A 115,343-nucleotide genomic window follows, 5' to 3' on the forward strand; every position below is an offset into this window, starting at 1 on the left:
TAACTGAGACAGGAACGAATGAATTAAAAATAACTGCAAAAATACACCCAGAAACACTAAAACGAGATTACAAAAAGGACTTAAGAATATACCTTGCCTCAGAAGAATTACAGGATTCCATCGAGGTAAAACCTGTTAATGGACAATATGCAATTGAGTACGTAGTTCCTAAAGACCTATTTAAGCTAGAGCTTAGGGTAAAGTTAGAGGATACCAAATTAAAAAACCGAAAGCGTAAGGTAGAAAGTACCTATTCTAAAACTATTGTACTCAATAATAACTTTTTAGACCTGCAATTTTTTCCAGAGGGCGGAAAGATGGTTGATGGTTTTACAAATAAAGTGGCCTACAAATCTATTAATGGTGAAGGTTTAGGAGCTGAAGTTAGCGGTTACATTGTTGATGAAACCGATAGTATAGTCACACCTTTTTCAACCAACAAAATAGGTATGGGGTTTGTGTTCTTTAAGCCCAATAAAAATAAGACCTATTATGGAAAGATAATGGGGGCCGATGAACTAGCTTATAAATACCCTTTGCCAAAAGTGATGGAAACTGGGTATCTTTTGAGTGTAGGAGAAACGAGTGAGTTTATGGGTTTGAGCATAAAGAGCAATATCGAAACCAAAGACAGTCTTTATGTTGAAGTTAAAAGCCGCGGGGTATTAATCCAAAAACATCCTTTTATTTTAGAGAATGGAAAGCATGAAGCCCTAGTAAAGAAAACCGAACTCCCCAATGGTGTTGTTGGCATAACACTTTTTAATAGTTATAACCTACCTGTTTGCGAACGTTTGTTTTTTAATTTTGATGAAAGTAGTTTGCTCTATATAACAGCGAGTACAGATAAGGAGGCTTACACCAAGCGAGATAAAACGGTTTTAGACCTTAGTATTACAAATAAGGACGGTAAATCCGTCCCAGCAAACTTCTCTACTCTGGTCATGGACAAGGATAAATTGTCTGCAAACCGAAATTATCATCCCGATATATTATCGTATTTTTTGTTGCACTCAGAATTAAAGGGTTTTATAGAAACCCCCAGCGTATATTTTGATAAAAAGAATATATATAGAAAACGCGATTTAGATGCGCTTATGCTCACCCAGGGTTGGCGAAATTATGTATTTAATAACAACGACACCAATTTTAGTTTCGATATAAAGCCCGAAGTTGCCATGCAAATCTCAGGACATATACGCTCTGCTTTTAATGAGAAAAAAGCGCCTAAAAAACGCGTAGATTTAACCATGCTCACTTCAGGCAAACCACCAGGTATTTATACGCAAACCGTAGACAGTATCGGGAATTTTGTATTTAACTTAAGAGACCATTACACAGACGAACTCGAAATATTGATACAATCGGCAAATAAAAAAGGAAAGGCGAAAAATTTTGACATAAACATAGATAAACCTTTACCAGCTCCAAAGATTGTTTACGAAAGGGCAGAAGCAGTGGCATTACCAGATACGATTATCTCAGAAATTTTAAAGATTAAAACCGAGGAAAAACGAGTTACAGGTGGTTTTAACCTCTCTGATGATACTGTAGAACTCGATGCGGTAGAACTCACAGGATATAACGTAACTCCAGAGCGTGAAAAAATGTTTAAACTACATGGCGTACCCGATGTGGTAATCGAGAACAAAGAACTGGTTCAGGAGGAAGAAGCATGGATGTCTGGCCTTTATGATCTTCTACGTACTAAGTACCCAGACGATATTTATTTTGAAAATTTTAGTTTTCCGGCAGAGGCCTTTTATCTTTATCCCGACCCTTTATTTACACCTCAAGATACAATTGTTAAGCATATAGAAATACCTAAAATTGCAGAAACACTTATTGCGTTCATAGTTATAGATGGAGAAGTGGTAGAAGGTATAGATTATCCACTTTTACCTTTTTTAGCTGTTGAAAATATAAAGAGTGTTGAAATTTTAAGAAAACCAAAGGGTAATTTAGCCGATTATTATTTTGAGGCATTTCCGCGACATCCATCTGATTCATTAGCCGAAAAATTTGGTTTATTACCTAACGCTGGGATTATTAGTATATACACCTACGGAAGTAATGGAATAGCAGCGCTTTCCCCGCCAAAGGGTATATATAAAGCTACTATTACAGGGCTTTCGGCCAAACGAGAGTTTTATGCCCCTAAATACGAAACTATAAAACCAGAAGATTGGGATATACCAGATTTGCGCCCGGTGATTCATTGGCAACCTTCAATGACTGCCGATAAGAAAGGTGAAGCGCAACTGGAGTTTTATAATGATGACAGCACAGGCGATAAACTTATTCTCATCGAGGCCATTACCCAAGATGGGAAATTGGGTTATTTTGAAACAACCTATACTGTTGAAGAAAATCTGGAAAAGTAAATTTTGATTATTCTGAACTTAAGGAATAAGTAATATACCGGTAAACATATTCTATTTTTTGTTCGGTTAACTTTGGAAAAGACATGCATTCAACATTTCCAAAGACGTTTTCCCTATTCCGTTCTTCGTTTGTTACAAATTTTTGAAAACGCTCTAAAGTGTAATTCTTAAAGTTGTTTTGAAGTAATGGAGGGTCTACATTGCCTTTTAGTTGGTGACAAGAAGCACAATTTATGTTGAAAATTATCTTACCTTCTTGTTGTTCGTCATTTAAAATACGTTCATTTCCACAAATCGGTTGAGGGTCTTTGGTGATATGTATTTCAGTTCTATTAACTCTCCAGACAAGAATTATTATTGTAAATCCTAAAATTACAACCAGTGAGAATATAAACGCAATTTTCTTCAATCTATAATAATTTCACAACGTCTTTTGCAAAATAGGATGCTATAATATCGGCACCAGAACGCTTAAAAGCCATAGTGGTTTCCATCATTATTTGGTCATGGTCTAGCCAACCTTTTTCGGCAGCCGCTTTAATCATGGCATATTCTCCAGAAACTTGGTAAACTGCTACAGGGACATCGACATCGTTTTTTATTTCCCTAACAATATCTAAATAGGAAATTCCAGGTTTTACCATCACGATATCTGCGCCTTCATCTATATCCATTTCGGTTTCACGAACGGCTTCAAACCTATTGGCGTAATCCATTTGATAGGTTTTTTTGTCTTTTGGAATATCTTGAATATCTACAGGAGCAGAATCTAAAGCATCACGGAAAGGTCCATAAAATGCCGAAGCGTATTTAGCCGAATAGCTCATAATGCCAGTATTAGTAAATCCTTCATCTTCTAACGCTTCACGAATAGTTAAAATACGGCCGTCCATCATATCACTTGGCGCAACAAAATCGGCACCAGCTTGCGCGTGAGATATACTCATATCTGCAAGAACTTCTGCAGTTTCGTCATTGATGATTTGTCCGTTTTCAATGATACCATCATGGCCATAAGCCGAATAAGGGTCAAGAGCCACATCGGTCATGACTAACATATCAGGACATGCATTTTTCACGGTTTTAATCGCGCGTTGCATTAATCCGTTTGGGTTTAAGGCCTCTGTGCCTTTATTATCTTTTAAATTATCGGGTACTTTAACAAAAAGCAGCACCGATTTTAATCCGAGTTTCCAAAGCTCTTTTACTTCGTTTTCAAGTAAATCTAAACTATAACGATAGTAGTTGGGCATTGATGGAATTTCATCTTTAACCCCTTTGCCTTCAACCACAAAAAGTGGTACTAAAAAGTCGTTTGGTGTTATTACGGTTTCACGAACCAATGAACGAATAGCTTCGTTAGTTCTTAATCTTCGGTTTCTTCTAAGTGGATACATACTTTGCCCCCTATCCCCCAAAGGGGGGAATACCTATTAGGGGTGAATAGGGTTTAAAAACTTTTTCCCCAAAAATAGAGATAAAAAGTGACTATTATTTTTGTTTTTAAAATTTATGCGAGTAAGAGTTCCCCCTTTTGGGGGTTAGGGGGCTTTTACCCAATCCACTGGATTTTTCAATACTGCTAGTAATTTTTCTTCTTCACTGCCTGCTTCTGGCTGATGATCATAAACCCACTGCACGTGAGGCGGTAAGCTCATTAGGATACTCTCAATACGTCCGTTGGTTTTTAAACCGAACAATGTGCCTTTATCATGTACTAAATTAAATTCTACATAACGACCACGACGGATTTCCTGCCATGTTCTATTGGCTTCTGTGTATAGTAATTCTTTTCGTTTTTCAACAATTGGCACATAAGCATCCAAGAAACTATCACCTACTTCGGTGACGAAATCATACCAGTTTTCCATAGTCATATCATCCGAAGCTTTACAATAATCAAAAAATAAACCGCCAATGCCTCTACCTTCGTTCCTATGTGCGTTATAAAAATACTCATCGCAACGTGCTTTATACTTAAGATAAAATTCTGGATTATGTTTGTCGCAGGCGGTTTTACATACCTCATGAAAGTGTTTGGCATCTTCTTCAAACAGGTAGTATGGTGTTAAATCCTGTCCGCCACCAAACCATTGATCAATAATAGCCCCATCTTCATCATACATTTCAAAATAGCGCCAGTTAGCATGTACTGTTGGCACCATTGGGTTTTTAGGGTGAATGACCAAGCTTAATCCGCAGGCAAAAAAGTCTACATCACCAACGTTAAAGTAAGCTTGCATAGACTTTGGTAGTTTGCCATGAACACCAGAAATATTGACACCGCCTTTTTCGAACACATTGCCATTTTCAATAACGCGCGTTCTTCCGCCTCCACCTTCCAGGCGTTTCCAAATGTCTTCCTGAAACGTAGCCTTACCATCTAGCTCTTCTAGTTTTGAGGTGATTTGATTTTGTAAATTTTGTATGTATTGATAGAACTTGTCTTTCATAATTATTTTACTTCTTTATATAGTTCGTAAAGCTCCATATCTAAAGGGGCTTCTCCTGGCGGCGTATATTCTTTTTCTAATGTTTTTATCCAAGTAAAATTACAATTTTCAGCCACTTTTTTACTGCTTATATTGTCTTTGTGAACAATAATTTGAAGCGTTTTCAACTCAAATTCATTAAAGGCATAATTGGATAAAAAATTGATAGACTTGGTTGTTATACCTTGTCCTTCATTTTCATAATGGATGCAATATGCAAATTCGCCTTGCTTTTTATTCCAATTAATTTCTTTTAGGAAGATCAGTCCAATTATTTTATTGGTGTCTTTAGGTTTAAGGGTAAATAAAAAGAGTTCTTTCTTGTTAAACTGATTTACCTTTTTGTCTACATAAAATTTAGATAAATCTGGATTTAAATTTTGAGCTAAGGTTTTTGGGAAATAACGCCTTAATCGGTCCTCATTGGCATTAACGAAATTGCAGATATTCCAGGCATCTTGTGTATTGATGGGATTGATTTTAAAAGTACTGGAACTAAACAACATGTTGCAGTTTGTTATCTAGGTTTAAGGTTTCCACAGTTTTAACGGATGCCGCTGTAACCGAAAGCGGAAGCACTAAAATAACGCCAATTACTGGAACAAATAAAAGTAGCAAAAACACAATACCGTTTCCAATAGTTACACCTTTATGTTTCCTCACAAATTGAATACTATCTCTATATGTAAAATGACGCTCTAACGTATAATCCATATTACCAAAACCAGCATAATAGGCTTGCATTAAAAATAACAGAATGGTTGAGAAAATGTTGACTATGGGAATGAATTTTAAAATGAGTATTGGAATGGTTAATACCAGTTCCATCATCAGGTTTCTAAGGTTTATTCTAATGCCACGCCACAACTGTTGCATAAACGAAGTGTCTCTATTGGAGTGAGGTTGGGTTCCAGTTAAATGGGCTTCAATTTTTTCTGAAACGGGACTCATAAATGGCGCCGAAAGCGCCATGATAATGTGTTTGAAAAGGATTAGGCCAATGATTAGAACAATTAATCCGCCAATAAATGAGCTAATGGTTGCGAATGTTTCTTTGCCCCAATCCCAAATCCAAATTCTTGAAATAAAACTACCAATATTATCTGAAAGACCATAAGCGGAAGTGAATATGGCAATAGCTGTTATTAAACTAATACCCATAGGTACGGCAAAATACTTCCAAAGTTTTAGTTTAGATATTAAACCAAAGGCTCCGAAGTAGGCTTTAATTCCTGCTGATATTTTTTTAATCATAATGGCCTCTCCCTAACCCTCTCCAAGGAGAGGGAATGGTTTACGTTTAAATTATTAGTTATCCGTAACTTATAAAAAACTTATGAGTTACAGTTTCTCCCCCTTTGGGGAGACCTGCCTGTCGACAGACAGGTTAAGAGGGGCTTTTATATTCTTTTACAGCATCTATAAATGCTTTAGCATTGTCTAAAGGTATGTTTGGCAAAATTCCATGACCTAAATTTACAATGTATTTATCCTTGCCAAAATCGTTAATCATTTGAGTAACCATTTTTTTGATTTCAGCAGGTGGTGATAACAATCTTGAGGGGTCAAAATTACCCTGTAACGTAATGTTTCCACCGGTTAAATAACGGGCATTTCGCGGAGAACAGGTCCAATCTACACCTAATGCCGAAGCATTACTCTTAGCCATATCTCCAAGCGCAAACCAACACCCTTTACCAAAGGCAATTACAGGAGCTTCGTCTTTAAGAGCTTCAATAATCTGATTGATATACTGCCAGGAAAACTCTTGATAATCGTTTGGTGATAACATGCCTCCCCAAGAATCGAATACTTGAACCGCGTTAACACCAGCTTTTACTTTTTCTTTAAGATAAGCAATAGTGGTATCGGTTATTTTTTGAAGCATTTGGTGTGCAGCTATCGGATTCGTAAAACAGAATTCCTTGGCTTTGTCAAACGTTTTACTGCCTTGGCCTTGTACACAATAACAAAGAATGGTCCATGGAGACCCCGCAAAACCAATCAACGGAATGTCATCATTTAATAATTCCTTGGTAGCTTTTATGGCCTGATAAACATAATCCAATTCAACTTTTACGTCTGGAACGATAACATTATCAACGTCTTTTTGAGAGCGAACAGGATTTGGCAGATAAGGCCCAAAATTTGGTTTCATTTGTACCTCAATATTCATGGCTTGCGGAATTACCAAAATATCACTGAATAAAATAGCAGCATCCATACCATATCTGCGGATAGGTTGCACCGTAATTTCACTGGCTAATTCGGGAGTTCGGCATCGTGTAAAAAAGTCGTATTTCTCACGGATGGCCATAAATTCTGGTAAATAACGTCCTGCTTGACGCATCATCCATACTGGCGGGCGGTCAACCGTTTCACCTTTTAGTGCTCTTAAAAATAAATCGTTCTTTATCATAGTTAGCGTTTAGCTTTTGGCTTTTAGCTATTAGCTGAAAAGCGTTAACTGTTTTTAATTTTATTTATTAAACTATTTATCATTTTCGCTTCTTTTTGGACTAAAGTAAAAATAGATTCTAGTTCTTTTTCTTCTATAAATTTTAATTTTTGAGCAATTACTAGTTGGGTTTCCACTTCGAATAAAGAGCCGATTGCTATCTCAAGAAAGCGTTTAAACTCTACTTCACTATTTCTGCTACAACCCTCAGCAATATTCGATGGAACTGAAACAGCCGCTCTTGTAATCTGACTTCTTAAACCAAACTTTTCTTCGGAAGGTAATTTGTCGGATAATTGATATATCTGCGTTACCAGTTCAATTCCGTTCTTCCATATGTCTAGTTTTCTGAAATCTCTCATTTTTTTTGGTGTTTAGCTTTTGGCCTTTGGCTATTAGCTTAATAGGTTTGCTAACAGCTAACAGCTAACAGCTAACAGCTAACAGCTAACAGCTAACAGCTAACAGCTAACAGCTAACAGCTAACAGCTAACAGCTAACAGCTAACAGCTAACAGCTAACAGCTATACATAATGCTCATTCACCAACTCAATAACACTTTCTACCGTTGGCACTTTAGCTATTTTAACTTCCTTAAAATGCTTACGTGCTTCCTTTGCAGTGGTTTCTCCAATGCAAAATGCCACAATGTCTTTATCGTTTTTCTGCTTATAACTTTGAACTGTTGATGGACTGTAAAACATCACACTATTTACAGTATCATCAAGCGCTATGCCGTCAAATTTTGTTTGGTAGGCTTCCACCTCATTTACCTTGATATGATTTTCCTCCAATATGGTAGGTAAATCATCTAATCTTAAATCACTACAGAAGTAGGTAACTTCAGTTCCTTCAATAAATTCAACCAAGTATTCTGCCAAGGCCTTAGCGTTTTTTTCAGAATGGGTAACCTTACCAATTTTATTTTCAACAAGTCGTTTGGTGCGTCTACCAACGCAATAAATATTTTTAAACTGTAATTCTTCCGGAGGAAAGTTCATAAGCAGAGCATCTACTGCATTCTTACTGGTTATGATAACGTTTTGAATTTCTTCTTTTACAACGCGCTTATGAATTCGGTTCGGATTTGTTTTTATGAAATCAGAGCTATCTGCCTTTACTTTTTCATGAAATAACAACCGTTGGTCTTCAGTTAGTGATTTGGTGGAGTAGACATTCGTTTTTTTGCTTTCATTTTTAATATCATCCATTAAACGTTTACCGCCACGTTCAATGATATAGTTAGCGGCATATTCCGCAATATCTTGATGTCTTCCTAATTGCTGAACCCGTTTTATCTCAATCTTTTTAGAACCATCTTTACTTAAAAGCACGCCTTTAAAGGTGATTTCCTCGTCTTTAATCCTTGCTAAAGCGCCAATAGGAGCCGTACAGCCGCCTTCTAGTTTATTTAAAAACTCACGTTCTATAGTGGTACAGATTTCGGTTTCTTCATGATTTAACTGGGCACAAGCCTCTACGGCATAATCATTCTCACCTAAAGCCGCTATCATGATAGCACCTTGAGCAGGTGCAGGCACCATCCAATCAAGGTTTATGGATTCATCTGGTCTAATGCCAATTCTACCAATTCCTGCTGCGGCAAAAATAGCACCATTCCAATCATTATCTTTTAATTTTTGCAAACGGGAATTCACATTACCACGCAAATCTACAACCGTATGGGTTGGATAGCGATTTAACCACATGGCACGTCTTCTTAAACTTCCTGTAGCAATAATAGCTTCCTTTGCGCTTAGAAATTCTTCGTTATTTTTAAAAACAAGCGTATCATTTACATTACCACGTTTTAAAACGGCCACCTGAACAATGCCTTTTGGCAAAATGGTTGGTACATCTTTTAGTGAATGTACGGCGATATCGATGTCGTTATTCAATAAAGCAATATCTAACGTTTTTGTAAATATGCCTGTAATACCAAGCTCGTAGAGGGGTTTGTCTAATACAATATCGCCGGTAGATTTAACCGGGACTAGTTCTGTTTTGTAACCTAAATTTTCAAGTTGTTGCTGAACAGTTTTGGCCTGCCATAGTGCTAATTCACTATCGCGAGTACCAATTTTAATGGTTTTAGACATTTTGGGATCCTTCTAGCTGAAACACTTTTTTAATAAGTTCTAGACTATCGTCTGTAGAACTATTGTCATCTTTTAGGTGATGTGCAAAGTGATTAGTGATTTTCTGAATAATATTTTTACTGATAATGTTGGCTTGCTCTTCGTTAAAGTCGGATAATTTTTTACGTTGTGTATCCAATTCTGCAGTAGCAAAATCAGCAAGTTTATGCTTTAAAGCCTTGATTGTAGGCGCAAATTTCCTGGTTTCCAGCCAAGCATTAAACTCGGCATTCACTTCCGCAATAATATTTTCTGCTTGAGGAATATAGGCTTTGCGTTTTTCTAGAGTTTCATCGGTCATTTGCGATAAATAATCTAAATGAACAAGTGTGACGTTATCTAGGTCGTTTACATTTTCATCTACATTCTTTGGTATAGACAGATCTAAGATAAGTAAAGGTTTTTTAGATTGTATTAGTTGTTTATCTATGGTTGGTCTATGTGCTCCGGTTGCAACAATTAATATATCTGAACTACTAACTTCCTCCTGTAGGTTGGCATAATCTTTAACTATTAAGTTAAATTTTCCAGCTATTCTTTCGGCCTTATCTTTTGTACGATTAATTAAGGTGATGTGCTCGTTTTTGGTATGCTTTACCAAATTTTCACAAGTATTTCTTCCAATTTTACCAGTACCAAACAGCAATATGTTTTTGCTAGAAACATCTTCAATATGTTTTTGTATATATTGAACCGACGCAAAAGACACAGAAGTTGCTCCAGAAGACAGTTCCGTTTCGTTTTTAATACGTTTGCTGGCCTGAATGACTACATTTATTAGGCGCTCCAGGAATGGATTAAGTAAGTTATGCTCTTTGGAAAGGTTGGCGCTTGATTTTAACTGACTGATAATTTCAAAATCACCTAAAATCTGACTATCTAATCCAGAACCAACGCGAAACATGTGGCTTATGGCTTCTTTATTTTTGTAAACGTAGGCTACTTTTTGGAATTCGTCAACTGTACCTTCGGTATTATCGCAAAGTAATTTTATGAGTTGAAATGGATGCTCTGCAAAGCCATAAATTTCAGTTCGGTTACACGTAGAGGTAACTATCAAACTTTCAATATGACTTTCTTTGGCCTGTTCGAGCAAAAGAGTTCTAGAATCATCACTTAAACTAAAGTGACCTCTTATTTTCGCATCGGCTTTTTTGTAGCTTAAACCAATGGCATAAAAGTTTTTACTTCTAGAAATATTGTATGTGTGCATAATGTTACCTGACTGTGCAGAGCAAAAATAGAACCATCGCTAAAAAAAAAATAACGCTCAAAGAACTTTTAGTATCGTTTTAAGTTTTTTAACCACTTTTCATGTTAAAATATGATAAATGTCATATTTTTGTAGTGAAATAGGCAGTTTTCAAAGGGTTAATCTGGAATCATTCTAAATAATAAGCAAATATGAGTGAAAAAATAGTCGAAAAAAATGTCGCTGAAAGTGCTTTCAACGAAACAAATGTTGATGACGGAGTTTTGGTCCTGACCTTTAAAAACGAAAAAAGTATCGCTCAAAGTGTTTCTAAAGACATAGATAGTTCTTTTATACAGTTTCATTTTTGTGTAAAAGGGACGGCAAAGTTTGTTTTTAACCAAGGGCGATACATGCTTGATATACACGAAGAAAACTCTTTATTGTTATACAACCCACAGAGAGAGTTACCCATTAATCTTCAAGTAGCTCCTAATTCGTGGATTGTTTCAGTTCTCATACCAATTAAAAAATTTCACGGACTCTTTTCTCAAGAAGCTGATCATATAGTCTTCTTGAATGAAGAGAATAAGGACAAGAAGTATTACAAAGATGGTGTTATTTCACCATCTATGGCCATTGTTTTAAATCAGCTAATAAACTATAATCTTAACACTGCCATTAAACACATATACTTTAAGGGCAAAGCATATGAGCTGCTGAGTTTGTATTTCAATAGAAGTGAGGAAGCCGATGTGGAGCAATGTCCTTTTTTAGTTGACGAAGCCAATGTTATAAAAATTAGAAATGCTAAGGATATCATTGTATCTCGTATGGCCGAACCTCCAAGCTTACAAGAGCTAGCGGATGAAATCGGGCTTAGTTTAAAGAAATTAAAGGAGGGCTTTAAGCAAATTTATGGCGATTCGGTGTTTAGCTTTTTGTTCGATTATAAAATGGAAGTGGCTCGAAAGTTACTAGAATCTGGCGATGATAATGTAAACGAAGTAGGACTTAAGGTTGGTTATAGCACCTCAAGTCATTTCATCGCTGCATTTAAGAAAAAGTATGGGACAACACCAAAAAAATACCTGATGTCTCTAAGTTAGCGCATTCCTATTTGTAGGGTTTTTTGCGTTAATTATATTTTTTTAGTATTTTTGAGTACATAGAGATTAAAAATTTTTAACCTAAACCCCCAAGTCATGAAATTTTTATCCCCAGAAATCGAAGCGTTTTATAAACGTCGCAACGGTACTACAAGTAAAAAATCTTTAATAAGGCAGAGTAAATCCTGTGGTATTTTTCAAGATTGTTATGATCATGAAAAAAAGCCGCTTTCATACCATTATCAAACTGCTAAAAAACATAATTTAAATACATAACTAGAGGTCTGTTGTTTAGATTTTGTGTTGTATTTTTACAACATAAAATGAACACAGATAAATTTAATTTGTTGTTTACCGACCTAAATAATTAAACTCTTCTATTGTAAAAGCGTGTTGGTTGATCTAAGCATAAAGTTTTTATTTGTTTCATTATCAGGAAATAAAAATTTTGCATTAGATGAAAAAAGGAATCTTACTCGTTAATCTTGGCTCTCCAGATAGTCCAGACCCAAAAGATGTAAAAAAGTATTTAGGCGAATTTTTAATGGATGAGCGTGTCATCGATATACCATACACGGCAAGAGCATTGCTGGTAAGGGGTATCATTCTAAAAACCCGCCCCAAAGCTTCTGCCGCTGCTTACAAGAAAATTTGGTGGGAAGAAGGTTCCCCGCTTATTGTAATCTCAGAGCGTCTTCAAGATAAAATTCAAAAACAAGTTGATGTTCCCGTGGCATTAGCTATGCGTTACGGTAGTATGACCATAGAAAAAGGTCTCAGGGAATTGGTAGACCAAGGAGTTGATGAGGTGTTGCTTTTCCCCTTGTATCCCCAGTTTGCAATGGCTACTACTGAAACCATTTTAGTTAAGGCAGAAGAGTTGAGAAAGCTTCATTTTCCAAACCTTAAAATAGATTCTGTACCCGCGTTCTATAACAGAGCAGACTATATTGAGGTACTCGCTAATTCCATTAAACATCATCTGCAGGGTAAAAATTACGAACATTTATTGTTCTCTTATCATGGGGTTCCAGAGCGCCACATTAGAAAAAGTGACGTTACTAAATCGCATTGTAAAATTGATGGCAGTTGTTGTGCCACGCCAAGTAAAGCACACGAGTTTTGCTATAGACACCAATGTTTGGAGGTAACCCGACTGGTTGGCGAATTTCTTCAGCTTGAAGAAGGTACATATTCTACATCATTTCAATCGCGTTTAGGATTCGACCCATGGTTACAGCCTTACACCGATAGGACTATAGAACGCCTGGGAAAACAGGGCACTAAAAACATGGCTATTGTTACACCTGCCTTTGTTAGTGATTGCTTGGAAACACTCGAAGAAATTGCTATGGAAGGGGAGGAGATATTCCACGAAGTGGGAGGTGACCAGTTTACTACAATTCCATGTTTAAATGATGATGATGACTTCGTAAATTTATTATCAAAATGGATAACCGATTGGTCTAAAAACTAACCTTAATGGACTATTATAATTACATAAAGTCGTTTCATTTAATTTTTGTAGTTACTTGGTTTGCAGGGTTATTTTATATTCCAAGGTTATTTGTATATCAGATTGAAGCGTCTCAAAAACCATCGCCAGAGAAGGAGATTTTGGGCAAGCAGCTTAAGCTCATGGCCAAGCGTTTATGGTATATCATTACATGGCCCTCGGCGATTTTATGTACCATCTTCGCCATATGGTTATTAATTATCAATCCTTTTTGGCTAAAACAACCCTGGATGCACGTAAAGTTGGGGTTCGTCGTTTTACTTTTCATATATCATCTTGTGAGTCATAAATACTACAAGCAGCTTCAAAACGATACTTGTAAAAAATCGTCGAGTTACATGCGTATTTGGAATGAGGGAGCTACCTTCATTCTATTCGCTGTCATCTTTTTGGTCATTTTAAAAAGTAGTATCAATTGGATTTGGGGTATTGTAGGGATGTTGATTTTGGGAGTGCTTATTATGCTTGGCTTCAAAATTTACAAGCGTATCAGGGAGAAAAACCCAGAAGCCTAACTAAATTTCAAGTTATAAGAACCAAAGTCTAAATGGTATTTGTTTAGAGTTTGAACTTTTTAAAATTGGAATTTAATGCATCGCATTTTTTGGTGCGATTATTGTTATCTTTAAGCATTAAATTACCAAATGAACTTAAAAAATCTTTCCTTACGTACCCGTATTTTTTTAGCAATGATTCTTTTGGTGTTAATGGCCTCTGTGCTAATTTCTGCCGTAGCTATTTATCAGTATAAGGAACAAAGTACAGACTATCATTCTAACCGATTAAAACGTAAGGAAAAGAATATACAAACGCACTTAAAACGGTTTTTAAATGGCAGGTATAACACCTGGGAAATAAAGACCGAAAATCTGCCTTTAATCTTTAAGGATGAAATCTATAACGTTGCTAATATTCACAGGCTTCAAATTAATCTTTACGATTTAGAAGGGAACCTCTTATTGTCGTCTCGAGCAGGAATTCAGTACAACGAAGCATCTCAGTGTCTTGATGCCGAAATCCTGAATGCCATATTTAATAAGATAGAATTAAGTGAAATTTCTAACACACCAGAGCATAGGCATGTAGACACTTTAAGCGAAAATGGAGAAACGTTTCAGTCGTCTTACACCTTTCTTTTAGATAAAAATTCTAAACCTTTGGCCATACTAAATCTTCCCTATTTAGAAAAAGGCGATTTTTTAGAAATGGAGCTTATGGAGTTCTTAAAACGTATTGGTTTTGCGTTTATAATTATTCTTTTAACAGCGATTGCCATCGCCTTTTTATTGTCTAAGTTTATTACCAAATCGTTGCAAGCTATTAGTGATAAAATTTTATCTACACGCCTAGAAAAACGTAATAAGAAAATCGATATCGATGCTACCAGCGAAGAAATTTCGATACTGGTAAATTCGTATAATAATATGATTGATGAGCTCGAAGAAAGTGCTGTTAAATTAGCACGCAGCGAGCGTGAACAGGCCTGGCGTGAAATGGCAAAGCAAGTGGCCCATGAAATTAAGAATCCATTAACGCCCATGCGTTTAACAGTACAGAATTTTCAACGTAAGTTCGACCCTAAAGACCCTAATATTAATTTAAAAGTCGACGAGTACAGTAAAACACTCATTCAGCAGATTGATACCATGAGCTCAATAGCTTCGGCTTTTTCCAATTTTGCTAAAATGCCAGCGCAGCAAAATGAAACGCTTAATGTTGTAAAGATTGTAAAGTTGGCTTTAGATATTTTTAATGAAGATTATATAGTCTTTACATCGGAGTTTGATGAGGTTATCGCTAAGTTCGACCGAACCCAACTCATTAGGGTAGTTACCAATTTGGTTAAGAATGGGATTCAGGCCATGCCAGAAAACCGAACGCCACGAATTGCAGTTCATGTAAGTACAAAAAACAAAAATGTGGTCCTAACCGTATCCGATAATGGTTCGGGAGTTTCCGAAGAAAATAAAGATAAGGTATTCGAACCTAAGTTTACAACCAAAACCAGTGGCATGGGGCTTGGTTTGGCTATGGTAAAAAATATTGTAGATACGTATAACGGCAATATTTCGTTTCAGTCTAAAAAAGATAAAGGCACAACCTTTAAAGTAACATTTCCTAAAGAATAAAATTTCCTGAAAATCCCTTTGTCGCACTGAGCGTAGTCGAAGTGACTAAGGAAAGTAGGAATCCATAACATATTAAAAATGAATTTCAATAACATCCTTACCGAATATGATAATGGCATTACGACCATTACCATTAACCGCCCCAAAAAGTTAAATGCCTTAAACCAAGAAACCATTAATGAGTTGCACCACGCGTTTAAAGAGGCGGATTTAGACGAAGATACCAAAGTCATTATTCTAACCGGAAGCGGTGAAAAAGCCTTTGTTGCTGGTGCAGATATTAGTGAGTTTGCAGATTATACCATAGAAGAGGGCGAGTATTTAGCGGCTAATGGCCAAAAAATACTATTTAGTTTTGTAGAGCAATTGTCTACGCCTGTTATTGCTGCGGTAAACGGATTTGCTTTAGGTGGCGGTTTGGAATTGGCTATGGCCTGTCATTTTAGAGTGGCCAGCGATAATGCTAAAATGGGACTTCCGGAGGTTTCTCTTGGGGTTATTCCGGGTTATGGTGGTACACAACGTTTAACCCAATTGGTGGGTAAGGGGCGTGCTATGGAAATGATCATGACCGCCGGTATGATAGATGCCAATAAGGCGCTAGACTTTGGTTTGGTAAATCATGTGACCACGCAAGATGAACTATTACCACTTTGCGAAACCATAGCAAATAAGATTACAAAAAACTCAATGGTTGCTGTTGCTGAAGCTATTAAAGCCGTTAATGCTAGTTTTGAAGAGGGTATTAATGGTTACGAGGTTGAAATTAAAGCCTTTGGTAAATGCTTTGGAACTGAAGATTTCACCGAAGGTACCACAGCTTTTTTAGAAAAACGTAAGGCTGAGTTTCCGGGGAAATAGGTTGGGTTTTGTTTAATGCATAGATAAAGTTTCGTTTCAATGAACCTTATGAGTTGTTAAACGAAGGTAGATGAAATTTTTTACAAAATCAATATTGTTAATAACCCATTTTTGCTTTAACATTTTTGAGTTGAATTTCTAAGTACTTTTATAAAGCAGGTATTCCCAATAACTTTTTAAATTTTCACAATTATGGACCCCAAGTCTGTTATAAAAGGACGTGGCGCGCAGCTTAACGTCCCTAATCGTTTTTTCGAATTAAGTCACGACACCCGAGACGATTTTCTGGAGTTTTGCCATAAAGAAGGCGAAAAGGCCGATACAAATAAAACGCGATATTTAGAGGTCTTTCCTAAAAGTATAATTAATAAGGTAAAGAGTCCGGATGTTGGCATGATGTATAGCATGAATGCTTACCAAGGCTGTGAGCATGGTTGTATTTATTGTTATGCTCGAAACACACACGAATACTGGGGTTACAGTGCGGGTTTAGATTTTGAAAGGCGTATTTTGGTAAAAAAAGAAGCGCCAAAACTTCTGGAGGACACATTAAAAAAATCTAGCTGGAAAGCACAAACCATTGTTATGTCTGGGAATACAGATTGTTATCAGCCTGCGGAACAAACTTATAAGATCACAAGGCAGTGTTTAGAAGTGTTTTTAAAGTACCGGCATCCGGTTGGTATCATAACTAAGAATGCACTTATTTTAAGGGATTTAGATATCGTAAAAGCATTGGCAAAAGAGGGCTTAATTGGAGTGAACATTTCCATTACCTCGTTATCTGAAAAAACTAGACGCATACTAGAGCCCAGAACAGCCAGTATTAAGCGCAGGTTAGAAACGGTTAAAACCCTAACCGAAAATGGAGTTCCTGTAAATGTGATGATTGCTCCCATTATTCCCGCCATAAACAGTCATGAAATTTTGCCCCTGGCCAAAGCAGCTGCCGATTATGGTGCCTTATCGATAGGACATACGGTTGTTAGATTAAATGGTGCTATTGGCGAAATTTTCACCGATTGGATAAAAAAAACCATGCCCGATAGAGCAGATAAAGTTTTGCATCAAATAGAAAATTGCCATGGCGGCAGTTTAAATGATAGTAGGTATGGTACTAGAATGCGTGGTGAAGGAAAAATTGCAGAGCAAATTAATACTTTGGTAAGATTGGCTAAGCTCAAGTATTTTAAAAACAAAACAATGCCCAAGCTTAATACCCATCTGCATGAGCAGTATAAACACGGACAATTAAAACTGTTTTGAATGGGCGTTTAGTTGCTTTATTAAAAAGACATTAAAAAAGCGCGCCATTGGCGCGCTTTCTAGCAAAACTAAATAAACTAAGAACTAAACTATTTATTGATAAACTTTGTAAATTCCTTGTTGTTGGTTGAGAATACAATCTTATATCTTCCTGCTTCTAGTTTATAAATACGCTCAATGCTTTGCGTATCTGTAATGGTTTCAGAAAACAAAAGCTCTGAGTCATTGTCATATAGCCCAAAAACTTTAACAGCCAACGGCTCTTTTGCTGGTGCTAGTTTGGTAATGTATATTAAACCGTCTTTTTGATCTACATGAGGTTTATAAACTGTCGTTTCTTGATTTTCATTTACAGTAACTTCTTTAAAATCGACTGTAAATGGCATGGTTTTAATTTCCATATCCTTTTCTAGTTCAAAAGAATAATTACCATCTGGAAGTGCCGTTAGGTCAAATCCTTTTGTATAAAGACCTGTTTGCTCTATAACTTCTTTATATAGTACGCTTCCATATACATCTTTAATAAAAAGTAAGTTGCCTTCTTTAACATTTTCTATTGTTAAAGCGGTAGATTTTAGATCTTTACCATATCTAGTTAAAGAAATCTCGTTTGCGTAACCCATAACCGTAGCCATTGTTGCTACTATTAAGATTACTTTTTTGGTGTTTGATAATACGTTTTTCATCTGTATTGTTTTTAACGTTTTACACTTCAAATTTATGGGGATTTAGAATAACTTAAAACATTGATTTTGATGTATTTATATGCTAAATTATCTGTTAATTTTATATCAAGTTTTGGTTAAGATAAAATACCATAAGTTGGAGTTAATTTCCTTTAGAAAACCGATTTAGGTATCTATTACAGTAAATAGACTTTTTTAGAATTAGAGCAAAAAAAAGTGGGCCACCACAGCCCACTTCTACCAACTAAACTAAATAAGACATTAAACTAATAATTAATGAATTTTGTAAAATCTTTATTATTGGAACGAATTACAATTTTGTAGCTTCCTTCTTCTAATTTATAAGCCCTTTCAATGGCTTGAGTTCCTTTTATGGTTTCAGAGAATAGTAATTCGGTATCACCATCATAAATACCATATACTTTTACGTAAAGTGGTTCTTTTTCAAGAGCTAGCTTTGTAACAAGTATAAGCCCATCACTTTCTCGTACATACGGCTTATAAACTGTAGTTTCTTCTTCTTTGTTAAAAGAAACCTCGTTTAGCGCCACGGTAAAAGGAATGGTGTTGATTTCCATATCTTTTTCCAGTTCTAGTATATAACTACCATCTTTAAAGCTGCTAAGATCAAAGTCCTTATTATATAGTCCGTTTTGTTCTATTACTTCTTTATATAATGTGACACCTTTTACATCTTTAATAGAGAGTAGGTTGCCTTGCTTAACATTTTCGATTGTTAATGAGGCAGATCTAAGATCGCTTTCATAATTAATAAAAGAAATCTCGTTAGCGTAACCCATAACCGTAGCCATTGTTGCTACCATTAAAATTACTTTTTTTGTGTTTGATAATACGTTTTTCATGATTTGGTGTTTTTAACGTTTTATACTACAAATGTATAGGGGTTTTAGGAAGCATAAAACATTGATTTTGACAAATTTGTATGCTAAATTACCTGTTAATTTTATGCTAAGTTTATGTTAAGTTAATATACCATAAGTTGGAGTTAATTTCCTTTAGAATTTAGGAAATCGATTTAGGTATATATATTGAGTAAATAGAATTTTTCAGAATTAAAGCAAAAAAAAAGTGGGCCACCACAGCCCACTTCTACCAACTAAACTAAATAAGACATTAAACTAATTATTAATGTATGCTTTATGAAAATTTTTACTATTTCTCATAGAAGTTCAAAAAACTTCCTGTTTTGCAACTCGTTGTTTTCGATAACAACAACTTACGGTACAAAGATACAGCAGTAATACACCTTGAAAAACATCAATTTTTGCTTATTTCTATGCTATATTAACCATTACCTATATGTTAACTTAATGTTAAGGTAATTTAGTACACAATAATGGTAATACTATATATAATGTATGCATAATATGTTGTAATTTTGTTTTAAAAGAAAACCCTCTATGATCACTAAGAAACCTACATTTAAAAAACTGTCGCCTTCCTTTGGTACTTCCATATTGGTGAAACAGCACAACGATACATTAGATAGGGGTGAAATGTTTTGGCATTTTCACCCAGAAATTGAACTTATATATATTAACCGTGGCCAAGGGAAAACCCATATTGGTAACCATTTATCGTATTTTAACAATAGCCAATTAATTTTAATAGGCTCTAATTTACCACACAATGGTTTTACAGATAGGTTAACAGCCGCCGGAATAGAGACTACCGTACAATTTAGTCCAGAATTTTTAGGAGAAGATTTTTTTAAAAGCGTGCCAGAGGCAGCCGCTATAGCCTCTCTTTTTGAACGGGCCAAAAATGGTATTAAGTTTAATAGAATAGCCAAGGATTTTGTGGGTTCTAAAATTGAAGGTTTAGAGGAATACACCGGATTGGATAGGATTTTAAAACTTCTTGAGATTTTAGAATATTTAGCAACTACAGATGATTACACCATCTTAAACGCCGATGGTTTTATGTTTGAAACAGAACCACAGGATACCGATAAAATTAAAACCATATACAAATATGTAAATGCTCATTTTAAAGAGCACATTGCACTAGAGGAAATAGCAGATAAAGTAAGTATGACCGTTCCTGCATTTTGTAGGTACTTTAAAAAGACAACGGGAAAAACCTTTACTCAGGTTGTAAACGAGATAAGGATTGTACATGCCACGAAATTGCTAAACGAGAGTAAAATGAGTATTGCAGACATTTGTTTTGAATGCGGATTTAATAATTTTTCGCATTTCAATAAACAGTTTAATGAGATAATCGGTAAAAGTGCCTCTAACTACAGGAAGGAAATTAAACAGATTATTCAGTAGTTTATTTTACCACAATAACTTAAAACCCCTTTACAAAACTGTAAAGGGGTTTTTTTTGTATTAAGGGAATTTTGCGCCTACATGAACCTAAACCACAATATTAAAATACCTGTTATAACAGGTAATGTTAAGAATAACATTAAAAGGTAAAGTACCGCATCAAGATTTTCCTTCTTTCTACTTTTAATGGTTGCTTTCATTTTTAATAGTTTTAGAATTATGTTGTAAAGGTACAGTCTTTACCTGGTGGCTAAAACAGGAATATTGACGAATATATGTGTTATATTGATTGTTAAATCATTGTAAATAAACAAGATATGTCGTAAGCTAATGGTTTGTTATCGTTAAACTTCACCATTCCATTCCATATAAAATTGCCTAAGGAAGTTTTCCATATAGGTATGTCTTTCTTTAGCCAACTGTTTACCGGTTTTAGTATTCATACGGTCTTTTAAGAGCAGTAGCTTTTCATAAAAATGGTTAATTGTTGGTGCGGTAGACGATTTATATTCGACCTTGCTCATGTTTAAATTAGGCTTAATATCTGGGTTGTAGAGTTGTCTGTTCTTGTAACCTCCGTAATTAAAAGTTCTTGCTATGCCAATGGCTCCTATGGCATCTAAGCGATCGGCATCCTGGATGACATCCAATTCTGGTGAATGGAACTTTTGAGATTCATTTCCGCCTTTAAACGAAATGTTTTCTATAATTTTTACCACATGTTCTATAACAGCAGAGTCTATATTTAGCTTGAATAAAAATTTACGTGCTAAATTAGGCCCTACGGTTTCATCACCATCATGGAATTTACTATCTGCTATATCGTGAAGTAAAGCTCCCAGAGCGACTATAAAAGCATCTACGGGCTCGTTTTTTGCAATCAACAGAGCATTGTTAAGTACGCGTTCTGTATGAAACCAATCATGTCCACCTTCTGCATCAGAAAGTGTTTCTTTAACAAAGGTTTTTGTTTTATCTATTATTTCTGTAGAACTCATAGTTTAGATCTCTTCTAAAACGGATTGCCCTTTACTTTTATCTCCAGAGGTCCATTGCCAAGTTTCATGGAGTCTAATTTTACCGTTAGGCGTTATTTCTGGGTAAGATGAGCATATTCCTGTCATGAGGTCTCCATTTGAGTTAACTTGGTGGTACCTCATGTCTATATGCCCTTTATCGTCTACTGTACCAATAAGGTGACCCTCCACAATATTACCACCTTTATAATTACAGCTTAAAATATGGCCTGTCTGTTGGTAATGAAATACCATACTTGTATTTATCTCGCTATTGTTAGAGTTTGATATTAAACGGAACTTTTTATTATGGTAGTTAATCAAAGTTACTTTATAGTCTATTTAATGATTGCGGGTTCTACCCATTTAAACTGAAATGAATTTTCAGGAATCTTCATTCTATCAGCAAGTCTATACATTCTATCTGGTAGCTTCATTAAATAATCCCTGGCTTTTTCGGCCTCGTCTGTTAAGTTGGTTATTTTATCTATTTCCCAGCGATTTATTAGCTTTTGTAAAATGTCTACATAGTCTTTTGAGGTGTAAACCCCAATTCGTTGCGCCGTATTCGAAAACTCTTCGAAAGCCGTACTTATGTTATCTCCTGATTCTCTTAAAAAATGGGCTGGCATAGTAATTTTTTGTTTCATCATATAATGAAAAGCCATCATCATTTGGCTAGGGTCTACTTCAAAAATACGTTCAACAAATTCAGAATAGGCATTATGATGTCTCATTTCATCTCCCGATATGATTTGGCACATTCTCGCTAATCTTTTATTACCGTTTTTTTTGGCAATTTTAGCCACCCTATTATGGGAAATGTAAGTGGCTAATTCTTGAAAACTCGTATAAACAAAGTTCTTGTAAGGGTCTCTGTCGGTTCCAATATCAAATCCATCAGAAATTAAATATTGTGTAGTTACTTCAATTTCTCGCATATTTACCCTTCCAGAAAGGTAAAGGTATTTATTAAGCACATCACCATGGCGATTTTCTTCACCAGTCCAATGTTTTACCCATTTAGACCACCCGTTAGGGTTATCCACTTGGTCTATACCTTCAACATCCATTAACCAAGACTCGTAGGTAGGTAGCGCTTCTTCAGTAATCATATCACCAACCAAAACGACCCAAAAATCATAAGGTAATTCTTTGGCAAGCTCCCTTATTTCATGAATTTCATCGAAAAACTCTTCGCCTTCAGAATTAGGGAGGAAATCGGTTGGTTGCCAAATTTTATCAATTGGGACTAAGTATTTTTCTATAAGTGCGTCAACATCTTTTTCCAAAAACTTCATGACTTCTAATCGCACGTTTTTTAATGACATTAATTATGTTTTAAGGGTGAATATTATTTGTAATGGTGGTTTCTACCAATTTTAAAAGTTCCGAACGGTCTTTATAATCAGAAATTTTTATCGGTTTATGAACTTTAAACGTTATGTGGTTGCCAATGCCCATGGGAAACTTACCATAGCGAAACATTTTCCATGAATTATTAACGGTAATAGGCACGACTAAAGCCGAAGGTACTTTTTTAAACAGAATTTCCAAACCTTTAGTCTGAAAAGGTTTAGGTTTTCCGGTTTTGCTTCGTGTTCCTTCGGGAAAAATAACGGCAGCACGTTTGTTGGTTTCTATGTACTCCCCAAATTTCATAATGGCAGGCAGGGATTGTCTGGGGTTTTTTCTATCTATTAAAACAGAACCACCATGTCTAAGATTGTAAGACACACTTGGGATACCTTTTCCTAATTCTATTTTACTTATAAATTTAGTATGGTGTTTTCGCATGTGCCACATTATAGGTGATATGTCGTACATGCTTTGGTGATTTGCGACAATAATAAGGGGCGTATTTGTTGGTATATTATGTTCGTTATGAAACGAAATTCTTGTACCCAAAACCTTAGTGGAATGTACAAGGAAAAACTGAAGCATATCCACACTTTTCTTATGTGCTTGATACCCAAATACATTAAAGCAAAACCACTGTATAGGATGAAAAATAACCAGTATTAGTAGAAAACACAGGTAATAAATTATTGTTAAAGGGTATGCTAAAATTTTAATCATGCCCAAAAGTACATGATTTTTTCCCATTTAAAAATTGCCTAAATGCTAAATGAAAAATTTTTATTTCAATTCGTGAAGTCTGTAAATTAAGTAGTAAGAAAAACACCTTAGTAGATGGCAACACATTTGTTGTTCTCACAAATAACATCGGTGGGTTGTGCTGGTACAGAACAATCTGATGCCAAGCCCCATTTAGAGTTGAAAGCTGCTTCTAGGGTATTGTACTGTTCTACTTTGGCTTCTAAATCGTTGGTATCTATAGAGGTAGAATATACCAAAAACCCCCAAGGTCCTCCACATGGTTTGCTGCCAAAAGCGATAAATCTACATTCCGAACTATCATTGCAAACCGATGAATCTGCTAAAGTTTCTATGTCTTCCCTTAAAGCAGTAAGCGTTTCAAGTTCTTCGTTGTATACAGGAGATTGGTCTTCTTCGGTTAAACAAGCAGTTAATAGTAAACATAGCGCTGGTACTATGTAAATAAATTTTGTGGCAGTTCGCATATCTTTTTAGTTTTAAGATGGGTTTGGTAAAAAAAGGTTGCGTATAAAGACATAAAAAAAGCCACGATTGAAATATCGTGGCTTGACTTTTCTAAACTGTTATGCCTAGCAATGTTCGTTATAAGCATCTACTAAATTTTCAGCAATAAGTTCTGCTGGGCGACCTTCAATATGGTGACGCTCTAACATGTGTACTAGCTCACCATCTTTAAATAGGGCCATACTAGGAGAACTTGGCGGAAATGGAATCATATATTCTCTTGCCTTTGTAACTGCTTCTTTATCAACTCCTGCAAAAACCGTAACGATGTTATCTGGTTTTTTGCTGTTTTGTAAACTCATTTTAGCTCCAGGACGTGCATTGGCAGCAGCACAACCACAAACAGAATTTACCACAACCAATGTCGTACCTTCTTTTGCTAAAGCAGCATCGACAGCATCAACAGTGTGTAATTCTTCAAAACCAACATTCGTTAGGTCTTCTCGCATGGGTTTTACCAGTTCTGGTGGATACATATTTTTAAATTTTAATATTTAACAATTTTTTAGCCTTGCAAAGATATCAATTGTGTAACAAAAAGGCGTCCTAATCAACTAACTATATTATATTTACTCAGCTATTTAACATTTTATTAAATAAGTCTGAGTGAACCTACAAAAGTTACAGGTTTTTTGATATTGCCAATTAATATGTAGGTTTGACGAAAAAAAAATAGTAATACATGGGGTTTTCAAAATGGATTGGAGGTGCCTTAGGTTGGTCTTTTGGAGGGCCAATTGGCGCTATTATAGGAGTGGCTTTAGGAAGTATCGTAGATGCGATGTCTAACGGTGGCGGAGACACGCTTCTTGGAGAAGGAAAAAAACGTTCACAGCGAACAACATACAATAGAGGGCCGCAACGCCCACAAACACAATCGGGAGATTTTGAGGTTAGCTTGTTGATTTTAGCCTCTATTGTGATAAAAGCCGATGGAGTTCAAGATCAACGAGAACTGGATTATGTACGTCAGCAGTTTGCCAATATGTATGGAAAAGAGCGTGCCAATCATGCATTTCAGTTATTTAAAGGTATAAGCAAGCAAAAAATATCTAAAAGGCAGGTGTGCTTACAGATAAAACGTATGATGGATCATCCTTCGCGACTTCAGCTTATGCACTTTTTATTTGGTATTGCTAAAGCCGATGGTGTGGTTACTCAAGATGAAGAACGCCAAATACAAATCATGGCTGGTTATTTGGGAATTAGCGCCAGAGATTACGAAAGTATCAAGGCCATGTTCTATAACAGTAGCGATAATGCTTACACGGTTTTAGAGATTGAAAAAGGAGCATCTGTAGACGAAATAAAGAAGGCCTACAGAAAGATGGCGAAAAAATATCACCCCGATAGAGTGATTCATTTAGGGAAGGAACACCAAAAAGGGGCTGAAGAAAAATTCAGACAGGTGCAGGAGGCTTATGAGCACTTGCAGAAAGAACTGAAGTTCTAGTATGTTTAGTAATTCTTGCGAGATGTGCTGAAACTATTTTCAGTAACAGAGCAATCTACGTTTATTTTAAATTATTTTATTTTTATGGGAGACCTTTTAGCAATTTCACCATTAAGAAGTAAAGTAGTTTAATGAACGATAAAAAAATCTTAGAACTTTTTAAACAAGGTCAACGCGAAAAGGCATTTAGTAAGTTATACAGCTTATACCCTAAAATTGAATCCCTTATTCTTTCAAAAGGCGGACAGAAACAAGATGCTTCTGATGTTTTTCAGGAAGCACTCATTATTCTAAATAGAAATTTAGAGAAGGCAGATTTCAAACTTACATCATCATTTTATACCTATTTATATTCGGTATCTCGATTTATTTGGAAGGATGCCCAAAATAAATTTTTAAAACAAGAACTACATGATTTAAGCGATACTGAAGTAGAATATTTTCATAATGTACTTGAGGAGAATAAATATCGACTTGCCGAACGTGCATTTCTCCAATTAGGAAACCGATGTCAAGAACTTTTAAGATTGTTTTATCACAAGGCTATGTCTTTTAGAGAGATAGCAAAAGTGATGCAATTTAAATCTGAAAAAATTGCAAAAAACCAGAAGTATAAATGTCTTGCAAAGGCAAAAGACATCTATCAAACAAGTAAAACGGTTCAATCTTAATTCGGGGTATTATGGAAGCACAAATTCAAGACATAGAGTTAATAAATAAGTATTTAAACAACAGGCTTTCTACGGAAGCTGTTAAGGATTTTGAAACCCGATTAAAAAGCGATGATACATTTAGGTTGCTTTATGAGGAGCATATGGTTTTACTTGAAGGTATTAAAAGACAAAAGTTAAAGACAGAAATCAAAACTGGAAAGCAAAGATATATTAGGGGTAAATGGTTAAGATATTTGGGAGGCTTGTTAGGAACGGTAGTGCTGTTCGCTATTATTTATTTTAATGTGTATAATTCTGATAAAGCGTATTTAAAGGAGCGGGTAAACTTTGAGTCGGAGTATCTTCAAAATTATTATGTTTCAGCAGATTCTTTAGTAGAAATTATTGGCGAAAAGGGTACTGTGGTAAGATTTAATCCTAACGATTTAGAAACGAGTTCTAAAAAACCGTTTTCGGTAGATTCTTTACAAGTGGAGTTAATAGAATTGGTCAACAAACAAGATTTGTTATTGGCTAATGCCCAAACTATTTCAAATGGTAACTGGTTAATTTCTGGGGGCGCTTTTAAAATTGATATCAAGACGAATAACGAATCTTTAGTTTTAAAGGAAGGTAAAACTATTAACGCGATGTTTCCTAAGAATACCAATGAAGCTAATATGGAACTATTTTATGGTGAAAGGGATAAAGAAGGGTATATGAATTGGGAATCCGCTGATGATACTTTTAGACCGAACCCCTTTATTATTTCAATTGAAGAAGCTTATGTGGTTGATACTGTTATCACTAAGCGTTATGGAGTTGACAGCTTTAAAGAAGTTCATGTTTCGGATACTTTAGGCTTTATGAGTGTTGTAGATTTAAAGGAGAGATTTCCAAAAGGAAATTTTTACAATAAAGATATCGACACCATTCGATTGTTAAAAGAGAGTGTGCGTATTATCGATCATAGATATGATTGTGACTTATCATGGCTAGACAACAGGAAGACTTTTAAAACAAAGGTTTTAGATTCTTTATACAATAAAAAAGATGTGGTTATCGATTCGATTTTAATCGATTTAGAGCAGATAGTTTGGTCCGAATGTAGAGAAATATATGGAGAATTGACCAAGCAGATTTCTAAACAAGAACATGATGCTATAGAGGATGTAATGCCTAGAGAAGAATACAAGGCTCTATTGTCAAAATATAATGAAGAAGCCAAAACATTCAACTATTTCAATAGGGTCTCAAACAGTTTCTACAGGTCCATAGATATTTCCAATCTAGGTTGGATAAACATAGATAAATTATCCCAAGATGAAGAAACCGTAGAGGTTAAACTTAACTTTAATGTAAAGACTAATCATAACGAAATCTATCTTATTGATGAACGAAGTAATTCAGTATTGAATATTTATAACAATGAAATAAATTTACCTGTAAACAGGAGCTTCAAGATTATTGCGCTAGGTATTAAAGGAAAGGATATATATGGGTTTAAAAGATCTTTTAGATTAAGAAAAGAAGGCGATTTACAAATAGATTTCAAAAAAATAAACGAATCGCAAATAAGGGCATTTTTAACTTTAGAAGGTGTTGAGCAGCCAGAAAATCCTATTAAAGCTATAAAAAAAACTAAAATTCTTAAACAAGATAGTACAAGCGTTAAAAATGAAGACATAAAGCCTAATGAAGAAATAGGAGATATCGAAATTCCTGAAAAAACTTCAAAGACCTTTTTTATAAACCTAAACAAAGACACCTTAGTGGTTTGCAAAGAGGGAACCAAATTAATGATAAAAGCAAATTCATTTATAGACCAAAATGATCAAACTATTTTCGGGGAAATTAATTTAAAAGTTACAGAATATTATAAACTTTCTGAGGTGTTATTAGCGAACTTGTCTACCCAGTCTAATGATAAATTATTAGAAACAGGCGGTATGCTTTTTATAGAAGCTAAACAAAATGGAAAGTCATTAGGTCTCAAAGAAAATAAACCTATCGAAATCATATTTCCAACTAAAGAGAAAGACATGCAATTATTTACTGGAAATTGGGAAGGAGGTATTATAAATTGGGAACTTCAAAATAAAATTGCGCTTCTAGATGAGGTTGAAGAGAATCATGTTGAAGAGGATATTCAAGTTCCGTTTGCTGTTGTTGAAGAAGTTCCCGTTTTTCCAGGTTGTGAAAATTTAAATAGAGATGAAACTAGAAAATGTACGAGTGATAAAATTAATCAGTTTGTTCAAAGAAAGTTTAACGGCGACAATATAGCCAACGATTTAGGTTTGGGAGGAAGACAAAGGATTAATGTTCTTTTCAATATTGATAAAAATGGCGATGTCGCTAAAATTCGATCTAGAAGTTCAGAACCAGAATTAGAAGTTGAGGCAGAAAGAGTCATAGCCATGTTGCCTAAAATGAAACCAGGTAAACAAAGAGGTAAGGCGGTTCATGTTCCTTATTCACTGCCTATTGTGTTTCAAGTCGATGGTATAGCTAATGTGGGTCGTTCATCTAAAGATAGAGAACGTAGGGATTCAATGTTTATGAGAAAAGTTGAGGACAAATTAGCCAAGGCAGATAAAAAAGACGTTACTATTACCGAGGTTAAAAGCTATATTTTAAGAGCCTCAAAATTAGGATGGATAAATTGCGACAGATTTATAAATACTAAGAATAATATTAGGTATAATGTTACAATGAACGATGCAGATGGAGAAATAAGACTGAATGTGGTTTTTAAATCTTGGCGTTCTGTGTTATCAGGTAGACGCTCAGGTAGAGTATTCGATTTTAAAATGATTCCTAAAAATGAAAAAGTCCTACTTATTGCTTTAAAAAAGTATAAAGGGAAAATGTTTCTGGATGTTGTAGAAACCTTTACTAAAGAAAACCCCAATATAAAATTCAACTTTAAAGAAGTTGATTTAAAAACCTTAAAAAGCCAATTAGAGACGATAGTTGAATAACCTTTTTTAATTTTTATCTATCCTTTTACCTAAAAGAAAAGCTCTGATATAGGGTTCATGATTCGCAGGCAATTTAAAAGCAACAGGTTCTTTAAACGCTTTACATTTTGTTTGTCTCGTCTTTCATAAATAAGTCATTTTTGTGTCAACTTATTTCAGGACGAGACATATTAAACAAAAAAGCCAACTACAAATCGTAGTTGGCTTTTTAGACAAGTTTTAGTTGTTTAGTCAGTAAAAGTTTCGTTACTAGTGTAGATCTTGGTGTCATCGCCTTTATCAAAAATCATAACTAGTTTGTTGTCAGCGTTTAAGTACACAGACGCTAAATCCCAACCAGAAGTTTTAGTAGCTTCTAATAAACACTTTCTAACATCTGGGTTATTTAAGTTTAAATCTGAATTTTTGATTGTGTCTGCATGGGCATTAATACCTAACATAAGTACTATTGCAGCTGTAAAAAATTGTAGTTTTCTCATCATAGGAAAAGTTTAAATTAGACTACAATTTTAAGATAAAAACTAGTTTTCCTTAAAAATAATAGTTGAATGCTCTCTTTTAACGTTTAAATTCAACATTTTACCTAAAACCAGAGCTCTATTATCGGGTTCATGACCCGCGGACATGTTAAAAGCAATAGGGAAGTTGTACTCCGAAAGCACATCTAATATGAGTTGTTCTATAGAAGTTCCCCACACAGTAGTATTCGATTTTATCTTACTCATATCGCCAACAATCACACCAGCACAATCATCAAAATACCCCGCACGCTTTAAACTTTGTAGCATACGGTCGATGTGATATTTGTACTCGCCAATGTCCTCAATGAAAAGAATTTTACCCGAGGTATCAATACTTGTATTAGAGCCCAACATAGAATGCAACATGGTTAAATTACCACCTACAATTGGAGCAGATATTATGCCGGGTCTATTATATTCCGAACCTTTTAAAGTGTAGTTCAGATTCTTACCAAAGAGACCATCTTTTAAAGAATTGATAGTTTCCTTGATAGTTGAAGGGTCGTCTTGTAAACTCGTACACATCATACCATGAATGGACTGAATCCCCAGATTATGAACTGTATTATGAATTGCCGTTATATCGCTATAACCAATAATCCATTTTGGATTTTCTTTAAATGTAGACCAATCTAATTTATCCAAAATCCTTACCGAGCCATAGCCACCTCTAGCACACCAAATCGCCTTTATACTCTTATCATCCAGAGCTTTTTGAAAATCTTCACAGCGTTCATCGTCAGTTCCTGCAAAATGATTGTTTTGATTGAATAGGTGTTCACCAAGAATACTATGCAATCCCCAACTTTTAAGTAGTATCTGGGCTTGCGTAATTTCATGCTTTTTATTTTTTAAAATACCTGAAGGCGCTACAATGGCCACGGTATCTCCTGCTTTCAAATAAGGTGGTTGTTTCAATGTAATATTTTGTTTTTGTATGCTGTTATTTTGAGCTGTCGAGACACTATTTCTTAAGAAAAATAAAGCACAAAACACACATAAAATTAGTAGGTTTCTTGACATATTGTAAATGTACATTTTTTTTCGAAAACGCTTTTAAAATGTGTACTTTTGCTGTTTTTAAAGACGCGTCATTCCGAGCGAAGCGTGGTAACCTAAGCATTGTTATTCTAAACTTTTTAAGATTGCCGAAATCCTGCCTCCATCGCAATGACTCAGTAACGTGAATAAGATTATAATGAACAAACCAAAAAGATATACCGTAACAACAGCATTACCTTACACCAACGGACCAATTCACATTGGGCATTTAGCAGGTGTTTACGTACCAGCAGATATTTATGTGCGCTATTTACGTTTAACTGGGAATGATGTTGCCTTTATTGGTGGAAGTGATGAACACGGCGTGCCTATTACCATTAAGGCAAAAAATGAAGGTGTTACGCCGCAAGATATAGTAGATAAATACCATGATATTATCAAGCAATCGTTTGAAGATTTTGGCATTACTTACGATAATTACTCGCGTACAACAGCGCCAATTCATCATAAAACCGCTTCAGATTTCTTTAAAACCTTACATGAAAAAGGCGAGTTTATAGAGGAAACTACAGAGCAGTTGTATGATGAAGAGGCCAATCAGTTCTTAGCTGATAGATTTGTAATTGGTACTTGCCCTAAATGTGGCAATGAAGAGAGTTACGGCGACCAATGCGAAAGTTGTGGAACAAGCCACAATGCAACCGATTTAATTAATCCTAAATCGGCAATTACAGGCAACACTCCAACTTTAAAACAAACAAAACACTGGTTTTTACCTCTAGATAAACACGAGGATTTCTTAAAAGAGTGGATTTTAGAAGGCCATAAAAAAGATTGGAAACCGAATGTATACGGACAAGTAAAATCGTGGATTGATGACGGATTGCGCCCAAGAGCTGTAACCCGGGATTTAGATTGGGGAATTCCTGTTCCTGCAGAAGGTGGAGAAGGAAAAGTATTGTACGTTTGGTTCGATGCTCCAATAGGGTATATATCCTCTACCATTGAGTGGGCAGAGCGCGAAGGAAAAGATTGGGAACCGTACTGGAAAGATGAAGACACTAAACTGGTACATTTTATCGGAAAGGATAACATTGTGTTTCACTGTATCATTTTCCCGTCTATGCTTAAGGCCGAGGGCAGCTATATTTTACCAGAAAATGTTCCAGCTAACGAGTTTTTAAATCTTGAAGGAAATAAATTATCAACCTCTAAGAACTGGGCCGTTTGGTTGCCTGAATACTTAAAAGATTTCCCTAATCAGCAAGACGTATTGCGTTATGCATTAAATGCTAATGCCCCAGAAACTAAGGATAATGATTTTACATGGAAAGATTTTCAGGCTAGAAATAACAATGAGTTGGTGGCTATCTTCGGTAACTTCATTAACCGTGTGGTGGTCTTAACCAATAAATATTACGATGGTGTTGTACCAACACCTAGCGAGTTTACGCAAGTTGATGAAGAAACTTTAGCTGCTGTAAAAGCTTACCCGAGTGTTATTGCAAGTTCCATTGAGCGCTACAGATTTAGAGAAGCTGGGCAAGAATTAATGAATTTGGCACGCTTAGGAAACAAGTATTTGGCGGATGAAGAACCTTGGAAAAAAATAAAGGAAGACGAAGCAAGAACCCAAACCATTATGTATGTGGCATTGCAAATAGCAAGTGCCTTATCAACTTTATGTGAACCATTTTTGCCCTTTACGGCCGAGAAGTTAAAGAGAATCCTTAATGTCGCGTCGAGTGGAGTCGAGACGTCTTGGAATGATATTCCAACTAAAGCGGTGCTTTTGCCAGCCAACCACCAAATAGGAAAAGCAGAGTTGCTGTTCACAAAAATTGAAGACAAAACCATACAAGCACAATTAGATAAATTAGAAGCCAATAAAAAGGCAAACGAAGCGGCTAATAAAAAGACAGAGCCTCAAAAAGATACCATCACTTTTGAAGACTTTACTAAGTTAGATATTCGGGTAGGCACTATTCTAGAGGCCGAAAAAATGCCTAAAACCAAGAAGTTGCTAAAATTAAAGGTTGATACGGGTATCGATGTAAGAACCATAGTGTCTGGTATTGCTGAAAGTTTTTCAGCAGAGGAAGTTATTGGAAGACGAGTAACCGTATTGGTTAATCTTGCACCACGTGCCTTAAGAGGAGTGGAAAGCCAAGGTATGATTTTAATGACCGAGTCTCCAGATGGTAAATTGGTGTTTGTAAACCCAGATGATGCTTCTGTAGCAAATGGGTTGCAGATTAGTTAAAGGTCACTTAACCACTAGTTTCTTAGTCTCAACCCTATTCTTTTCATCTACTACTTTAATAATGTAAATGCCTTTTTTAAGGTATGAGACATTTAGTTTTATGATGCTTTTATTGTAGATGTAAATAGCAGCACGTTTTCCTAAAACATCTATAAATTCAACCGATTTTATCTTATTGGTGCCAAGTATATACAATTCGTCCTCTACCGGGTTGGGGTGACATTTAAAAACCGGATTTAATTTTGAAGCAGGAGCATGGGCATGGTCTTGAGCAGGTAATAAATTATATGTTGCTAAGCAGAAAAGTATAGTAAACAATATTTTCACAATAACTTTTTTTAAACAGGGGGCTATACTATAACGTATTTTATCAGTTTTAAATTATGTTTTTTACAATAAGAAGGATTGTTTATTATGTTTAGACAATTTATTTATATTTAAAAAAATACTTAACTTATATAAAAAATAAAGAAACATGTTATCAAAAACTATAGAAGAAGCATTAAACAACCAGATTAAAATAGAAGCAGAATCATCGCAAATATATTTAGCCATGGCTTGTTGGGCAGAGGTAAAAGGATTAGAAGGTGTTGCTGGTTTTATGTATGCGCAATCTGATGAAGAACGAGAACACATGCTTAAGTTAGTGAAGTTTGTTAATGAACGTGGAGGTCATGCTAAAGTGTCTGCATTAAAAGCACCAGACGTAACGTTCACTTCTTTTAAGGATATGTTCGAGTTGTTGCTTAAGCACGAAATGTTTGTATCGCAAAGTATTAATGAGTTGGTTCATATTACACTTCAAGAGAAGGATTATGCAACTCATAACTTTTTACAGTGGTACGTTTCAGAACAAATAGAAGAAGAGGCAGTTGCAAGAACTATTCTCGATAAAATTAACCTTATCGGCGACGATAAAGGCGGATTATATTTATTCGATAGAGATATAGAAAACCTAACTGTAAGTACTGCTGCACAAGACACTACTGGAGTGTAATTTTAACATTTAATCTTATTTAGATTAATTAAAAATAAATTATATTTGCCCAGAATTTGTAATTAAAATTCAAGTTTTGGGCAAAAAGAAAAAAAAGAAGGCAGTAAAAAAGATAAAAGAGCTAAAAGAACTAGGTATCATAACTACCGATAAAGTTAAAACCAGCTGCTGTAAAAAGTTTAAGAAAGGCGAAAATAAACGCTGTAAAAAATGCCCATGCTACGATTTACTCAAAAAAGTAGCATAAACTTTTCAAGACATTTTCCAAAACAAGATTCTTTCCTAAATTGCGTTTGTTTCAAATTAAAATAAATGCAAATTCTTAATTATATAGTTCGTCTTACCCAATTACCAGAAGTATCGGTAAAAAACACTTTAGATTTACTCAATGAAGACTGTACGGTGCCTTTTATTTCTAGATACAGAAAGGAAAGAACGGGTAATTTAGATGAGGTCCAAATTGGAGATATCGTAAAATTTAAAGAGCAATTTGAAACTTTAGAAAAACGAAAAAAAGCCATTCTTAAATCTCTAACTGAACAAGGTGTATTGACCGAAGATTTAGAACGGAAGTTAGTTTCTACTCAGGATTTAACAACATTAGAGGACCTGTATTTACCTTTTAAGAAGAGCCGAAAAACTAAAGCTGAAAAAGCAAGACAACTTGGCCTGGAGCCTTTGGCGAAAATCATTATGAGCCAAAATGCAAACGATATTGAATCGGTCGCTTATAGGTATGTAAAAGGAGAGGTTATATCCCAAGATGCTGCATTAGAAGGCGCAAGGCACATTATTGCAGAGTGGATTAACGAACGCACAGATATTAGAAATAACATTAGATATCAGTTAGAACGATTTGCAAGGATTTCCACCAAGATTGTAAAGGCAAAGGAAAACGAAGAAAGTGCTCAAAAGTTTAAGGATTATTTTGATTGGGAAGAAGAGTTAAGCCGAATTCCGTCGCACCGACTGTTAGCTATTTTAAGAGCCGAAAAAGAAGGTGTGGTTAAATTAAAGATTTCAATAGATGACGACAGGGCTTTAGATAAAATAGAACAACGTTTAATTAGGTCTAATAATGATTGTGCCGAACAAATTGAAATAGCCGCTAAAGACGCTTACAAAAGATTGTTACTGCCTTCATTAAGTAACGAGGCACTTCAAATAGCTAAAGAAAAAGCCGATGAAGCGGCCATAAATGTTTTTGCAAAAAACCTAAAGCAATTACTATTGGGTTCTCCGCTTGGAGAAAAACGGGTTTTGGCCATAGACCCCGGGTTTAGAACGGGTTGTAAGGTGGTTTGCTTAGATGCTCAAGGACAGTTATTGTATAATGAAACCATATATCCGCATCCACCAAAAAATGACAGTATAGGGGCGATGAAGAAGATAAGTTCCTTGGCCGATGCTTATAATACGGAAGCAATTGCTATTGGTAATGGAACGGCATCAAGAGAAACAGAAGCCTTAATTAGAAAGATTCGCTTTAAAAACGATATCCAAGTGTTTGTGGTAAGCGAAGCTGGCGCTAGCATCTATTCGGCGTCGAAAATGGCTCGAGAAGAGTTCCCTAATTATGATGTTACGGTGCGAGGTGCTGTGTCTATTGGAAGGCGACTACAAGATCCACTTGCAGAGTTGGTTAAAATTGATGCAAAGTCCATTGGTGTAGGTCAGTATCAACATGATGTAGACCAAGTTAAACTCCAAAAGTCTTTGGATAGTGTTGTTGAAAATTGTGTAAATGCCGTTGGGGTAAATCTCAATACGGCGAGCAAATCACTATTAAGCTATGTATCAGGTATTGGGCCTAAGTTGGCAGAAAATGTATTTAATTATAGACAAGAAAAGGGTGCATTTATTTCTAGAAAAGACCTTAAAAGTGTACCTAGATTAGGCGGTAAAGCGTTTGAGCAGAGCGCCGCTTTTTTAAGAATAAAGGATGCCGAAAACCCTTTAGATGACTCCTCTGTACACCCTGAAAGCTATGCCATTGTTTCTAAAATGGCAAAAGATATGGGTAAATCGGTAAATGCTTTAATTGGTAAACCCGATACATTAAAGGCAATCAACTTAAAGGATTATTGTACAGATACCGTTGGGCTGCCTACTTTGCAAGATATATTAAAAGAACTTGAAAAGCCTGGTTTAGACATAAGAGCACAAGCCAAGGTATTTGCATTCAACCAGAATATAAAAACAATTACAGATTTGCGACCGGATCAATTATTGCCAGGTATTGTAAATAATATTACCAATTTTGGGTGTTTTGTAGATGTTGGTATAAAAGAAAGCGGTTTAATTCATGTCTCTAATTTATCCGATAGTTTTGTTAAAGATGTGAATGACCATGTGCATTTACATGAACAGATTATCGTAAAAGTTCTAGAGGTCGATTTAGCTAGAAAGCGTGTTAAGTTAAAACTTCACAAGAAAATGTAATGAAACGCTACAAAAGTAGACCTAGTCTACATGATTTATTCTTTTTCTGAGTTTTCTACAAATGCAATTTTAAAAGTTGGTGATGAGTCTCTGCTAACGCCTTTCAAAGTATCCAAACAACTTAATATTTTTGCCTTTATAAGGACAGGTACTGAAAAAGCAGAAATTATTGTAGATAGTATCCCCATTACCTTAGAACCTTACACTGTTATTGCTCTTACCAATGTACAGTTTTTTCAATATGTTTCTGGAACGGGTTTAAAAGTTTACTTTTTTAATCGAGAATTCTACTGTATTAAAGATCATGATAAAGAAGTTGGTTGTGCTGGTTTGTTATTTTTTGGCGCGGAACAAAACCCTATAATTCATCTAAACGAAAATGAACAGCTCAAGTTTAATATGCTTCATGATATTTTTGTAGATGAAATTGAAACAAAAGACAATATTCAAGCCGAAATGCTTAGAATGTTAATGGCGAGGCTCATTATAAAGATTACTCGTTTACTCAAAGAAAAAGAGCAAATAGATACCAATAAAAAAGATACTAAAAGCGAGTTACTTCGTGCTTTTAATCTTTTAGTAGAAGCTCATTTTAGAAATGAGCACAGTGTGCAATTCTATGCCGATCAACTTTTTAAATCCCCTAAAACACTTTCCAACTCCTTTGCAAGGTTTAATAAAAGTCCGTTAAAGCTAATTCACGAACGTGTGGTACTTGAGGCTAAACGCTTACTGATATATACAGACAAGACAGCCAAAGAGATTGCTTTCGATTTAGGTTTCGAAGACGCCTCTCATTTAAGCCGATTATTTAAAAAATACACTTCACTATCCCCTTCAGATTTTAAAAAGCAGCTCAAAAAAGCATCTTAGGGAAAAATTGACATACTCTAAGGAAATTCATCTATTCATTACCTGTTGTATAAAGTTCATCTTTGTAGTGTAATTAAAAAACACAAAGTCATGAATTTAAAACATAAATCGATTTTCAATTTAATTGAAATTTTCAGAGGAAACAGTAACCCATCATTGATTAAAAGATTGAGCACAAAAACACATTGTGAGCAAAAACATCATCATGATTTTTATTGTGATATGGAAAGACCTTTTATAGGTGTTAAAAACCAATAAGGGAATAATTGACAAATTATAAGGAGGTTTTTACATGGTTTAACATCCATTTATAATCCAACTTTGCATCAAGAAATTTTAATACATAAAAACAAAATAAAATTATGAGCACATTTAATGTTCCAAAACGAGAAGAAGTAAGTGAAAATAATCAAGCCATTTTCGATCACTTAGAAAAAGCTGTAGGCTTTGTTCCTAACCTATATGCAACTTATGCACATAGTAATACGGCCCTAGAAAACTATTTAAATTTTTCAAATGCTAAAACGTCACTTTCTGCCAAAGAAAAGGAAGTTGTAAACCTTGCTGTTAGTGAAGTAAACCAATGTGTTTATTGTTTGTCTGCACATACAGCAATAGGCAAAATGAACGGATTTACAGATGAGCAAATCTTGGAATTACGCTCTGGTAAAGCATCTTTCGACAACAAACTTGATGCTTTAGCGCAATTGGCTAAGAACATTACAGAGAATAGAGGTGCTACAGACCAAGCGGTTATTGAAAACTTCTTAAGCGCAGGTTACACCAAAGGAAGTATTGTCGATGTAATTTCTTTGGTAGGCGATAAAACCATATCTAACTACCTCCATAAAACGACAAACGTACCAGTAGATTTTCCAGTTGTTGAGCCATTGTCACTTGTAGGGGTTTAAAACATTCAGAATCAAATAAATATTAGAATAAATAGTAATAATAATAAATAATTTAAAAAATGAATAGAGTAATTGCAATTTTAGTAGTAGCATTAGGGTTTGCTTTAAACGGTAATGCACAAGACACCATGATGAAAAAAGAAGCTGTAAAAACGATAGCTTTAGAGCAAACACCAGGTGAGTTTACACAAAAGGGATTAACTGTTAGCGAAGGGTCTTATATTTTTGAAATAAGCAACAATCATTCTGGTACAGACGTTGGGTTTGTATTGGTGCCTAAGGGTAAAGATGCCAGTAACGCAGAAAACCACATAAAAACTGCGTATGTTACTGCCGTTGTAAAAGAAGGAAACGTAGAAACCTCTAATGCAACTAAGCTGTCTAAAGGAGAGTACGTGTACTTTTGTCCTCTAAACAAAACACCGCAATACACACTTACAGTAGAGTAAATTTCGAATTTTAAATAATAGCAGAAAAAGGTTGTCTTGTTATAGGCGACCTTTTTTGTTATAACAACTTTAGACTTGAATTTCTAAATTCAGGTTTGAAAAATAAACCCCTTGATGATTCATAAAAGTATCCTGTTGTTTATTTAGCTCTAAAGTTTCACCACTATAAGTAGTTGCAGGCAAACCAATTTCTTGGTAAATACAAGCTGTGGCAGCATAATCCCAAATGCTACCACCGCCCAGGTCTTTTTTTGGAAGTTTTATGAAACAGGCTGGTCCGTTTTCTAAAACTGAAATAGCACACATTACGGCGCCTTTACCAGCTATTTCTTTAATGTTGGTTAAGCCTAAACGCGTTTTGTGATTATTCAGAATTTTTACGATTTTTTCAGATTCAGGCGTGTTGCTCAAAGTCTTATCGGTTAAGTAAGTTAAATAATAATTAGTATTATTAATGGCCCAAGGTTTTTTGTTTTTAAACACACACTGTCCTTTAATGGCATGATATAGGGTTTCTGAAACTGGGTCAAAAACAACGCCAATTAAAGGGGTGCCTTCATTAGAGACTAAAGCAATAGACACCGAAAACCCACTAGTTTTGTTAATAAAGGCCAATGTACCATCTATAGGGTCGACACACCAAAAGCAATCTTTTTCAAAACGGCTGCCGTTATCGTCGGTTTCCTCGGTTAGTAAACCAATATTAAATGTGTTGCAAGTTGGCATCAAATACGATAAAATAATAGCTTCACATTCGTAATCCACTTTTGTAACTACTTGCGAGGCATAGTTTGAACCACCTTTCTTTTGCTCCACAAGAACATCTTCATTCATATACTTCTGAATGACTTTACCCGCAGAAAGTGCAGCTTCAATAGCAATATTTGCTAATTGTTGTAAATCCATTACTGTAGATTTTTAACGACTTTAGCGGTAATACGTTCACTATAGCTATTAATTTTCCAATGACCGGGACTCCATCCTTTTAAAAACCTATGGAAATCTGCCCAGGCAACGTGGTACAAAACGCGCCATTCGTTTTCCAAAGCCTCATTTTTTTTGCCAAGAGCTTTGTGTAAGTGATTAAAATAGGTGTCTAAAACTTGTTGTTCTAAACGCTCACAATCACTTTCGTAAAGACAACTCCCAACAAAATAAGCGACATCTTTCATACCGCATCCACCACCAACATATTGAAAATCTACACCAGCGACTTCTCCATTGTTTGAAAAACAAAAGTTTGCCAATTTTGCATCGCCGTGAACGAAGGTTTTAAAAGTACAATCATTCAATTTTGCATCGATTTTAGAAGCTGTAGTTTTTAAGGCCATATCCTCTAAAATTTCAAGTTCTTGAGGTCGGGTATCTAAGTGCCAATAGGTGCCAATGTCCCAAAGTCCGTTAGGTTCTTTTCTTAAATAGCTAGTATGAAATTGAGCCAACCATTCCAAGCATTTATCAATATCCTGCCATGTTACACTTTGTTTTCGCAATGGAAAACCCGCTTTATCCAAATCTTCCAGAATTATAAGGACTTCATCTTGATGATGCGCTACAGCAATGCATTTTGGTAAACGAGCCATACTAGAATTAGCGTACTTGGTGTACCAAGTGGTTTCAACCTGATAAGATTTTAATTTTCTTAGATGCCCGATGTCGCTATTCCATCCTCTTGGGTGTTTGCTTTTTTGGGGTAGTTGCACATGTTTAACAACAACGCTTTCTAAAGCTGAATCTTCGAGGGAAACTCGAATAATTTTACCATAACCACTCCATAGTTCTTGAATAACTTCCTTTTCTTTTAAAGATGATGCGCCAGTGGTTTGTAGAATTATGGATTTGAAATAATTATTCATAGGGTTTCAAAGGTAGGGAAAAGTGAATTCAAATAAACCTTGACTTCAAATTCTACGACAACTCTTCTCTTTAAGCTAAAGCGGTATTATATTTAAAAAAGCGCGCTGAGAATACCTTCGCTTTTAGACAAACTTTCCCAGGATTATAGCCGTAGCTCTTCCCCGGTTTTCCACGTTTTTCCCATTGCATAGGGAATCACGTACTTGTCTGATGCCTCAATACATTACAACCGTTCGGCAACTTAGACTTGGCTTGCATAGAGGCTTTATATCCACGCTTTGCAATTACAAGGGTTGGCTCCCTCACCATTAATAGGCGTCCTCTTTTTGAGGCGGCCTACTAGAATGTTCACCGCACAATAAAGGTTTGCGACCTCTATTGTCCCATATATTTCAATGGGTTTAGGCAACTACTAGCTGCTGCAATGCCCGAAGTCTTGTACATTTCATTTTTACTCTTCCAATAGAGATTTATCCAATTTTCCTGTGAGGATACTAGGAATCGAACCTAGATATAAAAACCTTTGGCCTAGGAGAAGGGCTTCGGAAATGGCTCCGTAGATTTTAGCCTACAAAATACCAACCTTCTCCTTGTGTGTTTCCCAACACACGGTATTTCAAGCTACCGAGCAGTTTCCTACCGGGTAACTTTAATACTGCAATACGCTCCGTATGGTTGGATGACCAAGACGTAACCCATTACTACAACTTTTCCTGTTGATGTCTCCATCGCAAACCTTTTTATCGGCTATAAACCCTTATATACTTTAGCAGTTGCCCTTCGTTTATAATGATTTATGTGAGTTGCTTGCTTACATGTACTGTTTCATGAAAAACAGTCTCTACGCACAGTGCCTGCTTGTAGATTTATCCTTGTTACCAAGTTTATCTAAGGACGATAAGCCGCCCCGTCACGCTATAGTCAAGATTAAAGAATGACGATTTTTTTCAGTGATGAAATCTCGAAAAATCTCACCTTATTTCAATGAACTTTATGTTGCGGAACAGATAGGATTCGAACCTATATCTATGCATTTTAACTCAATGAATTCTATTTTAAGAAATAGGTTTCGTTGAATTCATAAAATCATTTCAGTGCATTGCATTGACCAACTTTGCTACCGTTCCAGTTTTTATCTTGTGGGAATTGAAGGATTCGAACCTACTAAGCCTAAAGGCAACAGATTTACAGTCTGCCTCAGCTCTCCAACGCTGACGAATTCCCTTTTAAAATCGGCGAAGCCTACCCTGAGCGGAGTCGAAGGGTTACTTCGCCGATTTTTCAGCTTTCTTGCTTTTCTTTTTCTTTGACTTTTTCTTCTTCTTTTTAGGTTTTATTTTTTTCTTAACACGGCTCAATTCGTTTTCTACATAGTTAATAATGCAGTTATCAGTTGCTAACTTTAAAGCTGTTTTATAAACTTTAATAGCTGCCTTAAATAGGCCCCGCTCTTCTAATAAAACCGCTTTGTAATAGTGTAAAATAGCTTTGTTTACACCTTTTAAAGTCAAAGCAAATGCTATTAGCTTTTCGGCTTCATCATAATCTTCATTCCATAGTAAGGTTTGAATGTAGAACGGATATGTTTTTGGCATGTCCATCTCATGTGCCACGGCTTCTGCATAATAGTATTTAGCAGTTTCGTAATCTTTTAATTGTTCGGCATAAACACGTCCCATTAAGCATAAAGCCTGGGCATCTTTACTGTTATATGACAAAGCGTAGTTCAATGCTTCCAAGGTTTCTTCTAACTCGTACGGATACGCATCTAAAGCTTTAAACAAATAGTTGTTATGTAAATTATTTTCCATTGTTTTTAATAAATATTATCCAGGATGAATTGTTCAAATAGTATTGAACAGCCATCTAATTAATGATTAAACCCGTTACGGGTGATTTAAGAGCACAGCTTATGTGTTCTTAAATAGAATCGGAACTAAATTATTCTGGGAATAAAAAAAATCCGAAACAGTTGTCTTGCTTCGGATGCTTTTCTGGAAAATATACCTACTTAAAGCAGGTGGGTAGAAAATACCGAAGCCTCATGAGTGATTCAAAATCACTATACCTATTCCAAAACGGTATACTATGCTGTAACATGGCTTCTTGTTTAAAATTATTATTTCTCTTGACAGTTGTTTCTTTAAAACTGCGTTGCAAAGATTAAAACTATTTTTTAAATAACAAAACTTTTTTCAATTTAAATTATTGAAAATCAGTTAGTTATGATAAAATATAAAATAAGCAATTCCTGTCCGCTTTTTAGCAGATACTCGAGGTTTATGGCAAAAGTTTGTATCCCAGTTGCTTACACTCCAAAGGCCTATATTTTAGTTTTTAAAATCTTTACTCAATTAATTCTAAATTTTTTCAAAAAAAAACGTCCAACACATGTTGGACGCTTTAAATATGATTGTTTTTAAGATATCTTATCTATTCATATTCTTTATTTGGTCCACAAAATTGTCTAAATCTGCTTCTTGACTTATTAAAGTAGAAGCTTTATCTATGATGTATTTCACGTTTACCGCGTGAAAACCAAGTCCAACAGCAATCTTTTTCAGAAGTAATAATTCTGGTTCTCCTTCAATATTATCAACATAAACCATTCTTACTAAATCGTATAAACGCTCTAAACGCTCATCGTAAGATATTGGTGGATTGATTGGGTGATCATTATAATTCTTTAAAATTGTCTTATAGTCAACTTCATTAATTTCCAATCTATGTGCCAACCTGTCTAAAAAGGCACGTTCTTCATCGGTAATGATACCATCGGCCATAGCTACTCTTACTATAGCTGCAAAATGGCTTTCGTTACGCTTTTTAAATCCACTATCAAATAAATCTGAAATCGACATATCTTATTGTTTTTTAGTGCTGCAAACGTACATATTATTTTTAAGATTTTAAACCCAAATTTCAATTTTTTGGGCGCCTGCATACCTGTGTCATGTTAGGTAACATTTATCCTGAACTTTTTTAGGAAACTAGGCTGAACTTAGAATTTATAGATTACGTCGTCGTACCTCCTCCTTTAGATTAACATTTATAAAATATAAATAAATTTAAAAATAAACATTAATAAATCAATGTATATCAGTAGGTTAAATTAACAACTTTTGTTTTATACATCTTTGTTAGGCGACGTGTTTTCCTAGATTAAATAATGCTTTTATTGACATTCCTAAAACTTCTCTCATTTTTTCAACTTTATCTTTTTCTCTCTGTTCTGGTTTTAGTTCGTTTTCAATTGTCGAAAATTCAAGTCCAAAATATTGATGAAAACCAACATAAAATAATAAAGTCAGCATATTATGGTTATGCTTAATTAACTCCTGCATATCTGTTTTAAATTCTTTTGAGTCAATTTGTATTTTCTTACTCTTATCGAAATGGTCTAAATATTTCGGTATAGGTTCTTTAATTGGATAGCCATCGTAATGCTTTACGCAGTTACAAATCCAATTTATTTTTCGTGTTATAGGAAAATTATGAGTTGTTTTTTTTAATTCAACATCGAATTCGGACTTTAAATATTCCGTTGTCGGCAAAAATTTATTGTCAGAATCAATTTCTTTGAAAAATTCATCCATCATCGGAATTAGGTTTTTCAAAAAGCTTTCATATTTGTGAAAAGCACCAACATACCCTAATCTAACAGTTTCAAAATAATTTTCTTTGTATTCATCTTCGGTTAAATTGAAGAATTGTTTATACTTTGAAAACTTAAGTTCTCTTTTAAAAATTTGTATGGATTTTAATGAAGCAGGAAAGTAGAACTGAACAAATAAATCTTGATATGAGTGAAATTCGGAAACAAAACTGACTACAAAATCAAAAAGTTTTTTTCCGAGTGGGTCATTTTGAGTAAGTTCAAAGTTCGGAATTTTTGAAAATTCCTTTTGAAGATTTTCAATTAATAAATCTACAGAGTTTACTTTATTTTTCAATACGGTTTTCCTAAATGTTGCCTAACGTGGAGATAGACTTCCGTTTTAATACTGAAACAAGTTCAGCACAGGTGAAGTTTATCGATTGCTAAACGCAATTTCGATAATTTTTCTGACAAAATCAAGATTAATAACGAGCTACTTCAAACAAAAAATCTTTTCGTTTAAGAGTAGCTAAATCATCTACAAAACATATTAGGGGCTTATGTTGTGGTAGATTGTATTAAATATGTGTTATTGATGAGTCACAAACCTCTGTAGTTAGAAATGATTACAGGTTAATTCTACGATTTACTATTCCCCAGAATTTATTTCACAAAATGCATTTCCAATTCTCCTTTCCCTTTGGTAAAAATCTTTCCACGGGGAAGACATGCGAATTCGTCTTTTACCAGTTCATAAGTAGACGCCGAGATATTGATTCTGCCCGATTCACCTGTAGATTCCATTCTGCTAGCTGTATTTATGGTATCTCCAAAAAGGTCGTATGCAAACTTCTTTTTGCCTACCACACCTGAAACTACCATTCCTGAATGTATGCCAACCCGCATTTTCCATTTTAATTCGTGGGTCTTATTCCTTTCCTCAAGGTAGGATAGCATCTTTTTTGCGGCTGTGATACAATGCACAGCATGGTTGGTAATTTCATCTTCAAGACCACAAGCGGCCATGTAGGCATCACCAATGGTTTCAATCTTTTCAACGTTAGTTTCTTCCATGATTTCGTCGAAACGTCCGAAGATATCATTTAGCTCATTGACCAAGGTGATTGCCGATGTAGATGCTACCAACTCGGTAAAACCTTCAAAATCGGTAAACAGAATTGAAACGTTCCTGTGTCTTTTTGGAATGGTCTTACCGCTTTCCTTTAAGTCTCTTACAATGTTTGCAGGTAGGATATTGTGCAGGAGGTCATCAGATTTTTTCTGTTCAGCAATCAAAGAATCTTCAGATTTATCAATCAGCACCGATAAGCTCCAAATCAATGCGAGACATATTAATGCCGTCATGCCCATATTTACAATTTGCGATAAATAGGGATCCATATCCTTATTGTGAGCATAGAATTCCGATTGAAAGACAACAGTAATAATTAAAGTTAAGCAAGCCAATAAACTAAAGCCATGAGCAAGAGTTCTTGCTTTTCGGGGGAAAGTCATGTAGGGTAAGATAATTGTTAAAAAACAAACGCTGCTAATCCCTGAGGCGTAACCAGACAAATAAAGAAATACGAGCACCGAAATGTATGCAGAGATAGCAAGCCATGCCGAGGCGGCAATACGCTTTCCTTTATGGTTTAGAACCAATACCATTAGAAACATTAAGCCCAATATTATATTCCATACCGCACTTGTAATTTCTGAGATGGATAGGGCAATAAACATCCATAATAAACTAAACAAAACCCCAAGTATTGCGGCTATATTGCATACTTGTAGATACCTTTTTTCTGTTACCAAAAAATTCTCTTTTAAACCAATATCAGCAATTCTTTGAAAAAGAGTCCTTTTTGTGTCATCAACAGCCATTTAGTAATTCTTGTTTACTTTAGTTTACGGGTTTGTAATTAGTTCTAGCCAACGGTTACCATGAATACGCGCAATTTTAATGGCTTAGATGCTTGCTTGAACGAAGTTCGACAATTTTTATGATAAATTCAAGCTGGGTAATGCATTGTAAAACACAAAAATCTTTTTGTTTAACAGTAGCTAAATCATTCATAAAATGAATTTAAGGTTTATATTTGCACCTCTAAATAAAAATAGGTGAGTCAACCCCATATTTCTCAAACCTATGCACAGACTTTGCAAACGCAAAATCTGCGGTCTGCTATTGCCCAACCCTTCGGCTCCGCTCAGGGCAAGCCTAATAAAACACATCTAAAAGGATTAGTAGGCTCCGCCTTTTCCTATGTTATTTCAAGTGTTTTTAAAGCTTCAGAAAAACCTTTTCTATTAATTTTTAATGATAAAGAAGAGGCGGCACATTACCTAAACGATTTAGAACAGCTTATTAACGATAAAGATGTGTTGTTCTATCCGGGGAGTTACCGTAGGCCATATCAGATTGAAGAGACAGACAATGCCAACGTTTTGTTGCGGGCCGAGGTTTTAAATAGAATCAATTCCCGTAAAAAACCGGCAATAATTGTCACTTATCCAGATGCGCTTTTTGAGAAAGTGGTCACCAGAAGGGAGTTGGAGCGTAATACCCTAAAAGTTGCTGTTGGTGATAATCTGTCTATAGATTTTGTAAATGAAGTTTTGTTTGAATACCAATTCAAGCGTGTAGATTTTGTGACCGAGCCTGGAGAGTTTTCGGTTCGTGGTGGTATAGTAGATGTGTTTTCATTTTCACATGATGAACCCTACCGTATTGAGTTTTTTGGGGATGAGGTAGATAGTATCAGGACTTTTGATGTAGAATCGCAACTTTCGGTAGACCAGATTAAAAAAATCAATGTTATACCCAATGTTGCCAATAAGTTTTTGGAAGAAAGCCGCCAGAGTTTCCTAAAATATATCGCTCAGAAGACAGTAGTTTGTTTGAAGAATGCAGACTTGTGCTTTTCAAGGATTGATGATTTCTTCAGTAAGGCCGAAGACGCTTTTAAAGAACTATCTACAGAATTGAAGCACAGCAAGCCGGAAGAACTGTTTTGTAATTCTGAATTACTAAAAAAGCAATTGTTGGATTTCTCTTTGATTGAGTTTGGGACACAGCGTTTCTTTTGTCATTCAGAGCGAAGCGAAGAATCTCTTAAGGACACCTCAGGCGTCATTGCGAATGAAATGAAGCAATCTCTTCAAAATAATGAGATTACCACGTCGCAAGCTCCTCGTAATGACAACGTCATAAATTTTAACACCACCCCACAACCAGCTTTCAATAAGCAATTCAACTTATTGATAGATGATTTAAACTCCAATCATGATAAAGGTTACGTCAATTTTATAGCCTGCGTAAGTGAGCAACAGGCCAAACGTTTTCACGATATTTTTGATGATGTAGACCAGGAGGTACATTACAAAACCATTGTACAATCGCTGCACCAGGGGTTTGTAGACCATGACAATAAAATAGTTTGTTACACAGACCATCAAATATTTGAGCGTTATCATAAGTTCCACATTAAAAATGGGTATGCTAAAAAGCAGGCGATTACTCTAAAGGAACTCACCAACTTAGATGTTGGGGATTATGTTACGCACATAGACCATGGTATTGGTCGTTTTGGAGGGCTAAAAAAAATAGATGTAGAAGGTAAGAAACAGGAAGCCATCAAATTGATTTACGGCGAGCGTGATATTCTGTATTTAAGCATCCATTCGCTTCATAAAATTACAAAGTACACAGGGAAGGATGGTAAGCCCCCAAAAGTCTATAAACTTGGTAGTTCGGCATGGAAAACCCTTAAACAGAAAACCAAGGCTCGCGTAAAGCATATTGCCTTTAACCTGATAAAGTTATACGCCAAACGAAAGACCAGAAAGGGCTATCAATACAACCCTGATAGCTACATGCAGCATGAGTTGGAGGCTTCTTTTATTTACGAAGACACTCCAGACCAAAGTACTGCTACGGCAGATATAAAAGCCGATATGGAAAGCGAGCGTCCCATGGATCGTTTAGTTTGTGGCGATGTTGGTTTTGGGAAAACCGAAGTAGCTATTCGTGCAGCCTTTAAAGCGGTTGATAACGGAAAACAGGTCGCCGTTTTGGTGCCAACAACCATTTTGGCCTATCAACATGCTAGAACATTTAGAAAACGACTAGAGGATTTCCCAGTTGTTGTTGATTACTTAAATCGATTTAGAACCGCTAAGGAAAAACGACTGACTTTAGAAGCCTTAGAGCAGGGCAAGGTGGATATTATTATTGGAACACATCAGCTCGTTAATAAAAACGTAAAGTTTAAAGATTTAGGGCTTTTGATAGTTGATGAGGAACAGAAATTTGGAGTGGCCGTAAAAGAAAAGCTAAAGACCATAAAGGAGAATGTAGATGTATTGACATTAACCGCCACGCCAATTCCTAGAACACTTCAGTTTAGTTTAATGGCAGCTCGTGATTTATCGGTCATTACCACGCCTCCGCCAAATAGATACCCCATAGAAAGTCACGTGATTCGTTTTAATGAAGAAACGGTTCGCGATGCCGTGAGCTATGAAATTCAACGTGGTGGGCAAGTATTCTTTATCCATAACAGAATCGAAAATATTAAAGAAGTGGCCGGGTTAATACAACGTCTGGTTCCAGATGCTAAAGTGGCTATTGGTCATGGGCAAATGGAAGGCAAGAAGCTTGAGCAGCTTATGTTATCGTTCATTAATGGTGAGTTTGATGTTCTTGTGAGTACAACCATTGTAGAAAGCGGCTTGGATGTACCTAACGCCAATACCATTTTTATTAATAATGCCAATAATTTTGGGTTGAGCGACTTGCACCAAATGCGTGGTCGTGTGGGTAGAAGTAACAAAAAAGCGTTCTGTTATTTCATCACGCCAGACTATTCTGCTATGACCGAAGATGCACGTAAGCGTATTTCGGCATTAGAACAATTTACAGAGTTGGGTAGCGGATTCAACATTGCCATGAAGGATTTGGAAATCCGTGGTGCTGGAGATTTACTAGGCGGGGAACAAAGCGGATTTATCAATGAAATAGGATTCGATACCTATCAAAAAATATTGAACGAAGCCATCGAAGAACTCAAAGAAAACGAGTTCAAGGATTTATATAACGAACCAGACGAAGATAAGGTTTATGTGAAAGATGTGACTATCGATTCTGATTTTGAGTTACTTTTCCCAGATAGTTACGTGAATAATATTGCTGAAAGATTAAGCCTCTATACCAAATTAAACGAACTTAAAACCGAAGAAGAATTAGCAACTTTCGAAAAAGATTTAATCGACAGGTTTGGTGAACTTCCAGAGCAAGTGACCGATTTACTTTATAGTGTCCAAATAAAGTGGATTGCCACAAAGATTGGATTTGAAAAGGTTATTATGAAGCAAGGAAAACTTATCGGTTATTTTATAAGTGATCAACAAAGTAATTTTTATCAAAGTCCAGCTTTTACTAAACTTTTGGGTTATGTACAATCAAATTCCAAGTTGTGTAAAATGAAAGAGAAACAAACACGCCAAGGCTTACGATTATTACTTACTTTTGATAATGTAAATTCTGTAGAAAAAGCCTTAGCGCTATTGAAACCTATTGTGGCTTGATATTTGTCAAGATTTAGTAAATGAACAGTGTCCTAAAATACATCTTAATATTAATTTTTTTGCCTTCAGTGCTTTTGGCACAGCATACTATTAAGGGAACATTTACTCCTGCCGAAGATTATAATGTGGCCATTCTTTATAAAGTTACACCCACGGTTTCAGAGTACATTGCCAATGCTGAAATTGGTGAGGATGGTATTTTCGAGATTCAATTAGATTCTACTGCAACCAAAGGTATGTACAGGTTGGTTTACGCCCTGCCTCAAGAAGATTATAATTTTGATATTATTTACAATGGGAAAGAAGACATTGAATTGAGCTTTAATAGTGAAACGGGAGTTGAATTTTTATCATCAATAGAAAATTCGTTATTGGCTTCGTACACAAATAGCATGTCTATGGTAACCCATAGTATCAGTAAGTTTTTCACCGAGCAAAGTGAAGATACCTTGGCTTTGGCAAAAATATTTAAAACGCAAAAAGGGGCACAAACAAATTTCGAGGCTGCAGCTAAAGGCCGTATTGTCCTAGAGTTTATTAAAGCAAATACACCCTATATTCCGGAGACTTTTGAAGATGTTAAAACCTACGTGAACAACATAAAACAACATTATTTTGATCATATTGATTTCACTAATATCACATTACAAAGCTCGAACTTTTTAGAGGAGAAAATATTGAATTACGTCTTTGGCATGACTATGGATTCTGAAGACGATATTAAAAACTACAAGAACAATATTGATGTTGCCTGTAAAGCCATGGCACCTGCGCCTATGGCGGTAAAACGAATCTTACTGTTAAGTCTATGGCAGCAAATGGCCGATTTAAATTTTGAAAGTGTAGCTAACTATATTTCTGAAAAGTATTTGATGGATATTGCGGTAGAATTGAATGACCAGGAACTATTAAATACACTTATTAAATACGCCGATGTGTCTTTGGGGAAAACAGCTCCAGATTTCTCTTTTGAAATAGTTGAAGAAGGAAAAACGACTTCTAGAAAGTTAATGGATTTTGATGGTTTTAAAGAGTATGTTATTGTTTTCTGGAGTAGTACTTGCGGACATTGTTTAGATGAAATACCACAATTATATACTTTTTGTGAAACTAAAGTGCACCTAAAAGTTATAGCCATTGGCTTAGAAGATGAACCCAATGATTGGAAAAGCTTAACTTACGATTATCCCAATTTTGTTCATGTGTATGGCGAAGGAAAGTGGGATAATGAAATTGGTAACACCTACAGTGTTTCAGCAACACCTACATATTTTGTGCTCGATAAAGACAAAAAGATTACTGCTAAACCAGAGGATTTTGAGGCTTTAAAAAAAGTATTGGAAAACTAGTCTTTCCTCCAGAAGGAGGAACGACTCAAGCATCTATTTGTCATGCTGAATTCATTTCAGTATCTCATCGTAGGTTTGAGCAGACCCTGAAACGAGTTCAGGGAGACACCAGAGTGTCAAAAGTGATAAAAAGCGTCTTCTAAATGCTCTATTTTAAATTGCTTCCCTTCCTTAACAATAGCGATGATATCAAATCGTACCTCGACATCCAGGCCATTAACGGTTACATATTCATCAACGGCCTTTACTAGGTTTTTTATTTGTTTTGGCTTAACAAAGTCCTGCGGATTTCCAAAATCTGTAGTAGAACGTGTTTTTACTTCAATAATGGCTAGGATGTCATCTTTTTGGGCGATGACATCTACTTCGGCTTTATCAAATCGGTAATTACGTTCAACAATTTCATAATTATTTTGTACTAAGAAATCAACTGCTAGTTGTTCTCCTTTTTTACCGAGTTCGTTGTGTTTTGCCATTATGGATACAACGTTTATATAGGCTCGAAAATGAGAACAAGTTTATTAAAATCGGCGGCACTATTTATTACCGTTCTGTAGGCTTCGTAATCTTTTGTAGCGATGATGTTTTCACGATAATGCTCGTCGGCTGTAATCGATAACACATTGTCTTTTATTTCGTAGTAAGAGTGGAAAATGAGTAACTCCTCACCATCTTTTTCAAAGGTATTTTTAATATTAATATCATCTAGATTGGCCACTTTGTAACCCTCGGGAATTTTAATGTTTATTGTTCTTAGATAACTGCGATTAAACTCGTTCTCAACAGGCAGTACTCTGGATTTTTCTTGATAAAGTTGCATTTGCGCTCCTATTAAATCGCCTGCTTTAAATAGATATTTTCTACCTGCTTTTTCTGTCAGTGCCTCGGTTTCAAAATCTATAACAAACCGAATGGGTTTTGCGCCAGATAATTTAGGGTCGTCGTTGAATATTTCTTTTTTAGTAATGTTAATGTCTTCATGAATTCTTTTAGCAATACCATCTATGAGTTCCTCTCGATCTTCATCTTTTATTAAATGAATATAGGGCTGAAAATACATGGCATAGTAACCGCCCATAGCGTGGTCTAGTTTAATCTTACTATTTGAAATATTATCGGTTTCGAAATTGACATCAATAATCATTTTATCCACGGTTTCATCTGCCGTTATAGGTTTTATGAATTTTGTTTTTCCAAGTCCAGAAACAAAGTCGCCCACCTTAACTTCTTTAATAAAAAGACCGTAATTATCGGTAAGGTAAGCAGGAGGGAAGCCAAAACGCGACTCGGGTTCCGTAGGCGAAAGGTACTTTTTAGATTTAGGGAAATAAATTAAAAAGTCTGTAAGATAATTGTTGGCCTCGAAGTCTCGATCAAACTTGAGCTCAAGCCTGTTACTTGTAAGAACAAGTTCGTGCTTTATATTTAAAGCTTTGAAAAGGCTGATATAAAGTTTTAAAATACCGGTTTCGTTAGCGATTTTTTTATCGACTACTTCAACAAGATTTTCCAGACTTTCGCTACTATCTTCGGCAACATAAATATTGCTCTTAATATAAAACTCCAGATTCCTAATAAGGTCCTCTTCACCCTGATTGGTATTATCAATAGCTTCTTTTATGAATTTTTTAATGGCGCCCTGCGCTTTGCTACTTAATTCACCATAATAAAAACTGTAAATGTTTTGCGCTACTTTGGTGTAAGATGAAATATCTCTGGAGTTATCGGCTGTGTTTCTGTCGAGTTTATACACTACTGCTTTTTTTGACGCGTTATAAGCCGATAATTCTTCTTTCTCAAGAGCACTTATATCATTAACTCTTAAACTCCAGTGAAGTTTGTCTTTTATAACAGTATCCTGAATAATTTCTGGAGCATCGTTGAGCGATTTAAAATCGAAAACCAAATTCTTTGGAGCGTACAAATCGAACTCTACATTTTGTTTCTTAAAGTCTGATTGAAAATTGATTTTGTTCCCTCGGTATCTCGGATAGCGTTTTACCACGTAGTAATATTCTATAAAACTGCCCTTTTCTATGCCCTCGAATGCAAAAAATTTGTAGTTTCTACCTGTTTCTTCATCTTGAGCAGTTAAGATTTTAGAATCGTCCAACTCAATTATTTCTCCATTTTTATTAATCACTCTGGCCTTATTGACTTTAAGCTCTGAAGAGTTGTTATACGGTAAATAGATCTTGTTGTAGTATTCAATCTGTTCATCGGAATTTAACCAAAGCACACGGTGTTCCAAAAAGTACTCTACAAGCCCGTTTTCTTGAAAGTGAAATTCTGTTAGGATTTTGTCTTTAAGTGCGATAACATCGTCTGTTGTTCCGTTTTCAACAGCGTAAGATGGACTTTCTTCCCACGAATAGGTTTCGTAAAATGGCGTTGTTTGAGCTAAGATTATTTGGGTAAATAAAACAATAGCCAGTAGTAATTTGTTTTTTAACATGTTTAGTGGATTATATTTTTTTCAGAATAATAACTTCTTTGAATGCTTTTTCTATGTTCTTTATAAGTGCATTAACGTCCTTTTGCTGCTCTAAATCTAACGTAATAAAATCTAGTTTAAAACTGTGGTGATAGGTTATTTCGTTGTCTTTAACAGAGTAAGTAATATTACTTGACAGATAATCGTTAGATAAATCTACATTTTCCGGAATGTAGTCAACGGAGTAACCCTCGGGTATTTTTAAATATGTGGTATAACTAAAGTAGTTTTTGTGTTCGTATTCTATTGCGTTTTTCCTGTCTTTATCGGTTTTGTAAGACGATAAGTCTTTTATAAAATTTAGATTGAGGTAGATTTCATTACCCAATTTTTTTGCATAATCATTAATAGAGAACTCATAATCTATGACAAAGTTTTTTTCGTAATCGTACTTATTGGTTTCCTTAAATGATTGTATCAGGAATTTATTCGACCCTTTGCGTAACCGCGTATTGTAAAAACTTTTAATTTTTTCATCGGTAGTTTTATCCTCGAGGTAGTGAAATGTATCTATTTTATTATATCCAGATATTTCGGTTTTAGAAGTCCCTAAAATATGTTCGTTCTCGAGTTTAACATACGCGGTATCTATAACCGCATTTTTTTCGGCAGGCACTACAGGTACTTTTTTAACTATGAAATCTGAAGGGCCATTGGCAATTAGGGCTTCTTTTCCTTGAATAAAGGACGTTGGATAATCTATAGCGACATACCTTCCCGTAGCATCTAAGAAATAGGTTTTGTTATTGCTATCGGTATAAGAAAGAATCATGTGGTTGTCTACAATAGGCGTAGGAACCTCACTATAGGTATAGGGTATTTTTCGTGTGCCAATCCAAGTTAAATCGCCTTTTAAGTCAGCAATCTCGAGCATTTTATAAAGAATACTGGAATTGTCTTTACAATCGCCATACTTTTTTTGGTAAACCTCGTTGGCCTGTCTGGGAATAAATCCTCCTAAAGCATATTCAAAAGCAATGTACTTTATGTTTTTTTGGGTCCAGTAATAAATAGCTTTCACCTTTTCTAAGTCGCTAGCTTTATTAGCTGTAAGGTCTTCAACCAATTTAACCAGGTTTTCGTCTACCTCTTCTTGGTTTACATCTTTTACCAAAGAATAGTACCAGTTATAGAGGTCTGAAACGTTTTGGGCTAAATTTTCACTCTCGTTTTTATATTGGTAAGACGTTATTATGGGTACAATATGCGGAAATATTGTTTTATAAGATGGGGCATTGGATTCTATCTCGTATTCATCTATGTTATTCAATTCCCATGTGTATATGTTAGCTCCTCTTTTTTCTTGTTTTTTGAAATCTATGTTTAAATGATCGGTATTGAATTCTTTAAATGACATTTCAATGCCTTTGTCGGCCACAATGGTTACTTTATTATTTACGATTGGTGAAAAATCACCAAAATAAAACGGACTTAAAAAGCGGGGGTTCTTTACGTTCTCAGTATATTTTAAAACCGATTTCGCGCCTTTTTTTAAATTAGGAAATATAAAATTTAGAGACTTGGAATCATCATAAAAAGAATCGTCTAGCTCATCTTTTTCCTTAAAATCGGTAACTTCAAATTCTTTGTATTTTCCGTTGGAAAACACAAAAGAAGAGGCTTCTACCTTTTCCAATTCAAAGAAAGAAGAAAAGCTAAGCGCCCTTTTAGAAGCATAGCTTGCCCCTTCGCTTAAATACAAATCTTCTTCAAGAAACTCTTGGGTTATATCTATGTTACCATCATTAAGTTCAATCGTAATGGTCGTGTTTTTATTAAGCGTTACCGAATTTGCATTGGGATACAACTTTTTATAAAGTTTGAATTCCTTGGATTCTTGGCCCAAACATGTGGCCGTTACAAAAAGTATGGTGAAAAGTAAGCGCATGCTAGAAGGTTTCAACTTTGTATATATCGCCATTGTGGTTAAATTCAATCTTAACCAGCTTTCCGTTATCATCGAAATATTTATTCTCTCCATGTAACACATCGTTTCTGTAATTTATTTCTTCCTTTAATTTTCCATTTTCATGATACAATACAGCTAAACCTTGAAGGACACCGTATTGATAGTTGAATACGGATTTTTTAGTCCCGTTTTGGTAAAAGCTGGTCACTGGGCCATTGTATTTATCAGCAATAAAATTCATTTCACTTTCTAACTGCCCAGAGTAGTAATACTCTTTATAGTTATTAACTAAGTCGCCGTTTAAATATTCCATTTCTCTAGAAACTTTCCCATTATCAAAATAAGATATAATCTTTCCAGTTTCTCTTTCCAGAGGAATCATGGGTACTTCTTTAGAATTAGTGTCTAGGTAACTATAGCCTATCAATCGTCCATGTTCGTAGAATCTTATGAGTTGCAGATGTCCAGATTTGCTAAAGAATTTGCGTTTACCATGCAGCTTGTCGTTGTAGTAGTTTTTCTCATCAGAGACTTTTCCGTTTTCGTGGTAGCCAAGCCATTTACCTTCAGCATTACCAAATTCATAATATCGTTTTTCCTCAATATTTCCACTCTTGTAATAATCTATCAACTCACCATGCAGATTACCGTCTCTATAGTTTTTTACAATGTCTTTTTTGCCATTTTCGTAATACCAAATCCACTCACCATTCATTTCGCCATTATTATAATCTCCTTTTAAACTGATATTGCCATAATAGTCGTAAGCAATGAATGTGCCATGTTTTACTCCGTTTACATAGGGAATTGTCATTTCAGGTTTTCCATTCTCGTAATTATAAACAAGATTGTATTGAGATGCTTCTGGGGCATAATTACAAGTTCCCATGGCTTCCCCATCTTTGTTAAAGTAGGTTTCGCTAAGTACCTTGCCATATTTGTAGAGGTATCTGCTTTTTAGCTTACCATCAACGCTAAAAGTTTCTTGGTAGCCGTGTAAATCGTCTTTATGGTAAAAGTTTATTTCTTCTAGTGTACCATCGATATAGTACGAACGCCACTCGCCCACAGACGAACCATTTTTGTTCCAACCTTGTCTTTTTAATTGACCATTAAGATGATAGGCGGCATAGTAACCCGTTAGAGAATCATTCCTGTATGAAGATATAGATTCTATTTCACCGTTATTGTAATAATTTAAATGCTCTCCAATGGCCATATTGTCTTTATAAGTTCCTTTGCCGGTAAGCACTCCGTTATTGGAGAAAAACTCCCAAGGTCCCTCTTTTCCACCTTTAATGTCGTAAAGCCCCTTAGCATTAACTGTCCCTTGAGGTGTATGGCCTATAAAGCTAAACTCACCACCTTTTTTGCGGGCTTCTTTAATAATTTCACCATTCTTATTATAGTATTTATAGGCAATAACTTCTCCTTTTCTGTATTCGAATTCTGAATATAACTTACCATCTGTGTCATATTCTTTATAAATATCGTTTAAACTCCCTTTAACATAGGTTTGTTCTATTTTTAAAGTACCGTCTTTGTGGTATATTTTCCAGGGGCTATCATAGAAATTATCTTTACTGAAGCCTTCTTCTTCTATGTTACCATTATTGAAATATGTTTTGTAAGGGCCATTAAGTTCTCCATTGGCATAAGAGATTTCAGATGACAGTTTTTTATTAAAATGGTATTTCTTTTCCACACCATGCCTTTTGCCATTTTTAAAAGGAATTTCGGCGTAAACATCGCCATTGGCATAATATTCGGTAGCTACAGATACGACACTATCGTTGGCATAAGGAATATGCCATTCTAAAAGTTCTTCGCCCACTTTAAAATAGGATTTATATAAACCATCTAGCTTTCCGTTTTTGAAGAATTTCTTTTGAATTAGCGCCCCATCATCGTTATGATATTTGTATTCACCGTGTAGCGCCCCGTCTTTATAGGTGGTTATTATTTTAGGCTTTACGTTGTCGTAAAAATTAAGAAATGCACCGTTTAGCTTTCCGCCTTCATAGTTAGCAATTTCGTTTATTTTACCGTTTTTAAAATACCAAGTCCATTTACCAATTCGCTCTCCGTTGCCATCATGTGAGCCTTCAGAAAATAACTGCCCGTTTTCGGTAAAAAATTGCCAAAATCCAATATTGGTATCGTTTTTAAGAACACCCATACCTTGTGCATCGTAGTTGTTATAGCTATAGTTGCCCTTTTGCTTTTTTCCATCAATCAGCAATTCGGTATTTGCACCTAAAATATCGTACCATTTTCTGTAAAAAGCATTTCTAAAATCTAAGATATCTTTTTCGTGTTGATCAATAATTTTTTTGAGTTTTTCATTTTTAATGGAATGAGATAAGGTATATGTAAATCCGTCAAATAAGTTATTGTTTGCAATCCATTTAAATAAGGGTACATAGTTCTGGTCCCAGAAACCGCCATTGCCCTCAAAATCTTCTATCTGTGCCAATAATGCATGGTTCTGTTTGGTAAGCGAGATGTTGATTTTGTTATCAACGTTATAGTTTTTGTTAAGAGCTATTCTGTTTTCTATAATTAAATCTATTTCGTCGAAAGCCTCATCATCGACCGAGATTTCCAAATCGGGGTTCGGTTCGTTCTCATTTTTTTCTTTTACTACATTATTTAGGGACTGTAATGTATTGAAAGCGCTTTTGTCACCAAATTTTAGCAGTAAGTAAACATCATAGCACATTAATGCTTGAGTAATACGGCGTTGTTTATAACAAATATTGCCAAGCTGTAAATGCGGTCTTATGTAAGTTGGTCTTAATACTATAGATTCTTGATAGGCTTTTATGGCGTCTTCAAGGCGGTCTGAACTTTCTAGCACAACACCTTTGTTGTACCACAGTAAGTAGTTTTTAGGAAATATTTTAAGCCCTTCGTTAAACACTTTTAAGGCCTTATCGTAATCTTCCATGTAATTATAAGCCAGTCCTTTATTTATGTAGAAAGATAATTTTGTGTCATGACAACCTAAACTTAAACCTTCATTGGTTGTTTGTATAACCTCTTCATATTTTTCAGAATTTAGCAGGTAATAAGATTTAGAGGTGAGAATTGAACAGTACGATGAATCACTCTTGTTAATTTTATTTAGATGTTCTAGAGTTTTTGCATAGTCACCTTCATCTGAACTTTTTGAGACCAATTCTAAGACTTCATCGACATCAACAAATGGTATTTTTTCTTGGGCAAAAGATTGTAAAGAAGATATAAAAAGCGTTGCTAGTACTAAGGCTTTTTTCATGAATAAGATTTTACTAAAGTGAACGTGGGAAAAATTACAAATTTTCATTGATTTTAAGTCCGAAAAAATCATTTTTTTGATGAACTACATGATTAAAATGAGGAATTGAAAAACTCCAAACATGGTACATTGGGGCTTCTGTTTTCAAAGCAGGTCTATAAATGAAAATAATACTTGTCATTCAGAAGGAGGAACGACTGATGAATCTATTAGAATGCATGAGATTCTTCACTATATTCAGAATAACTAACTACCCTCTAAACAAAAAGAAGTCTTCTTTCATGTGTTCAATCTGGGCGTCTTTGTTGGTCATGATATAATCGATAGCTTTAGACGTAAATTGGTCGCCTTTGTCTGTTAACGTTACTATATTATTTTGAATAACAATCATATTGTTTTTTAGTGCTAAATCCAATACGGTTTTGCTACGTACCTTTTGCCAATTAATATGTTCGTTTAAGTGGTTTACATGGCGTTCTTCTTCCTCGTTATGGTTTTTTAAGTGCAACAGAAAGGTTAATAGCGAAACCTCTGTGCGTTGCTGTTTTTCTCTGTACAAGACGGCAATAATTCCTCTGTCTGGAGCAAATAAATAAACCATTAAAAAGATGAGTCCCAGAACGGTTGTTATAGAACCCGATATAGAAGCATCTAACCAATGTGCCACCCAATAGCCCGATATGGCGCTAAAAACACCAAAACCGATGGCGTATAACAGCATGCGCTTTAAGTTATTTGTGAGCAGATATGCTGTTGCAGCTGGAGCAATCATAAGTGCCACCACCAAAATAGCACCAACGGCATCAAAAGCACCAACCGTAGTTACCGAAGAAATGCTCATTAAACCGTAATGCATAATCGCTGGTGAGAATCCTAAAGACGCCGCCAAGCCAGCATCGAAGGTGCTAACTTTTAGTTCTTTGAAAAAAGCAAATAATAATCCTACGGTTACCATTAATATACTGCCTATTACCCATAAGGATTTTGGGCCCAAATCGATTCCTGAAACCATAAACCTATCAAAAGGTGCAAAGGTCAATTCACCTAATAATACGGCATCTACATCTAAATGCACATCGTTGGCATTTTTTGCAATCATTATAACACCAATACTAAATAGTGCGGGAAAGACTAGGCCAATGGCTGTGTCTTCTTTTACCAATCCAGTTTTTTGAATATACTCCACCAAGATAACCGTTATTATCCCTGTAATGGCTGCTAGTAAAATCAATAACGGAGAGTTGAGGTCTTGAGTGATAAAGAAACCAATAACAATACCCGGTAAAATAGAATGGCTTATGGCATCGCTTATCATGGCCATTTTACGCAATACCAAGAAGGTGCCGGGAATGGCACAAGCAATTGCTGCTAAGCACCCAATAAGTTGTATTTCTATTTGAGCACTACTCATCTTCTTGTTGGTTATATAGATTAGATGCTGCTTTAAATCCTTCAGGTGTTAAACTCCACATATTTCCCTGTAGTTTAACATAGTTTTTATTGACTAACTTTTGAAGGGTAGCTTTGGTAAAACCTTGAAAATTATTTAAGATTTTAGTGGTATGCGGATGTGATATGTTTTCGTGAGTTTCGGCAATATGATACATAAAAGCCAAGGTCTTGTTTAGTTTTAAATCGCGACGGTTTTTTATAAATCGGATTTGCTTAAATAATAGACCGCGACTTGGGGAAAATACAAAAGATACGAATACAAAAACACTGGCTATAATTACTATAACAGGACCTGTAGAAAGGTTGTTTTGGGTAGCGCTTATAGCGGTTCCGAATACCCCCGAAAGTGCACCAAATATAGCGGCTAATAATACCATTTTCCCTAAACTATTTGTCCATTGTCTTGCCGCGGCCGCTGGTGCCAATAACATCGCACTCATTAGAACAACACCAACCGTTTGAAGCCCTAAAACAATGGCTAAAACAATAAAACTGGTAATTAAAATATCGATGGTTTTGGTATTGAATCCCAAGGTTTTTGTGAAATCGGCATCAAACAACAGGATTTTAAACTCTTTCCAGAAGAGTAGCAAAATGATAAGGCAAATGCCCGTAACAATAGCCATCACCCAAACATCTTTTACCACTAATGTGGCTGCTTGCCCAAATAAATATTTGTCAAGTCCCGCCTGATTGGCATTGGGTTGTTTTTGAATAAAAGTCAACAGTAACATTCCAAACCCAAAAAACAAAGAAAGGATGAGTCCTAGAGCAGTATCAGATTTTAAATGGGTTTTGGTAATGATACCTCTAATCCAAAAGGTGCCAATGAGTCCGCTTACTAAAGCACCTAAAAGAAGTACATTGCTATCTTTGGCACCCGTTATTAAAAATGCTAAGGCTATTCCAGGTAATGCAGCATGCGAAATGGCATCACCCAGTAAGCTTTGTTTTCTAAGTACTGCAAAGCTGCCTAACATACCTGTAACTGCACCTAGTATGGCGGTTCCTAAGGTAATGGTTCTTAGGGTGTAGTCTGTAAAGACTAATTCTATGTATTTTAAAATATCCATACTTATAGCGAACTCAGGAATCTCTTCTTTTATTCGCGATTTCTTACTTTTTTCTGTTCATTTTGCCTTCCTGCCCGACAGCAGGCGGGGATGCAAAACGAACCAAAAAATCATATCAAATTTAGGAAATTGCTAAAGCACCACTCATTCCGGAATTTCGTACTTGAAACTTCGTTTCGCATTTTCATTCCTTCACTCATTATTTCTGAAATTTGATGATTCCGACGCTGTCGGAACTTGGGAATTGGTTTTCTGCCCTTTTACTTTTTTATGTTTTATTTATTCATTTTTGCCAACAGCCAACAGCCAACAGCCAACAGCCAATGGGCTACTCCTGTATACTCACTTTATAGTTAATGCCGTAAGTCTTTGTTAAATTGTCATCGTTGAATATATCCTTAACAGGTCCGGTGGCTATCTTTTTTACGTTCAGGAAGGTCACCCAATCAAAATATTCTGGTACTGTTTGTAAATCATGGTGAACTACAATAACCGTTTTTCCTGCTTTTCTGAGTTCTTTTAGTATGTTTATAATGGCTATTTCTGTTGTTGCATCAACTCCCTGGAAAGGCTCGTCCATAAAATAAATGGATGCATTTTGCACTAATGCTCTGGCTAAAAAAATTCGCTGTTGCTGCCCACCAGATAACTGACTTATTTGTCGGTTTTTAAAAGGAAGCATCCCCACTTTTTCAAGTGCTTCTAGTGCTGCCTTTTTTTGTTTCTGCCCAGGACGTTTTATCCAGCCTAAACTTCCGTAAGTTCCCATCATAACCACATCCAAAGCAGTAGTAGGGAAGTCCCAATCTACACTTCCTTTTTGTGGAACATAAGCCACTAACTGTCTTTGCTTTTCGTAAGGTTTGCCATAAATGCTTACACTTCCAGCAATAGGTTTTAAGATTCCTAATATAGACTTGATTAAAGTAGATTTTCCGGCACCATTAGGACCAACAATAGCCATGAGGACGCCTTCTGGTATTTCTAAGTCGATATCCCATAACACAGGTTTGTAGTTATAGGCCACGGTAAGGTCGTCTACTTTAACGGCGATATCAGCTGCGGATGCAGGTGTCTCTTTATTCATCTTATTTGTATTAAACGCCATTTGGACTTTTGTTTTATTTGTTCATTTTGTCTTGATACAAAACGAACCAAAAAATCAAATCAATCTGAGGAAATTCCTGCGGAACATTCGTTTTCAAAACTACATGCTTGAAGCTGCGCTTCGCAATTCCGTTTTTTCACTCTTTATTTCTGCAGATTGATGATTCCGATTGCATCGGAATTCGGGACTTGGTTTTCTGCTATTTTATTTCTTTAATACACTAATTTTAAATTCTAATATTCTAACCAGAGTTATGTTTCCTCCCCTTGGGGGAGGTTAGGAGGGGCTTTTATCTAAGTGCCTCCACAATAGTCCTTACATTATATTCATACATGCCAATATATGTGCCCTCCACTGTTCCTGCGTCTCCTAGAGCATCGGAATATAGTGTTCCTCCAATGATAACCTCATGGTTTTTTGATTTTACAGCTGCTTGCAGCGCTTCAATAGTGCGTTTTGGAACTGAGCTCTCTACAAAAATAGCTTTGACTTTCTTTTCTATTATGAATTTTGACAAGTTTTGAACGTCTTGTACACCTGCTTCGGTAGCTGTAGAAAGTCCTTGTAAACCAACGACTTCAAAGTTAAATGATTTTCCGAAGTAATTAAAGGCATCGTGAGCAGTAATTAAAATACGTTGATCTTTTGGTAAAGATGAAATAGCGTTTTCGACTTTATGCTTTAAAACATCAAGTTTGGTTAAATACGCTTCACCGTTAGCAGTAAAAAGTTCTTTTTTATCAGGTGCCTCCTCAGAAAGAATGCTAACAACATATTCTGTTGCTTGCTTCCAGTAGTCTATATTAAACCAAATATGTGGGTCATAATTGGAAGCGAAATAATCAGAACCTATTAAGGTGTTTTTATCTAGAATATAGGAAACTGCTACTGTTTTTTTATTCTTCATTTTCTCGAACACTTCCACAAGTTTGCCTTCAAGATGTAAGCCGTTATAGAAAATAATATCAGCATTTACCAATTTAGAGACGTCGCCTTCACTGGCTTTGTAGAGATGCGGATCTACCCCGCTTCCCATTAAGCCTTGAACATTAACTAAGGTATCCCCAATATTTCTGACTAAATCGGTAATCATTGTGGTAGTTGTAACCACATTTAGTTTGCCGTTATCTTTTTTGTTGTTTTTACATCCTAAAAATACACTTATGATTGTTAGAATAAGAATAATACGTTTCATAGTTATAAACCTAGTTTAAATGATATCTTAATCCGAAAAATAATCGCCTGCCTTGGTTAGGAGCATATACATAAGATGGATCAAATGTCAAGGCATAAGGGTTATCTGTAGTAGGAACAACATTACCATTATTATCAAACTGTACATTTTCATCAAATGGATCATCACTTCGGGCTATTATAAATGGATTTCCTTTGTTGGGAGTCCAATTTAGAAGATTCTTTATACCTGCATAGAACTCTAAATTAGTTAGTCCAGTAAAAGTTAATTGAATATTTTGGATACTCCAAGTTGGTGAGTATTCGCTTCTTGGGTCTAAATCGCCAAGCGTTGGTAATCGCATAGGCCCGTATAGATTTCCAGTGTAATCCAGGGTTAGATTAGTTGGGTAATTTTTGTATGAAATAGACCAAACACTAGTAAATCTTTCGGTTAATATTTGTCTAGTTTTTATACCCTTTTCATTTTGAGAAACTTCTTGTAGGGTGGCACCAATAGATGCTTGAATACCGCTTCCTAAAATGGCATCGATATTCAAACTTACACCTTTTGATGTGGAGTTTCCATCTAAATTATCGTAAATAATTTGGTTAGGATTGGTGTCGTAATCTGGGATGATTGCATTTGTAAAATAAGTATACCAGGCAGATGCATCTAGCGTAAATATTTTACCAGATTTTGAATAAATCTTTTTTAAATAGTTAAGTGTAACGTTATAGGATTGTTCTGGATCTAACGCCTCTTCAATAATAACATCTCTTGCTCCTGTGAGTGCGGCATGGTCTTCGGTAAATAAATTAACCACCCTAAAGCCTGTACCTGCATTCAACCGTATAATATCGTCCTCGGTTGGTTTAAATCTATAAGCTATTCTTGGTGTAAAAATTGAACCATGTCTGCTATCATAATCATAACGAGCACCTAATAATAAACGTTGCTTTTCAGAAAGTGTAATTTCATCCTGAACAAATATAGAAGGTATTGTTACTTCGTCTGACGTTAAAGTGGCTGGTGTATTATCATTATAAAAATTATAGCGCGCCGTTAAGCCAAAAAGTAAGTCGTGGTTTTCAAGAGGCTTATCCCAAATTAATTGCCCAAAACCTATGCGTTGTTGTGCAATATATGGGATATCTCCGTAAACTGAGTTTTGATCATGATCTGAATAAGAGAACTGGAAGTTTACTTTTTCATTGATTGGTAATTGGTAGTTTCCTATGATTTCAAATCGTGATGTATAAATACTTTCTCCGTAAACTTCATTGCCACCTCTAAAACTGGAGTTCCAGTTCATTTCTCCTCCCCAGCGATCTTCATAAAAATAGCGCCCCGCTAGAGAAAACAGACGTTTATTTTTTCTTTTGAAATCCCATTTTTGAAATACCGAAATACGGTCTTGTAAGGTAACATCGGTAAAATTATCATTGTTATTGTCAATGGGGTTGGAGTAGTTGTAATAATTAATACCTGTAAGCAGATGTGCTTTTTTCCCAACCTTAGCTTTAAACCCTAAATCTAAATTTGTTTCTCCCCAATCACTAACAAAAGTATCAGCAAACAGCAATGGGGCGTTTTCAGGTAGTTTTGTAATCACATTAATTAAACCTCCAACGGCTTCACTACCGTAAAGAGAAGAAGCAGGTCCTTTGACTACCTCAACTTGTTCAATTAATGAATTTGGTATGCCTGACAATCCATAAACTGTTGAAAGGCCACTAACAATGGGCATTCCATCTATTAAAACTAGAGTGTATGGTCCCTCGAGACCATTGATATGTATATCACCAGTATTACAAACATTACAATTTAGTTGCGGTCTTACTCCGTTAACATTTTGAAGAGCTTCAAAGATATTGGGTGTTGGGTTTTTTTTAAAAAAGGTTGGGGAATATACTTCCACTGGAACAGGACTTTCTAATCTAGATACTGCTTTAAGTGTTCCAGTAACTATAACTTCGTCTAAACTTAGCGCTTCTTCTAATTCCAGTTTAACTGTGGTGCTATTTCCTTCTACGGTGATTTGTTTTTCTGTATTCTTATAACCAGTAAAAGAGGCTATAATAGTGTAGGTCCCAGGAGTAATATTTTTAATTGTAAAAAAACCGGATTCATTAGTTGTGCTTCCTTTTGAAGTACCTTTAAGATAGACGTTAGCAAAAGCCACTGGAGTACCATTGCTAGATACTTTACCAGTTAGCTTAATGGTATTGTTTTGTGCATGAGAGGTTAGGCTTAAAACACTGAAAATTAATAGTGTTATATACTTCATTGTTTTTCTTTTTTGCAAATATAAATATAAATTTAGACTAATCTAAAAATGATTTTAAGTATTTAATTATGTTATATTTGTAGTATTGTATAAACACCAATGATTACCCTAACAGAAGAAAACTATATTAAGGCCATTTACCATTTAAGCAACCAAGGGCTTGAAGTTGTAAGTACAAATGCCATTGCCAAGGAGATGGCTACAAAAGCGTCTTCTGTTACAGATATGGTTAAAAAGCTCTCTGAGAAAGGGTATGCGTTTTATAAAAAATATCAGGGTGTTACCTTAACTGAAGAAGGAAAGGAAATTGCCATAAACATTGTTAGAAAGCATAGGCTTTGGGAGGTGTTTTTAGTTGAAAAATTAAACTTCTCTTGGGATGAAATTCACGAGGTAGCGGAACAATTGGAACATATTAAATCTAAAAAACTCATAAGTCAGTTAGATGCATTTTTAGGTTTTCCTACACATGACCCCCATGGCGACCCTATTCCAGACGATTCTGGAAAGATTAAAAAAATTGATAAGATTTTATTATCTGAAGCTTCGGTTAACGATGATTGTATTTGTGTGGGTGTTCAAGATTCTTCTAGTGCTTTTTTACAATATCTGAATAAACACAATATCGCTTTGGGAGTACGAGTTAAAGTTGTTCAAATAGAACCTTTTGATCATTCGGTAACCATCAAAATAGCCGATAAGGAACTCGTAATATCAAGTATTATTGCCAATAACCTTTTCGTGAAATTGGTCTAAGTTGTAGTTTATAGTTCGGTGTCTTCCAACTTTAACCTAATAATGGTGACGTTGCCTTCAACTTTTATTTTTTTCTCTACACGCTTATAACCATCGGAAGAAGCAACAATAGTATAGTTGCCAGGAGTTACATTTTCTATGGTAAAAAATCCAGATTTATTAGTTATAGTTTCTTTTGAAGTGTCTTTTAGATAGACTTTTACATTAGAGAGCCCCTTTTTTAAAGCGGTAACTTTACCAGTTATTTTTTGGGCATATAAGCTGCTGCTTCCTATAAGTAAAAAGAAAAGTAATAGTTTAATTGTCTTCATTTATCCTGATATAATACATGTAACACTAATTCTTAGTAATTGAAAAGTTCGAGAATATAATTAAAAAAAATAATTATTCGGACAAAGCCTTCAAAAAAGAGTGATTGAAACTAGGGCTACTCCTAAAAAGTGTTGCTTTATCGTTTGGTTTTTAATCTTTTTTTAAGTCTCTACTCAGGCTTAAACGTTACTTGTTCTAAAATAAATTTGGGAAAAGCCTTTATTGGAGTTAGGGTCATGTCTTTGTAATAACATTCGGCCGCTTCCGATTGAATTTGAATTTGTCCTTCGGTTAATGGTTTATTGGTTTCAGGATTTATGGCGTTTTCAACAACCATAACAATTTTTCCGTTTACCACATGAACGGCATCGTTTCCAACAACATAAAGTTCTAGGTGATTCCAGTTACCATGAGGTGCTTGTGGCTCAAGATAGGCGTTTATATAACCTTTGCCTTCAAAATACGTATCGAAATTGGGGTCATATTGTTTTGTTTTACTATTGTTGTCTCCTCTAATCTGAACTATTGGACCGCCTAATTTGGGTTGTACGGTATTAGCTGGTAAGGAAATAAAATCTCCCAAATCTGTTTCTTGTACTTGAAATTCTAAGCAGGTTTTCCAAGTGTTCCAAAATCTGCCGTAGTCTCCGTAGCTATGGTATAAAATACCTGTATCTTTTCTTCGTTGAAGTCTTGGTTCCCATTTCTTATTCCCCCATCTAAACATGGTGCTAAAATGGTAGTTGCTAAATTTGTCTTTTGTGGTTATGCTTCCGTAGATTTCTCCAGATATGTTTAGAATAGTTTCACCATTAATATTGGTTGTAGTAAATACATGTTTTATATCGTTATTTAGCCCTAGAGGAGTCCCTTTAATAACATCTTCAAACTTTGGAGTCCCTTCAGGAAGCCCTAAAATCGTAGTGTGGGGTACACCTATAAACTTTTCGAAATGAGTTAAGTTGGCATCTAAAAGCACAATGGTCTGCTCTTTTTCCTGAGAAAATCCATTAATTGTTAAAAGTATAGCGCATATTAATGTGAATAGGAACCTAGTTTTCATTTGTAAAATTTTAATGGATTATTTAGTTTTTAATGGCAAGAACAATCATTATTGTTTCCACATGCTTTTTTTGAAGCTGTTTTTTTAATCCAGAACTTTTTTATCAAAAAAAGGAGCGCTAAGCCTAATGTGCAAAAAACAAGTATGTTTTGAATAATGGTGTTCATATCAACTGTTGTTGAAAGTTACTAATAGCTATTTCAAAAATTGAAATGCTATCAATGCTGCAATATACGCAATAGTTGACATAACTACTAGTTGAAGTATTGGCCACTTCCAACTGTTGGTTTCGCGTTTTACAACAGCTAGGGTACTCATACATTGCATGGCAAAGGCATAAAATAACAGAAGTGAAATCCCCGATGCCAAAGTAAATACCTTAGCGCCATTGGCGTGTACTTCTGCCGCCATTTTACTTTTTATAGTCTCTTCGTCTTCGCTATCGCCTGCACTACCAACACTGTAAATGGTAGCAAGCGTACCAACAAATACTTCGCGGGCAGCGAAAGATGTTACAAGACCAATACCAATTTTCCAATCGTAACCCAGAGGTTTAATTACTGGTTCTATAGCTTTTCCAACAATACCTATATAACTGTGTTCTAATTTATGTGAAGCGATTTTGTCTTCCAGTTCAACTGGAGGAATTGAAGGATTTTCATTTTTAACAATAGTTTCAGCATTATTGAAATTCTCTCCCGGGCCATAAGAAGCCAATACCCATAATACAATAGATATGGCCAGTATGATTTTACCAGCTTCGAAAATGAACGTCTTTGTTTTTTCGAGCACTGTAATAGCAACGTTTTTTAACATTGGGATTTTATAACTTGGCATTTCAATAACAAAGTAAGACTTACTTTTAATCTTCAATATTTTATTCAGGATATAGGCTGAAAAAATTGCGGCTAGGAACCCAATAACATAAAGTCCCATTAAAGTAAGTGCTTTGAAACTCATCCCCAGAAATGTACCTTCAGGAATTACCAAAGCGATAATAATTACATAAACCGGTAATCTAGCAGAACAAGTCGTAAAGGGTGTTACCAAAATTGTAATAAGACGTTCTTTCCAGTTTTCAATATTTCTAGCAGCCATTACTGCTGGAACAGCACAAGCGTTACCAGAAATTAAAGGCACGACACTTTTGCCACTCAAACCAAAACGACGCATAACACGATCCATTAAAAATACTACGCGACTCATATAGCCACTTTCTTCCAATAGTGCAATAAATAAAAATAGAAAAGCTATTGGTGGAATAAACACCATAATACCACCAATACCAGCAATAATTCCATCAGAAAGCAGGTTTGTAAAGGCACCTTTTGGTAAGGTGTCTTTAACCCAATCTGCAAGTGAGGCGAAGCTTTCGTCTATAAAATCTGTGGGATATGTAGCCCAGTCGTAAACCGCTTGAAACATTAAGAACAGTACAACAAAAAAGATGATATAACCCCAAAATTTATGGGTTAAAATTCTATCTAGTCTTATACGTAAATCGGTTGCCTTAGATGGGTCTACTGTTAATCCTTTTTTTAAAGCACTATTTATAAATTGATAGCGCTTAATCGTTTCCTTTTGTTGCAATCGTTTAAGATCTGCCTTGCTTTTGGTCTTGAAATCGGCAACAGCATCAATTTCTTTTCTGTTGGTTTTACCAAAGTTTACATCTTGGGTGATAACCAACCAAAGTTTATACAATAATTGGTTCGGGAACGCCTTTTGGAGGTTACCAAAATATGCGGGGTCAATATCTGTTGTTTTTAGGCAAGGCTCGTTAGAAATATTGGTATAATTTGTTATAAACTCTTTTAGGTTTTCAATGCCTTCTTTTTTTCGGGTACTAACAAGTGCTATTTTGGTCTTGAGTTGTTTTTCTAAAGTATCTATATTTAAAGCTATCCCCTTTTTAGGCATTCTGTCTGCCATATTAATCACAAGAAGTGTGGGGATTTCCAAATCTTTAATTTGTGTAAAAATTAAAAGATTTCTTTTTAAATTTTCAACATCGGTAACAACAACGGCAAGGTCTGGAAAGTCTTTGTCGTTTTTATTTAAAAGTAGTTCTATAACTACGTTTTCATCGAGCGAAGATGCATTAAGACTGTAAGTTCCGGGAAGATCTATAATATGAGCCTTAAGACCACGCTGTAGTTTACAAATGCCTTGTTTTTTCTCGACAGTAATGCCTGGATAATTACCTACCTTTTGGTTAAGGCCAGTTAGGGCATTAAACACCGATGTTTTACCAGTATTAGGGTTTCCAATTAACGCGACATTGATCTGTTTACTCATGCTTTACTTTTTCGATTAAAACATGGGTAGCGGTTTCTTTTCTTATAGCCAAATGAGACCCATTGATATTTAGGTACATAGGGTCTGCAAAAGGAGCAACCTGAACAAGCTCAACTTCACTGCCGGGCAAACAGCCCATTTCTACAAGCTTTAAAGGGATATGAATCGATGAAACGTCTGTAATAACAGCGCGTTCTCCCTTTTTTAGATGTGCTAAAGTGTCTTGCAAGCTTATTTAGATTGATTTTAAAGAAGCAAAAGTAAACTAAAAGTTTAAAAGTATAAAGGTTTAAATGTCTAAAGTTTATCTAGAGTACACCCTGCTAATTATTATATTCTTTTCTTAAGTGAGAGATATCGTTTAATAGTTTTTTAATGTCCTCGGGTTTGGTGCCATCATAAAATCCTCGAATTTGACGCTTCTTATCAATTAGCATAAAATTTTCGGTATGTACCATGTCGAAGGGTCCGCCATCGCCATTATCTTTTACCGCTAAATAGCTTTTTCGGGCCATTTTATAAATTTCTTTTTTATCGCCAGTTACTAAATTCCATTTCGTATCGTCAACCCCTTTTGCTATGGCATAACGTTTTAGTTGGGCAACCGTGTCTATTTCTGGAGTTACAGAATGCGATAGTAGCATAACATCATCATCATTTAAAATTTCTTTTTGGATACTTGTCATATTTTTGGTCATAATCGGGCAAATGGTTGGGCATGTTGTAAAAAAGAAATCGGCAACATAAATCTTGTTCTCGTAATCTTTTTGCGTTACGGTTTTTCCATTTTGATTGGTAAAGGAGAAATCGGCAATTTTATGGTACTTTTTTTTGTACTGAATGGTGCTATCTACCAATTCGGTACTTACCATATTAGGTTGATAGATAGGAAGTGGTTGATAAACATTAAGGGTGTTGTATATAATAGCAATTATAATCACAGAAATAACACCAAAAACAATTGCAAACGTCTTATACTCTTTAAAAAATGAAAGCATATTTTACATGTGAAATATTTGAGCAAAAATACGATGAAATTTGAATTTCGGAACGTCTTTAGATGCTTAAATTAGTGTTAAATAGATGCACAAAACATAAATGGCTTTTTATACTTGGTTTAAAAGTTTACTTTTGTGCGGTTATCGAAATTTTGATTGAAGACATATGGAGTTTGTTATAAAAATATCTCAGTTTTTATTGAGTCTTTCACTGCTTATAGTATTACATGAGTTGGGGCACTTTGTACCCGCTAAGGCTTTTAAGACTAGGGTAGAGAAGTTTTACCTGTTTTTTGATGTAAAGTTCTCTTTGTTTAAAAAGAAAATAGGTGAAACCGTATACGGAATTGGTTGGTTACCATTGGGAGGTTATGTAAAAATCTCTGGGATGATAGACGAAAGTATGGATACCGAGCAAATGGCAAAAGAGCCTCAGCCCTGGGAATTTAGATCCAAGCCCGCTTGGCAAAGACTAATCATCATGCTTGGAGGTGTTACAGTTAATTTTGTTTTAGCAATTCTTATTTACATAGGAATGAGTTACTTCTACGGTGATAAATTCTTGCCCAACGAAAACATTAAAGACGGATTGTTTATTGAGAGTACCGTTGCAAATAAAGCAGGCCTATTAACCGGAGACAAAATTTTGGAAGTAGATGGTTATGAAATTGAAAACTTTAATGAAATCTCAGAGAAGGTACTTTTTGGTAAAAACATAACTATCGAGCGAGATGGTGTTAAATCTACTGTCACTTTACCAGAGGATTTCTTATCTCAATTGATAGATTCAAAAGAAAAAAGTTTTATAAACCTAAGACAACCTTTTGTTGTGGTTGAAGTTCCAGACACCTCTTATAATAAAAACAGTGGTTTAAGAAAAGGAGATCTCATAGTAGGTATCAATGATTATAAAACTAAGTATATCGATGAGGTTTTGCAAGGGTTAGAAAAATTTAAAGGTCAAAACGTTACCGCAAAAGTGGTCAGAGATAAATCTGAAATAGATTTACCTCTATCCATAAGTGATGAAGCTAAACTAGGATTAGTCTATGCTAGTAGTTCTACTCCGGCAACATTAGAGGCTTTAGGCTACTATCAATACAATACTAAGGAATATGGTTTTTTTGAGTCTTTCCCTGTTGGTTTAACCAAAGCTAAAGATAGATTGGTTTCCTATTGGGAACAGTTAGGTGCAATTTTTACGCCTAGTACCGGTGCTTATAAAGGTGTAGGTGGTTTTAAGGCTATTTTTGATATATTTCCTAATGTTTGGAGCTGGCAGGCTTTTTGGAGTATTACAGCCTTTTTGTCCATTATGTTAGCGGTTTTGAACTTACTGCCAATCCCAGCTCTAGATGGCGGCCATGTTATGTTTTTATTATATGAAATGATATCTGGAAGAAAGCCAGGAGATAAGTTTATGGAGTATGCCCAAATGGTCGGTTTCTTTATTTTAATAGCCTTGGTTTTATTCGCAAATGGTAATGATATATACAAAGCTATTTTTGATTAAATTTTTTCAAAAATTGTATTGTAGTAATTAAAAATATATATATATTTGCGCTCGCAAAACGGAAGAACACTCCTCCTTAGCTCAGTTGGTTAGAGCATTTGACTGTTAATCAAAGGGTCCTTGGTTCGAGCCCAAGAGGGGGAGCAGAATAGAAAAGAGTTACATGAAAGTGTAGCTCTTTTTTCTTTTCCGCTCTTGTTGCGATAAGCTTATCCTGAGCATAGTCGAAGGAATCCCAAGAGGGGAGCAGAATTTAAAAAACCACTCAATTTTTTGAGTGGTTTTTTGTTGATACCTTTTTCTTAAAACAATCAGTAAAGAATAATTCGTTGTCCTTTTAGCTTAAGTCTTAATTATTTAAACATAAAAACCCCCTATGGAATATTCCACAGGGGGTTAATTAACTAACTCAATAAAAATTTATTATGCTATAGCCGTTTTGGCTTTGGTCTCTATAGTATCTACTTCTTTCTGTAAGGCTTCCAATTTCTTTTGCTCATCTTTAGCTGCTTGTTCTTCTGCTGGAGAGAACCTTACTAACAAGCCTAAGAAACCTACAATGGCTACCACAAACCCGAAAGCGAAGAAGGCTTCCTGTAAGCTAGAGCCACTTCTTAATAGGTATTGTGCATATAGTACAGCACCAACATTACCACCTGCTCCTACAATACCAGAAACAGCTCCTAAAGCCTTTCTGTTTATAAAAGGTACTACAGAATAGGTAGCACCTTCGGCCATTTGTACAAATAATGAGAAAAATACCATTGAAGTTACAGCTAAACTCAATGAATTCATTTGCGAGAACAGTAGTAATGCTAAGCCTTCGGCAACTACTACGTAAACCAATATTTTTACTCGTCCGTTTAGTCCAGAGTTTTTACCAAATTTATCTGCAATCCATCCTCCAGTAGAACGTGCAAATAAGTTCATTGCACCAAAGAAGAGTACAATAAATCCTGCAGCTTCTTGACTTAAACTAAACTTTTCTTGATAATAAGTAGATGCTTTTCCGGTAACAAAAAGTTCCATTCCAAAACACCCTGCATACATTAAAAATAAAATCCAAACGCGCTTATCTGAAGCAGCAGTTAAGAACAACCCTTTTTCTCCTTTTTTGGTTTGTGGTCTTTCTTCTGGTAAATCGGCGTAATTCCCTTTGGGACAATCTGTGGTATATTTCCAGTAAAGGAAAGCGACTAATAGCATAATGGCGGCAGGCACATACATGGCTATTCTCCAAGATTCCGTAGCTTCTGCTAAACCAAATGCGGCTACTCCAGAGGCAATTAATGGCATAGTTGCATTGGTTACCCCACCACCAAGGTTACCCCAACCTGCAGTAGTTGCATTAGCAATACCAATTACATTTGGCGCGAACATTACAGAGGTGTGATATTGTGTAATAACAAAAGAAGCGCCTATAACACCTATGGCTAACCTAGATAATAAATAGGTTTCCCAAGTGTTGGCAAAAGAAGATCCAGCAACGGCAAATGCTCCAAAGACTAGTAGGTATACGTAGCTTTTTCTGGGACCGATTTTATCACATAAAGAACCAATAAGAAGGCGTGCAAAAATAGTAACACCAACCGAAGCTATAAAGGCAAGGGTCGTTTGTGCTTTTGTTAATGCTAAATCTGGTGCAATGGTAGATTTCATTAGTGGTGCATGAGAGAACCAACCAAAGAAACATAAGAAAAATGCTATCCAACTTAAGTGAAAGGTTCTCATTTGAACCGTTTTAAAATCTGTAAGGTTTATTTTTGTGGCCTTACTGGTGCTTAATGTATTCATGACTATTGTATTTTTACGACTATTTTTAAGTATTAATACTTAATTAATACTTAGAGTTCGCAAACATACATGTTTTTATGAAGTTAAAATGGTGCTTTTAAGCAGCTTATTTTATGTTTTTTCGCAGGTTTTTAACATAACTAATTGGTAATCAGTAAATTTTGATTTTTTAAGTACTACGTAGTAAACTTAGATCGTAAAAATAAACGGAGAATCTATGCGGTGCTTTAGGATTGAAGCGATTAAATCCTGAGTAAAATGAAATGTTTCTTTATACCTTTTTTATAACATTGGTAACAATGCCCCAGATTACGAAGCTGTTTTCGGGAGTAACTTTAATAATGGGGTAGTTTGGATTTTCGGGTTTTAGCCAAACTTCATCACCTTGAACTCTTAAGCGCTTTACAGTAAACTCGCCATCTAAGAAGCATACGGCTATTTTATTGTTTTCTGGTTCAAGGCTTCGGTCTATTACCAGTAAATCGTTATCATCTAGCCCTGCGTCTATCATGGATTGACCGCTAACACGTGCAAAAAAAGTAGCCTCTTTGTTCTTTATAAGTTCTTTGTCTAAAGACAGGCGTTGTTCTTTAAAATCTTCGGCTGGAGATGGGAATCCTGCAGAAATTCCAGCATCGAAAAATAAGGCTCCAAGATTTTCGTTTGTGTCTTCGGGAGTAAAGAATGTTAAGTTTGTAGATTTGTGCAGTATCATTTAGCTATATCTTTTGATTTAGGAATGCCGTGAAACGGCTAGTACTTTTTTGGTAACGCTATAAGTTGAGTAACAGCGCCTATAAAGATACTAATTATTTTACCACAATAATATCTTTTATGTTGGTCGTGTATCTCGGTGTTAACCGTTCTTGTCGCATTTTCCAGGTACGTTCTAAATCTTGGTTGGCAATTTTAATTTTATAATCTCCGTATTTGGTATTTAAACGGTCTATAGACTTCATTAAAGGTTGGTGCTTAGGGTTTTCTTTTTCGAACATATTAAGTTGAAAATTGTCTGTTGGTACCAAACCAGATACTACTACACCAGCTCTTTTGTACTTAATTCCTTTTTTGAAAATAGAAGTTACGGCCTTCACGGCTTCATTACTAATAATCAATGATGAATTGGTAGGGTATGAAAGGTTAATCACGATGCTGCCACGATGCTGTTCTACATCTTTCTTATGCCTATCGCTACTTAACGTAACATAGATAACATGACAGCTAGAGCCTTGCTTACGTAGTTTTTCTGCACAGCTAGAGGCGAAGGTGGCAATACGTTCTTTTATATAATTAAAGTCGCTATAAGTATAATCGAAGCTACGAGTAGTGGCAATAGCTCTTTTGGCAGTGATTTCATCGAGTTCTAATTGAGGGATGCCCTCTAGGTCTTTTTTTAATTTAAAGCCTGTTGTGCCAAAGTTGTTCCTTACCCAACTATCGGAAAGGTTTACAAAGTCAATGGCTTTTTGGCATCCTTTGGCTTTTAATCGTTTATGCAAGCCCCGACCAATACCCCAAACGTCCTCTAGTGGCATCCATTGTAATGCTTTAAGGCGTTTTTCTTCAGAATCTATAACATAGACCCCGCCTGTTTCTTTTGGGAATTTACGAGCAATTTTATTCGCTATTTTACTGAGTGCCTTAGTGGGAGCCATGCCAACGCAGGTTGGTATGCCAGTCCACTTTAAAATACGCTGTCGCATTTCAATACCGCAGTCTTGCAAATCAATGTATTTAAAGCCTTTAAATTCAACAAAAGCTTCGTCGATACTATAAACTTCTACATCGGGGGTGAACTGCTCAAGAATTTTCATAACCCTGTTACTCATATCGCCGTAAAGTGGATAGTTAGAAGAGAGTACAGTAATATGGTTTGCCTTACAGAAGCTTTCCCATTTAAATATAGGTGCTCCCATAGGCAGTTTTAGTGCTTTAGCTTCATCACTTCGTGAGATAACACAACCATCGTTATTAGAGAGAATAGCGACAGGTTTTCCTTGTAAATTAGGGTTAAAAACACGTTCGCAAGAAGCATAGAAATTGTTACAATCTATTAATGCAAACATAGATTGTAAAGGTACGATAAAATGATGGTTTAAATTTCTAAAATAACGAGGTCTAAACTTTTATCGCCTTGCGGAAAGTTCTTTAAAAGTTTAAATCCAATGGCTTTATGGGCATTTATAGAGCGTACGTTTTTCACATCTATTAAGGTGATAATGGCGTTAAACCGATTTTGAAATGTGTCTTTCATGTGTTTGTAAAGTCCCCTAAAAACACCTTGCCCCCTGTAGTTTTTATCGACACAGATTTGGCCCATAACGATATAGTTAAGGTTGGGTTTGGTTACCATATCAATTTGTTGGAACATAGGTTTTAAAATGTCAACATCTTCTCGAAACGCCTTGGTCATGGATAGCGCATATCCAATAACTTTGTTGTTATATTTTGCAATGGTATGGGCGCAATCATTGTTCATAGCTTTTAAAACATCAAAGTCATGATGCACCGTAACAAAGCCTTCGGTTTGCTTTTCGTTTTCGGGAACGTTTGAAAGAAGATTTATGTTTTGAAGTTCTAAAATTTGATGTAGTTCTTCATCGCATGTAGCTTTGCAATAAGCAATGTTTAGGTTCATGTATATTTAAATAAATGCGTGAAGGATATCGTTTATTTGTAGTATTGTTTGTGATGAAGAATTTTGAGTATTCTTATAGTAGCCGATTCAATTATAAAATGAACACCAAAGGGAAATACATTTGTATGTGCAATCCTTATGCTTCTATATCTAATTTGAAAGTGTAATGGTTTGTCTTGTAGTCCATCTATGGTTTTTACCACATCGGCAATAAACTTGTCATGTAATGCTTTGGAAATTTTTAAATAATATTCAGAAGCTTCGTTAATGTTTACTTTAGCTTCATCAGACAGCTCAATTTGATAGACCATTATTTACGAAGTAGCTGCTTTTTTACTTCTTCCCAAGGCGTATAGTTTAATTGCCCTTTTTTATGTTTATCTAGCATAGTATCCATCATAGCTTTGTATTCTTCGGTTAACTCAAAACTATGAGCTTTCTCCTTTAAGACATGTTCCATGTAGTTTTTAAGTTTGCGTCCTTCTTTTTCAGCCTGAATTTGTAGTAAAGCCAAGGTGTCGCTATCTAAGGAAACTTCTTTTCTTTTCTTTTCTCGTATCATAACCACTTTATTTACATCTAAGATACGTATAAATAGCGAATTTTAAAAAAGCTTCAATTTTTTTGCAATATTGTGTCCGGTACGTTTGTAAACAGTCTTAGTGCCGTTTACGCAAAACTTATAGGTGCCTTTTTCTTTTGTTTCTGAAGCCAATAGAAGGATGACATCTTTAACATCGCAATTAAAATCTTTAGCAACCTTCTTTTTAACGTGAGCAATGGTTGCACGCCCTTTTTTTAATTGATTCTGAACCTTTTTGTTCAATTCCGGTTCTGTGTAGTTAGCTGATAAGCTACAAGAATTCTCATTAGAAGAAATTGGTTTTTCAATCTCTTTTTCTTTTTGTTTAGTTGGTTCTGGTTTTACCAAATCAATATATTCCCAAGTAAAATCTGCTTTGAGTAGTACACGACGACCGTCTTCGGTTTTAACGATGTGATTGTCTTGAGAGAAACTGACAAAAGAAAATAGGAATACTAAAGCATAAACAATGGATTTCATAACTTGGAAAAATAATTCATATTGATACGATTCAAAAGTACAATTTTATTCTTCAATGCACTCTAAAATGTCTGCTGGTTGACAATCGAGCGCTTTACAGATAGCTTCTAAAGTAGAAAACCTTACGGCTTTGGCTTTGCCCGATTTTAAGATGGAAAGGTTCGCTTCTGTAATGCCTATAATTTCCGCAAGCTCTTTACTCTTCATTTTTCGCTTGGCTAGCATAACATCTAAGTTTACAACTATGGGCATGGCTAAATGGTTAAGTCGTTTTCTTGTTTTAGAATTCCTCCACTTTTAATAAAATCGGCAAGTATATACAATCCCAAACCAACGAGAATTACAAAACATAATTCTACAAAGTTTGTGATGAATACATTTAAATCCAGTTCGGTTTTAGTGATGATATTAAAAACAATACCTATTATTCCTACTAGAATTAGGAAGAAACCACCTTTTTTAAACTTAGTTTCACTAAAAGTGTTATAGAATCCATTTTTTATAATGGCACTTAAGCCCTTTTGTACTTGAAAAAGAGCAATTAAAAGTAATAAACCTCGTAAAAAAACGATGAGGTGATTAAACATACCTAATACCTTATCATCATATTGTTTTTGAAATATTAAATCTGGAATAACTAAAAGGACTAAAATGAAAATTAATAGTCCAAAAAGTAAACTATTTATCAAGATTAAAAATCTATGGAGAATCTTTATTCTTTTCATGACTCTTTAATTTAAAATCAAATATAAGGATTAACTTATTAGCTAAAAGGAGTACCTATAACATGAAAAACGATATCAAATACAAAATGAGATAGTATGGCATTTAAAAGTCCCCATCTCCAAAAAATCAATCCAAAAGTAATACCAGTTATTAAATTTCCAACCATGGTTACAGCTATTGTAAATGCAGTTATTTCAAAAAAATTACCAGCCATGGGTATGTGGATAAGACCAAACAAAAGACTTGATAGAATAATACCAGCCCAATACATTGTATTCGTAGGTTTTTCTACTTCTTTTAAGTATTGAATGATAGCTACTATTAAAGACATAATGCCCAGTCTAAACACTACTTCTTCGGAAATAGCCCCTGAAAAAGACGCTAAAATGTAAAATAACCCTGACGGTCTATTGTTTACTGCAACGACAGGGTATATTTGTTTTTGTATTTCAAATACCCCTAGTAAAATTATTGCTACCAAAGTCCCGATAAGAATACTTGATAGGATAACACTTTTGTTGAAATATTTTGATTTTGGCGTTTTGGAAAAAATCGCTGTAAGATTCGGAGTGCCTAAATATGTTTTCCTACATGTAAAAACACCAAGAAGGATAAAAACGATACCGAGAGTAGCACTAGATATACCGACTTCTATAATAGAATTCATAATAGGTTCACTCAGTTTAGGGTCAATTTCTCCGGGTTTTAACTTTAGTCTTCTTATTTCTTTTGAAAAAGGGATATTGACTATAGCGCTAACTACGAATAAGATTAAAAGCGTTACAGCTGTTTGCCATCTGTATTTTTTTTGAGTTTCTAGGTCTCTAATAACTGGTTGGGGTAGATATTGCTTCATATTTTCTTTATAAGTTTTTAAAAGACTCTTTCTAACATTGAAAAAGAGTTAAGTATACAGTGCGCTATAATTAAAGCCCATAAATTCCGACCTAGATACATATATGCCAAACCCATAATAAATCCCAATATACCTACGGTTATTGATCTTTCTGATAAGTCATAAGAATGGCGATACCCAAAAAGTGCAGCTTGAATTATAACTGCTAAAACTGTTGTAAATGGTGTTTTAGAGAATAATCGTTCTAACCAATTCATTAAGAACCCTCTATCTATTAGTTCTTCTAACGCAGACTCCATCCATATAAAAATTATGATGGAGAAGAATAAGGGAAGATTTTCCTTCAGATTTCCAAATCTTGGACCACCTTTATGTTTTTTAACCTTATTTACAGTTTCCCAGCTAAATAAATCTGGGAAAATCTCTTTTAAAATTTCAATTAGTATTATTGAAAGGATACAGGTGATAATTATTAATCCCGCTATTATTAAGGTTCTTTTCCAGCTCTTAGGTTTACATAACCCCAAATCTTTCCAAGAAATACGCCTAACCTTCATCCTCCATGTGGCAGCAGCCAAGGCGATAAAAGATCCTATTAAAACACTGGCAATTAGTCCAAATTTTTCAATGTAGATTTCTCTTGCTAGAAATAGGATGGTGATGTAAATGGCCAAATCGATAGCACATGCTTTTAAATCAATTTTATTTAACGGATTGGTGACAAGATTCTTCATTTAAAATTATTGTTTTTCAATAACAAAAATATAAAAATTATTGAAAAACAATAATTTTTATTAAAAAAGGATGTTTTTTTATTTTGAACCTTTTAGGTTTTTAAAACCTAGCAGGTCTTTGTACATTTGATTTATGTTTCCCAAAAGACTACAGCAAAAGTTAGACGACCGTAAAGCCAATAACGCTTTACGAAGCCTTAAAAACCAAAACAATCTTATTGATTTTTCATCTAATGATTATTTGGGGTTTTCAAATAAAGAGTCTATTTATGAAAGTGCACATAAGTATCTAAAAGACCATAAGCTGGCTCAAAATGGTGCCACAGGGTCTCGCTTATTATCAGGAAATCATCCCATGTACCAAATTCTAGAGAATGTTTTGGCAAATTTTCATAATTGTGAATCGGCTTTGGTTTTCAATTCGGGCTATAGTGCTAATGTGGGGTTCTTTTCCTGTGTTCCGCAGCGTGACGATGTGGTTCTGTATGATGAGTACAGTCATGCTTCTATAAGAGATGGGATTTCTATGGGAAATGCCAAAGCCTATAAATTTAGACATAACGATTTAGAGCATCTTTCTGAGATGCTGAAACGGGTTCAACATGACAACGTTATTTATGTGGTTACCGAATCTGTTTTTTCGATGGATGGTGACTCACCCGATTTGAAAAAGCTTTCAGAACTTTGTAAAACGCATAACGCTTTTTTGGTGATTGATGAGGCTCATGCCGTAGGTGTTTTTGGAAATCAAGGCGAGGGATTGGTACAAAACTTAAATTTAGAACATGATGTATTTGCGCGAATTGTAACCTTTGGTAAAGCACTGGGATGTCATGGTGCTGCTGTTTTGGGTAGTGAACAATTAAAGCAATATCTCGTCAACTTTAGTAGGAGTTTTATTTATACAACAGCATTAGCGCCACATACTTTGGCGACCGTTCAATCCGCTTATTCAGAGCTAATGTCTACGGGAGAGAGACAGCAATTGCTTCAAAATATAGTGCACTTTAAGAATAATGTTCTAAATAATAATCTTCAGGATATTTTTATAGAAAGCCACTCGGCAATTCATTGTTGTGTTATCTCTGGGAATAACAATGTAAAAGAAATTGCCGAAAAACTCCAAATCCAAGGGTTTGATGTAAAACCTATCTTGTCACCGACAGTGCCACAAGGGCAAGAAAGATTACGTTTTTGTTTACATAGTTATAATTCTGAAAAAGAAATAGCGAATGTTTTAAGCTTACTTGCTACTTTTGTCCTCTCTGAAGCAAATTCAGTACGGCAAATATGAAGACATATTTTATAACAGGAATTTCAACTGACGTTGGAAAAACGGTAGCTTCGGCTATTATTACAGAGGCTTTAGAAGCCGATTATTGGAAACCGGTGCAGGCTGGTGATTTAGATAATTGTGACACAAAAAAAGTTCAGAGATTGGTGCCAAATTCTAAATCTAAATTTTACCCCAATGCTTTTGCCTTAAATACACCTATGAGTCCGCATGCTGCAGCCGAAATTGATGGTGTTTCAGTTGAAGTTTCTAAGATTAAACGTCCAGAAACCACCAATAATCTGGTGATTGAAGGCGCCGGCGGATTGTTAGTTCCCATTAATGATAATGAAACGATTTTTGATTTAATTAAACCTGATGATAAAGTCATTGTAGTATCACGTCATTATTTGGGAAGCATCAATCATAGTTTGCTAACCATAAATGCGATTAAGGAAAAGGGTTTTAAGGTAGCAGTCTTATTTAGTGGAGATGAACATCCTTCTACCGAAAGCATCATTAAAAAAATGACTGATGTTAATGTGATAGGAAGAATTGATGAAGAACCTTATTTTGATCAAAATGTGGTAAAGGAATATGCTGATAGTTTCAGAGGTGGCTTGAAAAATTTATAAATTGATGAGTTACGTCACTCTGAGAGTTTTAAGCTGAAACACTCTGGTTTTACTATTTAACATAAGAGTTGTCATTCCTGCGAAAGCAGGAATCCACAGAAAATAACTAAAATAGATTCCTGCCTTCGCAGGAATGACAAAAGAATGACGCTAAAAGAACGTGATAAAAAACATATTTGGCACCCCTTAACGCAGCATAAGTTGCATCCAGAGGCCATTGCAATTGTAAAGGCAAAAGATTGCGTGCTTTATGATGAAGATGGTAATGAATATATAGATGCCATTGCGTCTTGGTACACCTGTATGTACGGGCATTGTAACGACTATATTACAGATAAAGTATCAGCCCAAATGAAGCAGCTTGATCAAGTTGTTTTTAGCGGATTTACCCATGAACCGGCCATTAAACTATCCGAAGAACTTATTAAAATTCTTCCTGATAATCAGGAGAAAGTGTTCTTCAGTGATAATGGTTCTACTTCGGTTGAGATAGGAATTAAAATGGCATTGCAATATCATTCCAATAAGGACAATAAACGTAATGTGCTAATTGCTTTTGAAGATGGTTTTCATGGTGACACTTTTGGCGCTATGAGTGTATCGGGTTTATCTGTTTACAACGGACCTTTCGAAGAGTTTTTTATAACTGTTGAACGTATTCCTACGCCAAATGGTTCAAATAATTTAGACGTTTTAAACAAGTTAAAAAGCATCATAGAAAAGAATAAAGTCGCGGGTTTTGTTTATGAACCGTTGGTTCAAGGAGCAGCTGCTATGAAAATGTATGATGCTCATGGATTAAACGACATTCTATCCCTTTGTAAAGAAAATAACATCATAACAATTGCCGATGAGGTTATGACCGGTTTTGGTAAAACAGGAACGTATTTTGCATCTCATTCAATAGAAACAAAGCCAGATGTTATTTGTTTAAGTAAGGCATTGACTGGAGGTTTATTACCCATGGCTATTACTACCTGCACTCAAGAAATATATGATGCCTTTTATAGCGATGATATTGGGAAAGGGCTTTTTCATGCCCATACCTATTCGGCAAATCCGATTGCATGCACTGCCGCCCTGGCCAGTGTGGAATTGTTGCAATCTGAAGTAATTCAAAGTAACATCAAAACAATAATTGAATCGCATAAAGATTTTGGAGCTAAAATTGTAAATCACCCTAAGGTAAAATCTATAAGACAAACCGGAGTTATTTTCGCTCTCGATTTAGACATTGAAATGGAGCGATACGGAAACCTTCGTGATAAACTTTTGAACTTCTTTATGGGTAATGGTGTTTTTCTTCGTCCGTTAGGTCAAACCATTTATATACAAGCGCCTTATACCATCTCGAAAAAGCAATTGGATAAAATTTATAAAACTATTGAGCAAGCACTAGAAATAGTCTAAATTTGCCAACCGATGTCACCCTGAACTCGTTTCAGGGTCTCGTCCAAATAGAATAAGATGCTGAAATAAATTCAGCATGACAAAATATGCAAAAGCCAATTTCAATTACAGCTGTTTTTTCTATTTCTTCCTTAGGAAAAGACCAAGATGAGGTTTGGAACAACTATCTTCAAAGTAAGTCTTTTACAACTGAAAAAGCTTTCCAAGATAAGAGCGTAGCGGTGGCTTCCATTCCAAATGAAGCTAAAGCAGCAATTGAAAGTTTAAGACAATCAGATAGTAAGTATAAATCTCTGGATGATTCCGTTCTGTACGCCATTTATACTTCCAGAAAAGCCATTGAACAGGCAGGCTGGGATGCTACCGATAACTTCGGAATTAATATTGGCTCATCTCGAGGGGCAACGTCACTTTTCGAAGATTATTATAAAGGCTTTTTAGAAAACAATAAGGCAGAAACTTTAAGTTCGCCCACTACGACTTTAGGTAATATTGCCTCCTGGGTGGCGCACGATTTACAAACGCAAGGACCGGAAATTAGCCATTCCATCACGTGTTCAACTGCTTTGCATGCCATGCTTAATGGTATCGCTTGGATAAACTCTGGCATGTGCAATAAATTTTTGGTAGGAGGGAGCGAAGCACCTTTAACACCATTCACAATAGCTCAGATGCAAGCCTTAAAAATATATTCAAGGAGTAAAAGTGATTTTCCTTGCCAAGCATTAAATCTTAACAAAAAGGAGAATACCATGATTCTGGGAGAAGGTGCTGCTATGGTTTGTTTAGAGGAAGGACAAAAAGATAACGCCTTGGCCACAGTGCAAGGTATTGGTTATGCTACCGAAATTCTTAAACACAATATTTCGATTTCAAGTGATGCACAGTGTTTTCAGCGTTCCATGAAAATGGCTTTAGGTGATATATCTCCAGAAGATATTGATATTGTTGTGATGCACGCCCCAGGAACCATCAAGGGCGATATAAGTGAATTCAAGGCCATTGAAAAAGTTTTCTGTAACAAAATGCCTGCTTTAACTACAAATAAATGGAAAGTAGGTCACACCTTTGGCGCTTCAGGAACTTTAAGCTTAGAATTGGCCATTCTAATGTTAAAGCATCAAAATTTTGTAGGAGTCCCTTATTTAGAGGAACAAAAACAACCTGAAAAAATCAAAAATATACTAATTAATGCCGTTGGTTTTGGAGGGAATGCTGTGACTATTTTTCTTTCAAAATAAAGTTGAAAAGCTTTAAAAAGATTGTATATTTAATTGCTCAATGACGAGCTTTAGATAGACGAGGTTTCCCTCGGAATTTTAATGTTTCACCTAGAGTGTCTTATGGTTTTTCCATGGGATGATTGACTAATGTTTATTCTCATAAATTATGACTGAGTGGTTTTCTAATCTGGAATTTCTTGCGAAAATGTTTTGGCTTATAGCCATTATCGGCTCGCTGGTTTTTATCATTGTTGTTATTTTGGCTTTTGTTGGTGGTGATACCGATGAATTTGAAGATGTTGACTCTGAAATTGATGCCGATGGTGGTATCGGATTTCAATTTATCACCTTTAAGAATTTGGTTGGTTTCTTTACCATTTTCGGTTGGACAGGTATAGGATGTTTAGAAGCGGGTTTAAATAATCCATTATCTATAGCCATTGCCTTTTTAGCAGGATTAGTCATGATGGTAATTATGGCTGCCATGTTCTACTTTATGGGGAAGCTAACAGATAGCGGTACATTAAATTATAAAAATGCGTTAAATGCTATAGGCGAAGTTTACTTAACCATTGGTGCCAACCGAAGTAGTATGGGCAAAGTTAGTGTAAGGATTCAAGGTTCGTTAAGGGAACTTGATGCCTTAACCGATTCTTTAACCGATTTAAAATCGGGAACCATCATAAAGGTTGTTGACGTAACGGCCAACGGCATTTTAATAGTAGGAGAAAATAAAAAACCAATTGAACCAATAAAACAACACACTTATGAAATTACTGATCGCGCAGGAAGGTCTTAATCTAGGTTTTCCTATAGCCCTTATTTTTGGAGTATTATTTATATTCCTATTCTTAATCATTTTAATTAGACGTTACAAACGCTGTCCTTCAGACAGGATTTTGGTAGTCTATGGTAAAGTAGGCGGTGGTAAATCTGCTAAATGTATCCATGGTGGTGCAGCCTTTATTTTACCGGTAATTCAAGATTATGAGTATTTGGATTTAACCCCAATATCTATTGAGGTAAATCTTGTAAATGCCCTTTCAAAACAGAACATTCGTGTTAATGTGCCATCAAGATTTACCATTGGTATTTCTACAGAACCCGGCATCATGCAAAATGCGGCCGAGCGTTTACTTGGGTTAGGACAAAACGAAATCCAGGAATTGGCTCAGGAGATTATTTTCGGACAATTACGTTTGGTAGTAGCTTCCATGGATATTGAGGAAATCAACTCGGATAGAGATAAGTTTCTGGCCAATATTTCGCAATCTGTGGAGTCTGAGTTGAAGAAAGTAGGTCTTAAGCTAATCAACGTAAATATTACTGATATTGTTGATGAGTCCGGCTATATCGAAGCACTTGGTAAAGAAGCAGCCGCTCACGCCATAAACGCGGCTCGTAAATCGGTTGCAGAAAAGAATAGGGATGGAGCTATTGGTGAAGCTAATGCGCTTCAAGATGAGCGTTCACAAGTTGCCGCAGCTAATGCCCAAGCTGTTGAAGGTGAAAACACCGCTAAAATTGCCGTTGCGAATTCTGATTCGTTACGTAGACAACGTGAAGCTGAAGCAGAGCGTGTAGCTATTGCCGCAGAAAAAGTTCAGTCTGCAAAAGCATTAGAGGAGTCTTATGCTGCAGAAAAAGAAGCAGAATCTGCAAGAGCTGAAAGAGAACGTTCTTCACAACAAGCCGATGTTATCGTCCCCGCAGAAATTGAGAAACGTAAAGCTGAAATTGATGCCGAAGCTGAAGCGGAGAGAATTAGAAGACGAGCCAAAGGTGAGGCAGACGCTATTTTATTCAAAGCACAAGCCGAAGCCGAAGGGTTATTCGAAGTATTGACTAAACAAGCTGCTGGTCTCGACAAAATCGTTCAAGCGGCAGGTAATAACTCTAAAGATGCTGTGTTATTGTTAATAGCTGATAAATTACCAGAGTTAGTTAAAACTCAGGCTGAAGCTATCAAGAATATTAAAATTGATAAGGTTACGGTTTGGGAAAACGGTGGTAGTAAAGACGGCAAATCATCTACTGCTAATTTTCTTTCTGGAATGTATAAATCGGTACCGCCTTTACAAGAAATGTTCAATATGGCCGGTATGCAGTTACCAGAATATTTAAAAGGCGCCGACCTAAAAAAAGATGGAGAAGCAATTTCTGAAAAATCTAAATCAAATGGCGTAGATAGTTCTGAGGAATAATTAGAATTTATTTATCCAAATAATACTTTTGAAAACACCTAAAAGACATCTCTTTTTAGGTGTTTTTTTATATGGTGGTTGTAAAACTTAGGACATCAAAACAAATAAGGTTCTTCACTTTTTAATTCTGCTATTAAATCTTGCATATCTTGGTCTTTCAATAGACCTCCATAAGCATAATCGCTAAGAAAAATATGAGGATCGGAATTGGCTTCAATAATTGTAGGGCCTTGATTAGTTATAGCAATATCCCAACCAATAAATCTGTTGGGTATTTTTTTTACTGAATTGATTATGAGCTCACATGCTTCATTGTAATAAGGTATTTTAAAACCTTCGAATTTAAAACCGCTATCCGGGTGTTCTAATATTTCATTTCCGCCATATTCCAACATATAAAGGCCGTTAGCATCTAGAGTTCCCTTATCCTTATCTATACCAACAAAAAAACCTCCTGAGGAAGCGTTATCTACAATATTATTACCTATACCAAAACGCATAAAGGCACAAAGTATCTTAATGTTATCATCAGAGGTAATTAATGAGATGAACCGAAGTGTGTTAATCGACTTTCTATGAATTTTATTAATCGCTTCATGTTGCTCTATACATTCGGTAAAAACATAATCGTATTCATTGAATTTCTTAAAAGCAATATCTGCTTCTGTATATGAGAAATCTTTGGTTAACTTGAAACACCCTTTGCCTCCAAACTCAGAATGAGGTCTAAAAAATACTGCATTAACATTGAAAGATTTGAATATGTTTTTTAAAAAGCTGTAGAATTCATCTTTTGAACTAATCGAAGCCTGTTCATCTCCAGAATGGAATGTTTTGCCCAAGTTATATCCAATTAATTGAGGGCTTTGTATGGATTCAGATTCACAAAATAGTGCAAAAGTTAATTTGCTTTCAAATATTTTTACATACTCTGGTTTATGAAGTCTCTTGCTGCTACCAATAGCCACTACTTCTTTTGTGCTAAGATAATCAAGGTAATTGGTTATTTTCTTTTTGTATATATGCTTAAAATAATAGTAAGGTATCTCTTTTTTGCTTCTTAGAAGCACCAATAGTTCCTTTATGATTTTTAAGATGTTTTTCTTCTCTTTGTCTTTCAGGAATACCTTAATCCTACCTACATTTTCGAAACGCCTCATAAAGTTATTTTATTTCCAATAATAAATCTTTTACATGCTTGTTTTTTAATAGTCCACCCGTTACGATGTTACTAATTTGAAGATGAGGTTGCCCATTAGACTCTATTACTAAAGGTCCTTTTGGTGTAATTGCAATATCCCATCCGATAAAACGATTGGGTAGTGTTTCAACTGCATTTATTGTTGCTTCACATGCTTCTTTAAAAAAAGGAATTTTAAAGTCTTTAAACTCATAACCACTATCTGGGTGTTTGTTGATTTGCTCACCACCAAATTCAGGCAAGTAATGTCCCTGGGATTGTAGTGTTCCAGTTTTAATGTTTATACCAACAAAAAAGCCACCAGAAGATGCATTATCCACTATACTATCACCAACTCCAAATCTCATAAAAGCACTTATAATTTCTACAGTTCCTTTAGCAGTTATTAAGGTGACTATTCTTAAAGTGTTTATGGAATTGGGGTGGATTTTATTTATGGATTCATGTTGCTTTATAACTTCTGTAAATACAAAGTTTTTATTGACCAGTAGGTGAAAGTCTTTTTCTATAGTTTTTCTATAATTGCTTTTTTCAATTTTAAAACAACCTTTACCTCCATAGTCCGATGGAGGTCTTACAAAAACGGCATCAACTTTATCCTTTTCAAAAATATCTTCAAAAAAGTTAATTAAAGTTTTTATATCACTAATATGGTATGTTTTGTTATTTCGAGTGTAGGTAGATTTAAAGTTATAACCTAACAGTTTTGGAGTTCTTATGCCGTTTTCTTTGCTTGTTAATGAAAAGAAAAGTTTGTTGTCGATTACACTTAGAATTTCTGGATTATGGATTTTAGGATGGTATTGTAATAACCTTTGCTCTCCAAGACTCAAGTGGTCTTTATAATCTATTGCATCTTTCCTGTAGAGATATTTAAAATAATAAAAAGGTATTTCTTTCTTCTTGAAAAGCAAAACAGTAGCTTCAAAAATCATTTTAAAAAAACTCTTTTTATTGGGGTGTTTTAAAAAAACTTTGAGTCTATTGTGTTTTGCTGGCATAGTATGACTTTTGGGATTTAAATATATTAATTTTAGAACTTACGGCTTAATTTAAATTCTTATTTTTGATTTTGATTAACTACCCATTATGAGTGAGACAAGACACAATTGGACTAAGGAAGAGATTCTAGATATTTACAACAAACCTTTAATGGAATTACTTTATGAAGCGGCTACGGTTCATAGAAAAAACCATGACCCTAACGTTGTGCAAGTAAGTACCTTATTGTCCATTAAAACAGGTGGTTGTAGTGAAGATTGTGGGTATTGTCCGCAAGCCGCTCGTTATCATACAGATATTGAAGGTAATGATTTAATGAGTGTGCAGCAAGTTAAAGCACAAGCCTTGAGAGCTAAAGCAGGAGGAAGCTCTCGTGTTTGTATGGGAGCAGCTTGGCGTAATGTAAAAGATGGTGAGGAGTTTGATGATGTATTAGAAATGGTTCGCACTATCAATAAACTCGATATGGAGGTATGCTGTACTTTGGGTATGATAACCGAAAACCAAGCAAAACGTCTAGCCGAAGCAGGTTTATATGCTTACAATCATAATTTAGATTCATCTGAAGAATATTATAAAGAAGTCATTTCTACCAGAGGATACCAAGATAGATTGGATACTATAGATAACGTTAGAAAAACTAACGTAACGGTTTGTAGTGGAGGTATTATTGGTATGGGAGAGAACCTAGACGATAGAGCAGGGATGTTAGTGGCTCTATCAACATTAAATCCGCAGCCCGAGTCAACACCAATCAACGCTTTGGTTGCTGTCGAAGGTACGCCATTAGAAGACCAAAAGCCAGTTTCAATCTGGGATATGGTACGCATGGTGGCAACGACTAGAATAGTGATGCCAGAAACACAAGTGCGTTTAAGTGCTGGTCGAACTCAAATGACTAGAGAAGGCCAGGCGATGTGTTTCTTTGCTGGTGCAAATTCTATTTTTGCTGGAGATAAACTGCTTACTACTCCTAACCCCGATGTAAATGAGGATATGGAAATGTTTGCATTACTTGGTTTAGAACCTCAAAAACCGTTCACTAAAAAAGTACAGCCAAAAACGGTAGAAGCTCAAGATTCTCAATTTGAGAGTTTAGGCGAAAAGCCAAAATGGACTCGTCCTGAACATAAGATTGAGCGTAACGAAGCCGCTAAAGAAAAGGCAAAGGCTCTAAAGTAATAGGGTTGGTTCAGGTTACCTATGCTTTTGTCATTACTGCGAAGGCAGGAATCCAACTTAAAGTTTAAAGTGAAGGGGATGAACAGGGCAATTCGTTTAAGATGTCGTAGCCTTTTCAAGATGTATTTTAATTCTATTAACCTTTTCTTAACTTTGGACTTCTAATTTTACCAATTTGAAACTGAATCTACAGGATATCCCAAGGGTAAAAACCATTACCAAAGCGGATTTCATTAAACATTATTTCAAACCACAAAAACCTGTGGTTATTGAGCGTTTTATTGAAGATTGGCCTGCTTATAAAAAGTGGAATTTAGATTATATTAAGCAGGTTGCAGGCGATATTACGGTACCATTATACGACGACCGACCTGTAGACTACAAAGAAGGTTTTAATGAGCCGCATGCCAAAATGAAAATGAGTGATTATGTGGATTTATTAAAACGTGAACCCACAAAATACCGAATTTTCCTTTGGAATATTTTAAAAGAGATTCCGCAATTACAAAAAGATTTTAAATTCCCCGATTTCGGACTTCGGCTCATGAAAGTGATTCCCATGTTGTTTTTTGGCGGTGAAGATTCCCATACTTTCATGCATTATGATATCGATTTAGCTAATATTTTCCATTTTCATTTTGAAGGTAAAAAGCAATGCATTCTTTTCAATCAAGAACAAACACCTTACTTATATAAAATCCCCCACTCCTTAATTACCAGAGAGGATATAGATTTTAAAAACCCTGATTTTGAAAAGTGGCCAGCACTACAAAAAGCCAAAGGCTATGTTACGGAGTTGAACCATGGAGAAATTTTATATATGCCAGAAGGTTATTGGCACTATATGCGCTACATCACACCAGGGTTTTCAATGAGTTTAAGAGCCGTTGCTAGAAATCCAAAAAATTTGGGCAAAGCGGTTTTCAATATCTTTTTAATGCGCCATTACGATAATATGATGCGACGATTAAAAGGTCAGGATTGGATCGATTGGAAAAACAACCAAGCCATAAGTAGAACGCATGCAAAAAATGATATTAGGGTATAATTTCGTTGGCTTTTTCGTATACTAAATGTGATTCCCAGCCTCTATACAGCAGATAGTCGATTAATTTCTTTCGTTTTTTATATTTGTTGGTCTCTTTAAGAGATGCTGCCTTTTTTTCGGCTAAATCATTGAAAACCTCGATGTAATCCGTTTCTTCTATTTCTCTAAGTGCTTGACTTATATTAACTTTGCTTATGTCTTTTTTCTTAAGTTCAAAAGTTAATCGACTGCGTCCCCAACGCTTCATATTAAACTTACCTCGAACAAATGTTTTGGCAAAACGTTCTTCGTTAAGAAAGTTATGCTCTAGCAGATGTACTATTATCACATCTATGGCTTCAGGAATCATGTGCATATCCTGTAATTTTCGCCTAACTTCTTGATGACACCGTTCTTGATACACGCAATAGCGCTCTAATGCTCTAGTAGCCTCTTGTACGGTATATGTTTTTTTTGCTTGCTGCATGCCTGTAAAAATAATGCAATAAAATATAAAACAAAGATTTAAAAATATAGCCCAACTCTGTAAATATAAAACTACTTAACTATGAAAAAAATTACTTCAATAATATTACTGCTCCTGACATTTGGTTTGGGGTATGGGCAGATAAAAATTGCCGAATTAACTTTTGAATCTGCAGGAGGATATTCTACAAGCATAACCGAGTTTACAGATTCAGCCGAGGATTATTTCTTAAGAACAGATGGTTCTAACACTACAAGTGAGGTACTATCAAATATTCAAGGTTCCTTTTATTTCGCAGCTAATGATATTGATGGGGAAGGAGCGTCCTTACCCGTAACACTTCTTTTGAATAATATTAATATCAGCGGTTATTCTGGTTTAGAGTTTAGAGTTTATTTGGCTGAGGATGATGATGGTGCTAACGAAGACTGGGATGAGCCCAACTACGTACATTTTAATTATGATATAGATAATACGGGAAGTTTCAATAATTTACTTTGGTTAGAAAATGATGGTAGTACATTTAATTCTGCTCCATTTGTCGATACAGATTACGATGGAGATGGAGATGGTACAGAAATCACAGATACTTTTGTTCAGTTTACTCAGAATATTGCAGGCACGGGTTCGCTTCTAGATATCCAGATTATTTTTAATCTTGATGATGGTGATGAAGATATCGCTATCGATAACATTGAAATTTGGGGAACACTAAATGCCTGTGGGACGGCCGTTACTTGGAATGGGACTGCTTGGAGTAATATCACAGGACCAGATATAAACACTCCTGCTATTCTAAACGATGATTATAACACTCTAGGGAGTATTGGGAGTTTTTCTGCATGTAGTTTAACACTTAACGATGCTACTTTGACTATAGAGGACAACACTTATGTTGAAGTCCAAAATGATATTACTATTGATGTTGATAGTGCTATAGACGTTCAACCTGAAGGTTCAATTGTTCAAAATAATGATTTAAGTACCATAACTAATAATGGTACTATGACAGTCGATAAGTTAACAGCTCCAATGGATGCTTGGTATGAATATACGTATTGGAGTTCACCCGTTTCAGGAGAAACAATTGAAGGAGCTATTGATAGATCACCAGCAAATAGGAGATTTATTTTTAATGCTCAAAACTATTTAGATGCTACGGCTGAAACTAATAATGATGGTTCCACCGACCCTGGACAAGATGATATTGATGATGATTACAATGATTGGCAACTTGTGGTAGGTTCATCCACTATGAGTGCAGGTGTTGGTTATGCTACTACTATTACCTCACTTGCCTATTCACTTGCTCCTGGTGTTTCAGACAAAAGTTTTAGATTTACTTTTACTGGAGATTTTCATAATGGTGTTTACAAAGTGCCTATTTACAGGAATGATTCCGAAACTAATGATAATAATTGGAATTTAATAGGGAATCCATATCCTTCGGCAATTGATGCTGATTTATTTTTAGCAGCCAATAGTAATGTTTCAACTACTGTGAATGGAACCGATTACACAGGTTCTGGCTTCACAGATGGAGCTATATTTTTATGGTCACAGGATACTGATTATTCTGCTACCGCAAATGGAGGAGAAGCCCTAAATTTTTCTAATGGTGATTATGCTATAATTAATGGTATAGGGGAAACAGCAGGAGGTGATGGTTTAGAGCCAAATCGTTTTATTCCTTCAGGTCAAGCATTTTTTGTTTCAATGTCAAATTCAGCATCTGCATCCTTGGTTTCAGGAGATGTCTACACCACAAATGTAATCTTTAGTAATAGTATGAGGGTTTATGGAACCAACGATAACAGTCAGTTTTTTAAAACTTCCAGTAAGACTAAAAAGAATAACTCTTCAAACAAATTAAAGATTGATTTAACCTCAGATAATGGTGTTTTCAATCAAGTATTAATTGGGTATGTAAATGGTGCTACAGGGGGATTTGATGGTATGTATTTTGATACTGCTAAGATTTCCGCTGGTAATAATATTACAGCCATTCTATATACAGTAATTAATGGTGTTGATAAAAAATTTGCCATTCAAGGGAAATCCCCAAATAATCTCAATGAGAGTGAAACCATAGCATTAGGCTTCAAAAATAATATAGAAGTTCCCACACTTTTCAAATTATCTTTAGCGCAATTCAAAGGTGATTTTATCACTAATAACGGGGTTTATTTAAAAGATAATTTACTAAACAAAGTACATAACTTATCAGAATCTGATTACACATTTACTTCAGAGGTTGGTGAGTTTAATGATCGTTTTGTTATTGCTTTTAATAACAGCGTACTATCTTCAGAAAAAGCTTTGCTGGATGATGGTGGTCTTAGGGTAGTAGACTTAGGAAATGATAATGTTAAGTTCGACGTTTCAAATAGTTTAAGTATAAACGCTATAGAAATCTATGACACTTTAGGCAGAAACTTATATACTGTTTCAGCAGATTCCAGTTCTAAGATTATAAAACTTTCAAAACTAAAAAGTTCTATTTTTATTGCTAGAGTGACGCTGTCTAACGGTGCAGTAATTACCAAAAAAGCAACTAAAAACTAGCAATTCAACACCACTAAACTAAAATAGACAAATAGAAAGTCCCTGCATATTCGCAGGGCTTTTTTTATAGTACATATTTTAAGGATAGAATTAGGTTTCTGCCCGGGGCAGTAATACCCGATGAGTAGGTTCTATACCTTTGGTTGGTGATATTTTCAAGTGAAATCATGAGTGAGGTAAAAGGCGTGAGCTGATACTGACCTCTAAGGTTTAGGGTATACCAAGATGGGCTGTAAGGGTTCCCGTTTGCATCTTTAGCGTAAATATAATCTTTCTGAATTTCAGATGGCGCAAGCTGGTTAAAGCTCAGTTCATCATTATAATTTAAGAAGGCATCAATTTTAAGCGATTTGTTGCTCCAAACAAGGTGCGTGTTTCCAAAATTAGGTGCGACGTGCCTAATGGGTACTTCAATGGCCCCAGCATCTTCTGTGCCTCCAATAATACTGTATTGCGATGTTAAATTAAGATAATTGCTAATGGTCATTTTTAACCCTACTTCAAAACCATAAATCCAAGCCTTAGAAGCATTTTGAATGGCTTGTACAGTACTTAGTTCTCCATCGTAAATAATTTCATTTGCTCCATTTAGGGAGTAATTTCGTCTTACAAGAGCATTGTCTAGATAGGTATAGTATGAGCTCATGTCCAGAACAAGTTTATTATTAAAGTCTAGCTTTAATCCGAGTTCTCCTCCATAAGCATATTCAGGTCTTAAAAACTCATTGGGGATAACAACAGCGCCTGGTTCTGAATCGAATACTTTACCTATATCGTCAATATTTGGAGCTCTAAAGGCAGACGATGCATTAAGTTTCCATTGAATGGTAGGATTAGGACTCCAGCTAATTCCCGCAGTTCCGGTTAGTGCGCTTGCGTCATTTTTTGAACTGTTGAAAGGTAGGTTTAAAAAAACGTTATTGCCAGTGAAATCTGCCCTTGAGGCAACATGATTTAATCGAAGTCCAGATTGAAAAACGAACTTAGGGTTAGGCTTATATTTAATACTTCCATAAACTGCGGCAGATTGCCAACTAGATCCATTTGGGTATCGAGACACAGCTGTTGCAGTCTCATTAGTAGAGATGTTTTCTTCTAGACCCAGAGACTTTACTTTGTTATACACATATTCGGCACCGTAAAAAAATTGGATTTTATGACTTAATCTTTTTTCCAGGTCTAGATTAAAGGAATAAGCATTAACAGATTCTTCTCTTATATTACGGATTTGCGATTGATAATTTCTATCCTTTCTACTTTCCTTAAAATTTTGAAAGGATACCGTGGTTTTAATTTTATCATAAAGGTTAGAGCGGCTGCTTAGTTTGGTTACTTGGAAATTAGACATAAACCATTGTTGGGGACCATAATTCCATTCTGCAGAACGTAAATTATTGTCATTATTGTACCTAACAAGTCGGTCGTATCTTGGGATATCTGATGTTGAGGAAAAATAGAGGCCTAAATCAAAGCTTAGGTTTTTTACGGGTTCATAAACAAACTTTTGCATTAAATTAAGTTGGTTGTAACCTGTGAACTTTTGATCTCGCCAATCGTTATTTGCAATTACTTGATCACCAGTAGCATTAGTAATCACAAATTCCGGTCTCAAATAATCATTTGGTCCATGCTTACCCATTTTTAAGTCTCCAAATTCTGAATAGGTAATTTGTGTTTTAAAGCCCCATTTTTTTAAACCAAAACCAATATCGAAGTGTCCTGTTTTTTCATTGTTTGCACTGGCATATCGTGTTATTATATTGGCTTGGGTAATTAATGAATCGTTATAGGATAATTGTGGTTTTTGGGTGTAAAAACTCATTACACCTCCAATGGCATCACTACCATAAATTACCGAGCCAGCTCCAAGAGTGACTTCGGTATTTTGAATTGAAAAAGGGTCGATGGCAATTACATTATGTAGATTGCCACCTCTAAATATGGCATTGTTAATTCTAACGCCATCAACTGTAATTAAAAGTCTATTTGTAGAGAATCCCCTTATCATGGGACTTCCCCCGCCAAGTTGGCTTTTCTGAATAAAAACGTTTCCTGTTCTTTCTAATAAATCTGCACTTGTTTGAGGGTTCGTAAACAGTACATCTTTTGCATTGATGTTTACGATTTTTTGTGGGATATCTTTTTTATGCTGTTCAAATTTTGAAGCCGAAATTACAATCTGGTTTAGCCCTTGAGTATTCGATTCTAGGTATATTATTTTAAGAGTCCCTAATTCTTGTTTGGTTAGCTTTTTTTGGATGTGCGATAAGTGTTTAAAGTAAATAAACTCGGTATCTGTAAATTCGCTAATATCTGCCTCGCCTCTAAAATTAGTTACAATACTTTTAGACTTATCGATATTGTAAATGGCCACATTAACAATAGGCTCTTTGGTAATATTGTTTAGAACTTTAATGTTTTGAGCCTGAATATTTAAAAAAGCCAAAAAGAAGAAAATGGAACAAAAAAACTTCATGTTTTAATTAAAAACCTGATTAAATATTTTTAGCGACTTTGGGTGTTTAAAATTACCCAAATGTAGTTCAAAATATAGCAAAATCATATTTAAAAACGACTGTCTTTGTTGTGAATTGATCTTTACATTAGAAAGTTTATCAAATGTTGTGCCTAAGAGTGTTTTTAAGAGTGTTAAATTATCGCCCGAAATGCAATATTTATTAGTTTTTTCAAATTCAAATATTCCCTCATTGAGGTTAAAGAAATCACATTCTATGTTACTTGTGTCTGGGTAGAATCCTAGATATTTGGTAAGGTTTAATAAAAACAGTAAATGAAAGTTTGCATAGTCTGAATGTGAATCCAGCCATAACAGGGTTGTTTCGATATAGCTAAATAACGTCTCGTTTTGTTCTTCCTCCTGTAAAGCACTAGATAGAATTTCTGCCAAAAACATCACAATAGAACTTTTCAGGACATTGGAATGTAAATTAGAATAAATGTAATTTGGTTTAGTTTCTTTAATGGTTTGAAGCGAACGATTGTTTTTGTATTGAATAACAAGTTGTAAATTGGATAATAATTGATAATACGCTGCTTTAGCATTCCCTTTTTTACTTCTTAAAACCCCTTTAATTATAAAGCTCAATATGCCGTATTGTTCTGTATAGCATTTTACGATAAGATCGTAATCTTTATATTTTATTTTAGATAAAACAATGGCTTTAGTAGCGGTTAGCATTACCTTACGACCATTAATTTAATGACTCTAGTTTCTAAGGTGTCTAAGTCGGAAAGCATTATTAAATACACACCCGAAGCTACTACATTATTAGCGAGGTTTTTACCATTCCAGAAAGCGGTGCCACCATCTATCTCGAGATTGAAACCTCTGTAGCGCTGATTCACTCTAGATTGAGCTTCGGCAACTAAGTTACCTTCTATATCCGTTATTTTAATATTTACATTTTCTGAAATATCCTTGATTTTTACTCTATCATCAACAATATTAAAACCAGGCCTTACAGGGTTTGGATAGGCATAGGCGTTGGTGAGATCCTCAAAAGGATTTGACCCTCCAGATTTAAAAGAAACAAGGCCCTTGCTCGTTGCTATATAGACTATGCCATTTGCATCGTCTAGCGATATGTCATTTATGGCATCAGAAGGTAATGGAGAGTTGTTTTTTGTGAAATGGAAAATGGTATTTTGTCCATTTGGAGAAAAGTAGAATAGACCAGAGTCTGCTGTTCCTACCCATTTATTGTTGGATCCATCTACCTTTATATCGGTTATAAATTGTTGAAATAGAAGTTCCTTGGCAATACCATCTTCTTCGATTATAATGTTCTCAACCCTTGTGTTTTCATCTTCGAAAAAATTCGAAGTATTAAACAAAACGCGAAGACCTTCAAGGGTTCCTATCCACAAGTTATTTCTATTATCAAGAGCCAACGCTTTCACATATTCTGTAGGCATATTTTGCTCTTCGGTCGCTAAATTTTTTATTTGGGTATTTCCTGTATTTGAAAAACCAATAAGACCAAATTCATAAGACCCCAGCCATTTTGTGCCATCTTCAGAAATAACAATATCCCCAAAACCATTATTGTCAAAAGGATCTGTGATTATTTCATCTAAGGAAAAGGACTGCCACTGGTTGTTTCTTGGGTTGTAGGACTTAAGGTGGTTGTCAACTAACCCTGTAGTAACCCATAAAACACCACTATTATCAAATGCAGACGCACCAACTCTTATATCTACATAGTTGGGGTCATTAGGCAATATTAAAGATTCTAAGCCACTATTTTGTTCATTAAAAAGGTTGGTAGGAATATCTTCATTTACTTCAAGTAGGCCACTAAAGAATGAACTAATAAAGGCTTGGTTGTTATTGTTAGGATTTATAGCAATATTGTTAAGGCATTTAGCCTCAATGACATCACTATAAGGTGTGTTTAACCATTCCCCATTTTTAAGCCGACTAAAACCTCTATCGTTTAATGGGTATGGATTATAAAAAATATCGTATTCTCCATAGGTAACCCAAACACCCTCGCTGTCTGTTTGTAATGAAAATGGGATGTTCATTAGAGGACCATCTGGATGAATACTCTCAAAAGAAATGGGGTTATTTATACTTGTTTTTAAGAGTCCAAAGTCTGTAGTTCCTATGTATATATTTTCATTAACCACTAATGTTGAAACATATTGGGTTAAATAATCTGAGACAACAGGTATTTCGTTAATGAGATTTAAGTTGGAATCATAAACATAACCTGTATTTCTGGTTGTTACAGTTATATACTCCTCTGATGCTTTTAAGCTTAAAGGAACGTCTGGATACGAAAAAAGTTGGTTTAAGGTTTCATTGGTAATATCGTAAACGTTTCGGTTTGTATTTATAGTAAATAACTGATTGCTATTAGCTTCTAAAAAAAGAAAGCTACCAGGGAAGAGTACTTGCCAATTTTGAAAATTAATCAAATTAGGGTTGTCTACTTGGGCCTTTCTAAGACCATTTCCATTGGGACAAGCAGCGTAAATAGTATTATTAAAAACCACGGTTTGATTTACTGGTATTTGGCTTCCGTTATCGCCAATGATGTAGGTATCGCCAAATTCCATTTTTTCCAAATCGAAAACAGAAATCCCAAAGTTGGTAGATATATAAATAACGTTTTCATAAGAAAAAAAGTGATTTATTCTTTTACTGGTTGGAGGTATGGTAGTTTTTTCAATAATATCTACAACAGATAAAACATCATCACCATTATCGAAAAAGATTTCTATTAAACCGTTTTCGTATCCTATAATGAGTAATTCATAAGTCTCACTATAGTATAATGTAGATATACTTTCTCCAGACAGGCCATTTATGGTATTGAATTCTTCAATGGTATTCGTTAGAGTATCATAGCTAAAAACAGCATTATCTGCGGCAGCATAAATTTTATCTCCACCAGTTGTGATTTCGGTTATCTCGAAATAAGAAAAATGACCAGTCCATTTAGAGGAAAAGTCCTGACTAGAAACTACCAAGGTTAAGAAAAGGAATAAAAGCGTAGAGCGTACTTTTTTCATATATTTTCCAAAATTAAGATATATTTATGACTAACGTATTTTTCTCTTCAAAAATATACCTAAACAAAAAAAGCTTCCTTTTAGGGAAGCTTTTCTAATACATAATTTGAAAGTTTACACGATACCCTGTGCTAACATAGCATCTGCTACTTTAACAAAACCAGCGATATTAGCGCCTTTCACATAGTCTATGTAACCATCTTCTTCCTTGCCATATTCAATACAAGAGTCGTGGATATTAGCCATAATCTCTTTGAGTTTAAGGTCTACCTCCTCTCTAGTCCAGTTAAATCTTAGCGAATTTTGAGTCATTTCTAGACCAGATGTAGCTACACCACCTGCATTAGAAGCTTTACCTGGTGCAAATAAAATTTTTGCCTTGTGAAATGCATTAATAGCTCCATTAGTAGATGGCATATTGGCGCCTTCGCTTACACAAGTACACCCATTCTTTAACAGGGTACTAGCATCTTTTTCAGTGAGTTCGTTTTGGGTAGCACAAGGCAAAGCAATATCGCACTTTACGGCCCATGGTGTTTTTCCTTCGTGATATTCCGCTTTTGGAAATTTTTCAACATATGCTTTTATCCTACCTCGTTTTACATTCTTCAATTCCATTACAAAGGCCAACTTTTCTGCATCGATACCATCTTTGTCGTATATAAATCCAGAAGAATCTGAAAGTGTTAGAACTTTACCTCCCAATTGAATGACTTTTTCGGCCGCATACTGTGCCACATTTCCAGAGCCAGAGATGACCACATTTTTATCTTTTATGGAGTCATTTTTGGTTTTTAGCATGTTTTCTGCAAAATAAACAGTCCCATAACCTGTAGCTTCGGGTCTAATTTTAGATCCACCCCAAGACAAGCCCTTGCCTGTTAAAACTCCGGTAAAACCGTTGCTTATTTTCTTGTACATACCAAAAAGAAACCCTATTTCTCTTGCGCCCACACCAATATCACCAGCAGGAACATCTGTGTTGTGCCCAATGTGCCTAAATAGTTCACTCATAAAAGCATGGCAGAAGCGCATGATTTCGTTATCACTTTTTCCTTTGGGGTTGAAATCACTTCCTCCTTTTCCACCGCCCATAGGCAGTGTTGTAAGACTGTTTTTAAATACCTGTTCGAAAGCTAAAAACTTAAGAATACTAAGGTTAACAGATGGATGAAAACGTAAACCACCTTTGTAAGGGCCTATAGCCGAGTTCATTTGAATTCTATAACCTCTGTTGACTCTAATTTCACCAGAGTCGTCAACCCAACACACTCTAAAAGTTACAACGCGTTCGGGTTCTACCATTCTTAGTAATATATTCTTTCCGTAGTAAATATCATGCTTAACTATATAAGGTATTACAGTTTCTGCAACTTCTTCTACTGCTTGTATAAACTCAGGTTCATTGGGATTTCTACTTTTAACGTGATCTAAAAATTCATCAATAATACTTTTCATACGTATAATTTTTTATTTTGAAAAAAACATAGCATTTTAAAACAAATATACATTATATGTAAAAAATATGTTGTTTTTTTTAGAATTTCGCAATATTTATTTTTTTAAATATTCGTTAAAGTTACAGATATTTGATTGTTACATGGGTTTTTATATATTTGTTCTAAATAGATGCCTCCAAAAATGACACCTTATTATGCTTAACTTGAAACACTTAGCTTCAACATTATGCTTGCTTATACTTTGTTTTAAGGCAAGTGCACAATTAGGCTTTTCTCATGAATTAGGAGTTATTACCGGTCCCTTGCAAATGCGATCAGATTTTGGACTAAGAGATGAAACCGAAACAAATTTTGGTAACTCGGGCTTTGGTGTCGGTATTGTGCACTATATAAATTTCTCTATAAGAGCCGATTGTAATTGTTACTCTACAGATACTTATTTTAATGATCATTTTAAAATAAGAAATGAAATATCATGGAATAGAACAAATCTAGAGCATTTTGGAACATTAGTGGACCCAAGCAGAACTTCTGTGAATGCAAATCAGTTACGTGGACATACAGGGGTATCTAATAATCTCGATATAGGTACACAATTAGAGTTTTTTCCTTTAAGTATTCGTTCATTTCAAGCATTTGCTTACAGAGTTGCACCCTATGTGAGCTTAGGTGTTCATTACACTTCTTATACGCCAAAGGCTACTACCACCTATGCTAATCCGGATCCAATGGCGATTGGAGATATTACAGATGCTAGTAATTTTTATTCGGGTTGGGCTCCAGGTTCGGTAAACGTTAATCCAGGAAGCACATGGTCTGTGGTAACAAGTGTAGGTATGCGTTATAAGGTCACAGAATACTCCGATTTATTACTGGATTTAAGATGGCAGTACTACTTTAGTGACTGGGTAGATGGTCTGAATCACCAACTAGAATCCAATAAATTCAACGATTGGTTAGTTTGGTTAAACGTTGGTTATATCGTTTACCTTTAAAGTAATTAGTTACAATACTTTAAGCTGTGACATAACGATTCCCAAATGCATGCCTTCGTGAAATAGTATAAATTGAAGAGCCTCATCAATATTGGTTAAAGTATTTCCCGTAGTTGAAACCGTATATTCTTTAAAATTTTTGAATGATTCTTTACTGTAAAGCTCCGAGGTATTTTTAACCGTAGTTTCAAGCAGGTCTTTAATTAGGTTTACTTCCTGTTGGTCTACAGGACCTTCGGGCTGTGATCCCTTTTTATATTTTTCTATAAGGTCATCACTTACCATAGGTTTTAAACCAGACAGTCTGTGTGCCAATAGTTGCTCAGTAACAAGAATATGTCCTATGTTCCAAATAATATTATTCTTAGAACCATTGGGGATTTTATTTAAGTTTTCAAGAGAGGTGTTTTCTAATATTTTTTTGAAAGATTTTCGTGTATTCTGTAATACTTCTAAAGGGAAAGCCATGATATTTATTTTTGGGATAAATATAGTTGAAATGATAGAATTGAGCTTATTTTTGTTTTAAATAGTTTACCCAATGAAAAAAGTATATTATCTGAAAACATGTAATACATGTACAAGAATTTTAAAGGAACTGAATCTTTCATCAGAGTTTATTTTACAGGATATAAAGGCTGAACCTATAACAACTGGACAGTTGGACGAGATGTATGCGCTTTCGGGAAGTTACGAAGCTTTGTTTAGTAAGCGTTCTAAACTATACAAAGAGATGGGCTTAAAAGACCAAACCCTCTCAGAAAAGGATTTTAGGTATTATATTCTTGAACACTATACGTTTTTAAGCCGACCAGTTTTTATTATTGATGAAAAGATTTTTATTGGGAATTCAAAAAAAAATATTGAAGCTGTAAAACATGCTTTAAGCTAAGTTGTTCTTCTTCCTTGATTGACCATAATTTTAACAGTTTCATACTGGTGCGCAAACAGCACAATTTAATATCAACTTAGGTATGAAAAAATGGTTTTTAATCGATAAATAATTAGTCTTCAGATAATTATTTTTATTTTTTTCAAGTTTTTTAAAATGCTTTGTACACTTGAGTTAAAGATAGCTTCAAAGATTATTTTTTAGAGCATGTGCCCATACCGTTTATTCGATTGGTACAGTTATTGAATTTTATTAGGAGATTTATTGTAACATTAAGCATGTGAACGAATTGCATATGTTAAAATTTGTTATATTTAAAATCCAATGCTATTGTTAAACTCTTAAATTAATCCTAACACATGAAAAAGGTTTTTATATCCCTATCCATATCCCTATTATTTGTAATAAATTCTGTTTGGTCTCAAGATAAAGAACCGCCTTTACAATATCCTTTTGAAGAAACGGGTGTTGAGATGCCAAGAGGCGTCTACGGGACAGACGATCGTAAAGAAGTAAAAGATGCCAACGGCATAGCAGATTTTGTAAGAGCAACGGCCGTTATGATCAATAAAAAAGATATTGTTGGCAATAGGGTTTATGGTTACACGCTACGCGAATTGCTTAAATTTCGTTTTAAAAGCTCGAATTTCGATGATAATATTAAGTTTTTAGATCAGCCTACAAGTGCCATGTGTACGGGCTTTTTAATTGCACCAGATATCTTGGCAACAGCAGGGCATTGTATCAAGGAGTTAAAGGATGCTAAAGATTTTGTTTGGGTATTCGATTATACTAACGAGTTGAAATACAATAAAGCATTCAAGTACATTGAAATCGACCCTAAAAATGTTTATGAGGTAACAGAAGTTATTCGTGCTAAATTGGATGATAGAACAGTCGATGATTATTCATTTTTAAGGTTAAATAGAAAATCTGAAAGAGCACCTTACAGATTCAGGACTAGTGGTAAGGTTGGGCTTTATTCTAAAGTAAACACCATAGGAAGCCCTACGGGACTACCTTTAAAATATGCGGATAATGCTAAAGTCGTAGACGACAGTAAACCCACTTGGTTCAAGAATAGTATAGATACCTTTCCAGGTAACTCAGGTGGGCCTGTTTTCAATACCAATGGTTTTATAGAAGGCATACATGTGCGAGGTGCTGTTACACAAGGACAAAATGGTACATTTACAGGAGATTATAAATACGATGAGGTTTGCGATTGTATAAAAACAGTAGAGTTCTACAGCGCTTATTTTACAGCGGGAGCACAGGCACATCGTATTACATCGGTTCCTTATGATATACTGCACAGAGCGATTTATGAAAATATTGAATATGCCATAAAAAACAATTTAAAAGGTCGTCTTAGGTCATGGCTTATTTATTCATGGATGGTAGACCATGCCTATACAAAAAAACGAGGACGTTTAGAATTGATAGCAGCCAAGTACAATAATCTAGAGGCATTAAAGCAGATTATTTCCAAATCAAAAAAAGATAATATAGATGTTTACGGAGAAAGCTTGATAAATCAGGCCATAAACAACAGCAATATAGCTATGTTATCTTATTTATTGGGTCTAGACATCCCTTATAATGCGAATAGTAGCAAAGCATCATCGTTAATGGTCAAGGCGTTTAAGAATGGAAATTACGATATGGTGTATACCATGTTGGATAATGGTTGGAATGTAAATGCTACAGATTACAGTGGCAATAACCTCTTACACATTGCGGCATCTAAAGGCGATATGTCGCTTTTGCGCAAAATAGTATCTAAAGGTGTAAGCGCTGGTGCTAAAAATAAAGATGGTAAAAGACCAGAACACATTGCCAAAAAGTATAAAAATAAAGCGGCCCAAAAATATTTAAAGAAAATACGAAAACAACAAAAGTAAAGGGACTCCCTAAGGCCTAAGTTTAGTTTTTGAATTAATATAATTTATTCAGGTTTTGAAACAAAAACAACTTGTAATTTTTGCTGTCATTCTGGTATTATTCATTACCAATTCCGGTTTTGCTCAAACAGGCAATGCGTATTCATGGAATAATGACGAATTGGTTGAATCTGGAAATTGTTTAAGCAATCAAACTGATTTTAGAGGATTAAAATTAACACAACGTACTAATGAAGACCCTAGTGATGTTAAGGTTTACATTGAAGTTAACTTTAAGAACAAAATATTTGATAGCATAGATGCTTTCAATAGTTTCGATTTAGAATTTTGGTTACTTTCAATAAGAGCCTTTAAAACGGGAGTTGATTTAAAAATTACCGTTGTATACACCAATAGTTCAGGAGAACAGGAGCAGTTTTATGCCTTTTGCCTCAAGCATGTTGAACAGCGTGTTAGGGGTGAAGAGACTTCAGAAAAATCGGAGTATGTAAAGTTGCCGGTTTATTTTGCAACAGATAGAAATAAGGTGGATACTAAAAACTTAAATGAAGCTTTTGGTGTAAAACGGTCTCATTTAAAATATGGTATTTGCGAGATTAGTATTCCGTTAAATCATGATTTAGGCAAAGTAGAAAGTCCTTCTATCTGGAAATTGGAATTCTCTGAAGACCCATCAAAACATATCATGATTCAAGATATAGATATGTTAGAAAAAGATAAGTTCTTCAGGTCCCTATCTAAAGACATAAAAGCCTCGAAAAACAAAAGTACCTTTTTGTTTGTTCATGGCTATAACACATCGTTTAGTGAGGCTGCCAAACGTACGGCTCAAATATCACACGACTTATTATTTGAGGGCAAACCCGTTTTCTACAGTTGGCCATCGCAAGCTTCTATGTTTAAATATCCTAGAGATGAGGCCAATATAGAATGGGCACGCTACAACATTACAAATTTCTTAGAAGATTATATTTCAAAATCTGGTGCTGAAGATATTTATTTAGTTGCCCATAGCATGGGTAATCGAGGTCTAACAAAAGCAATTATTGAGCTCATGAACGAAAAGCCTCATTTACGAAAGAACATAAAAGAGATAATCTTGGCCGCTCCAGATATAGATGCCGATGTTTTTAAAAACGACATTGCTCCTAAAATGGCAACGAAAGTTCAGAAACCAATTACGTTATATGTGTCGTCTGATGATTTGGCTTTAAAAGCTTCTAAAGTACTTCATGGTAATCCAAGAGCAGGAGATTCGGGCGAGCGCTTGGTTATTGTCAAGGGTGTAGAAACTATCGATGCTTCTGGTATCGATACCAGTTTTTTGAGCCATTCTTACTTCGCAGACACCAATACTATTATTTCAGATATATTCGATATTATAAAATCAGGAAAGCGTGCGCTAAATAGAGAACGTCTTAAATTAATGAAACTTTCTGGTGAAATCTATTGGCGCGTTAAAAATTAAAAACTAACATATGAAATCTATTTTTTCAATTCTCATAGTTCTTCTATTAATGCCTGTATTGGGTAGTTCTCAAGATAAGTATAAGGTGGTTTACGATTATACTACAGAGAATATTTCGTACTACAAGTTAGATAAAAGTTATAAGGTTGTAGATACTCTGGAAAACCCAAAGATAAAGCGCAGTAGTTTAGTTGAAATTCAATTAAAAAACGTAAACCCATTTGCTGTAGATGTGGAAACCGATGTAAAAGAGGAGGAAATCCATCAATCGGGTAGCGGTTTTAACTTTAGTTCTTTGCTTGGGGGTATAAACACATTTTCAAGTGATAACCTAAACTTAAATGTAGCTAATCTTCCAGCTGGTGATATGTTTAAGGCAGGTTCCAGAGGAGACGGTATCTCTAACGGTTTTTCAGATTTAAATGAAAAAACGGCCAATGTTGCGGCTTTAAAAACAACAATTATGTCTAACCTACTTAATCCGAATTTAAGTAAAGAGGATATAGTAAACAATGTAATGGAGACTGCTGGATTACAACAGGATGCCAGATTACCCGATCCAAATGAAAACTTTTATGTATTTCTTACCCAACTAGAAAAAATTGTTCAAGAGGATAAAGCAGATCTTCAAACGAATATTAATTCAATGTCTAAAGAAGTTGATCAAGAACTTAAGGAAGGCAACGAAGCCTTATCTCGAGGTGAGCTGATTGAACGGAATTATCTGGTAAGTGATTTACAAAATTTAATGACTGTTTTAAATCAATCGACTATTCAAACCGTAGAGGATTTGAAAAAAGTAAAGTCGCTTTACACCATGTTAGAGGCTTCCGATTTTAGTAGAACATACGATTATCAAATTGAAGCCGACAAGGTGAATATAGAGGTTAAATTCGTTCAAAGTGTATTTGCTCAGAATGCAAGTAGTGCCAACACAGGAAGTACACTTAAAACACGAAATATTAAGCTATACTCTAAAGGAGGTTTTAAAATCAATACCGGTGTAGCACTAACGCTCAATAATTTTGGGTCTAAATCTAAAGATTACTATGTTGATGAAAATGGCGTTATTGGAGCAGACGATAACGACTTCTTCACACCAAATTTAAGTACAATGATCAATTTCTACCCTTATACCGGAGAACATTTTAACATAGGAGGTTCTTTTGGTCTGTCTATCCCAATTTCAGGAGATAGTAATGTAAAAGGCGTTAATTTTCTTTTAGGTCCTTCGCTACATTTTGGAAGTAAGAGTAGATTATCTGTGTCTGGAGGGTTGGCATACGGACCAGTAACTAAGTTAACAAACGGATTAGAAGTTGGAGACACCACAACCTTTGGAAGTGTAGATAACTTTACCAAAGATGTTTACGATTTCGGATACTTTTTCGGAATCTCGTTTAGCCTGTTCGATTTAAATTAATAAGATTATGAAAAAGTTAGTTTTACTATTGTGCTTATGTTTTAGCTTTCAGTTTATTTATGCTGAAAAATATGCCTTAATAGTTGCTGTTGGCAACTATCCTAAAAAAACAGGTTGGAGTAGTATCAGTTCGGTTAACGATGTGCCTTTAATAAAGTCTACCCTTTTAAATCAAAATTTTTCTGAAGACAACATAACGGTATTAATCGACGAGCAGGCCACCTATAAAGGTATTATTGGGGCTCTGGATGATTTGTTGCGTAAAGTAGGGCCAGAGGATATTGTTGTGATTCATTACTCAGGTCATGGTCAACAGATTTTCGATAATAATGATGAGGAAATTGATGGTAAAGATGAGGCTCTTGTACCTTATGATGCTTGGGTAAAATACAATAACAATTATAAAGGCGAACGTCACTTACGCGATGACGAATTGGGCAATTATATTACGAAATTCAGAAATATATTAAGTGCTAAAGGGCAGTTGTTATTGCTTCTAGATAGTTGCCACTCTGGGTCTAGTACAAGAGGCGGAAAAGCTAGAGGAAGTGCCGCTGTTTTTGCCCCGGCAGATTGGGAGCCCAAAAAAGATGGCGATGTATCGGGAAGTGATATGACCGAAAACTCTAAAGAAAAACTCAGTGATAATGCTGCACCTTTTGTATTAATTTCGGGAGCCTCGGCTAATGAGTTGAACTATGAGTATAAAGGAACCGGTTCTTTGAGTTATGCGTTTTCTAAAGCCATGAGTAGTTTAGGAAGTAACTTTTCATACAATCAGTTGTTTGCGAAAATTGAAAGTCAAATGAACGTGATTTCACCTAAGCAGAACCCAACCATTGAGGGCGATTTAAATGTTCAGCTATTCAATAACCAGTATGTTAAGCAACAGCCCTTTTTTAAAGTAAAATCAGTTCCGAGAGAAGATGTTATAAAGATTCAGGCAGGTAAAATACATGGGGTATTCAAAAATACAACAGTTCATGTTTTGCCATCTGGAACAACAAAAGTTGAAGAGGAAAATATCATCACTAAAGGGGTTATAACACTATCAAAGTTTAATGAATCCATTATTAAGTTAGATACACCCCTAGAAGATTTCAATGAAAAAAACTATTGGGTGTTTATAGATAAGCTTTCTTATGGCGATATAGCCGTAGATGTTTATTTTGATAGGACTGTTAAGGATAAAAAGATAGTGAATGGAGTAACCAATTTTTTATCTGATAAAAGTTTAGGGCAAGTAGTTAAGAAAATAGATTCAGCAGATGTGGTTTTGAGTCATGTTGAAGACCAAATAACATTAAAGTCTATTAACGGATTGGGAGACATAGATGCAGATGCAGATACCAGAGGCGCAACTACTATAGAAGATATTAACCAAAAACTTTTTGCTTTTGCACAAGGGCAATATTTAAAAAACTTAGAATTCAAAAATTACAATTACGAATTCGAATTCAAATTGATTCCTATTGAATTTGATATACTTACCGATGAGGTTGGTGAATTAAAAGATGCTTCGACATTGACTAACGACAATGGAACTTTTCAAGTCAAAGAAGACATAGATCATGTGGTTTTGCAGGTTACGAACAAGAGTGAAAAACCGCTTTATTTTAGTATTATTGAGATTAATTCAAAAGGAGAGATATTCCCGTTTATGCCCAATGATAATTGTACTTTAAATAATGATGAAAGGAAGTTAGCACCGGGTAAAAGCATGATTTTTAAAGATTGTATTTTCTCTTTTGGTCCACCTTACGAAAAACTCATTTTAAAGGGATTTGCAACATCCTCTCCAATTAATTTTCAATCAACCGTTGAAACCAGGGGTGAAGAGAGTACCAGAAGTGCATCTAATCCTTTAGAACAATTTTTAGCAAATAGTTATTCCCAATCTAGAGGTCCAAAGGCGAAAAAGGTAAGTGGAAGAATAGATGGTTTTAGTACCGAGTTTGTGTATGAGATAATTAGGAAATAGGGTTGTTATAAAAAATATAATGATGAGAAGAACTTGGTGTTTGTTTTTAATATTATTTATAAGTTCGAATCTCTTCGGGCAAAAGATTAACCCTATTGATAGAAGAGGTTACAAACCTCAAGATGTTTATGCTTTAACTATTGGGATAAATAAATATTCTGGAACCCTTAACCCATTGAATTTATGTGTAGCAGATTCTCAGCAGCTTATTAAAAAGTTGGTTTCTGATAACAGAGAAACAGATGAACGCTTAGAATCAAAATCTGGAGCTAGAATTAATCAATACAATATAAAGGACGTTAAATATCATATGCTTAATGATGAGAAAGCTACGATAGATAATATAAGAGCAGCTTTTAAAAAAGTGATTTCTGAGGCGTCTTCAGATGATTATTTTGTATTTATGTTTAGTGGGTATTCCCTAGAATCTCAAGATAATCAAACCTATATTGTACCTTATTTAGAGGATATTGAATTCACTTATGAATACGAAAATGGTTCCTTCAAATATACAGAGTTTGATAAATCAAAAGTTATGTCATTGGTTGAGTTGGCCAAACTAATGGAGCAAATTCCATGTAAAAACCAATTAATAATCTCTGAGGCTGGTAACGGCAATTCCTTTGGGCAAAATCTAATTACCGAATTATTTGAGTCTAATCCTTTAATAGCTGAAGGTTCAGAACGTAATAGAATTATTTTGACGACTAAAGAAATGGGAATTGAAGGGGGAAGATGTAATGGTGAGCGCATGCAAAATGGTTTTATGATGAGTTATATCTTGGAAAATGGTAATATATTGGATGCCTTTTTCGATTTTAATGCATACGAATTCTGGCTTACTAGATCGGAAATGCTATGTCCTTATAGATCGAGAAAGTACATAGCTTCTTATCAGGAAAGGCTTTATAGACAGTTACTTTTAAATAACTACAAAAGACAAAATAGCAGGGGCTCCAAAGGTAATAAAGTACAAGTCGAGACCAAGGTAGACGATAAGATTTCAGAAACCTATGCTTTTATCTTGGCAACAGATAGCTACAATGAAGTCCAAAACAGTTGGGAAAATTTAAAAAATCCAATTAATGATGCCAATGTTATTGAGACCATTTTAAGGGAAAGGTACCACGTAAAAACAACCAAAGTTTACAATAAGAACAAAAATGAGGTTTTAAAAGCCTTTTTGCAGTTTAAGCAACAATTAGGTGAGAATGATCAACTTTTGTTTTTTGTTGCAGGCCATGGATACTACAGTGAAGCATTTTCAGATGGCTATCTGGTAATGAAAGATAGCAATAGTTTAGAAGACGATATTACTCTAGATAGTTATTTGTCTATGGCAAAATTGAATCGAATTTTAGATGGGGTGAAATGCAAACAAGTGTTTTCAATATTTGATGTTTGCTATGGTGCAAGTTTTGAGTTAAACAATGCCGATTTACCAATAGAAAACTACTCAAAGACCAAGTTCGACAATGGTTTAGATGCTTTTATTCAAGAAAAAAACAAAAATTATTCCCGTATTGTATTAGCATCGGGGCAATATGAGGTTTTTGATTATTGGAAAGATTCTGAAGATCATTCGCCATTTGCAAGTAAACTTATTAAAGCTCTAAAGAGTGAAAAGCAATTTTTGTCTCCCGGAAGAGTGTTTTCCTATTTATTAGGGAATGCTACAACGCCCATATTGAAACAATTTGGAAAGCATGAGGCTCGTGGAGATTTTCTACTAAAGGTAAAATAGTTTCGTTTGAAGTTTTTTATAAACATCGTTTTAGTCTGTTTTATGTCCTATTCTGTTTTAGGGCAAGATGCTTCCCGTGGATCAAAAGCAAAAAATACTTCCGAAACAAAACAGGGTGTAAAAAGAGCCTTGATTGTTGGTATTTCAGATTATAAGGAGGAGTCTCTGAAATTAGATTACTCTGATGACGATGCCCTAATTTTCAAACAATATTTAGAAGAGGTTGAAAACATTCCAAACGAACGTCTAGTTACTTTGGTAAGCAATGATTCCATTAAAGGCGCCTCAATTACCGAACCGAGTTCGAGCAATATCCTTAGAGAGTTGAAAAAGCTCAAGGATGAAACCCAAGAAGGAGACACGGTATATTTCTATTTTGCAGGGCACGGTGATGTTGTGGACGACCAAGGATTTGAAGAGGGGTTTTTACTGGCCTCAGATACCAACGACAAGCAAGAGTATTACGGAACCCCTGGCGTGGTGTCGTTAAAACACCTAAACAGTGTAATTACTGCGGTTACAGATAAGGGTGCCAAGTTTGTTTTGGTTTTAGATGCTTGTCGTTCGGGCTTTTTATATAAAGAAGGTACGCAGAAGAACCTAGAGACTTTCAATAACAACTTTCAACATTCTACAAAGTTTTTTAGCTGCGGACCCAATCAACTATCTTATGAAAGTAAAGAATTGGGTCATGGGTATTTCACCTATTATTTGGTCTTGGGATTACTTGGTGCAGCCGATAATCTAGTACAGGATAATAGCCTTCAGTATTTTGAAATAGCTACTTTTTTAGATGGCAAGGTAAAAAGTGAAACTAACCAAAAACAAGCGCCAATTGTTTGGCATCAAAACACCGTCGGGGTTTTTAAGGCTGTTGAGAGTAAGGATAAAGAATTGGCTCTTAAAAATCTCCAAAACGCAAGTAGTATTAAAAATATTTGGGCATCCCGTTCATTAGAAGATCTCGTTTCAAAATCAATTACAGAAAATCCTGTAGTAAAAGCGTTTAATGCGGCTTTAAATTCAGAAAACTTTCATGGCTCAGATAGTTCAGCATACGAAATATATAAGAGGGCAGATGTCCAGAAATTAGTGGAAACTTCAGTTTTAAACAGAATGCGCTATGGGCTGATCAATGCTTTGTCTACCAATGCTCAAATCTTGATTAATACGTATATAGGGAATGCTGAGGTGTTACCCAGTAGCAAGATTTTTAAGACCAAAGCCTTTTACCTAGAATTATGCTTAGAATTACTAGAAAAAGATGATTTTATTTACGATAGAATTTACATGGGTAAACTTTTTTTAGAAGCTTATTCTGTAATTAGGGCGCGCCATTATTCAGAATACCCTGGGGCTAAAAACAAGTTAATGGAGGCTTTGGGAATTGAAGATAGAGCTGCTTACATTCATAATGCACTTGGGTTGGTTTTAAATCATGAAAATAATTTTAAAGAAGCGGAGTATCATTACAAGAAAGCAAAAAACTTAATTCCATCATGGTCGTTTCCTGTTAATAACATGGGATCCAATTATTATGAACAATACCAATATGATCTTGCCAATTCTTTTTTGTTTGAAGCATTAAAACTAAAGGGCTCTGAAGGGAATGCCTACAATAATTTAGGAGCCATAGCACAAGATCAAGGTAATTACACGAAAGCCGAGGCATACTTTCATAAAGTTAAAGAGACGGAAGGAAATTATTCATCTACTACGCTTAAGAATCTTGCTAACCTATATAGAAATAGAGGTAACATAAAAAAAGCGGTAGACTATTTCGAATTAGCCTTAAAAGAGAATCCGAGTAATGTTTATACCTATTACGATTATAGTGACCTTTTAAATGATGAAAACTTAGATTTAAAACGAGCTGAGTTATTGCTACAACAGGCCATAGATTTAGAACCCTATTTTTCAAGGGGACATGCCGAATATGCAGATTTATTAAGGCGTTACCCAAGAGATGAAAATAGCCTTAAAACGGCCGATAGCTTATACAACTTTGCCATTAAGAATGATCCTTTTTACGAGTGGGCTTACGCCGGAAGGGGTTGGTTAAAACATAAACAAGATTTAAAATTAGAAGCTTTAGAGTCTTTCAATCAAGCAATAAAAGTGAATTCAAAAAAGCCAAAACCTTATTATAATTTGGCTGTATATTATAAGAATGGACTCAAAGAAATAGCAAAAGCCGAAGCACTTTATTTAAAAGCCATAGAGAGAGATTCATTCTACTTACCTGCTTACGAAGGTTTAATTGGCTTGTACAATAAACACAATCAGGAAGATAAGTCTATAAAGCTATTACAAAAACTTGTAGAGTGGCACAAAGAAGCGCCAGATGTGTGGAATTTACTCGGTAATACCTATTTCGACAAACGAAATTATCCAGAAGCTATTATGGCTTACAAAAAGGTAGTTCAAGTAGATTCTACCTATGCAAAAGGGTTTACAAATTTAGCATATAGTTTAATGAAAACAGGTGACTATAAAGAGGCCTCTAAAACCTATAAGAAAGCCATTGGTTACAACCCCTTTAAAAATAAACTTGAAAATTTTTCCACACTATTGTTAGCAGAAGCAAGAAAAGCAAAACGAAGTGGTAACATGCAACAAGCTGAAAGTATTCTTAATGCTGCGTATGAATTCAATCCAGACTTTAACGCAACTTTTGCTTTGGGGGAACATTATTATTTAAATTCAAAATCTTCAGAAGCCAGTTCATTAATAATGGTATTTCCAAAAGAAGCACTTTCAAAAACACGTAAAATCAAGTTTTTGGAACTGTTATGTAAAGTGGCCATAGATTTAAATAAACACGAAGAATCGCTTTCTGTTTTAAAGGAATTGAAGCTTATTAGTCCGAGGCCTAATTACATTTTAGAGGCCTTAGTACTACTTAAAGGTGAAAAGGTAATGGAAGCTAAAGAAACCCTTTTAAAAACAAATTCATTACTTTTAAGAGAAGGGTATTTAAATAAATCTTATAGTAAGCATGCTATAAACTTAATTCAACAACTTCAAGAATAATGATTAGGTATTTCAAGATATTGGTCTGCATAGGTTTTTTTTTAAGCAATCT

Annotated in this window: 101 protein-coding genes and 3 tRNA genes (2 of these 104 running past the window's edge); 42 read left to right on the forward strand and 62 right to left on the reverse strand. The window is 35.2% G+C overall.

Annotation, left to right across the window (positions count from 1 at the left end):
* On the forward strand, nt 1-2,384 hold the 3' portion of the coding sequence (locus M0214_RS06540) for a hypothetical protein (RefSeq protein ID WP_248724664.1). The gene continues 484 nt to the left of window position 1, outside the view; 2,384 of the gene's 2,868 nt are visible here — the last part of the coding sequence; its start codon lies beyond the left edge, outside the window; it ends in the stop codon at nt 2,382-2,384.
* Between the two features lie 7 nt (nt 2,385-2,391).
* Here the strand turns inward: M0214_RS06540 and M0214_RS06545 are convergent, their stop codons facing one another.
* The 9 genes from M0214_RS06545 to hemA all read right to left on the reverse strand — a co-directional run bounded on the left by M0214_RS06545 (nt 2,392) and on the right by hemA (nt 10,685).
* Nucleotides 2,392-2,793, reverse strand: coding sequence for a c-type cytochrome (locus M0214_RS06545; RefSeq protein ID WP_248724665.1), 402 nt, complete (start codon nt 2,791-2,793; stop codon nt 2,392-2,394).
* Nucleotide 2,794: 1 nt separating this feature from the next.
* Complete coding sequence (gene hemB / locus M0214_RS06550; RefSeq protein WP_248724666.1) at nt 2,795-3,781, reverse strand: porphobilinogen synthase; 987 nt, start codon at nt 3,779-3,781, stop codon at nt 2,795-2,797.
* A gap of 144 nt (nt 3,782-3,925) precedes the next feature.
* Nucleotides 3,926-4,837 carry an oxygen-dependent coproporphyrinogen oxidase gene (gene hemF, locus M0214_RS06555; protein ID WP_248724667.1) on the reverse strand — a complete coding sequence of 304 codons (912 nt, stop codon included), beginning with the start codon at nt 4,835-4,837 and terminating at the stop codon, nt 3,926-3,928.
* 2 nt (nt 4,838-4,839) lie between these two features.
* Nucleotides 4,840-5,382, reverse strand: coding sequence for a GNAT family N-acetyltransferase (locus tag M0214_RS06560; RefSeq protein ID WP_248724668.1), 543 nt, complete (start codon nt 5,380-5,382; stop codon nt 4,840-4,842).
* Entirely contained in the window at nt 5,372-6,130 is a 759-nt protein-coding gene (locus tag M0214_RS06565; protein WP_248724669.1) for an EI24 domain-containing protein, read from the reverse strand. Before M0214_RS06565 ends, M0214_RS06560 begins: the two co-directional genes overlap by 11 nt.
* Before the next feature lie 133 nt (nt 6,131-6,263).
* Nucleotides 6,264-7,295, reverse strand: coding sequence for a uroporphyrinogen decarboxylase (gene hemE, locus M0214_RS06570; RefSeq protein ID WP_248724670.1), 1,032 nt, complete (start codon nt 7,293-7,295; stop codon nt 6,264-6,266).
* 44 nt (nt 7,296-7,339) lie between these two features.
* Nucleotides 7,340-7,696, reverse strand: coding sequence for a four helix bundle protein (locus tag M0214_RS06575; RefSeq protein ID WP_248724671.1), 357 nt, complete (start codon nt 7,694-7,696; stop codon nt 7,340-7,342).
* Between the two features lie 162 nt (nt 7,697-7,858).
* A complete protein-coding gene (gene hemC / locus M0214_RS06580) occupies nt 7,859-9,433 on the reverse strand; it encodes a hydroxymethylbilane synthase (RefSeq protein ID WP_248724672.1) in 1,575 nt (524 codons plus the stop codon).
* Nucleotides 9,426-10,685 carry a glutamyl-tRNA reductase gene (gene hemA / locus M0214_RS06585; RefSeq protein WP_248724673.1) on the reverse strand — a complete coding sequence of 420 codons (1,260 nt, stop codon included), beginning with the start codon at nt 10,683-10,685 and terminating at the stop codon, nt 9,426-9,428. The genes hemC and hemA overlap by 8 nt, the downstream gene beginning before the upstream one ends.
* 191 nt (nt 10,686-10,876) lie before the next feature.
* On the opposite strand from hemA, the gene M0214_RS06590 reads away from it, so the two are divergent.
* The 7 genes from M0214_RS06590 (at nt 10,877) to M0214_RS06620 (ending at nt 17,545) form a co-directional block, all read left to right on the forward strand.
* The gene (locus M0214_RS06590; protein WP_248724674.1) at nt 10,877-11,773 is read left to right on the forward strand and encodes a helix-turn-helix transcriptional regulator; all 897 of its coding nucleotides are present in this window, start codon (nt 10,877-10,879) and stop codon (nt 11,771-11,773) included.
* A 96-nt stretch (nt 11,774-11,869) separates the two neighbouring features.
* Nucleotides 11,870-12,049 (forward strand): hypothetical protein, encoded by a 180-nt coding sequence (locus M0214_RS06595; RefSeq protein ID WP_248724675.1) that lies wholly within the window; start codon nt 11,870-11,872, stop codon nt 12,047-12,049.
* Between the two features lie 181 nt (nt 12,050-12,230).
* Nucleotides 12,231-13,250 carry a ferrochelatase gene (hemH, locus tag M0214_RS06600; RefSeq protein ID WP_248724676.1) on the forward strand — a complete coding sequence of 340 codons (1,020 nt, stop codon included), beginning with the start codon at nt 12,231-12,233 and terminating at the stop codon, nt 13,248-13,250.
* Nucleotides 13,251-13,255: 5 nt separating this feature from the next.
* Nucleotides 13,256-13,804, forward strand: coding sequence for a CopD family protein (locus tag M0214_RS06605; RefSeq protein ID WP_248724677.1), 549 nt, complete (start codon nt 13,256-13,258; stop codon nt 13,802-13,804).
* A gap of 129 nt (nt 13,805-13,933) precedes the next feature.
* On the forward strand, nt 13,934-15,418 hold the full coding sequence (locus tag M0214_RS06610) for an ATP-binding protein (RefSeq protein WP_248724678.1): 1,485 nt from the start codon (nt 13,934-13,936) through the stop codon (nt 15,416-15,418).
* Between the two features lie 78 nt (nt 15,419-15,496).
* The gene (locus M0214_RS06615; protein WP_248724679.1) at nt 15,497-16,279 is read left to right on the forward strand and encodes an enoyl-CoA hydratase/isomerase family protein; all 783 of its coding nucleotides are present in this window, start codon (nt 15,497-15,499) and stop codon (nt 16,277-16,279) included.
* 192 nt (nt 16,280-16,471) lie between these two features.
* Nucleotides 16,472-17,545, forward strand: coding sequence for a PA0069 family radical SAM protein (locus tag M0214_RS06620; RefSeq protein ID WP_248724680.1), 1,074 nt, complete (start codon nt 16,472-16,474; stop codon nt 17,543-17,545).
* Between the two features lie 89 nt (nt 17,546-17,634).
* Here M0214_RS06620 and M0214_RS06625 read toward each other — a convergent pair whose 3' ends face one another.
* Both M0214_RS06625 and M0214_RS06630 read right to left on the reverse strand, forming a co-directional pair.
* Entirely contained in the window at nt 17,635-18,231 is a 597-nt protein-coding gene (locus M0214_RS06625; protein WP_248724681.1) for a hypothetical protein, read from the reverse strand.
* Between the two features lie 266 nt (nt 18,232-18,497).
* Nucleotides 18,498-19,094 carry a hypothetical protein gene (locus M0214_RS06630; RefSeq protein WP_248724682.1) on the reverse strand — a complete coding sequence of 199 codons (597 nt, stop codon included), beginning with the start codon at nt 19,092-19,094 and terminating at the stop codon, nt 18,498-18,500.
* A gap of 558 nt (nt 19,095-19,652) precedes the next feature.
* On the opposite strand from M0214_RS06630, the gene M0214_RS06635 reads away from it, so the two are divergent.
* Nucleotides 19,653-20,528: an AraC family transcriptional regulator gene (locus tag M0214_RS06635; RefSeq protein WP_248724683.1), complete on the forward strand. Its 876-nt coding sequence runs from the start codon at nt 19,653-19,655 to the stop codon at nt 20,526-20,528.
* Nucleotides 20,529-20,605: 77 nt separating this feature from the next.
* Here the strand turns inward: M0214_RS06635 and M0214_RS15310 are convergent, their stop codons facing one another.
* The 7 genes from M0214_RS15310 to M0214_RS06665 all read right to left on the reverse strand — a co-directional run bounded on the left by M0214_RS15310 (nt 20,606) and on the right by M0214_RS06665 (nt 24,645).
* Nucleotides 20,606-20,728, reverse strand: a complete 123-nt coding sequence (locus tag M0214_RS15310; RefSeq protein ID WP_256467957.1) for a hypothetical protein — start codon at nt 20,726-20,728, stop codon at nt 20,606-20,608.
* Nucleotides 20,729-20,872: 144 nt separating this feature from the next.
* Nucleotides 20,873-21,526, reverse strand: a complete 654-nt coding sequence (locus M0214_RS06640; RefSeq protein ID WP_248724684.1) for an HD domain-containing protein — start codon at nt 21,524-21,526, stop codon at nt 20,873-20,875.
* 3 nt (nt 21,527-21,529) lie between these two features.
* Entirely contained in the window at nt 21,530-21,799 is a 270-nt protein-coding gene (locus M0214_RS06645; RefSeq protein WP_248724685.1) for a n-acetylglutamate synthase, read from the reverse strand.
* An 83-nt stretch (nt 21,800-21,882) separates the two neighbouring features.
* Nucleotides 21,883-22,875 carry an acyl-ACP desaturase gene (locus M0214_RS06650; protein WP_248724686.1) on the reverse strand — a complete coding sequence of 331 codons (993 nt, stop codon included), beginning with the start codon at nt 22,873-22,875 and terminating at the stop codon, nt 21,883-21,885.
* Between the two features lie 10 nt (nt 22,876-22,885).
* A complete protein-coding gene (locus M0214_RS06655) occupies nt 22,886-23,623 on the reverse strand; it encodes a 1-acyl-sn-glycerol-3-phosphate acyltransferase (protein ID WP_248724940.1) in 738 nt (245 codons plus the stop codon).
* A gap of 107 nt (nt 23,624-23,730) precedes the next feature.
* Nucleotides 23,731-24,129, reverse strand: coding sequence for a hypothetical protein (locus M0214_RS06660; protein ID WP_248724687.1), 399 nt, complete (start codon nt 24,127-24,129; stop codon nt 23,731-23,733).
* A gap of 105 nt (nt 24,130-24,234) precedes the next feature.
* Entirely contained in the window at nt 24,235-24,645 is a 411-nt protein-coding gene (locus M0214_RS06665) for a BrxA/BrxB family bacilliredoxin (protein WP_248724688.1), read from the reverse strand.
* Nucleotides 24,646-24,851: 206 nt separating this feature from the next.
* Here M0214_RS06665 and M0214_RS06670 point away from each other — a divergent pair, with 206 nt between their 5' ends.
* From M0214_RS06670 to M0214_RS06680, 3 genes are all read left to right on the forward strand, one after another.
* Nucleotides 24,852-25,622 carry a TerB family tellurite resistance protein gene (locus tag M0214_RS06670; RefSeq protein ID WP_248724689.1) on the forward strand — a complete coding sequence of 257 codons (771 nt, stop codon included), beginning with the start codon at nt 24,852-24,854 and terminating at the stop codon, nt 25,620-25,622.
* Nucleotides 25,623-25,753: 131 nt separating this feature from the next.
* On the forward strand, nt 25,754-26,293 hold the full coding sequence (locus M0214_RS06675; RefSeq protein WP_248724690.1) for an RNA polymerase sigma factor: 540 nt from the start codon (nt 25,754-25,756) through the stop codon (nt 26,291-26,293).
* An 11-nt stretch (nt 26,294-26,304) separates the two neighbouring features.
* On the forward strand, nt 26,305-29,259 hold the full coding sequence (locus tag M0214_RS06680) for an energy transducer TonB (RefSeq protein ID WP_248724691.1): 2,955 nt from the start codon (nt 26,305-26,307) through the stop codon (nt 29,257-29,259).
* 227 nt (nt 29,260-29,486) lie between these two features.
* Here the strand turns inward: M0214_RS06680 and M0214_RS06685 are convergent, their stop codons facing one another.
* Together M0214_RS06685 and M0214_RS06690 are read right to left on the reverse strand one after the other, a co-directional pair.
* Nucleotides 29,487-29,741, reverse strand: a complete 255-nt coding sequence (locus M0214_RS06685; RefSeq protein ID WP_248724692.1) for a hypothetical protein — start codon at nt 29,739-29,741, stop codon at nt 29,487-29,489.
* A gap of 39 nt (nt 29,742-29,780) precedes the next feature.
* A complete protein-coding gene (locus M0214_RS06690; RefSeq protein WP_248724693.1) occupies nt 29,781-30,803 on the reverse strand; it encodes an LD-carboxypeptidase in 1,023 nt (340 codons plus the stop codon).
* A gap of 175 nt (nt 30,804-30,978) precedes the next feature.
* Here M0214_RS06690 and metG point away from each other — a divergent pair, with 175 nt between their 5' ends.
* Nucleotides 30,979-33,045 carry a methionine--tRNA ligase gene (gene metG / locus M0214_RS06695; protein WP_248724694.1) on the forward strand — a complete coding sequence of 689 codons (2,067 nt, stop codon included), beginning with the start codon at nt 30,979-30,981 and terminating at the stop codon, nt 33,043-33,045.
* Nucleotides 33,046-33,048: 3 nt separating this feature from the next.
* On the opposite strand, the gene M0214_RS06700 is transcribed toward metG, so the two are convergent.
* Nucleotides 33,049-33,372: a T9SS type A sorting domain-containing protein gene (locus tag M0214_RS06700; protein WP_248724695.1), complete on the reverse strand. Its 324-nt coding sequence runs from the start codon at nt 33,370-33,372 to the stop codon at nt 33,049-33,051.
* 148 nt (nt 33,373-33,520) lie between these two features.
* On the opposite strand from M0214_RS06700, the gene M0214_RS06705 reads away from it, so the two are divergent.
* The 6 genes from M0214_RS06705 to M0214_RS06730 all read left to right on the forward strand — a co-directional run bounded on the left by M0214_RS06705 (nt 33,521) and on the right by M0214_RS06730 (nt 38,717).
* Nucleotides 33,521-34,042, forward strand: coding sequence for a ferritin (locus tag M0214_RS06705; protein ID WP_248724696.1), 522 nt, complete (start codon nt 33,521-33,523; stop codon nt 34,040-34,042).
* A 312-nt stretch (nt 34,043-34,354) separates the two neighbouring features.
* Nucleotides 34,355-36,484 (forward strand): Tex family protein, encoded by a 2,130-nt coding sequence (locus tag M0214_RS06710; RefSeq protein WP_248724697.1) that lies wholly within the window; start codon nt 34,355-34,357, stop codon nt 36,482-36,484.
* A 30-nt stretch (nt 36,485-36,514) separates the two neighbouring features.
* Nucleotides 36,515-37,357 carry an AraC family transcriptional regulator gene (locus tag M0214_RS06715; RefSeq protein ID WP_248724698.1) on the forward strand — a complete coding sequence of 281 codons (843 nt, stop codon included), beginning with the start codon at nt 36,515-36,517 and terminating at the stop codon, nt 37,355-37,357.
* A 90-nt stretch (nt 37,358-37,447) separates the two neighbouring features.
* Nucleotides 37,448-37,615 (forward strand): hypothetical protein, encoded by a 168-nt coding sequence (locus M0214_RS06720; RefSeq protein WP_248724699.1) that lies wholly within the window; start codon nt 37,448-37,450, stop codon nt 37,613-37,615.
* Nucleotides 37,616-37,719: 104 nt separating this feature from the next.
* Nucleotides 37,720-38,268, forward strand: a complete 549-nt coding sequence (locus M0214_RS06725; protein WP_248724700.1) for a carboxymuconolactone decarboxylase family protein — start codon at nt 37,720-37,722, stop codon at nt 38,266-38,268.
* Between the two features lie 59 nt (nt 38,269-38,327).
* Complete coding sequence (locus tag M0214_RS06730; protein WP_248724701.1) at nt 38,328-38,717, forward strand: cupredoxin domain-containing protein; 390 nt, start codon at nt 38,328-38,330, stop codon at nt 38,715-38,717.
* A gap of 69 nt (nt 38,718-38,786) precedes the next feature.
* On the opposite strand, the gene M0214_RS06735 is transcribed toward M0214_RS06730, so the two are convergent.
* The 8 genes from M0214_RS06735 to M0214_RS06770 form a co-directional block, all read right to left on the reverse strand.
* Nucleotides 38,787-39,623 carry a 3'(2'),5'-bisphosphate nucleotidase CysQ gene (locus M0214_RS06735; protein ID WP_248724702.1) on the reverse strand — a complete coding sequence of 279 codons (837 nt, stop codon included), beginning with the start codon at nt 39,621-39,623 and terminating at the stop codon, nt 38,787-38,789.
* On the reverse strand, nt 39,623-40,573 hold the full coding sequence (locus M0214_RS06740) for an ecdysteroid 22-kinase family protein (RefSeq protein WP_248724703.1): 951 nt from the start codon (nt 40,571-40,573) through the stop codon (nt 39,623-39,625). The genes M0214_RS06735 and M0214_RS06740 overlap by 1 nt, the downstream gene beginning before the upstream one ends.
* A 1,000-nt stretch (nt 40,574-41,573) precedes the next feature.
* Nucleotides 41,574-41,701, reverse strand: a tRNA-OTHER gene (locus M0214_RS06745).
* 13 nt (nt 41,702-41,714) lie between these two features.
* A tRNA-Tyr gene (locus M0214_RS06750) sits at nt 41,715-41,798 on the reverse strand.
* 41 nt (nt 41,799-41,839) lie between these two features.
* On the reverse strand, nt 41,840-42,385 hold the full coding sequence (locus M0214_RS06755) for a tetratricopeptide repeat protein (RefSeq protein ID WP_248724704.1): 546 nt from the start codon (nt 42,383-42,385) through the stop codon (nt 41,840-41,842).
* A 618-nt stretch (nt 42,386-43,003) separates the two neighbouring features.
* Nucleotides 43,004-43,435: a TerB family tellurite resistance protein gene (locus tag M0214_RS06760; protein ID WP_248724705.1), complete on the reverse strand. Its 432-nt coding sequence runs from the start codon at nt 43,433-43,435 to the stop codon at nt 43,004-43,006.
* 279 nt (nt 43,436-43,714) lie between these two features.
* Nucleotides 43,715-44,527, reverse strand: coding sequence for a hypothetical protein (locus tag M0214_RS06765; protein WP_248724706.1), 813 nt, complete (start codon nt 44,525-44,527; stop codon nt 43,715-43,717).
* Between the two features lie 308 nt (nt 44,528-44,835).
* On the reverse strand, nt 44,836-46,056 hold the full coding sequence (locus tag M0214_RS06770) for an adenylate/guanylate cyclase domain-containing protein (RefSeq protein WP_248724707.1): 1,221 nt from the start codon (nt 46,054-46,056) through the stop codon (nt 44,836-44,838).
* Between the two features lie 237 nt (nt 46,057-46,293).
* Between M0214_RS06770 and mfd the strand changes: the two genes are divergently transcribed.
* Both mfd and M0214_RS06780 read left to right on the forward strand, forming a co-directional pair.
* On the forward strand, nt 46,294-49,761 hold the full coding sequence (gene mfd / locus M0214_RS06775) for a transcription-repair coupling factor (RefSeq protein ID WP_248724708.1): 3,468 nt from the start codon (nt 46,294-46,296) through the stop codon (nt 49,759-49,761).
* A gap of 20 nt (nt 49,762-49,781) precedes the next feature.
* Nucleotides 49,782-51,110, forward strand: coding sequence for a TlpA disulfide reductase family protein (locus tag M0214_RS06780; protein ID WP_248724709.1), 1,329 nt, complete (start codon nt 49,782-49,784; stop codon nt 51,108-51,110).
* A gap of 116 nt (nt 51,111-51,226) precedes the next feature.
* On the opposite strand, the gene M0214_RS06785 is transcribed toward M0214_RS06780, so the two are convergent.
* The 9 genes from M0214_RS06785 to M0214_RS06825 form a co-directional block, all read right to left on the reverse strand.
* Entirely contained in the window at nt 51,227-51,586 is a 360-nt protein-coding gene (locus tag M0214_RS06785) for a YraN family protein (RefSeq protein ID WP_248724710.1), read from the reverse strand.
* A 14-nt stretch (nt 51,587-51,600) separates the two neighbouring features.
* Nucleotides 51,601-53,565, reverse strand: a complete 1,965-nt coding sequence (locus M0214_RS06790; protein WP_248724711.1) for a DUF3857 domain-containing protein — start codon at nt 53,563-53,565, stop codon at nt 51,601-51,603.
* Nucleotides 53,566-53,575: 10 nt separating this feature from the next.
* A complete protein-coding gene (locus M0214_RS06795; protein WP_248724712.1) occupies nt 53,576-55,492 on the reverse strand; it encodes a DUF3857 domain-containing protein in 1,917 nt (638 codons plus the stop codon).
* A 1-nt stretch (nt 55,493) separates the two neighbouring features.
* Nucleotides 55,494-58,793: a tetratricopeptide repeat protein gene (locus M0214_RS06800; protein ID WP_248724713.1), complete on the reverse strand. Its 3,300-nt coding sequence runs from the start codon at nt 58,791-58,793 to the stop codon at nt 55,494-55,496.
* A 250-nt stretch (nt 58,794-59,043) separates the two neighbouring features.
* Nucleotides 59,044-60,204 carry a metal ABC transporter permease gene (locus M0214_RS06805; protein WP_248724714.1) on the reverse strand — a complete coding sequence of 387 codons (1,161 nt, stop codon included), beginning with the start codon at nt 60,202-60,204 and terminating at the stop codon, nt 59,044-59,046.
* The gene (locus M0214_RS06810) at nt 60,197-61,318 is read right to left on the reverse strand and encodes a metal ABC transporter permease (protein WP_248724715.1); all 1,122 of its coding nucleotides are present in this window, start codon (nt 61,316-61,318) and stop codon (nt 60,197-60,199) included. Before M0214_RS06810 ends, M0214_RS06805 begins: the two co-directional genes overlap by 8 nt.
* 328 nt (nt 61,319-61,646) lie before the next feature.
* A complete protein-coding gene (locus tag M0214_RS06815; protein WP_305879793.1) occupies nt 61,647-62,426 on the reverse strand; it encodes a metal ABC transporter ATP-binding protein in 780 nt (259 codons plus the stop codon).
* A 289-nt stretch (nt 62,427-62,715) separates the two neighbouring features.
* Nucleotides 62,716-63,621 carry a metal ABC transporter solute-binding protein, Zn/Mn family gene (locus M0214_RS06820; RefSeq protein ID WP_248724716.1) on the reverse strand — a complete coding sequence of 302 codons (906 nt, stop codon included), beginning with the start codon at nt 63,619-63,621 and terminating at the stop codon, nt 62,716-62,718.
* 10 nt (nt 63,622-63,631) lie between these two features.
* Complete coding sequence (locus M0214_RS06825; protein ID WP_248724717.1) at nt 63,632-65,890, reverse strand: TonB-dependent receptor; 2,259 nt, start codon at nt 65,888-65,890, stop codon at nt 63,632-63,634.
* A 99-nt stretch (nt 65,891-65,989) separates the two neighbouring features.
* Between M0214_RS06825 and M0214_RS06830 the strand changes: the two genes are divergently transcribed.
* Nucleotides 65,990-66,646 (forward strand): metal-dependent transcriptional regulator, encoded by a 657-nt coding sequence (locus M0214_RS06830; RefSeq protein WP_248724718.1) that lies wholly within the window; start codon nt 65,990-65,992, stop codon nt 66,644-66,646.
* A gap of 8 nt (nt 66,647-66,654) precedes the next feature.
* Here the strand turns inward: M0214_RS06830 and M0214_RS06835 are convergent, their stop codons facing one another.
* The 5 genes from M0214_RS06835 to M0214_RS06855 form a co-directional block, all read right to left on the reverse strand.
* Nucleotides 66,655-66,957: a carboxypeptidase-like regulatory domain-containing protein gene (locus tag M0214_RS06835; protein ID WP_248724719.1), complete on the reverse strand. Its 303-nt coding sequence runs from the start codon at nt 66,955-66,957 to the stop codon at nt 66,655-66,657.
* A gap of 170 nt (nt 66,958-67,127) precedes the next feature.
* Nucleotides 67,128-68,021 carry a DUF1080 domain-containing protein gene (locus M0214_RS06840; RefSeq protein WP_248724720.1) on the reverse strand — a complete coding sequence of 298 codons (894 nt, stop codon included), beginning with the start codon at nt 68,019-68,021 and terminating at the stop codon, nt 67,128-67,130.
* A 195-nt stretch (nt 68,022-68,216) separates the two neighbouring features.
* Nucleotides 68,217-70,319, reverse strand: a complete 2,103-nt coding sequence (gene feoB / locus M0214_RS06845) for a ferrous iron transport protein B (protein ID WP_248724721.1) — start codon at nt 70,317-70,319, stop codon at nt 68,217-68,219.
* Nucleotides 70,312-70,548 (reverse strand): FeoA family protein, encoded by a 237-nt coding sequence (locus M0214_RS06850; protein ID WP_248724722.1) that lies wholly within the window; start codon nt 70,546-70,548, stop codon nt 70,312-70,314. The genes feoB and M0214_RS06850 overlap by 8 nt, the downstream gene beginning before the upstream one ends.
* 94 nt (nt 70,549-70,642) lie before the next feature.
* Nucleotides 70,643-71,317 carry an SCO family protein gene (locus M0214_RS06855; RefSeq protein WP_248724723.1) on the reverse strand — a complete coding sequence of 225 codons (675 nt, stop codon included), beginning with the start codon at nt 71,315-71,317 and terminating at the stop codon, nt 70,643-70,645.
* A gap of 166 nt (nt 71,318-71,483) precedes the next feature.
* On the opposite strand from M0214_RS06855, the gene rseP reads away from it, so the two are divergent.
* Entirely contained in the window at nt 71,484-72,830 is a 1,347-nt protein-coding gene (gene rseP, locus M0214_RS06860) for an RIP metalloprotease RseP (protein ID WP_248724724.1), read from the forward strand.
* A gap of 70 nt (nt 72,831-72,900) precedes the next feature.
* Nucleotides 72,901-72,974 (forward strand) — tRNA-Asn (locus M0214_RS06865).
* A 279-nt stretch (nt 72,975-73,253) separates the two neighbouring features.
* Here M0214_RS06865 and M0214_RS06870 read toward each other — a convergent pair.
* The 11 genes from M0214_RS06870 to M0214_RS06920 all read right to left on the reverse strand — a co-directional run bounded on the left by M0214_RS06870 (nt 73,254) and on the right by M0214_RS06920 (nt 80,641).
* Nucleotides 73,254-74,624 (reverse strand): MFS transporter, encoded by a 1,371-nt coding sequence (locus M0214_RS06870; RefSeq protein ID WP_248724725.1) that lies wholly within the window; start codon nt 74,622-74,624, stop codon nt 73,254-73,256.
* A 271-nt stretch (nt 74,625-74,895) separates the two neighbouring features.
* Nucleotides 74,896-75,339 carry a LexA family transcriptional regulator gene (locus tag M0214_RS06875; RefSeq protein ID WP_248724726.1) on the reverse strand — a complete coding sequence of 148 codons (444 nt, stop codon included), beginning with the start codon at nt 75,337-75,339 and terminating at the stop codon, nt 74,896-74,898.
* A 94-nt stretch (nt 75,340-75,433) separates the two neighbouring features.
* The gene (locus M0214_RS06880; RefSeq protein WP_248724727.1) at nt 75,434-76,690 is read right to left on the reverse strand and encodes a Y-family DNA polymerase; all 1,257 of its coding nucleotides are present in this window, start codon (nt 76,688-76,690) and stop codon (nt 75,434-75,436) included.
* Between the two features lie 29 nt (nt 76,691-76,719).
* Entirely contained in the window at nt 76,720-77,262 is a 543-nt protein-coding gene (locus tag M0214_RS06885) for a GNAT family N-acetyltransferase (RefSeq protein ID WP_248724728.1), read from the reverse strand.
* A gap of 32 nt (nt 77,263-77,294) precedes the next feature.
* Nucleotides 77,295-77,573, reverse strand: coding sequence for a type II toxin-antitoxin system RelE/ParE family toxin (locus tag M0214_RS06890; RefSeq protein WP_248724729.1), 279 nt, complete (start codon nt 77,571-77,573; stop codon nt 77,295-77,297).
* Nucleotides 77,573-77,824 (reverse strand): hypothetical protein, encoded by a 252-nt coding sequence (locus M0214_RS06895; protein ID WP_248724730.1) that lies wholly within the window; start codon nt 77,822-77,824, stop codon nt 77,573-77,575. Before M0214_RS06895 ends, M0214_RS06890 begins: the two co-directional genes overlap by 1 nt.
* Before the next feature lie 42 nt (nt 77,825-77,866).
* Entirely contained in the window at nt 77,867-78,325 is a 459-nt protein-coding gene (locus tag M0214_RS06900) for a DUF3157 family protein (protein WP_248724731.1), read from the reverse strand.
* A gap of 45 nt (nt 78,326-78,370) precedes the next feature.
* Nucleotides 78,371-78,577, reverse strand: coding sequence for a helix-turn-helix transcriptional regulator (locus tag M0214_RS06905; protein ID WP_248724732.1), 207 nt, complete (start codon nt 78,575-78,577; stop codon nt 78,371-78,373).
* 2 nt (nt 78,578-78,579) lie between these two features.
* A complete protein-coding gene (locus M0214_RS06910) occupies nt 78,580-79,050 on the reverse strand; it encodes a hypothetical protein (RefSeq protein ID WP_248724733.1) in 471 nt (156 codons plus the stop codon).
* 38 nt (nt 79,051-79,088) lie between these two features.
* Nucleotides 79,089-79,907: a CPBP family intramembrane glutamic endopeptidase gene (locus tag M0214_RS06915; protein WP_248724734.1), complete on the reverse strand. Its 819-nt coding sequence runs from the start codon at nt 79,905-79,907 to the stop codon at nt 79,089-79,091.
* Between the two features lie 17 nt (nt 79,908-79,924).
* Nucleotides 79,925-80,641: a CPBP family intramembrane glutamic endopeptidase gene (locus tag M0214_RS06920; protein ID WP_248724735.1), complete on the reverse strand. Its 717-nt coding sequence runs from the start codon at nt 80,639-80,641 to the stop codon at nt 79,925-79,927.
* A gap of 133 nt (nt 80,642-80,774) precedes the next feature.
* Between M0214_RS06920 and M0214_RS06925 the strand changes: the two genes are divergently transcribed.
* The 6 genes from M0214_RS06925 (at nt 80,775) to M0214_RS06950 (ending at nt 87,386) form a co-directional block, all read left to right on the forward strand.
* Nucleotides 80,775-81,935: an 8-amino-7-oxononanoate synthase gene (locus M0214_RS06925; protein ID WP_248724736.1), complete on the forward strand. Its 1,161-nt coding sequence runs from the start codon at nt 80,775-80,777 to the stop codon at nt 81,933-81,935.
* The gene (gene bioD / locus M0214_RS06930; protein ID WP_248724737.1) at nt 81,932-82,549 is read left to right on the forward strand and encodes a dethiobiotin synthase; all 618 of its coding nucleotides are present in this window, start codon (nt 81,932-81,934) and stop codon (nt 82,547-82,549) included. Before M0214_RS06925 ends, bioD begins: the two co-directional genes overlap by 4 nt.
* Before the next feature lie 144 nt (nt 82,550-82,693).
* Nucleotides 82,694-83,959, forward strand: coding sequence for an adenosylmethionine--8-amino-7-oxononanoate transaminase (gene bioA / locus M0214_RS06935; RefSeq protein WP_248724738.1), 1,266 nt, complete (start codon nt 82,694-82,696; stop codon nt 83,957-83,959).
* An 86-nt stretch (nt 83,960-84,045) separates the two neighbouring features.
* Nucleotides 84,046-85,200: a beta-ketoacyl synthase N-terminal-like domain-containing protein gene (locus M0214_RS06940; protein WP_248724739.1), complete on the forward strand. Its 1,155-nt coding sequence runs from the start codon at nt 84,046-84,048 to the stop codon at nt 85,198-85,200.
* A 148-nt stretch (nt 85,201-85,348) separates the two neighbouring features.
* On the forward strand, nt 85,349-85,981 hold the full coding sequence (locus M0214_RS06945) for a hypothetical protein (protein WP_248724740.1): 633 nt from the start codon (nt 85,349-85,351) through the stop codon (nt 85,979-85,981).
* The gene (locus M0214_RS06950; RefSeq protein WP_248724741.1) at nt 85,950-87,386 is read left to right on the forward strand and encodes a flotillin family protein; all 1,437 of its coding nucleotides are present in this window, start codon (nt 85,950-85,952) and stop codon (nt 87,384-87,386) included. The genes M0214_RS06945 and M0214_RS06950 overlap by 32 nt, the downstream gene beginning before the upstream one ends.
* A gap of 95 nt (nt 87,387-87,481) precedes the next feature.
* Here M0214_RS06950 and M0214_RS06955 read toward each other — a convergent pair whose 3' ends face one another.
* The gene (locus M0214_RS06955; protein ID WP_248724742.1) at nt 87,482-88,546 is read right to left on the reverse strand and encodes a sugar-transfer associated ATP-grasp domain-containing protein; all 1,065 of its coding nucleotides are present in this window, start codon (nt 88,544-88,546) and stop codon (nt 87,482-87,484) included.
* Nucleotides 88,547-88,550: 4 nt separating this feature from the next.
* Complete coding sequence (locus M0214_RS06960; protein ID WP_248724743.1) at nt 88,551-89,588, reverse strand: sugar-transfer associated ATP-grasp domain-containing protein; 1,038 nt, start codon at nt 89,586-89,588, stop codon at nt 88,551-88,553.
* A gap of 88 nt (nt 89,589-89,676) precedes the next feature.
* Between M0214_RS06960 and bioB the strand changes: the two genes are divergently transcribed.
* Both bioB and M0214_RS06970 read left to right on the forward strand, forming a co-directional pair.
* Nucleotides 89,677-90,771 (forward strand): biotin synthase BioB, encoded by a 1,095-nt coding sequence (gene bioB, locus M0214_RS06965; protein ID WP_248724744.1) that lies wholly within the window; start codon nt 89,677-89,679, stop codon nt 90,769-90,771.
* A gap of 175 nt (nt 90,772-90,946) precedes the next feature.
* Nucleotides 90,947-91,819, forward strand: a complete 873-nt coding sequence (locus M0214_RS06970; RefSeq protein WP_248724745.1) for a cupin-like domain-containing protein — start codon at nt 90,947-90,949, stop codon at nt 91,817-91,819.
* Here the strand turns inward: M0214_RS06970 and M0214_RS06975 are convergent.
* Entirely contained in the window at nt 91,809-92,285 is a 477-nt protein-coding gene (locus M0214_RS06975; RefSeq protein ID WP_248724746.1) for a regulatory protein RecX, read from the reverse strand. The two genes, M0214_RS06970 and M0214_RS06975, sit on opposite strands and share 11 nt — an antisense overlap.
* Before the next feature lie 81 nt (nt 92,286-92,366).
* Here M0214_RS06975 and M0214_RS06980 point away from each other — a divergent pair, with 81 nt between their 5' ends.
* Nucleotides 92,367-94,850, forward strand: a complete 2,484-nt coding sequence (locus tag M0214_RS06980; protein WP_248724747.1) for a hypothetical protein — start codon at nt 92,367-92,369, stop codon at nt 94,848-94,850.
* A 64-nt stretch (nt 94,851-94,914) separates the two neighbouring features.
* Here the strand turns inward: M0214_RS06980 and M0214_RS06985 are convergent, their stop codons facing one another.
* The 4 genes from M0214_RS06985 to gdhA all read right to left on the reverse strand — a co-directional run bounded on the left by M0214_RS06985 (nt 94,915) and on the right by gdhA (nt 101,849).
* A complete protein-coding gene (locus M0214_RS06985; RefSeq protein WP_248724748.1) occupies nt 94,915-97,326 on the reverse strand; it encodes a TonB-dependent siderophore receptor in 2,412 nt (803 codons plus the stop codon).
* A 3-nt stretch (nt 97,327-97,329) separates the two neighbouring features.
* Complete coding sequence (gene recO, locus M0214_RS06990) at nt 97,330-98,049, reverse strand: DNA repair protein RecO (RefSeq protein WP_248724749.1); 720 nt, start codon at nt 98,047-98,049, stop codon at nt 97,330-97,332.
* A complete protein-coding gene (locus M0214_RS06995) occupies nt 98,049-100,391 on the reverse strand; it encodes a two-component regulator propeller domain-containing protein (protein ID WP_248724750.1) in 2,343 nt (780 codons plus the stop codon). Before M0214_RS06995 ends, recO begins: the two co-directional genes overlap by 1 nt.
* 114 nt (nt 100,392-100,505) lie before the next feature.
* Nucleotides 100,506-101,849 carry an NADP-specific glutamate dehydrogenase gene (gene gdhA, locus M0214_RS07000; protein ID WP_248724751.1) on the reverse strand — a complete coding sequence of 448 codons (1,344 nt, stop codon included), beginning with the start codon at nt 101,847-101,849 and terminating at the stop codon, nt 100,506-100,508.
* 196 nt (nt 101,850-102,045) lie between these two features.
* Between gdhA and M0214_RS07005 the strand changes: the two genes are divergently transcribed.
* The gene (locus M0214_RS07005) at nt 102,046-102,846 is read left to right on the forward strand and encodes a glutamate dehydrogenase (protein WP_248724752.1); all 801 of its coding nucleotides are present in this window, start codon (nt 102,046-102,048) and stop codon (nt 102,844-102,846) included.
* A 9-nt stretch (nt 102,847-102,855) separates the two neighbouring features.
* Here the strand turns inward: M0214_RS07005 and M0214_RS07010 are convergent, their stop codons facing one another.
* Nucleotides 102,856-103,314, reverse strand: coding sequence for a DinB family protein (locus tag M0214_RS07010; RefSeq protein ID WP_248724753.1), 459 nt, complete (start codon nt 103,312-103,314; stop codon nt 102,856-102,858).
* Nucleotides 103,315-103,387: 73 nt separating this feature from the next.
* On the opposite strand from M0214_RS07010, the gene M0214_RS07015 reads away from it, so the two are divergent.
* The 8 genes from M0214_RS07015 to M0214_RS07050 all read left to right on the forward strand — a co-directional run.
* Nucleotides 103,388-103,738, forward strand: coding sequence for an arsenate reductase family protein (locus M0214_RS07015; RefSeq protein WP_248724754.1), 351 nt, complete (start codon nt 103,388-103,390; stop codon nt 103,736-103,738).
* A gap of 359 nt (nt 103,739-104,097) precedes the next feature.
* Nucleotides 104,098-105,642: an ankyrin repeat domain-containing protein gene (locus tag M0214_RS07020; RefSeq protein WP_248724755.1), complete on the forward strand. Its 1,545-nt coding sequence runs from the start codon at nt 104,098-104,100 to the stop codon at nt 105,640-105,642.
* A 55-nt stretch (nt 105,643-105,697) separates the two neighbouring features.
* Nucleotides 105,698-107,110: an alpha/beta hydrolase gene (locus M0214_RS07025; RefSeq protein WP_248724756.1), complete on the forward strand. Its 1,413-nt coding sequence runs from the start codon at nt 105,698-105,700 to the stop codon at nt 107,108-107,110.
* Nucleotides 107,111-107,120: 10 nt separating this feature from the next.
* Nucleotides 107,121-108,533 carry a hypothetical protein gene (locus M0214_RS07030; protein WP_248724757.1) on the forward strand — a complete coding sequence of 471 codons (1,413 nt, stop codon included), beginning with the start codon at nt 107,121-107,123 and terminating at the stop codon, nt 108,531-108,533.
* Between the two features lie 7 nt (nt 108,534-108,540).
* Nucleotides 108,541-110,514 carry a caspase family protein gene (locus M0214_RS07035; protein WP_248724758.1) on the forward strand — a complete coding sequence of 658 codons (1,974 nt, stop codon included), beginning with the start codon at nt 108,541-108,543 and terminating at the stop codon, nt 110,512-110,514.
* 19 nt (nt 110,515-110,533) lie between these two features.
* Entirely contained in the window at nt 110,534-112,258 is a 1,725-nt protein-coding gene (locus M0214_RS07040; RefSeq protein WP_248724759.1) for a caspase family protein, read from the forward strand.
* A gap of 6 nt (nt 112,259-112,264) precedes the next feature.
* Nucleotides 112,265-115,291, forward strand: coding sequence for a tetratricopeptide repeat protein (locus M0214_RS07045; RefSeq protein WP_248724760.1), 3,027 nt, complete (start codon nt 112,265-112,267; stop codon nt 115,289-115,291).
* Nucleotides 115,291-115,343, forward strand: the beginning of a protein-coding gene (locus M0214_RS07050) for a DUF6531 domain-containing protein (RefSeq protein WP_248724761.1). It continues 1,597 nt past the right edge of the window; 53 of the gene's 1,650 nt are visible here — the first part of the coding sequence; it begins with the start codon at nt 115,291-115,293; its stop codon lies beyond the right edge, outside the window. Before M0214_RS07045 ends, M0214_RS07050 begins: the two co-directional genes overlap by 1 nt.

This window comes from Seonamhaeicola sp. ML3, from assembly GCF_023273855.1.
Lineage (GTDB): Bacteria > Bacteroidota > Bacteroidia > Flavobacteriales > Flavobacteriaceae > Seonamhaeicola.

What these genes read in the sequence shown, in the direction of transcription:
- M0214_RS06720 (WP_248724699.1), top strand. Translation starts at nt 37,448, where the DNA reads ATGAATTTAAAACATAAATCGATTTTCAATTTAATTGAAATTTTCAGA.
- M0214_RS06640 (WP_248724684.1), bottom strand. Translation starts at nt 21,526, where the DNA reads ATGAGTTCTACAGAAATAATAGATAAAACAAAAACCTTTGTTAAAGAA.
- M0214_RS07015 (WP_248724754.1), top strand. Translation starts at nt 103,388, where the DNA reads ATGAAAAAAGTATATTATCTGAAAACATGTAATACATGTACAAGAATT.
- M0214_RS06835 (WP_248724719.1), bottom strand. Translation starts at nt 66,957, where the DNA reads ATGAAGACAATTAAACTATTACTTTTCTTTTTACTTATAGGAAGCAGC.
- M0214_RS06825 (WP_248724717.1), bottom strand. Translation starts at nt 65,890, where the DNA reads ATGAAGTATATAACACTATTAATTTTCAGTGTTTTAAGCCTAACCTCT.
- M0214_RS07040 (WP_248724759.1), top strand. Translation starts at nt 110,534, where the DNA reads ATGATGAGAAGAACTTGGTGTTTGTTTTTAATATTATTTATAAGTTCG.
- M0214_RS06820 (WP_248724716.1), bottom strand. Translation starts at nt 63,621, where the DNA reads ATGAAACGTATTATTCTTATTCTAACAATCATAAGTGTATTTTTAGGA.
- M0214_RS06950 (WP_248724741.1), top strand. Translation starts at nt 85,950, where the DNA reads ATGAAATTACTGATCGCGCAGGAAGGTCTTAATCTAGGTTTTCCTATA.
- recO (WP_248724749.1), bottom strand. Translation starts at nt 98,049, where the DNA reads ATGCTAACCGCTACTAAAGCCATTGTTTTATCTAAAATAAAATATAAA.
- M0214_RS06805 (WP_248724714.1), bottom strand. Translation starts at nt 60,204, where the DNA reads ATGAGTAGTGCTCAAATAGAAATACAACTTATTGGGTGCTTAGCAGCA.
- M0214_RS06910 (WP_248724733.1), bottom strand. Translation starts at nt 79,050, where the DNA reads ATGAAAAGAATAAAGATTCTCCATAGATTTTTAATCTTGATAAATAGT.
- M0214_RS06660 (WP_248724687.1), bottom strand. Translation starts at nt 24,129, where the DNA reads ATGCGAACTGCCACAAAATTTATTTACATAGTACCAGCGCTATGTTTA.
- M0214_RS06815 (WP_305879793.1), bottom strand. Translation starts at nt 62,426, where the DNA reads ATGGCGTTTAATACAAATAAGATGAATAAAGAGACACCTGCATCCGCA.
- metG (WP_248724694.1), top strand. Translation starts at nt 30,979, where the DNA reads ATGAACAAACCAAAAAGATATACCGTAACAACAGCATTACCTTACACC.
- gdhA (WP_248724751.1), bottom strand. Translation starts at nt 101,849, where the DNA reads ATGAAAAGTATTATTGATGAATTTTTAGATCACGTTAAAAGTAGAAAT.
- hemC (WP_248724672.1), bottom strand. Translation starts at nt 9,433, where the DNA reads ATGTCTAAAACCATTAAAATTGGTACTCGCGATAGTGAATTAGCACTA.
- M0214_RS06655 (WP_248724940.1), bottom strand. Translation starts at nt 23,623, where the DNA reads ATGATTAAAATTTTAGCATACCCTTTAACAATAATTTATTACCTGTGT.
- M0214_RS06980 (WP_248724747.1), top strand. Translation starts at nt 92,367, where the DNA reads ATGAAAAAAATTACTTCAATAATATTACTGCTCCTGACATTTGGTTTG.
- M0214_RS15310 (WP_256467957.1), bottom strand. Translation starts at nt 20,728, where the DNA reads ATGAAAGCAACCATTAAAAGTAGAAAGAAGGAAAATCTTGATGCGGTA.
- M0214_RS06730 (WP_248724701.1), top strand. Translation starts at nt 38,328, where the DNA reads ATGAATAGAGTAATTGCAATTTTAGTAGTAGCATTAGGGTTTGCTTTA.
- M0214_RS07035 (WP_248724758.1), top strand. Translation starts at nt 108,541, where the DNA reads ATGAAAAAGTTAGTTTTACTATTGTGCTTATGTTTTAGCTTTCAGTTT.
- M0214_RS06605 (WP_248724677.1), top strand. Translation starts at nt 13,256, where the DNA reads ATGGACTATTATAATTACATAAAGTCGTTTCATTTAATTTTTGTAGTT.
- M0214_RS06635 (WP_248724683.1), top strand. Translation starts at nt 19,653, where the DNA reads ATGATCACTAAGAAACCTACATTTAAAAAACTGTCGCCTTCCTTTGGT.
- M0214_RS06645 (WP_248724685.1), bottom strand. Translation starts at nt 21,799, where the DNA reads ATGGTATTTCATTACCAACAGACAGGCCATATTTTAAGCTGTAATTAT.
- M0214_RS06975 (WP_248724746.1), bottom strand. Translation starts at nt 92,285, where the DNA reads ATGCAGCAAGCAAAAAAAACATATACCGTACAAGAGGCTACTAGAGCA.
- M0214_RS06995 (WP_248724750.1), bottom strand. Translation starts at nt 100,391, where the DNA reads ATGAAAAAAGTACGCTCTACGCTTTTATTCCTTTTCTTAACCTTGGTA.
- M0214_RS06920 (WP_248724735.1), bottom strand. Translation starts at nt 80,641, where the DNA reads ATGAAGAATCTTGTCACCAATCCGTTAAATAAAATTGATTTAAAAGCA.
- M0214_RS06685 (WP_248724692.1), bottom strand. Translation starts at nt 29,741, where the DNA reads ATGATGAGAAAACTACAATTTTTTACAGCTGCAATAGTACTTATGTTA.
- hemE (WP_248724670.1), bottom strand. Translation starts at nt 7,295, where the DNA reads ATGATAAAGAACGATTTATTTTTAAGAGCACTAAAAGGTGAAACGGTT.
- M0214_RS06575 (WP_248724671.1), bottom strand. Translation starts at nt 7,696, where the DNA reads ATGAGAGATTTCAGAAAACTAGACATATGGAAGAACGGAATTGAACTG.
- bioA (WP_248724738.1), top strand. Translation starts at nt 82,694, where the DNA reads ATGACGCTAAAAGAACGTGATAAAAAACATATTTGGCACCCCTTAACG.
- M0214_RS06870 (WP_248724725.1), bottom strand. Translation starts at nt 74,624, where the DNA reads ATGAATACATTAAGCACCAGTAAGGCCACAAAAATAAACCTTACAGAT.
- M0214_RS06615 (WP_248724679.1), top strand. Translation starts at nt 15,497, where the DNA reads ATGAATTTCAATAACATCCTTACCGAATATGATAATGGCATTACGACC.
- M0214_RS06625 (WP_248724681.1), bottom strand. Translation starts at nt 18,231, where the DNA reads ATGAAAAACGTATTATCAAACACCAAAAAAGTAATCTTAATAGTAGCA.
- M0214_RS06795 (WP_248724712.1), bottom strand. Translation starts at nt 55,492, where the DNA reads ATGCGCTTACTTTTCACCATACTTTTTGTAACGGCCACATGTTTGGGC.
- M0214_RS06650 (WP_248724686.1), bottom strand. Translation starts at nt 22,875, where the DNA reads ATGTCATTAAAAAACGTGCGATTAGAAGTCATGAAGTTTTTGGAAAAA.
- hemH (WP_248724676.1), top strand. Translation starts at nt 12,231, where the DNA reads ATGAAAAAAGGAATCTTACTCGTTAATCTTGGCTCTCCAGATAGTCCA.
- M0214_RS06830 (WP_248724718.1), top strand. Translation starts at nt 65,990, where the DNA reads ATGATTACCCTAACAGAAGAAAACTATATTAAGGCCATTTACCATTTA.
- M0214_RS06620 (WP_248724680.1), top strand. Translation starts at nt 16,472, where the DNA reads ATGGACCCCAAGTCTGTTATAAAAGGACGTGGCGCGCAGCTTAACGTC.
- M0214_RS06595 (WP_248724675.1), top strand. Translation starts at nt 11,870, where the DNA reads ATGAAATTTTTATCCCCAGAAATCGAAGCGTTTTATAAACGTCGCAAC.
- M0214_RS06960 (WP_248724743.1), bottom strand. Translation starts at nt 89,588, where the DNA reads ATGCCAGCAAAACACAATAGACTCAAAGTTTTTTTAAAACACCCCAAT.
- M0214_RS06810 (WP_248724715.1), bottom strand. Translation starts at nt 61,318, where the DNA reads ATGGATATTTTAAAATACATAGAATTAGTCTTTACAGACTACACCCTA.
- M0214_RS06880 (WP_248724727.1), bottom strand. Translation starts at nt 76,690, where the DNA reads ATGTTTGCATTAATAGATTGTAACAATTTCTATGCTTCTTGCGAACGT.
- M0214_RS06710 (WP_248724697.1), top strand. Translation starts at nt 34,355, where the DNA reads ATGCAAATTCTTAATTATATAGTTCGTCTTACCCAATTACCAGAAGTA.
- M0214_RS06760 (WP_248724705.1), bottom strand. Translation starts at nt 43,435, where the DNA reads ATGTCGATTTCAGATTTATTTGATAGTGGATTTAAAAAGCGTAACGAA.
- hemA (WP_248724673.1), bottom strand. Translation starts at nt 10,685, where the DNA reads ATGCACACATACAATATTTCTAGAAGTAAAAACTTTTATGCCATTGGT.
- M0214_RS07010 (WP_248724753.1), bottom strand. Translation starts at nt 103,314, where the DNA reads ATGGCTTTCCCTTTAGAAGTATTACAGAATACACGAAAATCTTTCAAA.
- M0214_RS07005 (WP_248724752.1), top strand. Translation starts at nt 102,046, where the DNA reads ATGCTTAACTTGAAACACTTAGCTTCAACATTATGCTTGCTTATACTT.
- M0214_RS06895 (WP_248724730.1), bottom strand. Translation starts at nt 77,824, where the DNA reads ATGATACGAGAAAAGAAAAGAAAAGAAGTTTCCTTAGATAGCGACACC.
- M0214_RS06945 (WP_248724740.1), top strand. Translation starts at nt 85,349, where the DNA reads ATGACTGAGTGGTTTTCTAATCTGGAATTTCTTGCGAAAATGTTTTGG.
- M0214_RS06715 (WP_248724698.1), top strand. Translation starts at nt 36,515, where the DNA reads ATGATTTATTCTTTTTCTGAGTTTTCTACAAATGCAATTTTAAAAGTT.
- M0214_RS06955 (WP_248724742.1), bottom strand. Translation starts at nt 88,546, where the DNA reads ATGAGGCGTTTCGAAAATGTAGGTAGGATTAAGGTATTCCTGAAAGAC.
- M0214_RS06855 (WP_248724723.1), bottom strand. Translation starts at nt 71,317, where the DNA reads ATGCTTTCATTTTTTAAAGAGTATAAGACGTTTGCAATTGTTTTTGGT.
- M0214_RS06590 (WP_248724674.1), top strand. Translation starts at nt 10,877, where the DNA reads ATGAGTGAAAAAATAGTCGAAAAAAATGTCGCTGAAAGTGCTTTCAAC.
- hemB (WP_248724666.1), bottom strand. Translation starts at nt 3,781, where the DNA reads ATGTATCCACTTAGAAGAAACCGAAGATTAAGAACTAACGAAGCTATT.
- M0214_RS06790 (WP_248724711.1), bottom strand. Translation starts at nt 53,565, where the DNA reads ATGTTAAAAAACAAATTACTACTGGCTATTGTTTTATTTACCCAAATA.
- M0214_RS06900 (WP_248724731.1), bottom strand. Translation starts at nt 78,325, where the DNA reads ATGAAATCCATTGTTTATGCTTTAGTATTCCTATTTTCTTTTGTCAGT.
- M0214_RS06630 (WP_248724682.1), bottom strand. Translation starts at nt 19,094, where the DNA reads ATGAAAAACGTATTATCAAACACAAAAAAAGTAATTTTAATGGTAGCA.
- M0214_RS06940 (WP_248724739.1), top strand. Translation starts at nt 84,046, where the DNA reads ATGCAAAAGCCAATTTCAATTACAGCTGTTTTTTCTATTTCTTCCTTA.
- M0214_RS06785 (WP_248724710.1), bottom strand. Translation starts at nt 51,586, where the DNA reads ATGGCAAAACACAACGAACTCGGTAAAAAAGGAGAACAACTAGCAGTT.
- M0214_RS06925 (WP_248724736.1), top strand. Translation starts at nt 80,775, where the DNA reads ATGTTTCCCAAAAGACTACAGCAAAAGTTAGACGACCGTAAAGCCAAT.
- feoB (WP_248724721.1), bottom strand. Translation starts at nt 70,319, where the DNA reads ATGAGTAAACAGATCAATGTCGCGTTAATTGGAAACCCTAATACTGGT.
- M0214_RS06780 (WP_248724709.1), top strand. Translation starts at nt 49,782, where the DNA reads ATGAACAGTGTCCTAAAATACATCTTAATATTAATTTTTTTGCCTTCA.
- M0214_RS06770 (WP_248724707.1), bottom strand. Translation starts at nt 46,056, where the DNA reads ATGGCTGTTGATGACACAAAAAGGACTCTTTTTCAAAGAATTGCTGAT.
- M0214_RS07020 (WP_248724755.1), top strand. Translation starts at nt 104,098, where the DNA reads ATGAAAAAGGTTTTTATATCCCTATCCATATCCCTATTATTTGTAATA.
- M0214_RS06875 (WP_248724726.1), bottom strand. Translation starts at nt 75,339, where the DNA reads ATGATACTGCACAAATCTACAAACTTAACATTCTTTACTCCCGAAGAC.
- hemF (WP_248724667.1), bottom strand. Translation starts at nt 4,837, where the DNA reads ATGAAAGACAAGTTCTATCAATACATACAAAATTTACAAAATCAAATC.
- M0214_RS06985 (WP_248724748.1), bottom strand. Translation starts at nt 97,326, where the DNA reads ATGAAGTTTTTTTGTTCCATTTTCTTCTTTTTGGCTTTTTTAAATATT.
- M0214_RS06740 (WP_248724703.1), bottom strand. Translation starts at nt 40,573, where the DNA reads ATGAATAATTATTTCAAATCCATAATTCTACAAACCACTGGCGCATCA.
- M0214_RS06915 (WP_248724734.1), bottom strand. Translation starts at nt 79,907, where the DNA reads ATGAAGCAATATCTACCCCAACCAGTTATTAGAGACCTAGAAACTCAA.
- bioB (WP_248724744.1), top strand. Translation starts at nt 89,677, where the DNA reads ATGAGTGAGACAAGACACAATTGGACTAAGGAAGAGATTCTAGATATT.
- M0214_RS06735 (WP_248724702.1), bottom strand. Translation starts at nt 39,623, where the DNA reads ATGGATTTACAACAATTAGCAAATATTGCTATTGAAGCTGCACTTTCT.
- M0214_RS06690 (WP_248724693.1), bottom strand. Translation starts at nt 30,803, where the DNA reads ATGTCAAGAAACCTACTAATTTTATGTGTGTTTTGTGCTTTATTTTTC.
- bioD (WP_248724737.1), top strand. Translation starts at nt 81,932, where the DNA reads ATGAAGACATATTTTATAACAGGAATTTCAACTGACGTTGGAAAAACG.
- M0214_RS07030 (WP_248724757.1), top strand. Translation starts at nt 107,121, where the DNA reads ATGAAATCTATTTTTTCAATTCTCATAGTTCTTCTATTAATGCCTGTA.
- rseP (WP_248724724.1), top strand. Translation starts at nt 71,484, where the DNA reads ATGGAGTTTGTTATAAAAATATCTCAGTTTTTATTGAGTCTTTCACTG.
- M0214_RS06610 (WP_248724678.1), top strand. Translation starts at nt 13,934, where the DNA reads ATGAACTTAAAAAATCTTTCCTTACGTACCCGTATTTTTTTAGCAATG.
- M0214_RS06680 (WP_248724691.1), top strand. Translation starts at nt 26,305, where the DNA reads ATGGAAGCACAAATTCAAGACATAGAGTTAATAAATAAGTATTTAAAC.
- M0214_RS06565 (WP_248724669.1), bottom strand. Translation starts at nt 6,130, where the DNA reads ATGATTAAAAAAATATCAGCAGGAATTAAAGCCTACTTCGGAGCCTTT.
- M0214_RS06905 (WP_248724732.1), bottom strand. Translation starts at nt 78,577, where the DNA reads ATGCCCATAGTTGTAAACTTAGATGTTATGCTAGCCAAGCGAAAAATG.
- M0214_RS06890 (WP_248724729.1), bottom strand. Translation starts at nt 77,573, where the DNA reads ATGGTCTATCAAATTGAGCTGTCTGATGAAGCTAAAGTAAACATTAAC.
- M0214_RS06885 (WP_248724728.1), bottom strand. Translation starts at nt 77,262, where the DNA reads ATGAACCTAAACATTGCTTATTGCAAAGCTACATGCGATGAAGAACTA.
- M0214_RS06665 (WP_248724688.1), bottom strand. Translation starts at nt 24,645, where the DNA reads ATGTATCCACCAGAACTGGTAAAACCCATGCGAGAAGACCTAACGAAT.
- M0214_RS06670 (WP_248724689.1), top strand. Translation starts at nt 24,852, where the DNA reads ATGGGGTTTTCAAAATGGATTGGAGGTGCCTTAGGTTGGTCTTTTGGA.
- M0214_RS06675 (WP_248724690.1), top strand. Translation starts at nt 25,754, where the DNA reads ATGAACGATAAAAAAATCTTAGAACTTTTTAAACAAGGTCAACGCGAA.
- M0214_RS06705 (WP_248724696.1), top strand. Translation starts at nt 33,521, where the DNA reads ATGTTATCAAAAACTATAGAAGAAGCATTAAACAACCAGATTAAAATA.
- M0214_RS06800 (WP_248724713.1), bottom strand. Translation starts at nt 58,793, where the DNA reads ATGAAAAAAGCCTTAGTACTAGCAACGCTTTTTATATCTTCTTTACAA.
- M0214_RS06755 (WP_248724704.1), bottom strand. Translation starts at nt 42,385, where the DNA reads ATGGAAAATAATTTACATAACAACTATTTGTTTAAAGCTTTAGATGCG.
- M0214_RS06840 (WP_248724720.1), bottom strand. Translation starts at nt 68,021, where the DNA reads ATGAAAACTAGGTTCCTATTCACATTAATATGCGCTATACTTTTAACA.
- M0214_RS06725 (WP_248724700.1), top strand. Translation starts at nt 37,720, where the DNA reads ATGAGCACATTTAATGTTCCAAAACGAGAAGAAGTAAGTGAAAATAAT.
- M0214_RS06560 (WP_248724668.1), bottom strand. Translation starts at nt 5,382, where the DNA reads ATGTTGTTTAGTTCCAGTACTTTTAAAATCAATCCCATCAATACACAA.